Source organism: Aeromonas sp. CA23 (assembly GCF_002587065.1).
Taxonomy (GTDB): Bacteria; Pseudomonadota; Gammaproteobacteria; order Enterobacterales; family Aeromonadaceae; genus Aeromonas; species Aeromonas bestiarum.
This window is the reverse complement of record NZ_CP023818.1, coordinates 2,324,398-2,439,740: the sequence shown is the minus strand read 5'-3', so window position 1 is coordinate 2,439,740 and position 115,343 is coordinate 2,324,398. Positions and strand designations below refer to the sequence as shown.

Sequence of the window (115,343 nt, the reverse complement as noted above, 5' to 3'; positions counted from 1 at the left end):
CACGGCGGCTGGTTCGATGCCAGCGGCGACATGAGCAAATACCTGAGCCACCTCTCCTACGCCAACTACCTCAACCCCCAGCAGACCCCCATGGTGGTATGGGCCCTGCTCAGGTGTAGGGAACTGCTGGCATCGCGCCGCGACATAGACGGGGTCAACCTCTGCAAGCGGCTCAATGACGAGGCGCTGCACGGGGCGGATTTTCTCTGCCGGATGCAGGATGAGAGCGGCTTCTTCTACATGACGCTGTTCGACAAGTGGAGCAAGGATCCCGAGCAGCGCGAGCTGTGCGCCTACGCCACCCAGCAGGGGCTCAAGTCTGCCGACTGGCAGGCGGGTTTTCGGCAAGGGGGCGGCATGGCCATCGCCGCCCTGGCCCGCGCCGCCCGCGAGAGCGTCAGCGGCGACCTTGATGCGAGTCACTATGCCGAGGCGGCCAGGTGCGGCTACCTGCACCTGCGCGAGCACAACCTCGCCTATCTGGACGACGGGGTCGAGAACATCATAGATGACTACTGTGCCCTGCTGGCTGCGGTCGAGCTGACCAAGACCCTGGGCCATGAGTGGCTAAGCGAGGCGAGGGAGTGGGCCGGCAAGCTTTGCGCCCGCCAGCGCCCGCACCCCGATCTCGGCCACCATTGGTCCGCCAACCAGGATGGCTCGCGTCCCTACTACCACGCCGCCGAGGCGGGACTGCCGGTGCTGGCGCTGCTGGAATACCCTAGGGGGGGGGGGGGGGGGGGGGGGGGGGGGGGGCGTAGAGCCGGACAAGGAGCGCAAAGCCCAGGTGCAAACCGTGGTGCAGCAGGCGCTGGCCGCCGAGCTGGCACTGTGCGCCCGGGCAGGCAACCCCTTCGCCCTCGCCCGCCAGTATGTAAAAGGAGTGGATGAAGCGCCTCGCGTCAGCTTCTTCATCCCCCACCACAACGAATCCGGCTACTGGTGGCAGGGGGAGAACGCCAGGCTGGCCTCTCTGGCCGCCATGGCCTTTGCCGCCGCCGAGCAGCTCCCGCCACAATCCGGGCCGCTGCTCGACTTCGGCCAGCGCCAGCTCGACTGGATCCTGGGGCAAAACCCGTTCAACGCCTGCATGCTGGCGGGCCACGGCATCAACAACCCGAGCTACACAGCCGGTTATCCCAATGCCCTCGGCGGCATCTGCAACGGCATCACGGCCGGCTTCGATGACGAGGCTGATGTGGCCTTTATTCCTGAGCAGTACAAGGATCGGCTGGACCAGAACTGGCGCTGGGGCGAGCAGTGGATCCCCCACGCCGCCTGGTTTGCCCTGGCCATCAGCTGGCAGAGCGCGCTGGGAGGCCGGCATGATTGAGACGTACAAGGATCGGCTGGATCAGAACTGGCGCTGGGGTCTGCCATGCATTCTGGTTTGCCCTGGCCATCAGCTGGCAGAGTGCGCTGGGAGGCCGGCATGATTGAGTTCTGGGTCGGCGTGGATGGTGGCGGCACCCACACCCGCGCCCGCATTCGGGACCGGGCCGGCAAGCTGCTGGGCGAGGGGCGCGCCGCCGGCTCCAACCTGGAGCTGGGCATAGAGGTCGCCCACGCCAACGTGCTGGCCGCCATCGAGCAGGCCCGCACTGCGGCCGGTCTGCCGGCGGCAAGCGTGCAGCAGATGGGGGTCGGGCTGGCGCTCGCCTCCGCCGAGCTGGCGGAGTGCTATCACGCCATGCTCGAGATGCCCTTCCCCTTTGCCAGCGTGCGGCTCACCTCGGATGCCTTCGGTGCCTGCCTGGGTGCCTTTGGTGGCCGGGAGGGGGCCATTCTCATCGCCGGCACCGGCTCGGCCGGGCTCCTCTATCGGCATGGCCAGCTCCACACCTGCTCCGGCCGCGGTTTTCCCATCTCGGATCTGGGCAGCGGCGCCTGGCTTGGGCTGCGTGCCATCCAGCAAGCCCTGCTCTGCCATGACGGCATCCTGCCCCCCAGCACGCTCGCCATCCGCTTGCTCGACCACTTCAAGCGGGATCAGGCCGACGTCGTGCGCTGGGCATCCCGCGCCATTCCGGCCGATTATGGCCGCTTCGCCCCCTGGGTGTTCGATGCTGCCAGCGACGGCGACGAGCTCGCCTGCCAGCTGCTGGACGAGACCTGCGAACAGTTGCGGATCCTGCTGGAGGGGATGCAACAGCTGGGGGCCAGCCAGATTGCCCTGCTCGGTGGCATCGGCATGCGCCTCGCCCCCCGGCTGGCGCACCTCAACCTGGTCAACCCCAAGGCCGATGCGCTGGAGGGGGCCATACTGTTTGCCCAGTCGGAGGCGTTCCCATGTCTGCACTGCTGAGCCTTGTCCAATGCGATCTGCCCGCCGGCGGGGACAGAGTCCCCCTCTGCCCGCTCCGGGGTGTGCCCATCTCAGCACTCGGGCTCCCTCCCCGGGTTGACCAGTACCACAAGGAGATGATCGCCTTGTTTGTTCCCTTAACTCCATCAGAGGAATTTTCATGTCTGCACCCCTGATCCACACCCAGGTCGACCGACGCGATGGCGAGGACGTCTGGTTCCGCTTCAACCTGAGCCAGCTGCCGGCCGTCCCCTGGAAGCTCCACTTCTGCCTGGCGCGCCACATAGACCCGGCCTCGGTGCAGGGGGGGGAGCTGGAGCGCCAGAGCGGCAGCTACAAGGTGCTGATCCCGGCCGAGGGGCAAAGCGAGCTGCGTTTTTGCTGTCGCAACACTCCCATCAAGCGGCTCTCCGACATGCCGCGCGGCTTCTTCCTGAGCCTGCCCGAGGCCAGCACGGGCCCGCAGCTGATGCCGGTGGTGCTGGCCGATGAGGCGCTGGGCCTGCCGCCAAGCGCGCCCGGCGCCCCGGATCTGCCCGAGGTCGAGTCCCTGGCTGGCATAGTGCCCCAGCCGGATCAGCTGGTGCTGCTGGAGGGCAACTTCCGGCTGGCAGAGCGGGCCCATGTCAGCGGGCCCGGGTCGCTGACCGCCCTGCTGGCCCATTTCAACGAGCTGACCGGGCTGGCGCTGGAGCAGGATCACGATGCCGAGATCCGGCTGCTCGAGGAGCCTCTGGCTGCGGAGGCCTATCGCCTCACCATCACGCCTGAGGGGGTGACCATAGCCGCGGCCGGCGAGGCGGGCTGGCGCCATGGCCTGACAAGCCTGGCCCAGTGGGCCCTGCAACACGGGGAGAGCCTGCCCTGCATCGAGCTGGTCGATGCCCCCCGCTTCGGTTTTCGCGGCATATTCCTCGACTGTGCCCGCCACTTTCACAGCCTGGCCACCCTCAAGCGCCTGCTCAAGCTGATGAGCCTCTATAAGTTCAACCGCTTCCACTGGCACCTGACCGATGACGAGGGGTGGCGGCTCGAGATCAAGGCATTCCCCCAGCTGACGGAACGGGCCGCCTGGCGCGGCCACGATCTGCCGGTCGGGCCCCAGCTGAGCGGCGGCGCCGAGCCCTACGGCGGCTACTACAGCCAGAGCGAGGTGCGCGAGCTGGTGGCCTATGCCGCCGGGCTCGGCATCACAGTCATTCCCGAGATCGACATACCGGGCCACTGCCATGCGGCCATCAAGGCGCTGCCCGAGCTGCTGGTGGAAGAAGCCGACCGCTCCCGCTACCTGTCGGTGCAATATTTCGACGACAACGTGCTCAACCCGGCCCTGCCCGGCACCTACCGGTTCCTGGAGGCGGTGATCGACGAGGTATGCGAGCTGTTCCCGGGCCCGCTGGTACACATGGGGGGAGACGAGGTGCCGACCGGAGTCTGGACCGACAGCCCGGCCTGCCGGCAGTTGATGGAGCAGCAGGGGTATCAGGATTGCCGCGAGCTGCAGGGCCACCTGCTGCGCCACTGCCAGCAATATCTGGCCGGCAAGGGCAAGCGGATGCTGGGCTGGGAGGAGATATTGCACGGTGACAAGGTGAGCCGGGATGCCACCATCTTCGCCTGGACCAGCTTCCAGGCAGGGCTGGATGCGGCTGCGGCTGGCTATCCGGTGGTGATGGCACCGGCCCAGCACCTCTATCTGGATCTGGCCTGGAGCCAGGACATCCATGAACCCGGCCTCTACTGGGCGGGCACCCTCAATCTGGAGCAGGTCTATCGATGCGATCCTGCCCCGGCCGATTTCCATGCCAACGATAACATCCTGGGGGTGCTGAGCCCCTTATGGTCGGAGCTGGTGACCTCTCGTGACCGCCTCGACTATATGTTGTTCCCGCGCATGCTGGCCACCGCCGAGGTGGCCTGGAGCGACCCCGCCCGCAAGGCGTGGGATCACTTCGCCGCCCGCCTGCCGGGCCAGCTGCAGATCCTCGACCAGCTACAGGTGCGTTACCGGGCGCCGCAGAGGTAGTGTTATCTTTTTGTTTGGCGACCTTTCGGTCGCCTTTTTTTACCATCCACCAACAAAAAACCAACTTTCCCCTACCATTCATCCGCCATTGTTGGCAAAATTCAGCCCCCTATGAAGCCGACTTGGCGCACCCTGACAGGCACCTGCAACCACGCCCGGATCTGCCACAATAACAACGATAAAACTATCAACAAGAACATCGGAGCCTATCCCTATGACTCGCAGAGACGTCCATACCCTGGACAGCGAAGTGGAGTTTCCTGCCGACGAACAACTGGTTTCCACCACGGACCTGCGCGGGGTGATCACCTACGCCAACCCCGCCTTCTGTCGCATCGCCGGCTACCCCGTTGAAGAACTGGTCGGCCACAACCACAACCTGGTGCGCCACCCCGACATGCCCAAGGCCGCCTTCGCCGATCTCTGGGCCCGCCTCAAGGAGGGCAAGCCCTGGCGCGGCATGGTGAAGAACCGCTGCAAGGATGGCCGCTACTACTGGGTCGATGCCTATGTGACCCCCATCTACGAGGGGGGCAGGGTCAGCGGTTACCAGTCGGTGCGCTGCAAACCTGAACCCCAGCTCAAGCGCGTCGCCAGCCAGACCTATCAGGCCCTGCTCAAGGCGGAGCGCGGCTCGGCCAGCAGCCTCCCCTCCCTAGCCCGCGTGCGCCTGCCTGTGCTGGGCCTGCTGTTGCTCGGTCTGTTTGGCTGGGCCTTCAGCAGTCAGGGCCCCATGACAGCCCTGCTGATGCTGCTGCCCCTGCTGCTCATAGGCGGCGCTTGCTGGCGCGAGCTCTTCGCCCTGCCGCTCTACCTGCAGCAGCTCGGCCGCGAATACGACAGCCTGACCCGGCTGGTTTACTCGGGCGACGGCCCCGGCGCCATCGCCGACTTTCACATCAAGATGCTGCAGGCCCGCATCCGCACCGTGCTGGGCCGGGTCAACGATGCGACCCAGCCGCTGCAGACCCTGGCTACCAAGCTGAAACAGGCGTCCCATCAGGCCTGCCTCGACATCAACGAGCAGGATGCCCAGACCCAGCAGATGGCTGCCGCCATGACCCAGATGGCCAGCACGGCCCACGAGATAGCCCACAACATCCAGGACTCCAACGGTCAGGTCAACGAGGCCCGCAGCCGCTGCGAACACACCAATCAACAGCTGAGCCAGACCGAGCAACGCATCGAGCAGCTCGCCAGACAGGCGGAGCTGGCGTTCAACTCGGCGGTGGCGCTGGCCAGCGAGTCGGAGCGGATCGGCAGCGTGATGGGCGAGATCCAGGGCATAGCCGATCAGACCAACCTGCTGGCCCTCAACGCCGCCATCGAGGCGGCGCGGGCCGGTGAGCAGGGCCGCGGCTTTGCGGTGGTGGCCGACGAGGTGCGCACCCTGTCAACTCGCACCCACAAGGCGACCGAGCAGATCCAGGGCAGCATACAGCAGATCCAGCACACCCTGGGACGCTGGAAGGGGATGATGCAGGAGAACCTGCAGCAGACCCGCGAATGCGCCGAGATGACCCGCCAGGGCGCCAGCAGCCTGCACTCTGTGCTGGAAGAGATAGAGCTGGTCACGGAACACTCCACCCAGATCGCCGCCGCCGCCGAGCAACAGCAGGCGGTGGTGGAGGAGATCAGCCGCAGCATCAACCAGATCTCCCAGTACTCCCACGCCAACAGCCAAAAGATGCAGGAGGTCGACGACTCCAGTCAGGAGTTGCTGGAGCGCACCAAACAGCTCAAGGGGCTCAGTCAGACCTTTGGTTGAAGCGGTTGCCACCCCCACAATAGAAGCGCCACAATGGCGCTTCTATTGTTTCTGGAGAGTCATGACCCATGAGAATGGAGCCAGCCCCTGTCACCCTGAACAAGGTCGCCCGCATCGAGGCGATCCTCGCCCTGATCCCGGCCGGCAAGGTGGTCAGCTATGGTCAGGTGGCGGATCTGGCTGGACTGCCCGGTCGGGCCCGGCTGGTGGGCAAGGTACTGCGGGAAACGGACAAGGTGCTGCCCTGGCATCGCGTGCTGGGCGCAGGTGGCACCATTTCACTGCCAAAAGGGTCGACAGGCTTCACGGAACAAACGGGGCGATTGCAGCAGGAGGGAGTGCCTGTGGTAGGCGGGCGGGTCAGGATGCGGGAGTGGCAATGGCAGCCCGACCTGGCCGAGCTGCTATTCCTCATTCCCTTTTAAACCAGGGTGTCACGGCTTCTCATGACGTTTTGTTGAGCCAAAGAGCGCCCATGACGCCTTGCCTCCTGATACATCACAGCGTGAGAGGAGCCAGGATCTCGTCGCTGCGCACCTGCACGGGTATGGTTTCATACTCCCGTTGCAACAACACCAGCAGACTCTGCCTGTCCACCTCCAGCACATAGGCAGTCCCTTCCCGGGTCAGACAGGTCATTCCCGGCCGGATCTCGTTAATCTCCATCACAACCTCCGTGTACAGCGCTGCCATCCTTGCAGCGGTTTCAGTATACCGCCATCTCCCAACAAAAAGGCCCCAGCAAGGGGCCTCTTTCATCATAGTGTGAACTGCGCGCCATCAGGCCTTCTTCGACTTGGCCAGGCTCTCCTGCCACTTGCCGTTGTCGTAGTGCGCCGTCCAGCCCGTTGCCTTGCCGTTGACCTCGGTCATCACGTACTGCTCCTTGGTCTTGCGACTGAAGCGCACGATGGAGGCGTTACCGTCAGGATCTGACGCCGGGGCGTCGGCCAGGTACTGGTGCTTGGGCGAGAGGCGATCCTTGAAGCGCTTGAGCTCTTCCACCAGGGGTGCACGAGTCTCGCGGGATTTCGGGAAGTTGCTGGCGGCCAGGAACAGGCCGGCCGCCCCGTCACGCAGCACGAAGTGTGCGTCGGACTGGGTACACTTGAGCTCGGGCAGCGGTACAGGGTCTTCCTTCGGCGGCGCTATATCGCCGTTTTTCAGGATCTTGCGGGTGTTCTTGCAAGTCTCGCTGGTGCAACCCATGTACTTGCCGAAACGGCCGTTCTTGAGCTGCATCTCGGATCCGCAGCGATCGCACTCTATGCTCGGCCCTTCGTAGCCCTTGAGCTTGAACTGGCCCTTCTCGATCTCGTAACCGTCGCAATCCGGGTTGCGACCACAGACGTGCAGCTTGCGGCTGTCGTCGATGATGTAGGCGTCCATGGCGGTGCCACAGATGCCGCAGCGATGCTTGGCGCGCAGCGCCTCGGTTTCGGCCTCGTCACCGTCGGTGGCGGAGACGAATTCGTCGGCGGAGACCAGGTTGATGGTCTTCTTGCAGCGCTCTTTCGGCGGCAGGGCGTAACCGGAACAGCCGAGGAAGACGCCTGTGGTGGCGGTACGAATGCCCATCTTGCGGCCGCAATCCGGGCAGTCGATGTCGGTCAGCACCATCTGGTTGGCACGCATGCCCCCCTCTTCCGCGTCCCGATCCGCTTTTGCCAGCTCCTGGGTAAATTCTTCGTAGAAGGCGTCCAGCACCTTCTTCCACTCCAGGCTGCCTTCGGCTATGCCATCGAGCTTGTCTTCCATCTTGGCGGTGAACTCGTAGTTCATCAGCTCGACGAAGTTCTCGACCAGCCGGTCGGTGACGATTTCACCCATCTTCTCGGCGAAGAAACGACGGCTCTCGACCCGCACATAACCGCGATCCACGATAGTGGAGATGATGGAGGCGTAGGTGGAAGGACGGCCGATGCCGCGTTTTTCCAGCTCGCGCACCAGGGCCGCTTCGGTGAAACGCGCAGGCGGCTTGGTGAAGTGCTGACGGGGATCCAGCTTGACCAGTTTGAGGATCTCGCCCACCGTCACCGCCGGCAGCTGGCTGTCGTCGCCCTTGCGACCCATGGGTGGCAGCGCCTTGGTCCAACCGGCGAAGCGCAGGGTGCGACCACGGGCCTTCAACTCGAACTCACCGGCCTTGACGGTCAGGGTGGAGGAGTCGTACTGGGCCGGGGTCATCTGGCAGGCGACAAATTGACGCCAGATCAGGTCATAGAGCCGCATCGCATCCGGCTCCATGCCTTCCAGCATCTCGGCCGTGACCAGCACGCTGGAGGGACGGATCGCCTCGTGAGCCTCCTGGGCGCCGGCCTTGGAGCCGTAGAGATTCGGTTCGCTCGGCAGATAGGCGGCGCCATACTGCTCGCCGATATATTCCCGCAGCGCCTCGACCGCCTCTTTGCTGAGGTTGGTGGAGTCGGTACGCATGTAGGTGATGTAGCCCGCTTCATACAGACGCTGGGCCATCATCATGGTCTTCTTCACCCCGAAGCTCAGACGGGTCGATGCCGCCTGTTGCAGGGTGGAGGTAATGAAGGGGGCGGACGGCTTGGAGCCGGTCGGCTTGTCTTCCCGGTTCACCACCTTGTAGTCGACCCCTTCCAGGGCGGCCACGGCGGCAAAGGTCTCGGCCTGGGTGACCGGCTTGAAATCGGCGCCGTTGCGGCTGACCACTTCCATGCGCAGGTCGGCCTTGTCACCGGTCAGCAGGTCGGCGTTGAGATCCCAGAACTCCACCGGCACGAACGCCTTGATCTCGCGCTCTTTATCGACGATGAGACGCACTGCAACGGACTGCACCCGGCCGGCGGAGAGACCGCGAGCCAGCTTCTTCCACAGCAGGGGGGAGACCATATAGCCCACTACCCGGTCGAGGAAACGACGAGCCTGCTGGGCATTGACGCGGTGGATGTTCAGCTCGGATGGCTGGGCAAACGCCTCCTGAATCGCGGTCTTGGTGATCTCGTTGAACACCACCCGCTTGTAGCGGCTGTCGTCACCACCGATGATCTCGCGCAAGTGCCAGGCGATCGCCTCTCCCTCTCTATCCAAGTCGGTTGCGAGATAGATGGTGTCAGCCTTGGCGGCCAGACTTTGCAACTCACTGACCACTTTCTCTTTGCCGGGCAAAATCTGGTAGTTGGCCTGCCAGCCTGCGGTCGGATTGATCCCCATCCGGGAGAACAGGGCATTGCGATCCTTGGCAGCCTTCTCTGATTCGCTCAGCTTGATGCCGCGAATGACAGGTTTTTTGGGCTCGTTGCTGGCGCTGCCACTGGTGGGCAGATCGCGAACATGACCGACGCTGGATTTCACCACGTAGTCCTTGCCCAAATATTTGTTGATGGTCTTGGCCTTGGCCGGAGACTCCACTATGACCAGTGATTTGCCCATGCTGTAACTATTATCCTCATTGCACCCGACGGGGTTGGTGTGCGGTTTTGTGGGGCTGTATAAGAGATTTGACGCGAAAAAGCAATCTTGTGAGCAAATTAGCTCACCCGCCCGAACCAGCTGACCTCTTTATTTATTAATGCGAAGCCGAGCCGCGGGAAGCAACCGCTTTTTTATTTTTATGCTATATCCACCCCCTTTTTATATTTGAAACGACATAACCAACCGCTCTTGTAACATAACAAACCACTTTGGTTATCAGCTTGTTACAAAAGACAAAATCTCCTTATAATGGCTGCATCCCGCAGCTTTGTGCGCGGAAGGAACCGCTACCCATATAAAAATCGAAAGGATGTACGCAATGAAGCACTTCGAGGTCAACTTCGACGGCCTGGTCGGCCCGACTCACAACTATGCCGGCTTGTCCTATGGCAACGTCGCCTCCCAGAGCAACGCCAAGGAGGCGTCCAATCCGAAGGAGGCGGCCAAGCAGGGGCTGCGCAAGATGAAGGCGCTGACCGAGCTTGGCATGACCCAGGGGGTGCTGGCACCGCAGGAGCGGCCGGATCTCGCCACCCTGCGCCGCCTCGGCTTCACCGGCAATGATGCAAGCGTGCTGGCCCAGGCCGCGAAACAGGCACCCGCCGTGCTGGCCGCCTGTTATTCGGCCTCCAGCATGTGGACCGCCAACGCCGCCACCGTCTCCCCGAGTGCCGATACCCAGGATGGCCGCATTCACTTCACCCCCGCCAACCTGACCAACAAGTTCCACCGCTCCCTCGAACCCGAGGTGACGGGCCGCATACTGCGCGCCGTGTTCAACAACGATCGCCACTTCTATCACCACCAGCACCTGCCGGAGAACGACCACTTCGGTGACGAGGGCGCCGCCAACCACACCCGGCTGTGCCGTGCCTATGGCGAGTCCGGGGTCGAGCTGTTCGTCTATGGCCGCAGCGCCTTTGACGTCTCCCAGCCCGCCCCCAAACGCTACCCGGCCCGCCAGACCCTGGAGGCCAGCCAGGCCATCGCCCGTCTGCACGGTTTGAGTGAAGAGAGCGCCGTCTTCATCCAGCAGAATCCGGAGGTGATCGATCAGGGGGTGTTCCACAACGACGTGATAGCGGTAGGCAACCAGAACGTGCTCTTCTTCCACCAGCAGGCCTTCCTCAACACGGCGTCGGCGCTGGCCGAGGTGCGCACCAAGTTCGGTGACGGGGAGCTGCACTTCATCGAGGTGCCGACTGCCGAGGTGTCGGTGCAGGATGCGGTGAAATCCTATCTGTTCAACACCCAGATCCTGACCCTGCCCTCCGGCGAGATGGCGATCATCGCCCCCACAGAGTGTCGCGACAACCCTGCCGTATCGGCCTATCTGGCCAAGCTGGTGACCCTGGGCACCCCGATCAAGGGAGTGCACTACATGGACGTGAAGCAGAGCATGCGCAACGGCGGTGGCCCCGCCTGCCTGCGGCTGCGGGTCGCCATGAACGATCAGGAGCTGGCGGCGGTCAATCCGGCCTGCCTCATCAACGACAGCCAGTTTGCCCGCCTCGACAACTGGGTGGATCGCCACTACCGCGACAGCCTGGCGCTGGACGATCTGCGCGACCCGGCGCTGGTGCAGGAGTCCCGCTGTGCGCTGGACGAGCTGACCCAGATCCTGAAACTTGGCTCCGTCTACCCCTTCCAGCGCTGAGTCGCTGGATAGCAAAAGCCGGGCAAGTGCCCGGCTTTTCCATGCCCATGGTGCAAGCGAGGCCTCAGCGCCAGGGGCTCTGCTGCCACAGCCGGCCCAGGCTCGACTCCAGCGCCAGGGCCGCCTGCTGGCCCAGTTTCTGGGTCAGGCTCTTTGGCTTGCGATAGCTGATGCCGACCACCTTGTGATGGCTGGCCTGGGCCAGCAGGTAGTCGTCGCTGGTGCAGAGGGTATCCACCAGCCCCAACCCCTTGGCCTGACTCGCCAGCCAGTGCTCTCCCGTGGTGACACTGTCTATGTCGAGGTGGGGCCTGTGCTTGGCCACGAACGCCTTGAACCGCTCGTGGATGGCGCCCAGCTCCTCGCGAAACTTCTCCCGCCCCAGATCGTCGTTCTCACCGAACATGGTGATGGTGCGCTTGTACTGGCCAGCTGTGTGCATCTCGAATTCGATGTCGTGCTTTTTCAGGAGCTTGTTGAAGTTCGGCAACTGGGCTATCACACCGATGGAGCCGACGATGGCAAAGGGTGCAGCCAGGATCTGATCCGCCACGCAGGCCATCATGTAACCGCCGCTCGCCGCCACCTTGTCGATGGCCACGGTGAGCTTGATGCCCTTGTCGCGCAGTCGCTGCAGCTGGGATGCGGCCAGACCATAGCCATGGACCACGCCGCCGCCGGATTCTAGCCGCAGCAACACCTCGTCACCGGACTGGGCGACGCCTATCACGGCGCTCACCTCTTCCCGCAGGGAAGCCACCTCTTTGGCATCCATGCTGCCGTTGAAATCGAGCACAAACAGCCGGCTGCGCTCGTCTTCTGTCTTGGCACGGGCCTTGTGTTCGGCCTTGCGCGCCTTCTCCAGCTGCTTGCGCTCGGTCTTGCCGGCCAGCGCCGCCTGCAACTGGTAACGCCCCTGCTCCAGTTCACTGGAGAGATCGGTCACCACCAGCTCACCCTTGCGGGATTTCGGCTGACGGCTGCTGATCACCATCAGGATGACGGCGGCTATGGCCAGCAGTAAGGTGAGAGTCTTGGCCAGGAACAGGCCATATTCGGTCAAAAATGCCACTTGATGCTCCGCTCAGTGTTCGAGTTTTTCACATTCTAGGGAGTTTGCCGGGCTCGCGCAAAAACTCTGCGACAGTGGCTCAAAAAACACACTCGGCAATCACAACCCCTCTATTTTCTTCACATTTTTGCCGTCTCATACTGGTCAAATGCCGTGCGGGGTCAGTACACTTGCCCCTCTATTGCCGCGCGCATCTGCCACGAACTTGTTAACAGGAGTTGTCATGCTCGATTATCAGGCCCCCCGGGATCTGCTCAAGCACAAGGTCATTCTGGTCACAGGTGCCGGTGACGGCATAGGCCGCGAAGCCGCTATCACCTATGCCGCCCACGGCGCCACCGTGATCCTGCTCGGCCGCACCAGCGCCAAACTCGAGGCAGTCTACGACCAGATCGAGGCCGCCGGTTATCCCCTGCCCGCCATAGTGCCGGTGGACCTGAAAGGGGCGACCGCCGCCCACTACCGCGGCATGGCCGAGACCTTCGCCCAGCAGTTTGGCCGCCTCGATGGCGTGCTGTTCAACGCCGGCCTGCTCGGCACCCTCTCCCCCTTCGAACACATTCAGGAGCAGGAGTGGGACGAGGTGATGCAGGTCAACGTCAAATCCGAATTCCTGCTGACCCAGGCGCTGCTGCCGCTGATCCGCCAGACCGCCAAGGAGCACGGTGAGGCCTCCATCGTCTACACCTCCTCCAGCGTGGGCCGCAAGGGCCGCGCCTACTGGGGCACCTACGCCATCTCCAAGTTCGCTATCGAGGGCATGATGGAGGTGCTGGCCGACGAGCTGGAGAACACGGCGGTGCGGGTCAACACCCTCAACCCGGGCGGCACCCGCACCAAGATGCGCGCCAGCGCCTTCCCGGCGGAAGATCCCCAGCAGCTCAAGACGCCAGCCGATCTCATGCCGCTCTATCTCTATCTGATGGGGGCCGACAGCCGTGGCAAAACCGGCCAGACCTTTGTGGCCCAGCCCAAATAAATCAACAAAATAACCGGAACCCTGCGCCGCATGGGGTTAAATTCAATAGGGTGCCGCCGGCACCCCGTTGCAGCCCCTTACCACATACGATCCCTGATCAGGTTGAGATATGTTTCGTCCCAAGAGCACGTTTGAGCAATGGCGGATCTTTCAGGCCGTGGTGGACTGTGGCGGTTATGCCCAGGCCGCCGAGGCGCTGAACAAGAGCCAATCCTCTCTCAATCATGCGGTGGCCAAGCTGCAGCAGAGTCTGGGGGTGCCTCTGCTGGAAGTGAGGGGGCGCAAGGCGGTATTGACCCAGGCCGGGGAGATCTTCCTCAAGCGGGCGCGTCAGCTCAGCCAGCAGGTGGAAGAGCTGGAGAACCTGGCCAACAACCTGGAGCGGCAGTGGGAGCCGCAGATCAACCTCTATGTTTCCGTGCTGCAGCCACGGGAGCGACTCTATCGGGCGCTGGCCCACTTCTATCCCCGCAGCCGGGGCTGCCGCGTCAATCTGCACGAACGCATTCACTGCCACTTCAACGCCTTGCAAGTGGGGGATCTGATGCTCTCCGAGCACCTGCCCCAGGATCGCACCGGCCTGCCGCTGGACGAGGTGTGCCTGCTGCCGCTCTGCTCGGCCGACCATCCCCTCGCCGCCCTGGCCGGCGCCGTCTCCACCGACGAGCTTGCCAGCCACAACCAGATAAGCCTGCATCCCCCCATTCACCGCTCGGTGGACTGGAACGATGCGGACGACACCGGCTGGAAGGCGACCCACTATCACGAAGTGATCGCCATGCTCAAACTCGGCCTCCCCCCCCCCCCCCCCCCCCGGGGGGGGGGGGGGGGGGGGGGGGGGGGGGGGGGGGGGGGGGGGGGGGGGGGGAGGCTATGCCTGGCTGCCTCGCCATCTGGTGCAGGAGGAGCTGGCCAGCGGCGTCCTGATGCCGCTGGATCTGGCAAGCGGCAACGAGCGCCATCTCTACACCTATCTGCTGACCCCGTCAGCGGATTCGCTGGGGCCGGCCACCGAGCTGCTGCTGCGCTGCCTGCGCAACGAATATCAGAACGACAACGACAAGTAAGCCCAAGCCGTCAGGCAGCCTGCGTCACCCATAGCCAACCGGTCACAGACCCGCCTCACACATTGGGCACCCGCCAGCAGGCGCCCAGTGCCGCCAGCGCCAGCGCAGTCGCCACCATGAAGACCCCGTGAAAACTCCAGATCTCGGCCACAGTCCCCGCGATGGCCCCCGCCATGATGGAGCCGGTGCGTATGCTGTTGGCAAACAGGGTAGTCGCCACCCCGGCGCGCCCCGGCATCAGATCCTGGAAGTAGGACATGCCGATCCCGGCGACTATGCCGATGAAGATGGCGTTGAGCAGTTGCAGCGCGATGAGCGCAGACTGGCTCGACAGGGTGACCAGCCCCACGTAGAAACCCACCCCGGCCAGCACGGCCACCAGCATCATGGGACGCTTGCCGAAGCGCTGGGTGTAGTAGCCTGCCAGCAGCATGAAGGGGATCTCGAGGGCTGCCGCCGTGCCCATCAGCACACCGGCCAGCTTCTCCTCCAGCCCCAGCTCGCGGGTGATGTAGAGCGGCATGTTGATGAGGTACATGCTGTTGCAGGTCCACATCAGGGTGGAGGCGATGAACAGCGCCCGCACCGAGGGATCCTTCCAGCTGCTGACCCGCTCAACCTCGCTGTTTGGCGTGGGCAGCGGCAGGGAGGGCAGCCAGCGCCACACCACGAAGGCACAGATGAGGTAGGCCAGGGCGGAGGCGAGATACATCACCTCGAAGCCATAGCCGATGGCCAGCGCGAAGGCGATGGGAGGGCCAATCACCCAGGCCAGGGAGAACTGGGCCCGCAGCACCGAGCTGAACATGTCCGCCCGCTTGTTGCGGCTGTCGGCATATTCCCGCGCCAGAGCAAACAACTGGGGGCTGGCGGTGGCGGCCAGGCTGGCCAGCACCACCCCCAGGCTCACCAGCAGCCAGTAGTTGCGATTCCAGGCGAACAGCAGGGAGAGCACCACCCCCGCAAAGCAACAGCGCAGGATCAGCCGCTTGCGATCCCCCTTGCTGTCGGAGCGGTGGCCGAGCCACTGGCTGATGAGGATGCCGATCACGGCGTTGACCGTGTAAAACAGTCCGACCAGCAAGGGGCGCACCTGCACCTCTTCGGCTAGAAACAGGCTCAAGGTAGGCACCTGGAGCGCCACCGCCACCCCGGTCATAAAGGTCACGGCCAAAAAAGAGAGGGAGACGGGATCCGACCTCTTCAGAGCGGCGGTCAACAAGCTCATAGGATTACCACTGATTGGGGGGAAGAAAACTGGCCAAAATTCGGCAAGTGCATGAAATAGCGTCGCTTATTTTATGTCATTATCAAGAGTCACCTCAAGGCTTGCGACCCCGCGCCCGACCCCGTACATTGAAAGCCCACTGCCCAGCATAAGGATTTCACATGTTTGATTTTGACCGGGAAATAGATCGTCGCGATACCATGAGTCTGAAATGGGACAAGTACAAGGGACAGGACGTGCTGCCCATGTGGGTAGCCGACACCGACTTTGTCTCGCCGCCCGCCGTCGTCGAGGCCCTCACCCAGCGGGTCGCCCACGGCATCTTCGGTTACTCGCGCCCCTCTGCCCGGCTGATCGAACTGATCATGGCGCGTCTGGCCAGCCGCTACGGCTGGACCATCCAGCCCGAGTGGCTCGTCTTCCTGCCCGGCGTGGTACCCGGCTTAAACCTGGCCTGCAAGGCCTGGAGCCAGCACGGCCGCGGCATCATCACCCCCAAGCCGGTCTACTACCCCTTCCTGCAGGCACCCGGGTTCAACGATCGCCCCCTGCTCACAGTGCCCATGGTGGAAGAGGCCGGTCGCTGGGTGCTGGATCTGGAGGAACTTGAGCGTCAGGCCCCGGCGGCGGATCTGCTGCTGCTGTGCAACCCGCACAACCCGGGCGGTACAGTGTTCACCCGCGCCGAGCTCGAAGCCATAGACGCCATCGCCGAGCGCCACAATCTGGTTGTCTGCTCGGACGAGATCCATTGCGACCTGCTGCTGGACAAAGATGCCCGCCACATCCCCTATGGCGCCATCAGCCCGGAAGCGGCCGAACGCTGCGCCGTCATGATGGCTCCGAGCAAGACCTTCAATATCGCAGGTCTGTGCTGCGCCTTCGCCGTGGTGCCCAACGCCCGCCTGCGCCTCAAGCTGCAACAGGCGATGCGCGGCATCAGCGCCGACGTCAACCTGCTGGGCTTCGTGGCGGCCGAGGCGGCCTATGAGGGAGGCGACCCCTGGCTCAGCGAACAGCTCGACTACCTGGCCGCCAACCTGACGCTGATCGAGCAGGCGGTCGCCCGCTGGCCCGGTATCAAGCTGGCGCGCCATCAGGCCACCTACCTCGCCTGGATCGACGTCAGTGCGCTCGGTGTCGAGGATCCCATCGCCTTCTTCGAGCAGGCGGGGGTGGGACTCTCCCCCGGCGCCCAGTTCGGTGATGGCCAGTTCGTGCGGCTCAACTTCGGTTGCACCCGGGCACGGCTGACCGAGGCGCTGGCCCGGATGGAGAAAGCGATCCAGACTCGCATCTGATGGCAATAGGGTATATTTTTGCGGCTGAATGTCAGCTGCACCAGCCGCCGCCATAAGCGATAAGATCGGGTTTGCATGACACATGCCATGCAAACCCGGCTCTGCGCCAAACAGCGGCAGGCCGTGATGTCAGACGGGATGGGCTTGGCCCATCCTTTTTATCAGCCATTGATCCGGTTCATTATGTTGCCAAGCGCCCTGCACCACCTGTCGACCCTGTCTCGTACCGCCCTGCCCTGGCTGGCTGCAGCCCTGGTGCTGCCCCTGCACGCCGCCACGCCGGCCTATCTCACCATAGGCACGGGGGCGCTCAACGGCGTCTACTATCCGGCGGGAGGGGCCATCTGCCGCCTGCTGAACGAAGATAATGCCAACCACGGGCTGCACTGCGCCGTGCAGAGCACCTCGGGCTCCCTCGCCAACCTGAAGGAGCTGGGCCAGGGGAAAATCCAGCTGGCGCTGGTGCAGTCGGATGTGGTGCACCACGCCGCCCACGGCACAGGCCCCTTCGTGGGCCAGCCGCCCAACGACCGGCTGCGCAGCCTGTTTCGACTCCATCAGGAGTCGCTGACCCTGCTCGCCGGTGCCAACAGCAACATCAACACCCTGGCCGACATCGAAGGCAAGCGGGTCGATCTGGGCAATCCGGGGTCGGGAGAGCGCGTCACCAGCCAGGCCCTGCTCGATGCCATGGGCTGGCAGGAGAGCAGCTTCGCGCCCGTCATTCCCTCCTCCATCAACAACCGGCTGGAGGGGCTCTGCGACGGCACCCTGGACGCCGCCTTCATGGTGGCGGGGCACCCCAATCAGGGCATAGGGGATCTGACCGGTCGCTGCAAGGCGCGCATCATCCCCATCGAGGGGGAGCAGATCGATCGCCTGCTCAAGAACCACCCTTATTACCAGCGCGGCCGCATCGGTGCCAACCTCTACCCGGGCCAGCCCAGCGGCGTCAACACCTTCGCCGTCACCGCCGAACTGGTTGCGCTGGACAGCCTGCCAGACACCCAGGTGCGCACAGTGCGCGACGTACTGACCGCACGGCTCAAGCAGTTCACCCGTCTGCATCCGGCGCTGACCACCCTCACCCTGGACTCCATGCTGGCGGAGGCCGAGGTGCCGCGCCACCCGGGCATGGAGGATGCCGTCCTGCCGCCGCCATCACTGCTCCCCGAATCCCTGACCCCCCAGGAGTCAGAGGGCTCGGCGGCGACGGCAAGCCTGGCAGCCCAGTCGGCGGCGCAGGCCACCGGGAATAGCGCAGCAGCACAGGCAGCAACCTCGGGTGCAGTGGCAACCCAGCCGGTGGCGCCCGTCTCGGCCGCCCAGACCACGCAAGCCGTGACTGCGGAGCCACCTTCGGCCGCTGCTGCCACACAAGCCGCCTCGGCCGCACTCGGCTCGGCGCCCGCCGATACGCAAGGGGCTGCGCCCAGTGCCGCCAGTGGCAGCCTGAACCAGCCCCTGCCGGTCACCCCTTCGGCAAGCGTGCCCGCCCAGTAATCTCACCCACCGCCAACGAAAGAGGCCACCTGTCTGGGTGGCCTCTTCTTTTGCATTGCAGCTGCTACCTTGCACCTTTTACCTTGTTCTGTAGCAACTCATGCGCACACGGGCTGCAACACTGTGGCCGATCGCTATCTTCCCTCCCGACCCAGTCAAAGCCGGTCAGGTGCCCGCCGTGAAACCGGGCGCACAAGGGGCATCCCGCCTGCTTGTCCCGCCGGACCTGATCAGCCTTCTGCCCTGGGCGCCGTTTGATGGCGGGCGTCGGGCTGCAATATCTCCTCCTCCACCCAGTGCAGCAGCTGCTTGATGGCCCGCGACAACACCTGATTCTGGCGCACCACATAGCCCAGGCTGGTGCCGGGGAAGTCGGTCAGACGGGCCACGGGTGCGGTGAGCTTGAGGCGCGGGTGGAGCGAGAAGTCCGGCACTATGGCGACCCCGAAGCCCGCCTCGGCCCAGTCGAGCTGGGCGTCCACGCTGCCCACCTCCATGATGCGGCACGTCGGCAGCCCGAGCAGGGGCAGGGAGGGGTCGATCAGGGCGCGGGTGCGGGTGTCGTGGCCGAGCAGGATCAGGGTCGGCTCGTCGAGGGGATCGCTCTCACCCGCTTTCGCCCGCGCCTGCCAGCGAGCCAAGCCGTGTCCCAGTGCACACCAGGTCACCTGCTGCAACTCTGTGTAGAACAGCGGTTCGCTGCGCTTTTGCGCCATCACGAAGCCGAGATCCGCCTTGCCGGCCTTGACCAGCTCGGCCGCCTGATCCGAGGTGGTGTTGAACAGGGTGAGATCGATGCCGGGAAAGGCCTGCTTGAAGCGCTGGAACGGCTGGATCAGCAGCAGGCGGGAGATGATGTCGCTGGCGGCGATGGCCAGCGTGCCCTGGCTCAGCTGGTTTAGGGCATTGAGATCGGACTGGCACAACAGCAGCTCGTTGATGGCGCGCTCGGCGCTTTGCAGCAGTCGCTCACCGGCCTGGGTCAGCCGAAACGGGCTGCGCTCAATCAGCTTGACCCGGGTGGCCTGCTCCAGGTTCTTGAGATGCAGGCTGACGTTGGGCTGGGTCATGTGCAATTCGGTGGCGGTCTGGCCGAAGTGCTGCAGGCGGGCCAGGGTAACGAAGGTGTGCAGCCAGTGAATGTCCAGCATGGGGGTCCTCTTGTTTTTCCACATCTGCGCCCATGACGCGGGCCAGCGCGGCAACACTGGGTGTCTTGCCAGTAAATTCACCACGAGTATATGGTTTTCTTATCGGAATTATAAAGATAATTAATTTTTCTAATCCGCCCCAGCCTCCTAGGGGGAGGATGGACGCCTAACGTCTTAGGAGAAAGAGTCATGTCGTCTATCGTAGTCGTAGGTGCTAACTGGGGTGATGAAGGCAAAGGCCGCATCGTCGATTATCTGGCAGGTCAATCCGCCGCCAGCATCCGTTTTCAGGGCGGCAACAACGCCGGCCACACCGTCGTCAACGACCTGGGCACCTTCAAGCTGCACCAGTTGCCGAGCGGCGTATTCAACCCGGAATGCCTGGTTGTCCTCGGCCCTGGCATGGTCATCAGCCCGGAGCCGCTGACCCGCGAGCTGGCTGAAGTGAAAGCCGCCGGCGTGACCCCGAAACTGGCCATCTCAGATCGCGCCACCTTCTGCCTGCCGATCCATGCGCTGGAAGATACCCTGGAAGAAGTCCGTCTGGGTGATGGCGCCTATGGCTCCACCCGTCAGGGCATAGCCCCGGCTTACGGTGATCGGGTCATGAAAAAAGCGATCCTGGTCGGCTGGCTGAAACAGCCGGACGTACTGGTCGAGCGCATCCAGTTCTTCCTCGACTGGAAACTGCCGCAGCTCAAAGCCCTCTACCCGAGCTTCGAGTTCAGCCAGACCGCCCAGGAAATGGCCGACTGGCTGCTGGAAGTGTCCGCCCCCTGGATCGACGCCGTCTGCAACGTCAGCGAGCCGCTCAAGGCCATTCAGGCCCAGAACGGCACCCTGCTGTTCGAAGCCCAGCTGGGCGCCGGCCGTGACCTCATCTACGGCGAGTACCCCTGGGTGACCTCTTCCCACGTTTCCGGCGCCTACGCAGGTATCGGTGGCGGCCTGCCGGCCCTGCGCCCCGAGCGCGTGATTGCCGTGGCCAAGGCGTTCAGTACCTCTGTCGGTACCGGCACCCTGATCACCGCCATGGAGAACCAGGAAGAGTTCCGCAAGTTCGCCAACGAGTTCGGTGCCACCACAGGCCGTCCCCGTGACATCGGCTACTTCGACGCCGTTGCCACCAAGCAGGGTCTGGAGATCCAGGCCGCCAACGAGATCGCGCTGACCAAGCTGGACTGCCTCTCTGGCATGCCGGACCTGAAGATCTGCGTGGCCTACGAAGGCGCCAACACCGAGAACCCGATCTGGCCGCAGACCGCCGGTCTGAAGCCGGTGTACGAGTCCATGGAAGCCTGGAGCGAAGACATCTCCCACATCCGCAAGTTCGAAGACTTGCCCAAGGCTGCCCAGCACTACGTGCTGCGCATCGAAGCCCTGCTGGGTGTGCCAGTTCCCATGGTCTCCGTCGGCCCGGGCCGCGAGCAGATGATACTGCGCTAAGCCGCCTCGCTGCTGCCAGCAAGATGTCAAAACCGGCCTCCATGAGGCCGGTTTTTTTATGGCCGCCGCACCACAAGCCGCCCACTCCCTTACCACCTCGCCGTCCCACTCTTTTCCCGCCTAGATGCAGTTCGGCTCACAATCCGCCACCGACAACCCGATGTTGAGCCTTTTGGTTGCCCCCGAATTGCCCCGCTTCGCTAGACTGATCCCGTCATCAGGATCCTCTCGGCGGGATCCCGTCATCCATAAAGGAGCACCACAATGAAATTACCCCTGCGTTCCACTCTGCTCTCCCTGCTGTGCTTGGCGGCCCTGCCCGCCTCTGCCATGACCTTGAAGAGCGCTGACATTCAGGAAGGCCAGCTGATGGACAAGGCGTTCAGCTTCAACGGCTTCGGCTGCAAGGGGGAGAACCGCTCGCCCCAGCTGAGCTGGCAGGATCTGCCGGCCGGCACCAAGAGCGTCGCCATCACCGCCTATGATCCCGACGCCCCCACCGGCAGCGGCTGGTGGCACTGGCTGGTGGTGAACCTGCCGGCCAACCAGAGTTCACTTGCCAGCAACGTCTCCGGCAAACTCAAACAGGGCCTTGAGCTCAGAACCGACTTTGGCAGCCAGGGCTACGGCGGTCCCTGCCCACCCGCCGGTCACGGCATGCACCGCTACCAGTTCACCGCCTGGGCACTGCCCGAGGCCACACTCGAGGTGAAGGCAGATACCCCGCCCGCCATGGTAGGCTACATGCTCAATGCCATGGCGCTGGGCAAGGCCACCCTGACCGCCACCTTCGTCACCCCCTAGGCCTAGGAGCCCGCCGGATGAGCGCCCCCTTGCTGCAACTGCATCACTATCTCGGGATCCGCCAGCAACCGCTGCACAGGGTGCTCATCTATGCGCCGACCATCATCTGGGTACAACAGGGCCACAAGCAGCTGTGGTGGCAGGATAGACGCCTGTCGTTTGACAAGGGGAGCTGGCTGCTGATCCCGGCAGGCCACCAGCTCACCTTCGTCAACCAGCCCGAGCAGGGCAAGTTCAGCTCCCATGCCCTGACCCTGCTGGCCCCGCCCCCCGCAAAGTGGCTGACTGATGCCCCGACCACCCGGCTCAGGGAACCGCGCCTTGAGATAAGCCCGGCGCTGGCGTTCTGCTTCGAGCTGGTCTGCTCCATGGCCAGCCGCACGCTGAGCCAGGCCACCCAGACCCAGCTGCTGCACGGCTTCTATGCCGAGCTGCAGGCCGCCAATGCCCTCGACCTGCTGTTTCCCGCCAGCACAATGACGCTCGGGGAGCGGCTGGCCCGCTACCTCGGGGTGGAGCCGGGCGCCGACCACAGGCTGGAGACCATAGCCCCCCACTTCGCCATGAGCCGCGCCTCCCTGGTGCGCAAGCTGGCCGCCGAGGGGCGCAGCTTTCGCCAGCTGCTGACCCAGGTGCGCATGAGCCACGCCCTCACCCTGCTGCAACAGGCCCTCACTCCGCAGGAGGTGGCCCTCGCCTGCGGTTATGACTCTCCCAGCCGCTTCGCCGCCCGTTTCAAGCAGGAGTTCGGTCTGACTCCCCACCAATATCTGCGTACCTGTCCCTCAATGGACACTCAACGCCAAGTAAATAGTTACTAAAACAACCTGCAATGTAACCTCGTGTAACCCGGTGATCTGGCTCACATCCCCTCGCTCCACAGTGTGACGAAGCGCCAATATGGCCCGCGGCATTCCCCTACAATGTCTCTTGCAAACGATTTCACTAAAATAAACGCTAAAAAATCACCTTCCTTAACCTACAAAATCGTAATTGGAGCGAGACATGTTTCGTAAAAGTTTACTTTCCATCACCCTGAGCGTCGCCCTGTTCGGCCTGACCGCCTGCAACGGCAATGACTCCAGCGCCCCGACTCCGCCCAGTGCGACCCTGGCGAGCCAGTACCAGAACGTGATCGATCGCAGCGGTACCCCGCTCCAGTTCCGAGACTTTGACAGCTACTCCAATCTCAAATACAACCCGCTGCTCGATCTGGGGGCCTGGCACGGCTTCCTGCTGCCCGCCAGCGACAGCGAATGGGGTGGTTTCACCGGCCCCATGGTGATCGCCGAGGAGTACAGCCTCTTCTTCGCCAGCGAGCTGGACCGCCTCAGCCTGAGCGATGAGAGCGGCCGAGCTTTCCCGCTCACCGCCGCCAGCAAGCACGAGATCTACGCCATCCCGGGGGCACTCATTCAGCGATTCGAGTTCGCGCCCTTCACCCTGGAGCTGGAACTGCGCTACGGCGATGCCCGCACGGCGCTGATCCGAACCCGACTCATCAACAATCAGGACGCGCCGCTGACCCTCAACCTGACCTGGCAGGGTGAGCTGCTCCAGCAGTGGGATGCCAACAAGACGGTGGCCGAGCAGTACCCGGATTGGACCCGCACCATCAGCCGGAGCGAGCAAGGCATAGAGTTCCAGTTCGGCGAGCTGCGCAGCACCTGGAACATGATGCAGAGCGGCAGCGCCCGCTATCGCATCGACCGCACCCTGCCCAGCCGCACCACCCTGGACGAGAAGGAACTCGGCTACCGGAGCGAGGCCAGCCTCACCCTGGCCGCCAAGGGGAGCGAGGATATCTACACCCTGCAGAGCTACGTTCACAGCAGCGATGACGCCAGCCGCTTCCAGCAGAGCCGCAACGCCCTGCTGGCCAAGCCTGCCAGCTATTTCGACGACTCCATCCGCCGCTGGGAAGGCTATCTCGAGCGCGGCCTCTCCAACCAGGGGATCCCGGAAGCCGAGCGACGCATCGCGGTCAAGGCGATGGAGACCCTCAACGGCAACTGGCGCTCACCGGCCGGCGCCATCCTCCACGACGGGGTCACCCCCTCCAACACGGCCCGCTGGTTCGACGGCGTCTGGGCATGGGACAGCTGGAAGCACGCCTATGCCATGGCCCACTTCAACCCGGAGGTGGCCAAGAACAACGTGCGCGCCATGTATGACTACCAGGTCCAGCCCAATGATCCGGTGCGCCCCCAAGACGCCGGCATGGTGATCGACGCCGTCTTCTACAACAAGCTCTCCGATCGCGGTGGCGACGGTGGCAACTGGAACGAGCGGGACACCAAGCCGCCTCTTTCCGCCTGGGCCATCTGGGAAATCTACGGCGCGACCAAGGACAAGGCCTTCATCGCCGAGATGTATCCGAAGATCCAGGCCTATCACGACTGGTGGTACAGGGCGCGGGACAACAACCGCAACGGCATCATCGAATACGGTGCCACCCGCCACGTCGAGCACAACGACGAATTCGGCAATATCACCTTCAAGGTGCAGTACGCCAGTGGCGTGCCCGCCGGGCTGGATCTGTCGAGCTGCACCAACGAGGGGGACGGCTGGTACAGCTGCGCCGGCATGGCGCTCTATCAGCAGGTGCTGAGCGTCGGCGGCTATGCCGACATGGATATAGGCGCCCAGCACGGCGCCGGCTGGGAGTCCGGCATGGACAACGCCGCCCGCTTCGGCTTCATCGAGCAAGATCAACTGCAGCGCTACGCCGACAAGACTTATGGCGGCGACATTGCCAAGGCGCGCCAGGACTGGAACGTCGCCTTCTTCGAGAACCACGAGGACGATGGCAGCCTCATCGGCTTCTCCATCGATCAGGAGTCGGTGGAGCTGAACGCCTTCCTCGCCAAGGAGAAGCGCATCCTGGCGGACATGGCAGATCTCCTCGGCAAACCGGACGAAGGGATCCGCTACCGCGAGGGCGCTACCCAGCTCGCCGGTTACATCAATACCTGTTTGTTCGATGAGGCCTCCGGCTTCTATTACGATCGCCAGATCCATCAGGGGGATGTGGCAGACGCCAACGGCTGTGTCGGCAAGCTGTTGACTGCCCGCGGCCGTGGCCCGGAAGGCTGGAGCCCGCTCTGGGCCGAGGTGGCGGACAAGGAGAAGGCCGCGCGGGTGCGCGAGGTGATGCTCAACGCCCAGGAGTTCAACACCAGGGTGCCGCTCGGCACGGCGGCCCTGACCAACCCGGCCTATGACCCCGACATCTACTGGCGCGGCCGGGTCTGGCTGGATCAGTTCTACTTCGGGGTGAAGGGCTTGGAGAACTACGGCTATCGCAGCGATGCCCAGCTGCTGGTCAACAAGCTGTTTGCCAACGCCGAGGGGCTGGCGGGCAGCGGCCCCATTCGCGAAAACTACAACCCGGAGACAGGCGCCATGCAGGGGGCCAGCAACTTCAGCTGGAGCTCGGCCCACCTCTATATGCTCTATCGCAACTTCCTTAAAACCGAAGGCTGATCCCCACGGCCTCTGGGAGTGACGCAACAAAAAGGCCTCCATATGGAGGCCTTTTTTAGCAGGAAGGTTTGGCTTACTTGACCGTCACCCGGGCAAACTTGCGCTTGCCGACCTGATAGACGGCGGTACCGGCACCTATAAGTGCCTTGCCATCGTCCAGCTTGTCGCCATCAACCTTGACCGCGCCCTGCTTGATCATGCGCAGCGCCTCTGAGGTGGTGGCCACCAGATCGGCATCCTTGAGCAAGTTGGCGATCGGCAGACCTTCGCCTTCCAGTGCCAGCTCGACTTCCGGCATCTCGTCCGGGATGGCGTTCTTGGAGAAACGCTGGGTGAAATCTTCGTGAGCCGCTTCGGCTGCCGCTTCATCGTGGTAGCGGGTGATGATCTCTTTGGCCAGCCAGATCTTCACATCGCGCGGGTTCAGGGTAGCGGCAGCGATGCCCGCCTTGAAGCCTTCGATGTCGGAAAGCGGACGAGAGGAGAGCAGCTCGTAGTAGTTCCACATCAGGTCATCTGTGATGGACATGATCTTGCCGAACATCTCGCCCGGGGCGTCGTGTACACCTATGTAGTTGGCGGCGGACTTGGACATCTTCTTGACACCGTCCAGACCGACCAAGAGCGGCATCATCAGCACACACTGGGCGGCCATGCCGGCATCTTTTTGCAGCTCGCGGCCCATCAGCAGGTTGAACTTCTGATCGGTACCGCCCAGCTCCACGTCAGCCTTCAGCGCGACCGAGTCATAGCCTTGCAGCAGCGGATAGAGGAATTCGTGAATCGCGATGGATTGGCCGCCGGTGTAGCGCTTCTTGAAGTCGTCGCGCTCCATCATGCGGGCCACTGTCTGCTTGGCCGCCAGCTTGATCATGCCGGTCGCGCCCAGCTCGCCCAGCCAGCTGGAGTTGTACTCGATGCGGGTCTTGGCGGGATCGAGGATCTTGAACGCCTGCTCGGCATAGGTGAGGGCGTTGTGCTTGATGGCCTCTTCGGAGAGCGGCGGACGGGTGCTGTTCTTGCCGGAGGGATCACCCACCATGGCGGTGAAGTCGCCGATCAGCAGGATGATCTCGTGGCCCAGATCCTGGAAGGTCTTCAGCTTGTTGAGGATCACGGTATGACCCAGGTGAATGTCGGGAGCCGTCGGATCCATCCCCAACTTGATGCGCAGCGGGCGCCCTTCCTTCAACTTGGCGACAAGTTCTTCTTCCACCAGAATTTCTTCCGCTCCGCGCTTGATCTCGGCTAGCGCCACCTCGAGCTGGGACATTTTTTGACTCTCCAATCACGATTCCACAGGGCCAAACATATTACTGGAATGGCGGGCCAATTGGAAAGGCTGTAAAATCCGCCCATTCTGCCCGACTTCGTCAGCTTCGCATGGTTATTTGGAACGCCTTCAACTCTCTCCCCACCTGGCACCGCAAGATGGTGCTGATCCTGAGCATCATGGTGATGATGCTGGCGGCCTGGCCAAGCGAACAGGCGGTCGCCACTCGGGTCGATGACAGCGGCAACGAGCTTGCCGCCGAGCCGCAAGCCGACGAGGACAAGCTGCTGGCCCAGGCCGAGCTGCCCGTCACCCCGCCCAAGCCCAGCTACATCACCAAACAGGTGAAGGTACGCAGCGGCGACAACATGGGGGTCATCTTCCAGCGCCTTGGCCTCAGCACCACGGATCTGCACCTGATCGATCAGCTCGAGGGCACGGATACACTGCGCCTGCTCAAACCCGGTCAGGAGCTCACCTTCAAGCTCACCAAGGGCGGCGAGCTGCACAGCCTCTATTATCCCCACAGCCTGGAACAGGCGCTGAAAGTGAGCCGCAAGGCCGACAGCTTCGTGGCCAAACCGGTCAAGCTGGAACTCGATACCCGCGAGCAGGTGGCCAAGGGCGAGATCCGCTCCAGCTTCTGGGGCGCCGCCGCCGAGGCGGGCATGACAGAGGATCAGATCATGGATCTCGCCGCCATCTTCGGCTGGGACATCGACTTCGCCCAGGACCTGCAACCGGGGGACAGCTTCCGGGTGGTCTACGAAGAGAAGTACCAGGATGACGAGCGGGTTGCCTCCGGCGACATCCTGGCCGCCGAGTTCGTCAACCAGGGTGCCACCTATCGCGCCGTGCTGAACGAAGATGGCAACTACTACACGCCGGAGGGCAAGGCGATGCGCAAGAGCTTCCTGCGCGCGCCGGTCAACTTCAAATACATCAGCTCCAACTTCAATCCGCGCCGCCTGCACCCGGTCACCGGCAAGATCCGCCCCCACAACGGCATCGACTATGTGGCGCCTGTGGGCACCCCCATCATGGCGGCGGGTTCCGGCAGCGTGGTGGCCGCCGGTTACAACCAGTTCAACGGCAACTATGTCTTCATCAAGCACGCCGGCAACTATGTGACCAAGTACCTGCACCTCTCCCAGCGCACCGTCAACAAGGGGCAGCGGGTGAAGCAGGGCCAGACCATAGGCAAGCTGGGCGGTACCGGGCGCGTCACGGGCCCGCACCTGCACTATGAATTCGTGGTGGGCGGCGTGCACAAGAACCCGCGCACCCTCAATCTGCCCCAGGCGGAGACGCTCAGCGGGCGGGCGCTGGCCAACTTCAAACTGCTGGCGATGCCGCAACTGGCCAAACTTGACCAGCTTGACAAACCTGAGCTGCAGCTGGCCCAGAACAAGCGGACCAACGGCGGTAACTGAGCCGCCGTTGCGGGCCAGAGACCTCGACCCACAAGGAGCAGTCATGAGCGAACGCTATATAGGCTTGATGTCCGGCACCAGCATGGATGGTATCGATGCCGTGCTGGTGCTGATCGAGGGGGATGAACTGCGGGTCGAAGCGGCCCTCAGCCACCCCTGGCCCACCGCTCACGAGCTGCACCGGCTCTGCACCCCGGGCGACAACGAGATCGACCGCATGGGGGTTGCCGACAACCTGGTCGCCCGCGAGTTTGCCGCAGCCACCCACGCCCTGCTGGCCAAGGCCGACCTCACGCCTGCCGATATTCGCGCCATCGGCAGCCACGGCCAGACCATACGTCACCGCCCCCAGCTCGGCTTTACCCTGCAGATCGGCAACGCGGCCCTGCTGGCGGCGCTGACCGGCATCGATGTGGTGGCCGATTTTCGCACCATGGACATGGCCCTCGGCGGCCAGGGGGCGCCGCTGGTACCCGCCTTCCATCAGGCTTTCTTTGCCCGCCCCGGCGCCCTGCGGGTGGTGCTCAACCTCGGCGGCATCGCCAATATCTCTGTGCTGCCGGGCCAGGCCGACGGCATCTATGGCTTCGATACCGGCCCGGCCAACACCCTGCTCGATGGCTGGTATCGCCGTCATCACCCCAAGGGTGCCGGCTACGATGCCAGTGGCCAGTGGGCGGCCAGCGGCAGGCTTGTCCCCGAACTGCTGGAGCAGTTGCTGGCTCACCCCTACTTTGCCGCCCCCCACCCCAAGAGCACGGGGCGGGAGATGTTCACCCTCGACTGGCTCGATGGCGAGCTGGCCGGCCACGCCCATGCCCCGGCGGATGTGCAGCGCACCCTGCAGGCGCTCACCTGCCACAGCATAGCCCGCCAGCTGCCCGCACTGGATGATGCGCAAAGCCGGCCCGAGCTGTATGTCTGCGGCGGCGGCGCCCATAACGCCCCGCTGCTGGCGGAGCTGGCCAGCCTGCTGCCCGGCTGGCGCATCGCCAACACGGCCGAGCTGGGGATCGCCCCCGACTGGATGGAGGGTGCGGCGTTTGCCTGGCTGGCACAGCGCTTTATCCAGCGCCAACCGGGCAACCTGCCCGCCGTTACCGGTGCCAGCCGTCTTGCAGTCCTGGGCGCCCTCTATCCCACCTGATCGGCAAGGAGGGCAAGCTGCCCTCCCATACACGGGTGCCAGCCGTCTTGCCGTCCTGGGTGCTCTCTATCCCGCCTGAGCGGCAACTGGGATCACCACCTATTACCCCGATCACTGCCAGCAAGGGAGGGCAAGCAGCCCTCCCATACGCCGGCGCCAGCCGCCCGGCCCTCTTGGGCGCCCTCTATCCCGCCTGAGCACCAACCGGGACCACCACCTTTACCTATCACTGCCAGCCAGCATCTCTAACGGCGCCATTGAGTGCACAATGGCAGGAATGGCAGGAATGGCAGGAATGGCAGGATCAGACAGGCTCCCATTGAACGGATGCCGGCATGCCGCTATCGAGGCACCCGGATCCCGCCGGCCACCCCTTTCGGGCTGAAGAGCACCTGCCAGAGCTGGATATTCCGGGCACGAAATGCCCCGGCACAGGCGCCCAGATAATAGGTGAACATCCTGTAGAATTGCTCATCGTAATTTTCCTTCAATTTTTTCCAATTGGCATTGAAACGGGCTAACCAGGCCATCAGCGTCCGATCATAATCCGCCCCGAAGTTATGCCAATCCTCCATGACAAAATGCTTTTCACTGCTCTGTGAAATCTGAAGTACCGAGGGCAGGCAACCGTTTGGGAAGATATATTCATCGATCCAAGGATCCACATCAAGATCGCTTTTATTGGAACCTATGCTGTGCAACAAAAATAACCCATCATCAACCAGACTCTTTGCCACCACATCGAAGTAGGTGGCATAGTTTTTCGGCCCAACGTGCTCAAACATCCCTACCGAGACGATTCGATCAAATTGCTCATCAAGATCGCGATAATCTTGCAAGCGAATATCCACGGGCAAACCGGCACAATTTTTCTGCGCCAGTGCCTGCTGCTCCGCCGATATGGTCAGCCCGACGACAGAAACACCATAATGCTCTGCGGCAAAACGGGCTAATCCTCCCCAGCCACAGCCAATATCCAGCAGCTGCATATTTTTCTGCAGTTGCAGCTTCTCGCATATCAGATGCAACTTGTCGTTCTGCGCCTGCTCCAACCCGCTGGCATTAGCCCAGTAGCCACAGGAGTACTGCATGTAGGGATCCAACATAAGCTCGAACAGATCGTTACCCAGATCGTAGTGCTCCCTGCCTACCTGCCACGCCCGCTTACGGCTCTGCTTGTTGATGAGACGGCTCGACAGCACATAGAGAATATCGGCAAAGTGGCGCGGCATGCGCTCCTCCACCCCGGTGGCAAGCAAGCGACTGAACAATATGTCGAGGCGTGGGCACTCCCACCACCCATCCATATAACTCTCACCCAATCCTAGTGATCCCTCTTTAATGACCCGCTGAAAGAAGAGGGGATTATGTACATGAATATCATAGGGATGGGGACCATTAATCGTGACCCCAGAATATAAGAGCAGCTCTTCTACAATCTTATAATAATGGTTTTTAGGCACATTCAGATTCAACACTTTTGTTGCCATTACAATATTCCTGTTTTTATTTTTATGCGACTGACCATGACATTAAGACAGTCGCAACGAGTGGGCTTGGTAAAAAGTTGAAAAATGCAGATATTCTCGATGCAGAGATAATTAAAAAACATCTGGCATATCATTCATCCAAGCTTATGAAGTCAATTCATGCACATCCCGGTCTGGTAGGGATATATAACGAAGAGGCGAGGCGTCAAACAACAGGGTATTATTATTCTGGCTCGGACAAACCGGCAGCACAGCCTCACCGGGCAGGCTCAGGCCACCTCTCTTGCCTCGTCGGCAGCCCGCAGCAGGCTCTGGCGACCGAGCCAGTAACCCTGCAGATACCCAGACTCCAGCTTGGAGAGATCCTGAGTAAAGCGGGAGACCCGAAAATCGGCCGGCGGCGCTATCACCTCGATCTCGCAATCGGCGGGAGGATTGGCGATGAAGTCGAGAGCACTGTTGTAGGAACGATCCCGCTCCAGCAGGGCTTGTACCAGTGCCGGCTGGGTTTTCAGCAGCGCTTTCAACATCCAGCAGAAGCGGGGGGGCTTCTTGCGATAGCCATGGGGTTCAGATAACACCACCGTCATCCGGCGCACACCACGGCGATAGGCTTCTATCACAGGTATGGAGTCGCTGATCCCACCATCGGCCATGGGGCGGCCATCGACGCAAGGGGTATCGTGCTGCACCACCGGCAGGGCGCAGGTCGCGGTGAGCACCTCGTCCATGTTATCGGGCCGAACCTGCAGGTAGACGGCGGCGCCTGTCGTCACATCGGTCGCGACCGCATAGAAGGGGATCTGGTGGGCGCAGAAGGTCTCGAGATCCAGCGGGAAACGATGACGACTGGTCCGCCACAGCCAGCCAATATCCACCAAGTCTCCCCCTTTTACGAAGCGCATGGGATCGAGAAAATCGCTGCTACAGGCCAGCTCGGTGATGATGTGATGGCTGCGGCGCGGCTGTTCGCTCAGGTAGGAGACCAGATTGGTCGCACCGGCCGACACCCCGATGATCAGATCGAAGGGGTAGTAACGGCTTTCAACAAAGGCATCGAGCACACCGCTGGCAAAGATGCCGCGCATCGCACCTCCCTCGACAATCAGGGCGGCAGAATGAGAACTTAACATGACAAGGCTCCGTCAGCTGTAATAGGCGCAGGGAATATCCTGCCCAGCGATGGACGCCTTCATGCAGAACACCAAGACGCCGCAGCAGGACGGATCAGGCAAGCATTCTGCGAGGCGGGGGCCAGGCAGGTGCAAACCTGAGACCGTGAAGCTGCTCCCAGTATATGCAGAGCCATAACCTTCAAAAAATGAATTTAAATAATAAAAAACATGCCATTTTGGAATGTTTTGTTTCACCACAGCCTGGCTGACGAAATGCATCCGCCTGCAGTGGCCCGCCAGGATCAGGGCAGACCCGGTCAAGAGGTCTCTTTGGGTGGCTCTATGGTAGCCCCTGACAGCCAACATCCCCCCGACAACGGCTTGTCTAGCTCAAACAACCACCGCTGATGAGCTTGGCAAACCGGGAGAGCAATCGCTGCTCAAGAACTTGTTGTAGTTCGACCAGTTGACGACAGGGTGGCTGAATTTCCCCATGGTGAGGCTGAGAGGCTGACACCACAGGCTGCAAGAATGCGGCGATGGCCTCGCCGGCGAGGAGCGCTGTCAGCCCCCATTGATACGCTGTCGATGGCGGCAGATCCCGTCATCAAGGTGGCACGCCCAGAGACTGGCAGCGGATCTCTTGCCCCGTGGCTTATCAACGAGAGCGGGCCGGAAAATATATGCCTGATCCAATGAGTAATATCGCACCCCGGCGCCTCCCTGATACATTCCCCATGCAGAATGACTGAATCATATTTCAGGGGCATCTTATTGGCGGCAAACTGGTCGTCGGCTAGCATATTTCGAGTCGGCTTGATAGCCCCTGAAAGGGTTTTAAAATACATATCTATGCACAATAAAAACTATTAACTGCAGGATGGCGAATATTTTTAACGCCCCATTCACAGCACAGCCCCCTCCCTACTGGAGGGAAGAACCCAGTCCACACGGGCTCGCCCGCGATACCAGACCTGTTTGATCCACCCAGGAATGGTATTCACCCTGAATTGAATAGCAAAACAGCTATATTTCCAAGCGTTGAGCCATCTCATAGAAACACAATCACCGGTTTGCATCCCCTGATGGCCACTCATAGAATCGCCTCGTCTGAAATAATCAACCCCGTCCCTTCCTCTCTTATCCCATTCAGCTAGTGAGTGGATTAAACATAATAACCTTGGATGCACCCGCTGGCGCAGTCGGTATGGCGCACTCGGATGGGACGAACCTGTACCTGAGTTAACAACGAATACTAAAAAGAGGAATATCTATGAGTGGCACCATCATCAAGGCTGCAAGAAATACCACCAATGCCCCCAGGATCTGGGTCCCTACACCCAGACGGTGGCTTTCTCTCATTACAACAATATTTCTGCCCAACTGCCGGTCGATCCCAAGACCGGCAAGATGGTGAGTGGCGACGTCAAGGTACAGGCCAGACAGTGCCTGAATAACCTCAAGGCGATCATAGAGAGCATCGGCCACGTCATGGACGATATGGTCAAAGCCACCATCTTCCTGAAAGACATGGCGGATCTGGAAGCGGTCGACGCCGTCTATCGCGAATTCTTCCCGGGCTATCTGCCGACCCGTACCACACTCGCGGTGGCCGCCCTGCCGCTGGATGCCCAGGTGCAGATCGACGCCATCATCTCCAATGGCGAAGGCACCTTCCCGCAGGCGCCCTGCGCCCTGGTGAAGCTGGCCCGCAACAGCGACAAGGCACCGCACAACCCGCTCTCGACCCATACAGTCGCCTTCTCCCACTACAACAACATAGGCGCGCAACTGCCGGTCGATGCGGCCTCGGGCCAGCTGGTCGCCGGTGGCATCCGCGAACAGGCGGGTCAATGTCTGCGCCACATCAAAACCGTGCTGGAAAGCATCGATGTGCCGTTTGACGACATCGTCAAGGTGAACATCTACCTGACCAACCTCGCGGATCTGGACGCCGTCAACGAGGTCTACACCACCTTCTTCCCGGACTCCGCCATTGCCCGCGCCGTCGCCTATCTGCCGGCCCGCTCCGTGATCAGCGCCACTGCCCTGCCGCTGGGAGCCAGGGTGCAGATGGATGCGGTCATCTCCCACGGTGACGGCACTCCGCCGCAGCTGGTGGAAGACAGACACAATCTGGTGATCGCTGCCCGCAATACCGACAAGGCGCCACGCAGCCCGCTCCATTGCCAGACAGTCGCCTTCTCCCACTACAACCATCTGGCCGCTCAGCTGCCGCTGGATATCACCACAGGCAAGATCCTGACCGGTTGTGTCAAAGAGCAGGCTGCCCAGTGCCTGAGCCATATCAAAGCCATCGTCGAGAGCATCGACCACGTGATGGACGATATCGTCAAGGTCAATATCCAGGTCAAAAACATCGCGGATCTGGATGCGATCAACGCCATCTATACCAAATACTTCCCGAGCTATCTGCCGGCCCGTACCGTGATTGGCGTCAGCGAGCTGCCCGCCGGTGCCCTGGTGCAGATGGATGCCGTGCTCTCCAATGCGGAAAGCACCCCGCCGCAAGCGTAATAGATATTGAAATACAGGACCTTACGAGAAACCTGTTACCAGGTCATTGCCAAGGTCCTGTTCCATTTCAGTACCACTGACTTGCCCCTATATGGTTTTCCAGTCAGGAAAACGTATCCACAAGTCCATTTCGCAAGCTGATATGCGGTGTGAAATGGTACCGAGCCTAAATAATATGAAACAAGGCCTCAGTCTCACCTTAATATATAGTGAGACTGAGACCTTGATATAAAAACATCACTGCAATCCGTCATATCACATTTCACAATTACCGATCAGCATGTGATGTCACTTATAGATACTTGATAAAAAATGTTTTTGTAAGCTTGCTGTTGCTTTTATTTACGCGAACAAACTCGATATCATAACCACATTTTTTGTAGAACAGAGGGGCTTGAAACTCATTGGTGACGAGATTTATATTGTTGTAGCCCTTGCCATCAAAGTAATGCTCAAGCGTTTGCAATAATTTTCTGCCATACCCTTTTTGACGAACAGACTCATCAACCCACAAGTCCTCAACATATATCTCTGAATATGCTGTGTATGCGCTAAGTACGCCAAACACCTCCCCTTTTTCATCAGATAAAGTAAAAGAGAAGTTTTTAAAATTTATCTCTATGCCATTTTCACGCTCATAATTTTCATGACCTTCCGTCATTTTTGCATCAGCGGCTTCACTTAAATCTTCTGTATATTCAATATGTAATTCATTCACTGTATGACTGCCTATATAAAATGGGAAAGCCCACTGTTTCCATTTCCACCGACTATGATGCCATAAGTTCAGTGCTTGGTGCTAAACGAGAGTCTTGCTGGCAAGGGAGCGTATGACGCCATAAATGGAAGAAACCCCTTGCCCGAAGGCGATGAACGGTCATGGTCTGCTCTGAAATAGTCAGCGCTATACACTGCACATCACCCAATAAAAACGCCCCCCATCTTGCGATGGAGGGCGTTTTATCGTTCCGGCTATTGGGCCAGGTTGGCCCAATGTTCAGGAATTACAGGGGCTGTTACAGGGACTCTGCGGTCGCAACCACGTTTTCCACGGTAAAGCCGAATTCCTTGAACAGCAGCTCGGCCGGCGCGGACTCACCGAAGGTGGTCATGCCGATGATCTTGCCGCCGAAGCCCACGTACTTGTACCAGTAGTCGGCGATACCCGCTTCGATGGCGACACGCTTGGTCACGCTCATCGGCAGGACGGACTCTTTGTACTCGGCAGACTGGGCGTCGAACACATCGGTACAAGGCAGGGAGACCACGCGCACGGCACGGCCCTTGGCAGTCAGCTGATCAAAAGCGGCCACGGCCAGCTCCACTTCGGAACCTGTGGCGATCAGGATGAGTTCCGGGGTACCGGCGCAATCCTTCAGCACATAACCACCCTTGGCGGTATCGGCCAGTTGCTGGCTGGTACGGTCCATCTGGGCCAGGTTCTGGCGGGAGAAGATCAGGGAAGTCGGACCGTCGGTACGCTCGATGGCGTGCTTCCAGGCGATCGCGGATTCAACCTGGTCACACGGGCGCCAGGTGCTCATGTTCGGGGTCAGACGCAGGGACGCGATCTGCTCAACCGGCTGGTGAGTCGGGCCATCTTCACCCAGACCGATGGAGTCGTGGGTGTAAACGAAGATGACGCGCTGCTTCATCAGAGCGGCCATGCGCAGGGCGTTGCGGGCGTACTCCATGAACATCATGAAGGTGGCGCCGTAGGGGATGAAACCACCGTGCAGGGCGATGCCGTTCATGATGGCGGACATGCCGAACTCGCGTACACCGTAGTGGATGTAGTTGCCGGACGCATCGTCGTTGGTCAGGGACTTGGAGCCGGACCACATGGTCAGGTTGGACGGAGCCAGGTCGGCGGAACCGCCCATGAACTCGGGCAGCAGCTTGCCGAAGGCTTCCAGAGAGTTCTGGGACGCTTTGCGGGTCGCAATCTTGGCCGGGTTTGCTTGCAGGGTCTCAATGATCTTGGCGGAATCGCTTGCCCAGTTGGCTGGCAGCTCGCCTGCGGTACGACGCTTGAACTCGGCAGCCAGCGCCGGGTGAGCGGCTTCATAGGCGGCAAACTTGGCAGCCCAGTCGGCTTCCAGCTTGGTGCCCTTCTCCTGACCATTCCACTCGGCGGCGATGTCAGACGGGATGACGAAGGGCGCGTGGTCCCACTTCAGGAAGGCACGGGCGGCGGCGATCTCGTCATTGCCCAGCGGTGAGCCGTGGCAATCATGGGAGCCGGACTTGTTCGGTGAACCGTAGCCTATGATGGTGCGGCAGCAGATCAGGGTCGGCTTGCCGGTCTCGGCCTTGGCGGCTTCGATGGCGGCATTGATGGCTTCCGGGCTGTGACCGTCAACGGCGGCAATCACGTGCCAACCGTAAGCTTCGAAACGCTTGACGGTGTCGTCGGTGAACCAGCCTTCAACGTGACCGTCGATGGAGATGCCGTTGTCATCCCAGAATGCAATCAGTTTGCCCAGTTGCAGGGTGCCTGCCAGGGAGCAAGCCTCGTGGGAGATACCTTCCATCAGGCAGCCGTCGCCCATGAAGGCGTAGGTGTAGTGGTCGACGATGTCGTGACCCGGCTGGTTGAACTGCTCGGCCATGGCCTTCTCGGCGATCGCCATGCCCACGGCATTGGTGATGCCCTGACCCAGCGGACCCGTGGTGGTTTCCACGCCCGGCGCATAGCCGTACTCGGGGTGACCCGGGGTACGAGAGTGCAGTTGGCGGAAGTTTTTCAGGTCGTCGATGGAGAGGTCATAACCGGAGAGGTGCAGCAGGGAGTACAGCAGCATGGAGCCGTGGCCGTTAGACAGAATGAAACGGTCGCGGTCGGCCCACTTGGGGTTGTTCGGGTTATGCTTGAGGTGGCTGCGCCACAACACTTCGGCGATATCTGCCATTCCCATGGGGGCGCCCGGGTGACCGGAGTTGGCTTTTTGAACGGCATCCATACTCAATGCGCGAATGGCATTGGCAAGCTCTTTACGAGAAGGCATCTGTATCTCCTGCGATTGCTTCATTTGATGGCCAAGATTAAGGCGCGTTATTGTCCCAGCAGGGCGCGTGCGGTGCAAATATTATCTGGGCGAATAAAGTGGCTTTGGGAGCTCAATCGCTTTTCTGGCCGGGGCAAACGATTGAGTTGTAAACGGCTTGCACCCCAAATGGGGTAAAGCACGTATCTTGTTCGGCCGGCGCGCGGCAAAACCAAAATAGTGCTGGCAATCGAGGGGGGCGCTAACTAAAATGGACGTCCAGATGTAGATACCTCTACAATCATCCTATCATCACCCGGTTATTGCTGTGGCGATAACCCCAGACAAGCTGAGAATCCCATCATGGCAAAGCTGTTTACTTCCGAGTCGGTCTCCGAAGGCCATCCCGACAAGATTGCGGACCAGATCTCCGATGCGGTACTGGACGCCATCCTCAAGCAAGATACCAAGGCCCGCGTTGCCTGTGAGACCCTGGTCAAGACCGGCATGGTCATGGTCGCCGGTGAAGTAACCACCTCTGCCTGGGTTGATATCGAAGAGATAGTGCGCAACACAGTGCGTGACATCGGCTACACCCACTCCGACATGGGCTTCGATGCCGACTCCTGCGCCGTGCTGAACGCCATCGGCAAGCAGTCCCCCGACATCAACCAGGGTGTTGACCGCAGCGATCCGCTGGAGCAGGGCGCCGGTGACCAGGGCCTGATGTTCGGCTACGCCACCAACGAAACCGACGTGCTGATGCCAGCCCCCATCACCTACTCTCACCTGCTGGTGAAACGTCAGGCCGAAGTGCGCAAGAACGGCACCCTGCCGTGGCTGCGTCCGGATGCCAAGAGCCAGCTGACCTTCGCCTACGACGACGCGGGCAAGATCCTGGGTGTGGATGCCGTTGTGCTCTCTACCCAGCACAGCGAGTCCATCAGCCACAAGGATCTGGTGGAAGCGGTGCGAGAAGAGATCATCAAGCCGGTGCTGCCGGCCGAGTGGATCACCAAGGACACCAAATACTTCATCAACCCGACTGGCCGTTTCGTCATCGGCGGCCCCATGGGTGACTGCGGTCTGACCGGTCGCAAGATCATCGTCGACACCTACGGCGGCATGGCCCGTCACGGTGGTGGCGCCTTCTCCGGCAAAGACCCGTCCAAGGTTGACCGCTCCGCAGCCTACGCCGCCCGCTACGTGGCCAAGAACATAGTCGCCGCCGGTCTGGCGGATCGCTGCGAGATCCAGATCTCCTACGCCATCGGTGTGGCCGAGCCGACCTCCATCAGCGTCGAAACCTTCGGTACCGCCAAGGTGGCCGAGGATCTGCTGGTCAAGCTGGTACGCGAGCACTTCGAACTGCGCCCGTACGGCCTGATCCAGATGCTGGATCTGAAGCGCCCCATCTACCAGGCTACCGCTGCCTACGGTCACTTCGGTCGCGAAGAGTTCCCGTGGGAGCAGACCGACAAGGCCGAGCTGCTGCGCTCCGCCGCTGGCCTCTAAGCCACTCAGTTGTGATAAAAGGGGAGCCTGGCTCCCCTTTTGCTTGTCTGCCGACCGACGGAAATCCCATGTCTGCCACCCCAGCTCAACTCGAACAACTGCTGCATCAGCGGGTCGAGGCCTGTTTCGTGCAGGCCGAGGCGCGCCTCGGCCGCACCTTTGCCCGCCCGCGCATCCACTGCAACATGCGGGGCCGGGCGGCGGGCTCGGCGCGGCTGCAGACCTGGGAGCTGCGCTTCAACCCGGCCCTCTACCAGGCCAACCAGCAGGCGTTTCTGGACGAGGTGGTGCCCCACGAGGTGGCCCATCTGCTGGTCTATGCGCTCTGGGGCCAAGGGCGCGGCAAAGCACGGGTGCTGCCCCACGGCCAGCAGTGGCAGTCGATGATGCGGGAGCTGTTCGACCTTGAGCCCAAAACCACCCACAGCTTCGATCTGACTGTGCTGGCCCAGCGCACTGTGCCCTATCGCTGCCACTGCCAGCAGCATCAGCTGTCGGTGCGTCGCCACAACAAGGTGGTGCGCGGCGAGGCCCGCTATCACTGCCGCCGCTGCAAGCAGCCGCTGGAACGGGAACGGCAGGTGCCTGTGCCTGCGCAGTAAGCCAGCCCGTGTCGCAACCCTGTGCTAGGGTGCCCCTCTCTTCATCCAACCACTTCATTGCCAAGGATCTTCATGTTTCGTCCCCTGTTTTCGTTCACTCTGGCCCTGCTGGTCAGCCTGCCCCTGCATGCCCAGACCTTTCGCGCTGCCAAGCAGGATCTGAACCGCCTCTATCAGGATCACCCCGTCACCTTCTACTGCGGCTGCAAGATTGAGTATCAGGGCAAGAAAATGAGCCCGGATCTGGCCAGCTGCGGCTATGAACCGCGCAAGCAGGCCAAGCGCGCCAACCGCATCGAGTGGGAACACGTGGTGCCGGCCTGGGAATTCGGCCACCAGCTGCAGTGCTGGCAGCAGGGTGGTCGCAAGAACTGCGGCAAGAGCGACGAGTTCAACCAGATGGAGGGGGACATGCACAACCTCTTCCCCGCCATCGGCGAGGTGAACGGGGATCGCGCCAACTACCGCTTCTCCGACTGGAACGGCACCCCGGATCAGTACGGCCAGTGCCAGATGCTGGTGGATTTCAAGGCGCGTCAGGTACAGCCGCCCAAGGGGCTGGTACGGGGCCAGATCGCCCGCGCCTACCTCTACATGAGCCAGCAGTATGGGCTGCGCCTCGCGGCGCAACAGCGTAAACTGTTCGAAGCTTGGGACAGGCAGTACCCGGCCGATGGCTGGGAGTGCGAACGCAATCGCCGCATCGGCAAGTTGCAGGGCAATACCAATCCCTTCATTGAAAAGCAGTGCCAATAACCCCATTTGACAGGGAGGGATCACACCCCTCCCATAACGAGATGCATCAATAGTCGAGTGCGCCGTGAACCCGGCCTCACAGCAAGACATTGACGCGTTTCCAAGCAAGAGACTGACACTTAGCCATGCGCATTCCACGTATCTATGAAGCGGCCGCCCTGCAGGTTGGCCAGACCCTAGCCCTGTCGGAAGACGGCGCCAACCACATAGGCCGGGTGCTGCGCATGCAGCCAGGCCAGCAGCTGGAGCTGTTCAATGGCGATGGCAATCAATATGCCGCCACCATAGCCCTGGTAGGCAAGAAGTCGGTGGAGGTGACCATAGACGGCTGCGAGGCTCAATCTGTGGAGTCCCCCTTCGCCATCCATCTGGGCCAGGTGATCAGCCGGGGCGACAAGATGGACTTCACCATCCAGAAATCCGTCGAGCTGGGCGTCACCTGCATCACCCCGCTCTTCTCCGAGCGCTGCGGCGTCAAGCTGCCGGCAGACAGGCTGGAGAAGAAGCGCGAGCAGTGGCAAAAGGTGGTGATCAGCGCCTGCGAACAGTGCGGCCGCAACCTGGTGCCCGAAGTTCGGATGCCCATGGAGCTGGACGCCTGGCTCGCGGAAGAGACCAAAGAGCTCAAGCTCAACCTGCATCCGCGCGCCGAATACAGCATCAGCACACTGCCCGTTCCCGAGCATGGGGTACGGCTGCTGATAGGCCCGGAAGGGGGCTTGTCCGGCGACGAGATCGCCCGTACCGTGCAGGAAGGTTTCAAGGAGATGTTGCTGGGTCCGCGGGTGCTGCGCACCGAAACCGCCGCCCTGACCGCCATTACCGCGCTGCAGTGCCGCTTCGGCGATCTGGCCTGAAACGGGTTCTGACAATCTCAAACGCAATCGAGCTACCAGAAGGACATTCGGATGACCATTAAACTCGGCATAGTGATGGACCCCATCTCGGCCATCAATATCAAGAAGGACTCCAGCTTCGCCATGCTCGAAGAGGCGCAAAAGCGCGGCTATGAGCTCTTCTATCTGGAGATGTCGGATCTTTACATGGAGGCGGGCCGCGCCTTTGGCACCATGCGACCGCTGACGGTCAAATATGACTACGCCGACTGGTTCAGCCTGGGCGAGGTGGTGGATCAGCCCCTCTCCACTCTGGACGTGATCCTGATGCGCAAGGATCCGCCGTTCGATACCGAGTTCATCTACGCCACCTACATGCTGGAGCGGGCCGAGGATGAGGGCTGCCTCATCGTCAACAAGCCGCAGAGCCTGCGCGACGCCAACGAGAAGCTCTACACCGCCTGGTTTGCCGAGCACACCCCGACCACGCTGGTGACCCGTCGCTCTGACAAGCTGCGCGCCTTCCACGCCCGGCACAAGGACGTGATCTTGAAGCCCTTGGACGGCATGGGCGGCGCCTCCATCTTCCGCATGAAGGAAGATGACGCCAACGTGGGGGTCATCATCGAAACCCTCACCGAGCACGGTAACCAGTACTGCATGGCCCAGACCTATCTGCCCGCCATCAAGGATGGCGACAAGCGGGTGCTGGTGGTGGACGGTGAACCGGTTCCCTACTGCCTGGCCCGCATTCCGGCGCAGGGGGAGACCCGTGGCAACCTGGCGGCCGGTGGCCGTGGCGAGGCGCGCCCCTTGAGCGAGGCGGACTGGGCCATCGCCCGCGCCGTCGGCCCAACCCTCAAGGCCAAGGGCCTCATCTTCGTCGGCCTAGACATCATAGGCGATCGGCTGACCGAGATTAACGTCACCAGCCCGACCTGCATCCGCGAAATCGAGGCCGCCTTCCCGGTACATATCACCGGCATGCTGATGGATGCCATCGAGCGTCGGCTGGCGAAAGCCTGAGTGGCCCGAAGCTAAACGGCAATAACAACAGAGGCGGCCCAGTGGCCGCCTCTGTTGTTTCTCCTGCCAGAACGCCGGGCACGCCCCTCAGCAACGGAACTGCCCCACCTTCACCTTGAGGTCGCTGGAGAGCTGCTCCAGCTCGTGGCAACTCTGATTCAGCTCGGAGGCCGCCGCCGTCGACTCGGTGGCAATGTGGGCGATATTGACCACGTTGCGGCTGATGTCCTCCGCCACCTTGCTCTGCTCCTCCGCCGCCGTGGCGATCTGGGTGTTCATCTCGTTGATCACGTTGACCGAGCTCACTATCTCGCCGAGAGCCTGACCGCAGGCCAGCACGGTACGATTGGACTCTTCCACCTGACTCAGTCCCAGCTCCATGCTGGAAGCCGCCTGGGTGGCCCCCTGCTGCAGCTTGACTATGGTCTTGCCGATCTCTTCGGTCGAACGCTGCGTGCGCTGGGCCAGGGTACGCACCTCGTCGGCCACCACCGCAAAACCACGGCCCTGATCGCCGGCCCGCGCCGCCTCGATCGCCGCATTGAGCGCCAGCAGATTGGTCTGCTCGGCGATGCCGCGGATGGCATCCATCACGCTGCTGATATTGCGGCTGTCATCCGCCAGCTGGGTGATCATGGCGGCCGTGTTCTGGATCTGGGCGGAGAGACCGGACATGCGCAAGATGGCATCTTCGACTATGTGGTGACCGTGACGGGCGCTCTCATCAGCATGGTGCGCCGCATCCGCGGCGGCGTTGGAGCTGTTCGCCACCTCGGCCACTGTGGCGCTCATCTGGTTCATGGCGGTCGCTGTCTGATCCGTCTCCGCCTGTTGCTGGGCGAAACGGCCCCGGCTCTGGGTGCCGATATGGGCCAGGTGAGCCGACTCTTTGGCGAGCTGCTCCGCCATGCCGTTGATCTGGGTGATGAGGTCACGAAAATGACAGATCACCTCGTTGAGGGAGTGGGCCAGCCCGCCCATCTCGTCCTTGCGCAGCACGGGCGCCAGCTTGCTCAGGTCGAGATCCGTCTGCATGCCGCGCAAGATCCCGCCCATGGCCGCCAACGGCTGGCTGACGCTGCGCCCCGCCCACACGCCGAAGAACAGGATACAGGCGCCACCCACCACAAACAGCAGGATGAACAGCCGGATCAACTGCACCCTGAGCTCATTGAGCTCGGCCATGTTCTTCTCGGCCTCCTGCAACTGGTACTCCACCAGGGCGCTGACCCCGTCACTGACCGGGTCGATCACCCGATAGAGCGGCATGATATGGGCGGCCAGCTGGCCCTGGTTGTCACCCTGCATGCTTGCCAGTATCTGCATCACGGACTCAATTTCCCGATCCGCCGCCGCGAACAGCGTCTGCATCTTGTCGGCCTCCCGCTGCTCGGCCTGGCTCATCTCCTGACCGCGATACTCTCGCCAGATCCGGTTGATCTCCTGCTGGGCGGCGCTCATGTCCGCGCGCGACTTGGCGGGGTCAAAGCCCCCCACATTGGCCTTGTTGGCGGCGTCTATCACCTTGACCGCGTAGAGATCGGCGATCTGCTTGAGCTCCTTGAGCTGAACGACCTCCCCCTGATACATGGCATTCATGCCCGCCATCAACTGGGACATAGCCTGGGTCGCCCCTATCACCAGCAGCAGGAGCGTCAGCAGGGGAACCACACACCCCAGGATCAACTTCTGTCTGATCGAAATACCTTCCATGGCGTTCTCTCCATCCTGACCATGTCGCTGAACAGGACCGCAAGCGATAAAAAGCGGTTTTGCCCGACACAGTGAGCTGCCATAATTGACCCAAATACCTTTGCAATATTTGGCCCATATGCAAACACTGCAAAATCATTTCCTGCTCGCCATGCCGAGCCTCTCCGATCCCTATTTCGAGCGTTCGCTGGTCTACCTGTGCGAACACAACGAGGAGGGTGCCATGGGGCTGGTGGTCAACATACCGGTGGACATGTCGCTGGACGCCATGCTGACCCAGCTCAAGCTCGCCCCCCCGGCCAGCCCGGACCTCAAGCAGCCCGTGCTGCAAGGGGGGCCGGTACACGCCGATCGCGGTTTCGTGCTGCACAGCTTCCGCCCTGGGTTCAACTCCACCCTGCAGGTGGGGGATGAACTCATGGTCACCACTTCCAAGGATATACTGGAAACCCTGGGCACAGAGCAGGCCCCGGATCACTGGCTGGTGGCGCTCGGCTACGCCGGCTGGAGTGCGGGTCAACTGGAACAGGAGCTGGTGGACGGCGCCTGGCTGGTGATACCGCCCAACCCGGATCTGGTCTTCAAGACCCCGATCCATCAGCGCTGGCAGCAAGCGGCCGCCAGCATAGGGGTCAATCCCATTCATCTATCCAGCGACATCGGCCACAGCTGATGCCGTTTGCCACGCATTTTGCGATGCGTTTTGAGGAAACAATTCAATGTCATCACGCAGTATCATGGGCTTTGACTACGGCACCAAGAGCATAGGGGTCGCCATCGGCCAGGAGCTCACCGGCACGGCCCAGCCCCTGCGCGCCATCAAGGCCAATGACGGTGTCCCCAACTGGGACGACGTCGAGAAGCTGCTCAAGGAGTGGCAGCCAGACCTGCTGGTGGTCGGCCTGCCGCTGAACATGGATGGCACAGAGCAGGAGATCACGGTACGGGCCCGCAAGTTCGGCAACCGTCTGCACGGCCGTTTCGGCAAGCAGGTGGAGTTCAAGGACGAGCGGCTCACCACCACGGATGCCCGCGCCCGCCTGTTTGAACGGGGTGGCTACAAGGCGCTCGACAAGGGCAGCGTGGACGGGGTCTCAGCCCAGCTTATCGTCGAAGCCTGGATGGAAGAGCAGTACGGTTGACCGGCAAGGGGGAGGCAGCGAACGCCTGCCTCCCCCTCACCATATCCATCAGGCCTTGGCCTGTTGCGGGAGCACATCCTCTTCATCCGCCGGGCCGGCATTCATCATGCGGTTGAGCCAGGGCACCATCAGCGCCATCACCACGGCCACCAGCAGCGTCGCCAGTCCTATCTGGCCAAATACATCCGTATAGATGGGCAGCGTCAGCAGCGGATCCGTCACCCCTTGCGGCACTGCAGTAAAGGTCGCCACATAGCCCCCCAGCAGGGATGCCATCGCCTGGGTCAGGAACCACATCCCCAGGATGAAGCCCATCAACCGCTGCGGCACCAGCGCCGCCACCATGGCCAGCCCCAGGGCGCTGATCATCAGCTCGCCCAGGCTCTGGAACAGGTAGATGAGCACCATGAACCAGGGCGAGGTCAGCCCGCCGGCATCGGCAAACCAGATGCCCGCCGCCGCCGCGGTCAGGAAGCCAAGGGAGCAGAAGAACATGCCCAGGGTAAACTTGAGCGGCATGGTCAGATCCCGCCCCTGGCTGCCCATGCGGGTATAGATCATGGCCAGCACGGGGCTGCCCACCACCACCCAGAAGGGGTTCAGGGCCTGAAAGCTGATCGGATTGACGGTAAAGCCCAGCATCTCGTGATGCATGTTGTTGATGGCGAAGAAATTAAGCGAAGTCGGCATCTGGGCATAGAGCACGTAGAACACCACGGCCTCCAGCATCAGCACGAAGGCCACGTACATCTTGTTGCGGTGGATGCGATCCAGCTTGAACGCCTCGCGGAAGAAGAAGATCACCACAACCAGGGTCACCGTCATCAACACCATGTTGGCGATCACCACGTGGTGCATCAGCCAGGCGCAGAAGAAGACCAGCGCCACCGCCCCCAGCAAGACCAGCAGCAGCTTGCCGTAGTCGAGCGGCAGATGATCCGGCTCCGAGCCTATGTCCCTGACCATGTTGCGGCAGGCAAAGAAGGTCAGCAGCGCTATGATGAGGCCGACCCCGCACAGGTTGTAGGTCACCGTATAGCCGTAATGATCGGCAATGACCGGGGCCAGCGAGAGGGATATCAGGGAGCCAATGTTGATCGACATGTAGAACAGGGTGAAGGCCCCGTCCAGACGGGGATCCCTTGGCCCATAGCACTTGGCGAGCAGGCTGGCCGGGTTGGCCTTGAACAGGCAGTTGCCCACGGCAATGGTGCCCAGGGCATAGAAGATGAGGTCGGGATTGTAGATCGACATGCCGGTCATGAAATAGCCGATGACCAGCACTATGGCCCCCAATACCATGGTGCGCTTGGTGCCCAGAATATGGTCACCCACATAGCCGCCGACCGAGATCAGTCCATATACCAGCGCCGAGAAGGCGCCGAAGGTAATAAATGACTGCTCCTGTGAAAAACCCAGTTGCTGGACAAAGAAAACCGCCAGGATGCCTTGTACGCCGTAATAGCCAAAGCGTTCCCAGAGTTCGACGAAGAAGATCATGAAAAACGGTTTGGGTTGCTGTAACAACCCGGTCGGGGCGGATGGATGCATACTAACCTACCTGTGTGTATGTTCTTTTATTCATGTCAAAGCGGCAGGATCCACGCATTGATGCGCAGTCCTGCGCCTGATATGTCATATGGGGCGACAGCCAGGTTTGACGAGATGAATATTCATCTACCCGCAGTCATGCTTATTTGGCCTGTATCAGGGTGCCTATTTAAATATCGGAGGCGGACACTGAGCCCACTTGGCAAATGACTAAATAGCGCGGCCTCGCGCAGACAGCATTGCCTGATCTCACCCGTGCCTCCTCGCCCCCGGATCAGGTTCCCTATTTTGATGTGATGGTGCCTGGTACCCCGATCGTCGGCTCGGCCAGCAGGCAAGGCCGCACTTCGCAACCAACCAGACAAGGTTAAAACCACACGATCAAGGATTGGCATGCTATATCACTAGCATCTAACGAACTTAATGGTTGATCACACTAGAAGATAACCAATTAATGACATTTTCTAATGAAACCGGATTACTTTTTGTAGCGCAAACGGCGCCATATGGGGCGTGAATTTTCGACCCTGACATGCCTGGCAAGCGAGCAGGTGGTATGGCGAACAGGGTGGCGGCAACCACCATCACTGACATGAAGAGAGGGACAACAGACCCGTCATGACCCAGGTACTGACAAATACTGATACGCACCCGCGAGTATTAACCAATCTGGTCCGTTGACGCCCCCGGGTATATCAATTCCAATGGGCCGCCCGCATGATGTCGGGCGCTGTGGGAGTGAAACATGTATCAGTCATCGGATTTTGATATCGGCGGAGATCGACTCAGGATCAAGCGGGAGCAATATCCGCTCGCCAAAATAGTGAATATCAAGGCCAGACAATCCAGCCTGACAAAACAGCTGCTGCGGGCGGCCGGCATAGGCCTGATATTCTCCTTCGCCGTCTGGCTGCTGCCCCTGTTCAATACAGCGCCCGAGGTGACGACTATATTGGCTCCCCTGCTGTTTATTGCGGGCATGCTGTTCGCACTGCTGCAATATGCCAGATATGAGTTGCTCATCGAGGTGCGGCATGGGGATGAGACCGGCATTCAATGGGTCACTGTGGCCAGAAGCCGCCACCAGCAAGACTTCGCCCTGTTCCGGCAACAGGCGGATATTCTCACCCGTCGGCTGATGCAATAGTCCGGGCGCCTGACACGAATACGCCGGGGCAGCCCCGGCGTATTTCACGACATTTATCCATCGCCCCCTTGGCCGACAGACAGATGGATACGGCTGATCACAACTCCAGCTGGCTCAGGATGGCGTGGGCCGCCTTGACCCTGGCCTCGTTGGGATAGTTGCGGTTGGCCAGCATGACGATGCCGATTCCCTTGGCGGGCACGAACGCCACATAGGCGCCAAAGCCGTTGGTCGAGCCCGTCTTGTTGTAGAGTCGCGCCAAGCCCGTCTCTTGGGACGCGGCAACAGGTTTGACCGGGTTGGCATTGTAAATCACCGCCGAGGAGTTGCCCGCCAGCAATGTCTGCTCGGTGACCGGATAGGCGTAACTCTCCCAGCCCAGCCCCTGGGTCATGTCCCCCACAGAGTAGAAACCTGTGTGGGTCAGCGCGATCGCACTCTTGACCGCCTCATCCCCCTGATAGCCGATGTTGGCCTCGACAAATCTCAACAGATCCGCCGAGCCGGTCTTGATGCCATAGGCCTCTGCCGCCAGCACGCCCGGATTGACCCTGATGGGCTTGTCTTCCTTCGAGTAACCGTAGGCATAATTCGCCATGGCCGACTCCGGCACCTGAATATAGGTGTGGTGCAGACCCAGCCTGGGCAGCAGAGTCTGGCTCATCAGTTGCTCAAACGGCTGGCCCAGGCTGCTCGCCGCCAGGTGGCCGAACAGGCCTATGCTGGGGTTGGAATATTGGCGATGGCTGCCCGCCGGATAGGCCGGTGTCCAGTGCCGGTAATACGCCCGCATCTTGTCGCTCGAATCCACCTCGTCGGGGAACTGCAGCGGCAGGCCACCCGCACTGTAGGTGGCGAGCTCAGCCATTGTGATGCCATCAAAGGCGGAGCCTTTGAGCCAGGGAGCCTGCTGGCTCACCTTGTCATCCAGCTGAAAGCCCCCCTTGGCGATGGCGTAGGCCCCCAGCGTCGCGGTCAGGGTCTTGCTGACCGAGCCAATCTCGAACAGGGTCTGCTCGCTGACGCGAGCACCGCTCTCCCGATCCGCCACCCCGTAGTTGAAGTAGTGCGCCTTGCCATCCTTGAGCACGGCGACCGCCATGCCCGGAACCCTGTGCTCCTTGAGCAGAGGCTGGATGGCGCCGTCGACCACGGTCGTCAGGGGATCCGCCCCCTCGCCGTGGGACAGGGGGGAGAGCAGCAGGGCACTCAGTGCAAGCAGTGACACGGCAGTGTTTTGTTTCATTGGATGAGTCTCGCGATGGATAAAAGCGCCGGCATGGTGGCAGGCGCAGTCAAGGTGTGAGGCCAGCATAACCGGCCAGCATGTGTCCACTGTGCGCCTGGGTGAAGTCTGTGTGAAGTCGCCCCCAAACATGACCCGTCTCAAGGGTTTATCCCGTAGTTCCGCGCCTTCTCCCGCCGCTGACGTATAAGCTGTAGGGGCGAAAGGAGACAAGGGAGGCGCGGGTGAAGGGACAAGAGCACATAGCACGACTGCTGGCGGCACTGGAGCAGGTGATCCTGGGCAAGCCGCTGCAACTCAAGATAGCCCTGGTGACCCTGCTGGCCCGTGGTCACCTGCTGATCGAGGATCTGCCCGGCATGGGCAAGACCACCCTGGCCCACGGGCTGGCGCAGGTGCTGGGGCTGGATTGTCGACGGGTGCAGTTCACCGCAGATCTGCTGCCGGCCGACCTGCTGGGGTTGCAGATCTTTGACCCCCACCAGCAACAATTTCGCTTTCACCCCGGCCCCGTCTTTACCCAGGTGCTGCTGGCGGACGAGATCAACCGCGCCAGCCCCAAGGTGCAGAGCGCCCTGCTAGAGGCCATGGCCGAGGGCAAGGTGAGCATAGAGGGCCACACCCACCCACTCCCCTCCCCCTTCTTCGTCATCGCCACCCAGAATCCGGCGGATCAGGCGGGCACCTATCCACTGCCGGAATCCCAGCTCGACCGCTTCGCCGTGCGGCTGTCGCTCGGCTTTCCACCACGGGAAGCGGAGCGTCAGCTGCTGCGCGGCCACCGCCAGAGCCAGCCCCTGCTCCCGCAGCTGCATGCCACCGAGCTTGCTGCCCTGCAGGCCGAAGGAGATGCCATCCATGTCTCCGATGCCACCCTCGACTACCTGCTGGCGCTGGTGCAGCAGAGCCGTTTCGATGCCGAGCTGCCCCAGCCCCTCTCCCCCAGAGCGGCCCAGACCCTGCTGGCGGTGAGCCGAGCCTGGGCGCTGGTGGCGGGGCGCCATTTCGTCACTGTGGAAGATGTGCAGGCCGTCTTCCCCTATGTGGCCGAGCACAGGCTCAGGGGCAGCTTCGGCGTGCAGCGCGGCGAGGCCTGCCCCCTGAGCCAGCGCCTGCTGGCCAGGGTCGATCCGGACAATCCTTGATGAGACGCTCCCTGATGGGCTGGCGCCAGTGGAGGGAGCGCTGGCAGCGACGCTGGCTGGCCCGCCGCATCCCGCCGGCCCGCCAGATGACCCTGGGGCCGCGCAGCCTGTTTATCCTGCCTACTCGCATGGGGCTGCTCTATCTGCTGGTGATGATCGCCATCTATCTGCTCGGCACCAACTACCAGAACAACCTGGTGCTGCTGGTATCTTATTGCCTCGGCAGCCTCTTCATGGCCGCCATGTGGCTCACCCATCGCAACCTGCTGGGGCTGGCATTGCTGGGAGGACCCGCTGTGCTGGGAGAGGCGGGCAGCCAGCTGCCCATGCGGGTGACGGTGCAGAGCCCGCGCCCGGTGCAGGCGCTGCACTTCAATCTCAACGAGGGGTCGCTCTGGCTGGCGCAGGCCGGCTCGGCTCCCCAGTGCCTGACCCTGCCGGTGCAGGGCCTGCGACGGGGCCGTCTGCCATTGGGCCGCTTGCGGGTGGAGAGCCGCTACCCCCTCGGTCTGTTTCGCTGCTGGTCGCTGCTGGACCTGCAACTGGAGGCCTGGCTCTCCCCCAAGCCCCTGCATGGGCTGTTGCGAAGCGAGGAACTGTCAGCTCAGCACGGCGCGCAGGGCCAGCCAGGTCCGGCCCCCCTCGGCGACTTTGACATGCTGCGGGCATACCAGAGTGGGGAGCCTTTCGGCCGGATCGCCTGGAAGCAGCTCGCCCAGGGGCGCGGCCTGCTGGTCAAGCAGTTCCACGAGCCGAGGCAGGATGACACCCACCTCAGCCTGACGCGGGTAACGGGCACAGATCTGGAGCAGCGGCTGGCGGTGCTGGCCTGGTGGTGTGGTGATTACGGCAGGCGGGGCATTCCCTTCACCCTGACCCTGGCGGGGCAGACGCTCGGCCCTGACTGTGGCCCCGCCTTTCTCCAGCGCTGCCAGCTGGCGCTGGCCAGCGTCGACAACCTGCAGGCTCAGGCAGACGAGGCCAGCCCGTATGCTGCTCGATAACCGGCGCCTGCTGCCCCTCATCGCCCTGCAACAGCTGCTGCTGGTGCTGGCACTCTGGCCCCAGCTGCAGCTCTGGATCGTCGCCGTCGGCGCCCTCACCCTGAGCGTGCGAGCCATGATGCTGTGGCGGGGCTGGCGCGCCCCCCCCGCTCGTGCACTGGCGCTGCTGGCCATCACAGGGGCCCTGCTGCTGGCCTGGCAGTGGCGGGCACTGGGCACCTTGCCGGCCCTCATCAACCTGCTCTGGCTCGGCTACAGCCTGAAGATCATCGAAGTGCGGCGGGAACGGGATATAGAGCAGGTATTGCTGCTCGCCTTCTTTCTCATCGCACTGACGCTGGTGCAGCGCCAAAGCATGGGCTGGACCCTGGCGATGGCGGGGGCCCTCTGGCTGGCGGTGACGGCGCTGGTGACCGCCGTGGCCCCCGAACAGAAACAACCGTGGCGCAGCGCGGGTTTCTCGCTGCTGCTGGCCCTTCCCCTTCTGCTGACCCTGTTTCTGGTGCTGCCCAGGCTGCCGCCGCTCTGGCAGATGCCGACCACCAGCCGCGCCCTGTCGGGTCTTTCGGAAGAGGTGGCCCCCGGCGACATCAGCGAGCTGGTCAACTCTTCCGAGCTGGCCTTTCGTGTCACCTTTGCCGACGGCCCGCCCCCCGCCAATGAGCGCTATTTTCCCGTGATGCGCCAGGAGCTGTTCGATGGCCGGCGCTGGCGGCTGAGCGCCGAGATCCGGCAGTGGCAACAAGCCCAACCCATGCAGACTGCGCCCCTTCAGGCCAGTGCAGGGGCCCTGCCTGGCGCCAGCTACGAGGTGATTGCCGAACCCCAGCGCCACCGCTGGACCCTGGCCCTGCCCAGGCCCAGGGTGGTGAGCGGCCCGGTGCAAGTCAGCCCGCTCACCACCCTCTATCGCCGGGACCGGGGGGATCAAAGGATCAGCTACCGGGTCACCAGCGAGCCAACAGCGCCCAAGGCCGACCTCGCCGCCCGGCGGCTCAACCTGCAACTGCCCCCGGCCGGCAACCCCAGGGCCCGCGCCCATGCCCTCACCTTGGCAGCCCGTTATCCCGACCGGGCAGCGCTGGCCTCGGCCCTGCTCGATGAGTTTCGGCGCGAACCCTTTTACTACACACTGCAACCGCCGCTGCTGGGACCGGATGGGGTGGATGACTTCCTGTTCAACAGTCGGCGCGGCTTCTGTGGCCACTACGCCATGGCCACCGCCTTCGTGCTGCGGGCGGCCGGCATTCCGGCGCGGCTGGTGACCGGCTATCTCGGCGGTGAGTGGAACCCCAGGGGCAACTACCTGGAGGTGCATCAGTTCGATGCCCACGCCTGGGTGGAATACCTGAATGAGCAGGGCGACTGGCAGCGGCTGGACCCCACGGCGGCGGTGGCACCGCAACGGATAGAGGGGGGCATGACGGCGGCCCTGAGCGACGAGTTCACCGCCGCCGATCCCCTCTCACTGCAGCGCTATCGCAACTGGGCCCTGCTCAACCAGTTGCGCTGGTGGGGCGCCAATCTCGACTACCAGTGGACCCGGCGGGTGCTCAACTACGATGCAGCCCTGTTGTGGCAACAGGTGGGAGCGCGCTGGCCTGTGCTGGCCAGCCACACAGCCTGGCTGATCCTGGCCTGCCTGCTGGGGGTGGCCACCCTGGTGGGTACGCTGCTGTTGTGGCCGGGGCGGGCGCCGCCGCAACAGCGGCTGTGGCGCCCCCTGCGCCGGCGTGCCGCCCGCCAGGGGTGGCAACCCGCCGAGGGGGAGAGTCTGGCCAGCTGGTGCGCGCGGCTCGGCTCCCTTGTCCCTCTACTGGCGCGACCGCTGGCACGCTGCGCCTGGCTCTATCGACGCTGGCGCTACGCCCCCCTCTCCCCGAGACAACGGCAGCGGGTCTGGCAGCAACTGCAGCGACGGCTGCGCCAGACCTGCCGCGCATGGGATGGGCAGAGATAGCGCCGGGCGCCCATCAGGATCCCGCGCAAGCAAAAGGGGAGCCAGTAGCTCCCCTTGTTCATCAGGCAACAGCGTGCGTCAGACTCAGGCCTGCTTGCTGCTCTGGGGCGGATTGTCCCAGATCCCCTCTTCCAGCTGGCTGCGGATCTCCGGGTACTTGTTGGCATCGAAGGTGGGCACCTTGCCCAGCTTGAGCTGATCGTTGTAGTCCTTGGCCAGCTTGATGGCCACGCCGGAGAGCAGCAGTATGGCCACCAGGTTGACGATGGCCATCAGCCCCATGGAGACATCCGCCATGGCCCACACGGTCGGCAGTTCACCCACGGAACCGAACATCACCATGCCCAGCACGAACATCCGGAACAGCATCAGGCCGCCCTTGTGGTTGTGCTCCAGAAACACCAGGTTGGTCTCGGCGTAGGAGTAGTTCGCCACTATGGAGGTGAAGGCGAAGAAGAAGATGGCCGCCGCGATGAAGATGTTGCCACCGCCACCTATCTGGGAGGAGAGCGCCCGCTGGGTCAGCTCGACCCCTGTGATGCCGGAGCCAGGTTCAAACTGGCCGGACATCAGTATGATGGCCGCGGTACAGGTACAGATGACGATAGTGTCGAGGAAAACCCCCAGCATCTGCACATAGCCCTGGGAGGCCGGGTGCGGCGGATAGGGGGTCGCGGTCGCGGCCGCGTTGGGGGCTGAACCCATACCGGCTTCGTTGGAGAAGAGACCGCGCTTGATGCCGTTGATCATCGCCTGGGAGATGGCGTAACCCATGGCGCCGGAACCCGCCTGCTCGATGCCGAAGGCCGACTTGATGATCAGCACAAACACCCCTGGCAGTTCGCTGATGTTCATCGCCACCACGAACAGCGCCATCAGTATGTAGGCCAGCGCCATGAAGGGCACCACCAGTTCGGCGAAGCGGGCTATGCCACGAATGCCGCCGAAGATGATGAGGCCGGAGAGCACCACCAGCGCCAGGCCGGTCGCCCAGTCAGGAATGCCGAACGCCACGTTCATCGCCAGGCTGATGGAGTTGGCCTGCACCGCGTTGAACACCAGGCCGAATGCCAGCAACAGACAGAGGGAGAATACCACCCCCATCCAGCGCATGCCGAGGCCGCGCTCCATGTAGTAGGCGGGGCCACCACGGTAGTTGCCATCCTCGTCCTTCACCTTGTAGAGCTGGGCCAGAGTGCTCTCCACGAAGGCCGTCGCCATGCCGATGAAGGCGATCAGCCACATCCAGAAGATGGCACCCGGGCCACCTAGGTAGATGGCCACGGCCACACCGGCCAGGTTGCCGGTACCCACGCGGGCGGCAAGGCTGGTACAGAGTGCCTGGAAGGAGGAGATGCCGGCCTTGTCCGATTTGCGGCTATTGCGCAACACGGAGAACATGTGGCCAAAATGGCGGATCTGGATAAAGCCCAGCCGGAAGGTAAAGAAGATGCCGACCCCGATGAGCAGGTAGATGAGCACGGCTCCCCACATCAGGTCGTTAATCATTGCGATCAAGGTGTCCATATGTCTCTCGTTGTTATCACGTCCATGGCCAGTCTGCGCTGGCCCCTTGCTGTCTGTTTCTGAATTAGCGGTTCACTAAAGGGGCGGAATCTAGCATAGCGAGGGAGTTCAGAATAGTGATCGCGATCACTGAGAAAACAAAAAACGAGCTGTCCGGCGCAATAAAGCTTCATTTAACACGCAAATTTTCAACAAAACTTGAAACTCAATCAATCAGCCGACAAATTAGACCCAAAAGAGCACAACTTGGCAATTATCTACATAGAGGTAGATGCGTTCACGGGGAAGCAAACTAGGGCGCAAGCGTTTACCTGAAATGGATTTCAAAATGGCCCCATTTTGCCAAACGTTTTACACGTAATAAAATTTCAAGTGGCTGACCACACAATTTATGTGATCGATGACACAAAACCGATAATCAACCAAAAAAGTTGTTTTTATCGGGGGATAAATCCATTTGCTAAAAATGGATAAAAGTCGTTTTTTATCAATCACTTTTATCCACTTCTTCCCCGCGGCGCCGGCGACTGGCTGATAAGCATACAAGCCCCCCTATTGCAGGATGCGCCACATCCGTATTAATTAGGCAGGCAATGGCGATGGGCCTCCCCCATCGTGCTTTTCTGAGCCTGAGCCGCCGGGATTTTGTAATTTTATTTCAGAACTGTCGTCTCACGCCCGCAACCCCGGGATCCCTCCCTCATTAAGAGATGATATTTGCTATGGCCGATAAATTAACCCAGCTGAAAGCCCTGACCACAGTTGTCGCCGATACCGGTGATATCGAAGCCATCAAGCGCTACCAGCCCATCGATGCCACCACCAACCCCTCCCTGGTGTTGAAGGCATCCGAGATCCCCGAATACGCGGCGCTGATCGAAGACGCCATCAACTGGGCCAAAGCCCAGAGCCAGGACAAGGCACAGCAAATCATCGACGCGGGCGACAAGCTGGCGGTCAACATAGGTCTGGAAATCCTGAAAATCGTTCCGGGCCGCATCTCCACTGAAGTGGACGCCCGTCTCTCCTTCGATACCGCCGCCAGCATCGCCAAGGCCCGCAAACTGATCCGTCTCTACAATGAAGCCGGTATCAGCAACGATCGCATCCTGATCAAGCTGGCCTCCACCTGGGAAGGGATCCGTGCCGCCGAGGTGCTGGAGAAAGAGGGTATCCAGTGCAACCTGACCCTGCTGTTCTCCTTCGCCCAGGCCCGTGCCTGTGCCGAAGCCGGCGCCTTCCTGATCTCCCCGTTCGTGGGCCGCATCCTCGACTGGTACAAGGCCAAGCACAACCGTGACTACACCGCGAGCGAAGATCCGGGCGTGGTTTCCGTCACCGCCATCTACGACTACTACAAGCAGCACGACTACCCGACCGTGGTCATGGGTGCCAGCTTCCGCAACACAGGCGAGATCCTGGAACTGGCCGGCTGCGACCGCCTGACCATAGGCCCGGCCCTGCTGGAAGAGCTGAGCAAGACCGAAGGCGCCGTGGTACGCAAGCTGAACTACACAGGCGAGCGCAAGGCCAAACCGGCTCCGATGAGCGAAGCCGAATTCCGCTGGGAACTGAACCAGGACGCCATGGCCCACGAGAAGCTGGGCGAGGGCATCCGCATGTTCGCCATCGACCAGGGCAAGCTGGAAACCATGCTGGCCAGCCGCCTCTAATCAGGGTGCCAAGAGCAGACAAAAACCGGACTCCCGCGAGGGAGTCCGGTTTTTTTATGGGCGCTGGATCCCCTGTCATGAGTTCGTCACGAAAACGTTTTAATTTTAATGGCGTTATGTTATACGGGTGATGAAAACGAGAATAACCAAGGAGGGAGCCATGGAAATGTTCAACTTCGATTATGACGATGTAGTTGAGCTCGGTTCACGTAGCCGCGGGACAACGGGAAAGAAACGTAAATGGCGTGAGATTGAGGCGTTGAAAGACAAGCATCGCCTGCAGAAGGAGCTGCAATCCATCGACATCGCCTACGAAGGTCTCTCGGAAGAGATCGAACTGTAAAAACAGCGCCCCGGTTAACCGGGGCGCTGTTTTTTAGTGGCTTGTGACTGTCAGGAGGAGAGTGGCAACGACAGGCGTTTGGCCAGCTCCTGGAAGTGCTGGCTGATCTCGGCGCCAAACAGGGGATCCCCTATGGCCCGGTTATGCCAGATCTGCTCCAGGTGACGCCAATCGTCCTCGGTCAGCGAATCGCGCAGATGGGGGAAGATGACCCCCTCTTCATAGTTCATGTGCGCCTCTTGCAGCGCCACAAACTGCTCCAGCTTGGCCGTGAACTGATCCAGCGGGATGACGGCATCCATCAGTATCATCTCCACCATCTCCTTGAGCTCGGCACCGGCCTCCAGCAGTCTGGTGTGCTCCTCCTGCAACCGGTTGGCGACCTCGCCCTCCACCACCCGGTATTTCAGGTAGTAGTCGTAGATCATGTCCTCTTTCGGGTGGTGGTACTTGTCCGACACCTCCCGCAAATAATCCACCACATCCCGGATCAGGAAGTAGCTGACCGGCTGTTCACTGCGAATGGCGGCAAGCTTGTTCTTGAGCAATTGCAACAGCTTGGCGATGTTGAGGTGGTCCTTATGCAGACTGGCTAACATGGGCACTCCTTGCACTGATTTGAGAAAGATCCTGTCTCGAGTATACGGTCATTTATTACGCTAACTTTGCACTCAATCAAATCTGACGCAGACAATCCCGGCTCATACCCCCTCCTTCAGATGACCTCGATTGCCGTCTTCTCCCTGTCCGCAGACGACCAGAAACAGTGCGAGCCCTCTCGGGCTCGCACTGTCGGGGTCACATCAGTCTGGCCTGGGCCGGCTACTCGCAGACCGAATGCCAGTTGATGGGGCTCATCCCCTGCTGGGCCAGCAGACGGTTGGTTTCGGAGAAGTGGCCGCAACCTATGAAGCCGCGATGGGCGGAGAGCGGGCTGGGATGAGGCGCGCTCAGCACGTGATGGCGCTGCCGATCGATGAAACGGCCCTTCTTCTGGGCATGAGCCCCCCACAGCAGGAAGACAACCCCCTGACAGCTGGCGTTGATCTGCTCTATGACCCTGTCGGTGAAGGTTTCCCAGCCCAGATGGGCGTGAGAATGGGCCATGCCTGCCTGCACCGTCAGCACCGTATTGAGCAACAGCACGCCCTGCTGGGCCCAGGACTCCAGAAAACCGTGATTGGGTGTGACAAAACCCGGCAGATCCCGCTGCATCTCCTTGTAGATGTTGACCAGCGAGGGAGGTGTGCGCACGCCGGGCAACACGGAGAAGCAGAGGCCATGGGCCTGGTTCGGGCCGTGATACGGGTCCTGACCCAGGATCACCACCCTGACCCGATCCAGCTCGGTCAGCTTGAAGGCGTTGAACACCTCGGTCGCCGGGGGGTATATTAACTTGCCCGCTTCCCGCTCGCTCCTGACGGTCGCCAGGGTAGCCTTGAAATAGTCCTGCTCTTTCTCAGAGCCAATCACATCTGTCCAGCTCGGCACCCCAGCCTCCTCAATCAATGCGGCAGGATCAGACCCCTGCGGTCCTCTCCCCTTCTCCTCTTTCTCCGAATCCAGTACATCTGTCCAGGTCAGCACCCCAATATCCTCAATTAATGCGGCAAGGGGCTCAGGATAGGGGGGCAGACCACAAGACGCAACCGCAGCGCCATTGGCTGAGCCCCACACGGCTGGTCGCCATGGCCATTATGCCCCCTCATCGAGAGCGGCAGAAAACGCGGGGGCCGAACCTGCCCGCTTCGCCAAGTGTGCCAAGGCGGAGGGCCTCACCTTCCCCTGAGCCCCTGCCGGCGGATCCGCTTCCTTTTATAGCGAAGACGAGAATCCTGGGTTGCCGGACGATGGACATCCGGCCCTGTACCCTGGCCCAGTCTGCCGGTGAGGCCGGCTGCGCCCAGACTTCCACGGAGTCAAATAGCCATAACATGTAGTTAAATTACTAGATTTAATTAATGAAAGATGCATAATTTGGATATCTTACATAATCAGAAAAATGACCTATTTTTGATTAACCTCAATAATTTAATCCCTACAGACAGGCGCAAATCGCGTATTTTTTGATTTAGATCAATTTTCGTATTATTACCATCGTGGTATATATGACCCAACAAAGTAAAGGTGTAAGGCAAGGGCCCTTTAAATCATCCCGGTGGTTTAAATACATCAGGGTAATTTCCTTACAGTTGAATCCGCTTTCCTATGAGGAGTCATACCATGATCAAGGGCATCCAAATCACCCAGTCCACCAACGCAGCGCTGCTGAACTCTTTCTGGCTGCTGGACGAAGAGAAGCAACAGGCTCGTTGCATCTGCGCCAAGGGCGACACCTTCACCGCCGATCAGGAAGTCAGCGTCTCTGACCTGGGTCAGTTCGAATACCGTGAGCTGCCGGTTCAAGCCGAACCTGCCGTGGAAGGTGGTCAGCACCTGAACGTCAACGTCCTGCGTCGCGAGACCCTGGAAGACGCCATCGCCAACCCGGAGAAGTACCCGCAGCTGACCATACGTGTTTCCGGCTATGCCGTGCGCTTCAACGCACTGACCCCGGAACAGCAGCGTGACGTGGTCACCCGTACCTTTACCCAGAGCCTGTAATTCCCTCTGCGGTGATCTGCACCATGAAAAGCGGCCCTCTCGGGCCGTTTTTTTATGTCTGACTGTCCGCCCCTGGCTGGCCTATGGGTCAGTGCCTGCGGGCGGCAAATCTGGCTCTGGCAGGGCCCGGGGCATGACAGCCATGCCCAGGGCCCGCTCGTCGCTATCCCTGTTGATCCGCCTTCTGGGGCGACGATCCCAGCACCTCGTGCATCTGCTGCTCATCGAGCTGATCGCAGTAACGGGCTACCACCACGGTAGCCACCCCGTTGCCGATCAGATTGGTCAGGGCACGCGCCTCCGACATGAAGCGATCTATGCCCAGGATCAGCGCCAACCCGGCGAGCGGCAAGTGCCCCACCGCCGAGATGGTGGCCGCCAGCACGATGAAGCCACTGCCGGTGACACCGGCCGCCCCTTTCGAAGAGATGAGCAGCACCACCAGCAGGGTGATCTGCTGGAACAGATCCAGCGGCGTGTTGGTCGCCTGGGCGATGAAGATGGCCGCCATGGTCAGATAGATTGAAGTGCCATCCAGGTTGAAGGAGTAACCGGTCGGGATCACCAGCCCCACCACCGACTTCTTGCAGCCGAGCGCCTCCATCTTGACCAGCATGCGCGGCAACACGGATTCGGAAGAGGAGGTTCCCAGCACGATCAGCAGCTCTTCCTTGATGTAGGAAATAAAGCGCAGGATGCTGAAACCATTCGCCCTGGCGATGCTGCCCAACACCAGAAAAATGAACAGCAGACAGGTCATATAGAAGCAGGCGATCAATTGGCCCAGCTGGATCAGCGAGCCAATACCATATTTCCCTATGGTAAAGGCCATGGCACCAAATGCTCCGACCGGCGCCAGTCGCATGATCATGTTGATGATGCCGAAAATAACCTGGGAGAAGCTGTCGATGACATTGAAGATTAATTTTCCCTTCTCGCCAATATGATGCAGGGAGAAACCAAACAACACAGCAAACAGCAACACCTGGAGAATATTGCCGCTGGCAAAGGCGCCGATCACGCTGCCCGGGATCACGTCAAGCAGGAAGGCGATGATGCCCTGCGACTTGGCCTGCTCGGCATAGGCCGAGATGGAACTGGCGTCCAGCGTGGCGGGGTCCACGTTCATGCCCACCCCGGGCTGCAACAGGTTGACCACGCACAGCCCAATGACCAGCGCTATGGTGCTCACCACTTCAAAGTAGAGCAGCGCTATGGCACCGGTTTTCCCCACCGCCTTCATGCTCTCCATGCCGGCGATACCCGTCACCACGGTACAGAAAATAACGGGGGCTATGATCATCTTGATTAATTTAACGAAGCCATCACCCAGTGGCTTCATATCCGCCCCGAGGTCGGGATAGACGTGCCCCAGAAATACCCCCAGGGTGATCGCAAGCAGCACCTGGAAATAAAGGCTGCTGAATATTTTCTTTCGCATTATTAACGTCCTGTTAATTAATCGACATCTCATATGGCAGAAATAAGCATGCAGGGAGCCGTAACGAGAGATCATAGTTCTCTCGCCAGCTTCATGCTATTTCGTCATCGTAACGGCGCCACTTTCACACGTTATAAGAAGCAATTAAGAGACATTAATCACACAATACATTTAACATCATTAACACCACGGCAACCGTGATATAGTTGGTCGATGATTTATTTAAGACCTCAATGACAACACTCCGGATATAAAAATGCCCCGCATGGCGGGGCATTTTGCATCACGACACAGGCGCCATGGATCAGGCGGAGGTATCGAGGGGCTCGAAGCCCTTGATGAGATCGTCGATCGCCTTCATCTGCTTGAGGAAACCTTCCAGCTTCTCCAGCGGCAGGGCACTCGGGCCATCGCAACGGGCCACTTTCGGGTCCGGGTGTGACTCGATGAACAGACCGGCCAGGCCGACCGCCATGCCGGCACGGGCCAGCTCGGTCACCTGATCCCGACGGCCACCCGAGGCAGCCCCCAGCGGATCGCGGCACTGCAATGAGTGGGTCACATCGAAGATCACCGGATAGCCGCCTGTGCTCTTCTTCATCACCCCCAGACCCAACATGTCCACCACCAGGTTGTCATAACCGAAGTTGGCGCCGCGCTCGCACAGGATCAGCTGATCGTTGCCGCACTCCTCGAACTTGTCGGTGATGTTCTTCATCTGGCTTGGGCTCAGGAACTGCGGTTTCTTGATGTTGATGACGTTGCCGGTACGGGCCATGGCCTCCACCAGATCGGTCTGACGCGCCAGGAAGGCGGGCAGCTGGATGACGTCAACCACTTCGGCCACCGGCTTGGCCTGATGCACCTCATGCAGATCCGAGATGACCGGCATGCCGAAGGTCGCTTTCAGCTCCTGGAAGATTTTCATCCCCTCTTCCAGGCCCGGGCCGCGGTAGGAGTGGATGGAGGAGCGATTGGCCTTGTCCCAGCTCGCCTTGAACACGAATGGTATGCCCAGCTTGCTGGTCACTTCCACGTACTTCTCGCACACCGCCATCGCCATGTCGCGGGATTCCAGCACGTTCATGCCACCGAACAGCACGAACGGTTTGTCGTTGGCTACATCGATGTCATTGATCTTGATATTCTTCTGTTCCATCTCAGGCATCCTTAAGTGAAGGGGCTTGAATCCAAATTAGTCCGCTGCGCCTTGGGCACACCGGCCTTGATACTCTTCTGTTTCAGTTCCCAGCCGCCCTTGAGTGAAGGGGCCAGGGGCTTGAATCCCAGTTGGTCCGCTGCAGCTCCCGGCCCTTTAATGGAGAGGCTTGGGGCTCAGATCCAGCGCGGCCAGTTGCACCTTGAGCACATCGGCCACAGGATCGTCCGGACATTGTTCAATAAAGTATTCAAAATCGTCGGCGGCGAAGCGCGGGCAGTCGAGCTGCTCGTAGATGAAACCGCGATCCCGCGTCTCCAGCGGATCGCCGGGCTTCATGCGCAGCAGCAGTTCGCTGCAGCGCAGCGCTTCCGTCATGCGATCTTCCCGCAGCAGGGCACCCTTGCTGACGTTGAGCAGCCGCTCGATGATCTCCCACTGGCCCGAGGGCTGCAGGTGTTCGGAGGTCAGGGTGGCCAGATTGCCGAGGGCACCGCGCAGCAGCAGCTCGATGCGGTGCAGGCTCAACTCGTCGCCGGTGAAGGGGTCCACATAGACCTCGCCCTCGCTGCCGGCGAAGCTCACCAGGAAGTGACCGGGGAAGCAGATCCCCTCCACATCCAGCCCGAGCTTGCGGCCCAGCTGTATGATGAGGATGCCGAGGCTGACCGGAATGCCCTGCTTGCGGACGAGCACCTGGGCCAGATCGCAATTGGCGGCGGAGAAGTAATCCTGCCAGTCACCGTGAAAACCCAGGGTCTGGTAGAAGCCCTGCAGCAGCTGACGACGCACCTCGTCGCAGTTGCCCTCGTCGATTGTCTCGTCCAGCCAGGCATCGAGCCGGGCCAGCTCGGCATCGCCACGGCCGCCGATACCATGGATCTCGTCGCTCACCGACAACGCCAGCTCGGCGATGTCGTGGGCCTCGAAATCGGTCCATTCGTCTACGCGTATCATAGTCATCATCCTTAACCGAACAGACCGGCCTGCTTCTGCAGCGCAAGCTTGGCGATAAAGAAGAGCCAACCCAGGGCACCGAGGAAGGCAAACCAGCGGATACCCTTGTTGCGGGCCAGCCGCAGCGCCATCGTGGCCAAAAAGGCCACCACCAGGATGGCGGTCAGCTTCTCGCTGAGCCAGGGGGCGGCGTTGTTGAGCGGATTGAGATCCAGCACCATGCACAGCAACACGCCGGAGAGCACCACCAGCCCATTCAACCAGCCGCTCAGTCGCAGGACCCGGCTGCCATAGGCGCCGGCCACCCCCTTCTGAACCCAGTAAAAACGCAGCATAAACATCAGCACGGCCGAGGCGATCAGCACCAGATGCAGATGTTTGAGAGCAACATACATAACATGTCCTTGAACAGAGGCAGGCCGGGCCCGCCCGTCATCATCACCGAGCCAGGCGCCCCAGGGTCACCCGCTCGTTATCGCCGTAATCGCGCACGGTTTCCACCTGGCTGTAGCCGTGCTGCAGCAGGAGTTGACGCACCGCCTCACCCTGTTGCCAGCCGTGCTCCAGCAGGAGCCAGCCACCGGGCAGCAGATGGGCAGGCGCACCGGCCACTATCAGCCGGATATCCGCCAGCCCCTGCTCATCGGCCACCAGGGCGGAGCGCGGTTCGAAACGCACATCCCCCTCGGCCAGATGGGGGTCGGCGCCGTCGATGTAGGGCGGGTTGGAGACTATCATCCCGAAGCGCGGCGCGCCCGAGAGCGGTTCAAACCAGCTGCCGTCCCGCACCTCTATGGGCAACCCCAGCGCGGCGCTGTTGGCGCGCGCCAGTGCGGCCGCCTCCGGCATCCTATCCACCGCCCATACATCGGCATCCGGTCGCTCCGACTTGAGCGCCAGTGCGATGGCCCCTGTGCCTGTGCCGAGATCCAGCAAGGTACAAGGGGCCTGATCCGGCGCGGCTGGCCTTGGAGGCAAGCGCGCCAGCGCCTGCTCCACCAGCACCTCGGTGTCGGGGCGCGGGATCAGGGTGGCCGGGCTCACCTTGAGCGGCAGTGACCAGAACTCCCGCTCGCCGATGAGGTGGGCGATGGGCTCGCCGTTGAGGCGGCGGCTCAGCCAGTCTTGCAGCCTTGCCTGCTGGGCGGCGTCAAGCTCACGCTCCGGCCAGGTCATCAGATAACTGCGCCGGCAACCGAGCAGATGACAGAGCAGCACGTCGGCGTCGGCGCGGGGAGACTCGCCCCCGGCCAGGGTTGCCATTATGTGGGCGCGAGCCTGCTGGATCTGCATCAGTAGCACGCCATCGCCGTGACGGCGATATCTGCACAAACGGGCTGCATCAGCTGTTTTCCGCCAGGGAGGCGAGCTGATCGGCCTGATACTCCTGGATCATGGGGCTGATGATGCAGTCCAGATCCCCCTCCATGATCTCGCCGAGGCGATAGAGGGTGAGGTTGATGCGGTGCTCGGAGAGGCGACCCTGCGGGTAGTTGTAGGTGCGGATACGCTCGGAGCGATCGCCTGACCCCACCAGGTTGCGACGGGTGCTCTGCTCGGCGGCGCGGTGGCGCTCATCCTCGGCCGCCTGCAGGCGGGCGGAGAGCACGGACATCGCCTTGGCACGGTTCTTGTGCTGGGAGCGCTCATCCTGACACTCCACCACCAGGCCGGTCGGCAGGTGGGTGATGCGGATGGCCGAATCCGTCTTGTTGACGTGCTGACCACCGGCCCCGGAGGCACGGAAGGTATCTATCTTCAGGTCGTTCGCATTGATCTCGATCTGCTCGGCTTCCGGCACTTCCGGCAGCACGGCGACGGTACAGGCGGAGGTGTGCACCCGGCCCTGGGATTCGGTCTCGGGTACCCGCTGCACCCGGTGGCCGCCGGATTCAAACTTGAGGCGGCCGTAAACGTGCTCGCCGTCCACCTTGGCGATCACCTCCTTGTAGCCACCGTGCTCGCCGTCGTTGCAGCTGACGATGGAGATGCGCCAGCCCTGACGCTCGGCGTAACGGGAATACATGCGAAACAGGTCACCGGCAAAGATGGCCGCCTCGTCACCGCCGGCACCGGCCCGGATCTCGAGGTAGCAGTTGTTGTCATCCTTGGGATCCCGCGGCAGCAGCATCACCTGCAGCGCCTGCTCCTGCTCCTCCAGCGTGCTCTTGGCCAGCGGCAACTCCTCCTGCGCCATCTCGCGCAGGTCGGCGTCATCCTCTTCCAGCATCAGCTTGGTGGCCTCCAGGTTCTCTTCGGCCTGGCGGAAGCGCTGGAAGGCGTGAACGATATCTTCCAGCTGGGCATATTCCCGGGTCAGGGCGCGGTAGCGATCCTGATCCGAGGCCACCCCGGGCTCGCCGAGCATGGCCTGTACTTCTTCGTGGCGCTCGATGAGGCCTTCCAGCTTTCTGATCAGTGACGGATTCATAAATCTTGTTTTCTCGATGGAGGAAGGGGCCGCCAGTCGGCCACCCCGAACAATTACTCTGGTGACAATCCCAGCACCTGACGCAGGCGGGAGAGCTGATGGTGATCCCCCTGGGCCGCCGCCTGGCGCAGGGCCTGGGTGGGTGCATGGATCAACTTGTTGGTGAGGCGGTGCGCCATGGCCTTGAGGGCCTGCTCGGCATTCTCGCCCTGTTGCAGGGCCAGCAAGGCGCGCTGCAACTCCTCATCGGCCACCTGCTGGGCCTGATGACGATAATCGCGGATGAGGTCCACCGAATGCTGGCTGCGATACCAGCCCATGAACTCATCGCGCTCTTCCTGCACTATGAGCTCCGCCTCGGCGGCGGCCCGTTTGCGGGTCTCCAGGTTCTGCTCGATGATGCCCTGCAGGTCATCCACCGTGTAGAGGTAGGCATCGGAGAGCTCATCCACCTCGGCCTCGATATCCCGCGGCACGGCGATATCCACCAGGAACATGGGCTTGAAGCGACGGGCCTTGAGGGCGCGCTCCACCATGCCCTTGCCGATGATGGGCAATGGGCTGGCGGTCGAGCTGATGACGATGTCCGCCTCATGCAGATAATCGGGGATCTCTTCCAGGGTCATCACCCGGGCACCGAACTCCTCGGCCAGCAACTGGGCCCGCTGTAAGGTGCGGTTCGCCACCATCATCTGGGTGACGTTCTGCTCGCGCAGATGGCGGGCCACCAGTTCTATGGTTTCGCCGGCACCGACCAGCAGCACCTTGGTCTGGGAGAGATCGGAGAAGATACGGCGACCCAGGCTGACGGCGGCAAAGGCCACCGACACGGCGCTGGCGCCTATCTCGGTGTCCGTGCGCACCCGCTTGGCCACGGAGAAGGATTTCTGGAACAGCCGCTCCAGCGACCCCTTCACCGCCTCGGACTGCTGGGCATGGGCATAGGATTGCTTGATCTGCCCCAGGATCTGCGGCTCCCCCAGCACCAGGGAATCCAGGCCGCAGGCCACCCGCATCAGGTGACGCACCGCCTCTTCGTCCCAGTGCTGGTAGATGGCGGACACCACTTCGGCCGCGTCCAGGGCATGGAAACGTTGCAGCCAGTGCAGTACCTGCTCCCCCTGCCCCTGCGCCAGGCTGCAGTAAAGCTCGGTGCGGTTGCAGGTCGAGACGATCACCGCCTCGCTTACGCCGGGTTGGGTGACCAGCTCACGCAGGGCGCGATCGATGCAGTCCGGGCCGAACGCGACCCGCTCCCGCAAGGCGACACTGGCGGTGTTGTGGTTGATTCCGAGGGCAAGCAAACTCATGAGTGGGTGGTGATCGTATCTGTGCGCTGGGAGTAAAGGCCGTCAATTGTACGAGAAAGGGTAAGGCTTTAAAAGCAATACGGCCGCCCCGTATACTGTGGCAAATCCCCGTATCTGGAGCATGACCTTGTTGTTGCGTATTTTCACCTTCGCCTGCCTGCTGTTGCTGGCCGGTTGTGCCACCACCCAACCCCAGCGGGATCAGGTCAACTGGCAGCAGGAGCGGGCCCGTCTCGAGCAGCTCACCCACTGGCAGCTGTCGGGCAAGATGGCCATCATCACGGCCCAGCAGAAGGGCAGCGCCCGGGTCAACTGGCAGCAGGATGGGGACGACTATCGCCTCAATCTGAGCAGCATAGTCGGCACCCACATACTGGAGCTCTCCCGCAGCAAGGGCGAGATCACCCTGATCGACAACGAGGGCAAGCCGCACCAGAGCCAGGATGCCGAGGCGCTCGTCTATCAGCTCACCGGCTGGAACATACCGGTGCAGGGGCTGCCGGAGTGGATCAAGGGACTGCCGGGCAAGGCCGAGTTCGAGCTCAATCCCGACAGCAGTCTGGCCAGCGTGCGTGACGGCCAGTGGCAGATCGTCTACGGCGACTACCGGGATCAGGACGGCTACCGCCTGCCGCACCAACTGACCATGACGGGCCAGGGCAGCCGCCTCAAGTTGCAGATCAACCAATGGACGCTCGTTCGCTGATGGCTGTAACTGACAAGGAGGCGACAATGACAGCCACTCGCTGGCCCGCACCGGCCAAACTCAACCTCTTCCTGCACGTCAATGGCCGTCGTCCGGACGGCTATCACGAGCTGCAGACCCTGTTCATCTTCCTCAGTCACGGCGACTGGCTCGAATTCGAGCCGCTGCCGGACACGGACCAGCTCACCCTGAGCCCGGCCATTCCCGGCGTGCCCGACGAGCAGAACCTGATCATCCGCGCCGCCCGCCTACTGCAGGCCAGGCTGCCAAGCCCGCAGGGGGCCCACATCCGGCTGGAGAAGGTATTGCCCATGGGCGGCGGCATAGGTGGCGGCTCCTCGGATGCCGCCACCACGCTCGTCGCCCTGAACCATCTCTGGCAAGCCGGCTTGAGTGATGACGAGCTGGCGGAGCTTGGCGTGCAGCTGGGGGCCGACGTGCCTGTGTTTGTACGTGGCCGCGCCGCCTTTGCGGAAGGGGTGGGCGAGCGATTGCAACCGGTCGAATTGCCAAGCGCCTGGTATCTGGTGCTCAAGCCCGATTGCCATGTGACCACCGCCGCCGTCTTCCAGGATCCGGACCTGCCCAGAGCGACTCCGAAAATGGCATTTCACAACCTGCTGGAAGGCGAGTGGAAAAACGATTGCGAATTGCTGGTGAAAAAGCGCCACCCCGAGGTTGCCAATGCGCTCGGCTGGTTGCTAGAATACGCGCCGTCAAGAATGACGGGCACAGGAGCCTGCGTCTTTGCTCAATTTGAAGACGAAGAGGCTGCTCGGGAAGTGTTGGCAAAAGTGCCGAAGAGATGGGATGGGTTTGTCGCCAAGGGCGAGAACATATCACCACTGTTCGTGACATTGCAACAAATCAGTGATTGGGGTATCGCCAAGCGGTAAGGCAGCGGGTTTTGATCTCGCCATTCCTAGCCTGAGGTTCGAATCCTAGTACCCCAGCCATTATCTTGGTGATTGACACGGGTGTGTCGGTAAATCGGCCGCAGAGGATCTTGACAGAGCGCAATCTCGTCAAGCCCGTCTGCAACCATTATCGTCCCCTTGTCACTCGCAAAGAGGTCATCGATCTCCTGGATGACGGCTGCCTGCAAACGCGACAGCCATCCGATTTGAAACATGTAACGATATGCACCTAGCCTGAAAGCAGCCTATAGTGGCCTGACCCGTCAACTTGATAAATCGTTTGCCCCAAAACGATACGGGTCTGAATCAGACTCCCCCACATACTGGATGCAACCCCGAGGTTTCAAACCGTGCCTGACATGAAGCTGTTTGCTGGTAACGCAACGCCGGAACTAGCCCAGAAGATCGCAGATCGCCTGTTTATCAAACTCGGCAATGCTGCCGTAGGTCGCTTTAGCGACGGCGAGATCAGCGTACAGATCAATGAGAATGTACGCGGTGGCGATATCTTCATCATTCAATCCACCTGTGCCCCGACCAACGACAATTTGATGGAATTGATCGTCATGGTGGATGCTCTGCGTCGTGCTTCAGCTGGCCGTATTACTGCCGTTATCCCCTACTTTGGTTATGCCCGTCAGGACCGCCGCGTCCGCTCCGCCCGTGTACCCATCACCGCCAAGGTTGTCGCCGACTTCCTCTCCAGCGTGGGTGTGGACCGTGTGCTGACCGTTGACCTGCATGCCGAGCAGATCCAGGGCTTCTTCGATGTCCCGGTCGACAACGTGTTCGGCAGCCCTGTGCTGCTGGAAGACATGCAGTCCAAGAACCTCGAATCCCCCGTGGTCGTGTCGCCGGACATCGGCGGCGTGGTACGTGCCCGTGCCATCGCCAAGCTGCTGGACGATACCGACATCGCCATCATCGACAAGCGTCGTCCCCGCCCGAACGTCTCCCAGGTCATGCACCTGATCGGTGACGTAGCCGGCCGCGACTGCATTATCGTCGACGACATGATCGACACCGGCGGCACCCTGTGCAAAGCCGCGGAAGCCCTGAAAGAGCGCGGCGCCAAGCGTGTATTCGCCTACGCCACTCACCCGGTCTTCTCCGGTTCCGCCGTGGAAAACATCAAGAACTCGGTCATCGACGAGCTGATCATCACCGACTCCATCCCGCTCACCGCGGAGATGAAGGCGGTCGACAAGGTCAAGCAGCTGACCCTGTCAACCGTACTGGCGGAAGCCATTCGTCGTATCAGCAACGAAGAGTCCATCTCTGCCATGTTTGAGCATTGATAGACGCCGTTGTGACAAAAACCGCCAGCTGGCGGTTTTTGTCTTTTTAGCCCAGTTACACCCGGTATTGCCCTGCCCCGGCAGGTTAAGGATAGATCCATGAATCGCTTGCGCCCGCTGCTGCTCCTCGTCCTCTGCAGCTTCCTGTTCGCCTGTCAGCCCGGCAAAGAAAACCAGCCCTTCGTGCTGACCCTGGCGCACATGAACGACACCCACTCCCAGTTTGACCCGGTCAACGCCGAGCTGAAGGGGCCCATCTTTGGCAAGCAGGGGGAAACCGACACCCTCTACACCCGCTTCGGCGGCTATCCGCGCCTGCTCACCATGGCGAAATCCTTTCAGGCCGAAGCGCTTGCCAAGAACCAGCCGCTCTTGCTGCTGCACGGTGGCGATGCCTGGCAGGGCAGCGGCTACTTCAAGCTCAACGAGGGAATGGCCAATGCCGAGCTGCTGAGCCAGTTCGGGCTCGATGCCATGGCCCTGGGCAATCACGAATTCGATCTCGACAACCACAAGCTGGCCCGCTTCATCCAGGGGGTCAACTTCCCGGTACTGGCCGCCAACCTGGACACCCGTGACGACCCGGATCTGCGCCACGCCACCAACCTCAAGCCGTTCGTGGTCTATGCCTTCGAAGGCAACCGGAAGAGCCCGGTCACCGATCTCAACAACCTGCCCCAGGGCAAGCAGCTGGTCGCCGTGATGGGGCTGGTGCTGGAAGACATGGCCAACATCTCCCCCAACGTCGGCAAGCTGCGCTTTGGCAAGGAGGTCGCCTCGGCCCAGGCGACCGTGGATCTGCTGCGCCAGAAGGGGATCCACCACGTCATCGCCTTGACCCATATCGGCAACCAGCGGGATCTCGCGCTGGCTGCCGAGGTGAACGGGATAGATGCCATCGTCGGCGGCCACTCCCACAGCCTGCTCGGCGACTTCAGCAACATCGGCTGGGGCAAGACAGGCGAATACGCCCAGCTGGTCACCAATCCGGACGGCGTCGGCCTGACCTGTGTGGTGCAGGCGGGCTCCTACGCCCAGGCCATCGGCCTGGCCCGGGTCAGCTTCGACGGCCAGGGCCGGGTCATCGCCTGCAAGGGCCAGAACCAGCTGCTGGCCAGCCGCGACTTCTTCGCCGATCCGGCCCGCAAGCAGGTGCTGGATGAGACGCGTGGCAAGCAGGCGGGCAAGTTCATCGATGCCCAGCCCAACCTGGTGACTGTGGATGAAGACCCGCGTCTGCGCGGCATCATCGACAGCCACTACAAGCCGGCACTGGAGCAGGCCTTCGGGCCCGTCATCGCCACCCTGCCGGCGGCGCTGCAAAATGCCCGCCGCCCCGGCGACAACGGCAGCGACAGCCACGGCTCCGACATCGCCCCCCTGGTGGCCGAAGGCCAATACTACTGGGCCAACACCCCGGCAGTGCAGGCCCTGACCGGCGGCCCTGTCCACTTCGCCCTGCTGGCGGTGGGGGGCGTGCGCGCCGATCTGCCCGCCGGCGAGTTGCGCGAAGGGGACGCGGCGCTCACCCTGCTGCCGTTCAAGAATCAGCTCTCCGTGCTGACCCTGACCGGTGCCGAGGTACGCGCCCTGCTGACCGAGACCATCACGGCCACCCTGCCTGCCAGCGCCCACGCCGGCAAGTTCCCCTACGGCGGCCACCTGCGTTACACCTTCACCGAAACCGTGCCTGGCAAGCGTGGCGAGCTGACCCGACTGCAATGGCAGAGCACCGAAGGGCAGTGGCAGGATCTGGTCGATGACCAGCGCTACCGGGTGGTGATGAACGCCTACAGTGCCAATGGCAATGACGGCTGGCAGGCGCTCGCCCGCGCCCAGCGCCAGCAGGCCGAGCGGCTGGATCTCGCCTGGGTGGATGGCAAGCTGACCGGCTTCCCCATCGAGAAGGTGGAGCAGAGCGGCGATCAGCTGAGCGCCCGTTATGCGCCGGGTCAGCAACTCGACTGCAAGGCCAGCGGTGTCAACTGCGGCACGGATGCGGCCTCCTTCGTGCAATACGTGCGAGAGCAGCGGCCGACCCTGACCGCATTGACGGAAGAGACGGTCACGCTGCTGCGGGCCAAATAAGCCGCCACCCCAGCCAACACCGACCTGCACGGGCCTCGACAAGGGGCCCGTTTTGCTGCCATTGGCAACCCGATCAGCGGTTATTCCCTCACGGTTGCCGAGCTTTGGTTGAGTGATCGCCAGTCGGCGGCTAGAATATTGCGTCCCATTGCCTTGGGCAGTCTGCCCATTGCAAGCAGCGAGTGAAGACATCAAGCGTGACAAGCCAAATCAAACTGATCGTGGGACTGGGCAATCCCGGCCCCGAATACGCCAAGACCCGCCATAACGCGGGCGCCTGGTATGTGGAGCAGCTGGCTCGCTGGCACAATGTCAGCCTGCGCGAAGAGCCCAAGTTCTTCGGCCACACGGCCCGCATTCAGGTGGAAGGTCAGGATGTGCGTCTGCTCATCCCGAACACCTACATGAATCTCTCCGGCAAGGCCGTGGCGGCGCTGGCCCGTTTCTACCAGATAGAACCGGAAGCCATACTGGTGGCCCACGATGAACTGGACCTGCCCCCCGGCATCGCCAAGTTCAAGCAAGGTGGTGGTCACGGTGGTCATAATGGCCTCAAAGACATCATTGCCAGGATGGGCAACAACAATAATTTCTTCCGGCTGCGCCTCGGGATAGGCCATCCCGGCGCCAAGGAGCTGGTGGCCGGATTCGTCCTGACCAAGGCCCCAAGCAGTGAACAGAGCCTGATCGAGGCCGCATTGGATGAGTCCCTGCGCGCCACCGATATCCTGTTCAAGCAAGACATGACCAAGGCCATGAATCGCTTGCACAGCTTCAAGGCCGAAAAAGTCTGAATACAGATGCCTGACACGCGTCAGGCTCGCACAATATGACAGGGTCGCCCAAGAACCTGTCCACGCACTGTGACGAGAGGTCGTCAGCAAGGTGAAGCGCAGCGCAGGAACCGGAGCGTATAGGCATACGTGAGGATTCCGAGCAGCACATGAGCCTTGATCACGGCCTCGCAGTAAGAGCGTGAACAGGTTAAGCGGCCCTCAACAGCATCCATCAATAAGGTAACAATCCATGGGTTTTAAATGCGGTATCGTGGGCCTGCCCAATGTAGGTAAATCCACCCTGTTCAATGCGCTGACCAAGGCCGGCATCGAAGCCGCCAACTTCCCGTTCTGCACCATTGAGCCGAACACGGGTGTGGTTCCCATGCCGGATCCGCGTCTCGACCAGCTGGCGGCCATCATCAATCCCCAGCGTGTCGTGCCGACCACCATGGAATTCGTGGACATCGCCGGTCTGGTTGCCGGTGCCTCCAAGGGCGAAGGTCTGGGCAACCAGTTCCTGGCCAACATCCGTGAAACCGAAGCCATCGGCCACGTGGTGCGCTGCTTCGAGGACGAGAACATCATTCACGTTGCCGGCAAGGTCTCTCCGGCCGACGACATCGAGGTGATCAACACCGAACTGGCCCTGTCGGATCTGGACGCCTGCGAGCGCGCCATTCACCGCCAGTCCAAGCGCGCCAAGGGCGGCGACAAGGATGCCAAGCTGGAAGTGGAAACCCTGGAGAAGATCCGGGTCGCCCTGGAAAACGGCCAGATGATCCGTGGCATGAAGCTGGACAAGGATGAGCTGGCCGCCGTGAGCCACCTCAACTTCCTGACCTTGAAGCCCACCATGTACATCGCCAACGTGGCGGAAGACGGTTTCGAGAACAACCCCTTCCTCGACAAGGTGCGTGAAATCGCCGCTACCGAGAACGCGGTTGTGGTGGTGGTCTGCTGCGCCATCGAATCTGACATCGCCGAGCTGGACGACGACGATCGCGCCGAGTTCATGGCAGATCTTGGCATCGAAGAGCCAGGCCTGAACCGGGTGATCCGCTCAGGTTACGAGCTGCTCAAGCTGCAGACCTATTTCACCGCCGGCGTGAAGGAAGTGCGTGCCTGGACCATTCCGGTCGGCGCCACAGCTCCGCAAGCGGCGGGCAAGATCCACACCGACTTTGAAAAAGGCTTTATTCGCGCCCAAACCATCGCCTTCGAAGACTTTATCACCTACAAGGGTGAGCAAGGTGCCAAGGAAGCAGGCAAGATGCGCGCCGAAGGGAAAGACTACATCGTCAAAGATGGCGATATCATGAACTTCCTGTTCAACGTCTAATCCCATGAGAGGCCAGCATTTGCTGGCCTCTCTTTTATCTGGCATAACGCCGTATCTTCCGGCAAATGTCGTAAAAAAAACCAGATTGTTGGGCTTTTGCACGACAGCGACCAATAACTCGCCAAACGCACCCAAATTCGGTTTTTCTGGCAAAAAAAGGGTTGACGCCCCAGAGCCAGATACGCATAATTCGGCCCGCACAGTGACGAGGCAACGACTCACTGGAAGCACGGTTGGCTATGTAGCTCAGTTGGTTAGAGCATCGCACTCATAATGCGAGGGTCACAGGTTCGAATCCCGTCATAGCCACCATTAATTGTTCAGTTGGGGTATCGCCAAGCGGTAAGGCAGCGGGTTTTGATCTCGCCATCCCTAGGCCCTAGGTTCGAATCCTAGTACCCCAGCCATTTTTAAAAGTTCTTTGACCAGTCACATGACTGTCGAGGAGCGCTGTTGGGGTATCGCCAAGCGGTAAGGCAGCGGGTTTTGATCTCGCCATCCCCCCCCCCCCCCCCCCCCCCCTAGGTTCGAATCCTAGTACCCCAGCCATTATTGCCTTTCATCGACCTCGTCGGTGATAGCTGTGGTGAACGTAAGAGGTTTTGATCTCGTCAACGTTCATAGGTTCGTATCCTAGTGCCACAGCCTTTTTTAAAAGTTCTTTGACCAGTCACATGGCTGTTGAAGAGCACTGTTGGGGTATCGCCAAGCGGTAAGGCAGCGGGTTTTGATCTCGCCATCCCCCCCCCCCCTAGGTTCGAATCCTAGTACCCCAGCCATTATCTCGTTCTCTTCCACCTCGTGGTTGATGACAGATGGCTATGTAGCTCAGTTGGTTAGAGCATCGCACTCATAATGCGAGGGTCACAGGTTCGAATCCCGTCATAGCCACCATTTTGCAGTTGTTCAGTTGGGGTATCGCCAAGCGGTAAGGCAGCGGGTTTTGATCTCGCCATCCCTAGGGGAGGTTCGAATCCTAGTACCCCAGCCATTTTTGACTTGTCAGCAATGACATTGGTGACAAGACGGCTATGTAGCTCAGTTGGTTAGAGCATCGCACTCATAATGCGAGGGTCACAGGTTCGAATCCCGTCATAGCCACCATTAATATTGCGGAAGTGGCGAAATTGGTAGACGCACCAGATTTAGGTTCTGGCGCCATAGGCGTGAGAGTTCGAGTCTCTCCTTCCGCACCATTAATAGCAGTACCAAACAGACCAGCTCAGGCTGGTTTTTTTGTGCCCGTCTTTCACCCTCAATCCCCCTTGCCATCCAATCTCTGCCTCGCTCCCCTCTCGCTCTGCCGCCACCCGAGCTCATGCGGAGCGACAAAAAAGCGGCCCGCAGGCCGCTTGTCTCTCTTTTCCCTGAATCAACCCGGTCAGAACGGGAAGAACCAGGGGATGGCGATCACGCTCACCACCATCACCAGCAGGGTAAAGGGCACGCCGATGCGTACGAAATCCACGAACTTGTAGTTGCCGGGCCCGAGCACCAGGGTATTGACCGGCGACGAGACCGGCGTCATGAAGGCCGCCGAGGCCGCGATGGCGATGGTCATGGCAAAGGGATAGGGGGAGATCCCCATCTGCTGGGCCGTTCCCAGCGCAATGGGCGCCATCAGTACCGCCGTCGCGGTATTGGAGATGAAGAGTCCGATCAGGGCGCACAGGGCGAACAGGCTGGCCAGCATCACGCGAGGGCCCATCTCACCGACGGCCGCGATCAGACCGCCGACAATCAGGTCCACCCCGCCGGTCTTCTGCAGCGCCAGCGCGAAGGGCAGCATGCCAACGATCAGGATCAGGGTGGGCCAGTGGATGGACTTGTAGGCACTCTCCATGTCGATACAGCGGAACTTGCCCATCAGCAGGCAGGCCACCAGCGCCGCGATGACGTTGGGCACGGGATCCGTCACCATCAGCACCACCATGACCCCGAGACAGATAAGGGCGTGGATGGCCTGGCTGCGGGCCGGTGCCATCTCGTCCACCTCGGCGGGCAGGCCCAGCAGCAGGAAGTCGCGGCTGTGGGTCTGCAACAGGCGGATCAGGCTCCAGTTGCCCACCACCAGCAGGGAGTCGCCCATCTGCAAGGGATCATCCACCAGCTTGCCGGTCAGTGCCTCGCCGTTGCGGCGGATCCCCACCACGCTCAGACCGTAGTGGGAGCGAAAGGCCACCTCGCGAATGCTCTTGCCGAGCAGACGGGATTCGGGGATGAGCGACACCTCGGCCATGCCCACCTCCCGCGCCTGATCGGAGAAGTACTCCCCGCGCAATATCATGGGCTCGAGCCGCGCCTCGCTGCAGAACTCTCGCACATCCACCTCGGGGTCGGACATGTCGATCAGCAGCACGTCCTTGGCCTGGAACTCGGTGACGCCGGAGACGGTCACCATCACCCGCCGAAACTTGCGCCAGCGCTCCACCCCGATGACGTTGGCGCCATAACGGGCCCGCAATTGCAACTCGTCCAGGGTCTGGCCTATCAGGGGGGAGTCGGGCCGGATCGCCAGCCGGCGGGCGCGCCCGGCCAGCCGGTAATCGCGGATGAGATCGCGCATTGTGCTGCGCCCCGCCTGCTTGCCTTTGCCCTCCTCCCCTTCACGCACCAGGGAACCCCGCATCAGCAGCATGTAGAGGATGCCCATCACCAGGATAATCAGCCCCATGGGGGTGAAGCCAAAGAAGCCGAAACCATGGATGCCGTGGCGCATCAGCTCACTGTTGACCACCATGTTGGGCGGGGTCGCCACCAGCGTCATCATGCCGCTGATGAGGCCGGCAAAGCCGAGCGGCATCATCAGGCGGCCGGCCGGGATCCCCATGCGGTTCGCCACGCTCAGCACTACAGGGATGAAGATGGCCACCACCCCTGTGCTGCTCATCACGGCCCCCAGCAGGGAGACGGCCACCATCAGCAGCACCAGCATGCGGATCTCGCTGCTGCCCGCCACCTTCACCAGCATGTCCCCCACCTGATAGGCGATGCCGGTGCGCACCAGCCCCTCCCCCACCACGAACAGGGCGGCGATCAGAATGACGTTGGGATCACTGAACCCCGCCAGCGCCTCCGGCAGGGTCAGGGTGCCGCTCAGCACAAACAATATGATGATCAACAAGGCGACTACGTCCATGCGTACCTTGTTGGTAATAAACAGATAGATGGCGCCCACCAGCATGCAGAGGACCCAGATCAGTTCGGAATTCACACTTGCTCCTTTCGTTCATGTCCGCCACTGCACAATGGGTAAAATGGCGGACTCCATCAGACCACAGCTTGTTCTGCCCCGGTTTGTTACATATCAATAAAGGGCAAGGGCCATCATCGCATATCGGGGCTCCCTGCGGTCCGCAAAAATGGCGAGCCTTTGCCGCCACCCTTTATCCATTCTTTGATGTGGCTCAGGCCGGCTCGGACAAAAGTCCTGCGTTGGCCCCCGCGCAGCCCCTAGAATAGGCCCGTTCCGATCATCCCCCTTCTTCCAAATTTTCAAAGGAAACGAAAATGAGCATATTCGAGTGGTTCAGCATCAATCACACCCTGGTGACCATACCGCTGGGCGGCGGTTACGCCATGTCGTGGATTGAAGCCATCGGCACCCTGTTCGGCCTGGCCTGCATCTGGTTCGCCAGCCAGGAGAAGACCATCAACTACCTGTTCGGCCTCATCAACGTCAGCCTGTTTGCCATCATCTTCTTCCAGATCCAGCTCTACGGCCTGCTGATGCTGCAACTGTTCTTCTTCTGTGCCAACGTCTACGGCTGGTACGCCTGGACCCGCCCCGCCAACGAGCAGGGTGACAGCTTGCAGATCCGCTGGCTGAGCAAGTCCAAGCTGATGATGACCGCCGCCCTGAGCGTGCTGGCCATCGCCCTGCTGACCCTGTTTATCGACCCCGTGTTCGCCACCCTGGCACGCACCTCGGTCGCCCTGCTCAACCTGTTCGGGGCCGGCCTGGCTACCCCTGAGCCCTCCCCCGACGCCTTCCCGTTCTGGGATGCCAGCATGACGGTGCTCTCTGTGGTGGCCCAGATCCTGATGACCCGCAAATACGTGGAGAACTGGATCCTCTGGGTGGTCATCAACATCATCAGCATCGGCGTCTATGCCGCCCAGGGCGTCTACGCCATGTCGCTGGAGTACCTGATCCTGCTGTTCATCGCCGCCAACGGCACCCGCCTCTGGATGCTGGCCGCCAAACGCCCGCAGCAGGAAGCGATCGCATGAGCCTGCTGCCCCATCTGCAATGCCGCCCGGATCAGATTGCCGAACGGGTGGTGCTGTGCGGCGATCCGGCCCGGGTCGATCGCATCGCCAGTCAGCTGCAAGGGTGCGAGTCGCTCGGCCAGAACCGGGAGTTTCGCCTGATCAACGGCCATCATCAGGGGCTGCCCGTCACCGTCTGCAGCACAGGCATCGGCGGCGCCTCCGCCGTCATAGCGCTGGAGGAGCTGGTGCAGGCGGGTGCCCGCTCGCTCATCCGGGTCGGCTCCGCCGGCGCCCTGCAGCATGAGATGGCGCTGGGGGATCTCATAGTGGTGGAGGGGGCCGTGCGCCACGAGGGCGCCTCGCTGGCCTATCTGCCACCCGAGTACCCCGCCTGCGCCGACATTCGGCTGCAGGCCGCCCTGCTCGACCATATCGCCGCCAGCGGCCAGCCTCACTGGCACGGCCTGGTGCGCTCCCACGACAGCTTCTACCGGGATGACGAGCAGGCGGTGTGCCGCTACTGGCACGAACGCGGCCTTCTGGGGGCGGACATGGAGACGGCCTCCCTGCTTACCGTCGGTCGGCTGCGCAAGGTGCGAGTCGCCGCCGTGCTCTGCAACGTGGTGGTCTTCGAGCAGGACGTGCAGCAGGGGGTAAGCGACTACGCCAGCGCAGAGGCGGCCATGATGGCCGGTGAGCGGCTGGCCATCGCCGCCGCGCTCCATGCGCTGGCGCAATAAGCCAGCCACACCCCAGACCCGGATCTGATCAGCCCAGGGGCCGGCATCGCCGCCGGCCCCTGCCAAAACGTTAAGCCCGGCACATTCGATGGCACGGGCGCTGGCATCCGGCCCCCGCTCTTGCTAGCCTCATGGCCCTCGTTTCCCCGCGCGGGTTTCTCATGCAGCAACAACCCTATCCCCTCGGTCGTTTTCACGCCGAACTTGAGCAGCTTGAACCCCGCTTTGCCGCGGCGCTGGAGGCGTGCACCCTGTTTCTGCGCCGCTACCTGCCGGGCGAGCCCATCATGCGCCAGGGGGAGCAGAGCGAATGCCTCTATCTGGTAGAGACGGGACGGGTCTCCCTTAACAGTGCAGTGCACTCGGGGCGCCTGTTTCAGCTCGGGGAGATAGCGTGCCAGCGCCAGATCTTCGGCGAAATGGAGTTCTTCAGCGCCACCCCGGTGCAGTGGAGCGTGGTGGCCGAGACAGAGCTGGATGCCAGCGTCATCTGTGCTCACAAGCTGGCCCAGCGGCTGCTGGCCGAACCCGAGCTGACCCTGTTCTTCGCCTCGGCCCTGGCCAGCGACTATCTGGATACCCTGGACATCACCACCAGCCGTCTGCTGCACCCCATCGCCTACAACATCGCCTTTGAACTGTGGCGCGAGCGCCAGCGTACCCCCATGCTGGGCTCGCGCAAGCGCTCCCACGAGGCGGCGCGCTTTGGCACCACGGAGCGCGTCTACCGCCGCGCCCTCAAGGAGCTGGTCGAACAGGGGATAGTGTGCGAGGGCGCTGACGGCCCCACCATCGCCGATCTGGCCAGGCTGCGCGCCTATCTCGACCTTTAATCTCGATTCACTCTTCCCCCCTATCGGAGCATCCATGTCTACCTATCCCGAGTTCACCTTCTTCAGCCGCTTCGTGGCCGATATCCAGGCCGGCCGCAAGACCATCACCATACGCGACGAGAGCGAAGCCCAATGGCAGCCCGGCCAGCGGCTCTCACTCTTCACCAACCCCGAGCAGCAGCCGTTCGGCGCCATAGAGGTGATCTCTGTCACTGCGGTCGCCTTCGATGAACTGAGCGAGGAACACGCCCGCCAGGAGAACATGACCCTCCCTGAGCTCAAACAGGTAATCAGGGATATCTACCCCGCGCTGCCGCCGCTCTATGTGATTGAATTCAAACTGATAGCCTGATTGATGACCCGGACCGGATTTGGCCCTGGTCGAGCAATATGTTAATAGTGTTCCTTTTGAATCGTGGAGAAGCCGAACGTGTTTGAAATAGCGAGCCTGAAAGAGGGCATGATGCACGGGGTCGAGCTGTTCCAGCTGCTGCTGGAGATCATCTCCATCGCCTGCGTGGTGACAGGGCTTGGCAAGACGCTCTGGCTGGCGGCACGAGTCCGGGATCACGCCCCCGGTTTCCCCCGTATCCGCCTCTGTTTTGGCAGCTGGCTCATTCTGGCGCTGGAGTTCCAGCTCGCCGCCGACATACTGGCCACCACAGTCGCGCCGAGCAAGGAGGAGCTGATCCGCCTCGCCATCATTGCGGTGATCCGCACCTTCCTGAACTACTTCCTCGGCAAGGAGTTGGAGGCGCAGGCTGAGCGCCAGCAGGAACAGCGCAGCGAGCAGGCCAAGGCGGCCCAATAGCCCGTTTCTTTGCACAGCATCATCGCTGAGTGTCGTGCCATCCCGACCACCTCCGTGGCTCGGGATGGCCCAGTTGTGACCCTCCCCTCACTTTTGGCAATCAGCCAACTATGGAACCCTTTTCAAGCCTTTCCCCGCCCTGTCGAGGGCCCGCGCATCTGCGTAAGATAAACCATTGCGTCCCCCAACCGGCCCAGCTGATGAACAGAGTTCCTCTCCACCTCGACCAGTGCGTCATCTACCAGATCTACCCCATGAGCTTTCAGGACAGCGACGGAGACGGCATGGGCGACATCAAGGGCATCCGCCAGCGCCTGGACTATCTGGCGACCCTGGGGGTCGACCTGCTCTGGCTCACCCCTGTCTATCGCTCCCCCAAGCGAGACAACGGCTATGACGTGGCGGACTACCGCGCCATAGACCCCGCCTTCGGCACCCTGGCCGAGATGGAACAGCTGATCAGCGATGCGGCCGCCCGCGGCATCGGCATCATGATGGACATAGTCGCCAACCACACTTCCACCGAGCACGCGTGGTTCAGGCTGGCGCTGGCGGGGGATCCCCATTATCAGGCCTACTACGTGTTTCGGGACCAGGCCTTCGTCGATGCCCACCCGGTGGAGTCCATCTTTGGCGGCAGCGGCTGGCAATACGTACCGCAGCTTGATCGCTACTATCTGCACAACTTCGACATGAGCCAGGCCGATCTGGACTGGGATAACCCGGCGGTGCGCGCCGAAATGGCCGGGGTGATCAACTTCTGGCTGGCGAAAGGGATAAAGGGATTTCGCTTCGATGTGATCGACATGGTGAGCAAGACATGGTCGCCCCTTGCCATGAGCAACGGCCCCCGCCTGCACGACTATATCCGCGAGCTCAACGCCGCCAGCTTCGGCAACAAGGGGATCATCACGGTCGGCGAGACCTGGGGGGCGGATCTCGCCCACATGCAGCACTATTCGAACCCGAATGGCAGCGAGTTCAGCATGGTGTTCAACTTCGAGCACCTGGGGCTGGGGCAGGACAAGTGGGCGTCGCATTTTGACCCTCTCGCCTTCAAGCGGGCCATGGCCCGCCACCAGCGGGGGCTGCACGGCCGGGGCTGGAACAGCCTGTTTCTCAATAACCACGACCTGCCCCGCGCAGTCTCCCGCTTTGGCGACGACAGGCCAAGGTGGCGCGAGCCGAGTGCCAAGCTCTGGGCCCTGGTGCTGCACATGATGCAGGGCACCCCCTTCATCTATCAGGGAGAGGAGCTGGGCATGACCAACCGCCACTGGCAAACCGATGAGCTGCGCGACGTGGAGGCCATCCACTACAGTGCCAGCCAGCCGGAGCTGGCTCCTGTCGAGCTGAGCCGACGGCTGGATGCCATCGGCCGCGACAACGCCCGCACCCCGATGCAGTGGGATGCCGGCCCTCACGCGGGCTTCAGCACAGCCAAGCCCTGGATAGCGCTCAACGACAACCACATCGAGATAAATGCCGCCGAGCAGCTGGCCCGCCCCGACTCGCTGTTTCACTGCTATCGCCAGCTGATTGAATTGCGCAAGGCCCACCCCGTCATTCGCCACGGCGACTTCGAGCTGCTCGATGGTGACGATCCACTGCGCATCGGCTACCGCCGCCACTGGCAGGATCCGGCAAGCGGAGAGCGGCATACCCTGCTGCTGCTCGCCAACCTCACCGCGGGCACCTTGCCCATGCCCCATCTTGAGCTGGTAGAAAAGGAAGCCACCCTGCTGATGGGCAACTACCCGGATGCACCCACGGCCACCTTCGCCCCCTATCAGGCCGCCGTCTGGCTGATGCAGGCAAGCGAGTAACGGGCAAGACCATCGCTCGGCGCCAGCCTCCGCCACGCGGGGGCGGCCCCTGCGCCTCACCCCCTGATGATTCCCCCCGCCCTAGCCCCCCCCCCCCCCCCCCCCCCCTAGGCTGCCGATGTGCCCCGGCGATTTATTCACTTAAAAACTTCGCATTTTCAGGCCCAAACAGCCTTGCCAGGCAATATCCGACCTCGTCTTGCTATCGACAATTGAAATAGTTCAACACACTGTTTTAATTGGAAATAATCGCCATCAAAAACGACTCCTTTATCATCAAACGACGATATTCAACGCTGTTTAGTCAGGGTTAAAAGTCAATTCAGATTTGCGCCCTTGTGGTTCTTCGCTGACTCCTTATGGTTTCCATCCGAAGCATGCGGCACTCAGCCGTACGCCGACGTTCAGGCTAGCGGGATAGGTATCCCGCCATAACAAAAGGTAAACACCATGCGTAAAACCGGAGTGGCGCTCGCCATCTCGACCCTCTTCTGGCTCAACTCGGTCACGGCAACCCCCATCATATTCCCGGACGACCCGCTGGCCGGCCCTGGAGCAGAGACGCCCGCCCTTGCTCGCACGTTCCAGCTGGCGCAGGACGATCTGGGCAACCGGATCCACCAACTTCATCTGCCAATTCAGACCGAACCCGAGCTGGTGGCGGAGCTGGAGCAGATCGGCAGGCAGCAGGGATTCTCGGTCAACACCCATGGCGACATGTACACCTGGACCGAGGACAACATGTGGCTGTCACGGGATGGCACCCTCGTCTTCCGCCCCCGGGCACCGCTGGCCAACAAGGATAGCTACCACGCCTTCGTCACCGCCTTGACCCCAGAGAGCCCGCAGGCCGAGCAGGAGGGGCACCACAGCCTGGGCAGCCAGGACTCCCAGGGGCTGACAGATGGCATGCTGGCCCAGGCCGACAGCTTTGCCAGCGAACAGGGGCGCGAGCTTCTCCCGACCTTCTCCATCATAGATGGCGGCAACATGCTGACCGGCCAGCGCGCCGACGGTACCCCCTATGCCCTGATAGGTCGCGACGCCCTGCTGCAGACCACTCTGCACCACAGCCGGCTGGATAGTGAGCGCATCGCCACCCGGCAGGAAACCATGGAGCGCGACGGTGACTTTCGCCTGCAGCTGATCGAGCGCGAGTGGCTGGGCAGCCCCCATACGGTGCAGAACGGCCATGATCCCGAGATTGACCTCATACTGCTGGAGGCAGCCAACCTGCTACCCCGGGATCTGAGCGCCGAGCAGCGCCACGCATATGCCAGGAGCGCGCGCGCCAAGGCCGAGCTGGCGCAGTACCAAGTGGACTGGGACAGCCGGCAGGCCGCACAGGGGAGGATGTTTCTGAGCCAGCAGCAGGGCGCCCTCATCGCCGAGCGCTATCGCGCGCTCCATGGCCAGGCGCTGCCGGCCTCCTTCGATCTGCTGGCTCAGCTGAAACAGGACTACGCCAGCCTGGTGGTCACCGCCGATCTCCACTCTGACTTTGCTGATGACCAGATAGAGAACGAGCTGCAAACCCTGCAGGCCGATGCCGCCACCCTGACCCGGCTGGGACGCATGCTGCAGGCCGGCGGCTACCAGCGCCAGGAGCTGGCCGGCGTAGAGCTGGATGAGCAGACCCGCCGTTTCCTCGCCATGATGGCCATCAGCCAGCGCCTGATGGCGCAGGAGCTCAAGGTGGCCGAGCGGGACCTGGTGATCCTGGCCCAACCCGGTTTTCACCTCGACATGGCCATGCGCCCGCTGGCCGATGGCCGCATCCTGTTCAACGATCCTGCGGCTGGCGAGGCACTGATCCAGCAGCTACTGACCAGCGACGGCAGCCTGAGCGACAGCGAGCGCCAGGGCCTCACAGAGACGCTTACCAACCTGCGGCAACAGACCGAGCGCTGGCACAAGATCCATGCCCTCATCCGGCAGCAGCTGACCGATGCCGGTCTGACCCCCATCGCCACCCCGGGCGCCTTCAGCGTGAACAAGCGGTCGGTGAACTGGATGAACGGCATCATGGGCACGGCGCAGCAACCCTTCTACATCACCAACGCCGCCAGCATAGCCCCCCTGAATCAGGCCTTCGGCGCCTGGTTGAAACGCGAGGTGCCCGAGCTGGCCACCTATTTCGTGGGTCAGACGGCCAGTAGCCACAGGGAGGGATTGAACCAGGCGGAGGCCCTGCTCAGGGGCAGCGGTGGCCTGGATTGCATCACCTTGCACCACGAGTAGCGAGCGCTTGAGCCAAATGTTCAACCGACGGTCATTTGACTCGCAGGCGGGTTCTGTGTACTTTGCGACCAGAATTTTTGTTGGACCGCTTTTCCATGTTGTACATCCTGTTCAAATGCTCTGTCAGGAGGCTGTGCTCCGTGCACTAACACGATGAAGTGTTGCCCGGAGCCATTCCTCTTCTGAATCTTCATCAGCTGCGTGCATGCCCTCTCACAGGGAGGCGGCCCCGCATCTGATGAAAACAGGAAGACTCAGGCCGGCGAGATGCTTCATCGCCGGCCTTTTTGTTTCTGATATTCAGGACAAAGTTTCAATATTGCTTGAAACGGGGGGCCGGTACGCCAAGTACCGCCCCCCGTTTTTTATGGATGTAGCACCATGAGTTTACTCACCATTCAAAACCTGACTTGTCACCTGGGTGACAAGACCCTCTACCAGCAGGCCAACTTCACCCTCTTCGCCGGTGAGCATATCGGCGTCACGGGCAAAAACGGCGCGGGGAAAAGCACCCTGCTGAAACTGCTGCAGGCGGAGCTGTTGCCCGACGGGGGCGACATCCTCTGGCAGCCCGCGGTGCGCCTCGGTTATCTGGACCAGCATGGCGAGATGGATCCCCAAACCAGGGTGCGCGATCAGCTGCAATCCGCCTTTGCGGATCTCTACCGGCAGGAGGCCGAGATGATGGCCATCTACGCCTGCCCGGCGAAAAGTGCCCAAGCCCGCCATCTGGCACGCGCAGCCACCCTTCAGGCCAGCCTGGAAAGCCGGTCGTTTTATCAGATCGACAACCACATAGATGCGGTGGCTGATGGCCTGGGGATCACGCCATTGGGCATGCATACCCGGCTGGGGGAATTGAGCGGCGGACAAAGGCACAAGGTCATGCTGGCCCGCCTGCTGTTGCTCGCGCCGGATGTCCTGCTGCTGGACGAGCCGACCAATTATCTGGATACCCGTCACCTCGACTGGCTGGCGGACTATCTGGGCGGCTTCAAGGGAGCCTTTATGCTGGTCTCCCACGACCAGGCCTTCCTGAACCGGATTGCCACGGCCATTTGCGACATAGACAGGCAGCAAATCCGCAAATTCAAGGGCAATGTCGACAAGGCCATGGCCCAGAAAGCCAGCGAGGATGCCGCCCACGGGAGGCAATATCTGGCGCAGCAGCGACATATCGACAAGCTGGAACGGTTCATCGACAAAAACGGGGCCGGGGTCAATGCCAGCATCGCCAATGGCCGCAAGAAGCAGCTGGCACGCATAGACAGGCTGGCCGCACCGGGGCAGGAGAAGCCCCTCTCCTTCTCGTTTTGCTCGGCCCCGCACAATGGCCAGCAGCTGATCGCCGCCTCGAAACTGGTCATTGGCTATCAAGGCCCCTTGCTGGCGCCCATCTCGCTGACCCTGAGCCGTGGCGACAAGCTGGTGATTGCCGGGTTCAACGGCATAGGCAAGTCCACCCTGCTGAAAACCCTGGTGGGGGAACTGCCCGCGCTGGCCGGTCAGCTCGCCCTGTCACCGGCGCTCAAGCTCGGTTATTTCGAGCAGGCGCTGTGCTGGCGCTACCCGGATGCCACACCTGTCAATCTGGTGAAAGCTGTGTGCCCGGGCGTGGATGACAAGGCGGCCCGGCAGCATCTGGCGCGGTTTGGCATCACGGGAAAGCAGGCCGTGCAGCCGATTGCCTCCCTCAGTGGTGGCGAGCAGACCAGAGTCAAGCTGTGCCAACTAGCCCTGCAACCCAGCAACCTGCTGGTGCTGGATGAACCGACCACGCACCTGGATGCCGGTGTCAAAGCGGCCCTGCAACAGGCATTGCAGGACTATCCAGGTACCGTGGTGCTGGTCTGCCACGAACGGGAGTTCGTCGCCCACTGGCCGGATCGGGTGGTGGAGATCCCGTCCCTCACCGCCGCCGACCACATTGAGTATCGTTAAGGTAGAAGATATGTTATTGAAAATATTGCTGTTCTTGATTGCATTTCTGGTGGGTGCCGATGAACTTATGCTGGGTCCCATACTGGCGCCCATAGGCCGGGAGCTGGGGGTCCAGCCCGAGCGTGTGACCCTCTTCATCACGGCCTACAGCCTGGCGCTGGCGATGATAGCCCCCTTGCTGGGCACCCTCTCGGATCGTCTGGGCCGAATGAAGGTGATGCTGCCTGCCACCCTGCTGTTTGGCGCCGCCTCTGTGGTCACGGGTCTGGTGGAGAGCTTTGAATGGGGGCTGGCAAGCCGGGTGCTCACCGGCCTCGCCAGTGCCGGCATGCTGCCCATCGCCTTTGCCATGGCCGCAGACAGCGCGGGAACAGATGCCATGAAGCGCATTGCCTGGGTCCAGGCAGGCCTGACCCTGGGCATGATAGCGAGCCCGGCCGTCGGGGCTCTGCTGACCCAATGGCTCTCCTGGCGTGCTGCCTTCATCCTGCTCGGCGTGTGCACCTGGGGTGTGGCGGCGGCGCTGGCCTTGCTCCCCGCCGGCCAAGATCCGGCAGAAAAATCGGCTGCGCATAAGGAGGACAAGGACCCACGCCTGCTGGCCATCCCGGGCGCGGTCGGGGCCCTGCTGGCCATGTGCCTGGGCCTTGGCGGCGGCATAGGTCTGTTCAATCTCGTCGGTCAGCACCTGCGCGATGCCCAGGAGTGGTCCATCGGGTCCGTGGGGGGCTTGTACGCCCTGCTTGGCATCATCAGCGTCGCCGGCAACCTGCTGATGCCCCGCCTCTCTGGCCGGGTCGAGAGCGGGCGTACCCTGATGCGCCTGGCCTTGATGGTCTGCCTGCTGGTCAGCGTCTGCTTCTATCTCTCTCCGGCCGGGCAACTCATGCTGCCGATACTGCTGCTGTGGGCGCTGGCGGGCGGTATAGGATCGCCCGCGCTGCAGGGCTATATTGCGCAGCTCTCCAGCGCTCACAGAGGCATGCTGATGTCGCTGGCGATGACCATGATGCACATTGGCGTAGCGCTCTGGTCTGCCGTCGCCGGGTTCGCCTACAGCGCCGGGCCCCTGGCCATGGCGCTGCTGGCCATGCTGCTGTTCGGCAGCGCCATTGCGCTGCTGCGCCCCGTCAAGCCCGCCGGCTGAAAAAGGGAGCGCATACTCCGGGCCCACGCCCATCCCGTACATGGGTCGCCCATCCGCCAGGATCGGCGACCCCATATCTCACTGTGCCGGCACTGCCAGCCCGCACGCTTCCCACTCACACCATACTCGCTGACCCTCATACCAGGGTCAGCTCTCGCGATGAAGTATCTTAATCTATTGATTTATCTGACGTAAAAAGTGCATTTCAGCTTGCTCATATCCACCGCCAAATGCGTTGAGGCAAATAGATCCCATTGCGTTCAGGGTGCGGACAATGAATAAAAGATGTATTCACTGATTATTTATCCCGTTTGATGCCTTCTCTCCAACCCTCTTACTATGCCTGCGACCTATCCATGGCCTGCACTCTGTCGCAGGCCTTCAAACTGGCATAGCAAGTGGACAACTCATGATCACCACAGACGGTAACAACGCGGTCGCCTCAGTGGCGTACCGCACCAGCGAAGTCATCGCCATCTACCCCATCACCCCCAGCTCCAGCATGGCGGAGCAGGCGTCGGCCTGGTCGAGCGATCGGGGCCTGAACCTGTGGGGCGACGTGCCTCGCGTGGTCGAGATGCAGTCGGAGGGCGGGGCCATCGCCACCGTCCACGGCGCCTTGCAGACAGGCGCACTGGCGACCTCGTTTACCTCGTCCCAGGGCCTGCTGCTGATGATCCCCAACCTCTACAAGTTGGCGGGTCAGCTCATTCCCTTCGTGCTCCACGTGGCGGCGCGTACCGTCGCGACCCATGCCTTGTCCATCTTCGGCGATCACTCGGACGTGATGGCGGTGCGCCAGACCGGCTGCGCCATGCTCTGCGCCAGCAACGTGCAGGAGGCGCAGGACTTCGCCCTGATCTCCCAGGTGGCCAGCCTCAACAGCCGGCTGCCCTTCATCCACTTCTTCGACGGTTTTCGCACCTCTCACGAGATAGCCAAGATAGTGCCGCTGGCGGACGACACCCTGCGTGCCCTGCTGCCGGAGGCGGCCATCCGTGCCCACCGCGATCGCGCCCTGAGCCCGGATCACCCCGTCGTGCGCGGCACCGCCGCCAACCCGGACACCTATTTCCAGTGCAGGGAGGCCACCAACCCCTGGTATGACGACGCCTACCGTCACGTGAGCGAGGCGATGCAAGCCTTCGGCGAACAGACCGGCCGTCACTACCAGCCGTTCGAATACCTGGGTCACCCGGAGGCCGAGCGGGTGCTGGTGCTGATGGGTTCCGCCATCGGCACCTGTGAGGAGGTGATAGCGCGGCTGACTGAGCAAGGGGAGAAGGTGGGACTAGTGAAGGTGCGCCTCTACCGCCCCTTCTCAGCCTCGCATCTGCTGGCTGTCATTCCCGAGAGCGCCCGCAAGATTGCGGTGCTGGATCGCACCAAGGAGCCGGGTGCCCAGGCCGAGCCGCTCTATCTGGACGTGATGAGCGCGCTGGCCGAGGCGGTCAGCCGGGGCGAGCGCGCCAGCCTGCCGCGGGTCATCGGCGGCCGCTACGGCCTCTCCTCCAAGGAGTTCAATCCGGCCTGCGTACAGGCCATCTTCGATGAGCTGACGCTGGACAATCCAAGGCCGCGCTTCACCGTCGGCATCTTCGACGACGTCACCGGCCTCTCCCTGCCGCTGCCGACGTTGGATTATCCGAGCCAGAGCAAGCTGGAGGCGCTCTTCTACGGCCTTGGCAGCGACGGCACCGTCTCGGCGGCCAAGAACAGCATCAAGATCCTCGGCAATCACACCCCGCTCTATCCTCAGGGTTATTTCGTCTACGACTCCAAGAAGGCGGGGGGCCTCACCGTCTCCCACCTGAGGGTGAACGAACGGCCGGTGCAGTCGGCCTACCTGGTGGACGAGGCGGACTTCATCGGCTGCCACCAGTGGCAGTTCATCGACATGTACCAGATGGCGGAGCGGCTCAAGCCGAACGGCATCTTCCTGCTCAACAGCCCCTACGACGCCGACCAGATCTGGCAGCGGCTGCCGCAAGAGGTGCAACAGGTGCTGCACGAGAAGCGCGCCCGCCTCTACACCATCAACGCCGCCAGGATTGCCCGGGAGTGCCAGCTCGGCAGCCGCATCAATACCGTGATGCAGATGGCCTTCTTCCAGCTGACCGCCATCATACCGCCGGCAGAGGCCACCGAGTTGCTCAAGCAGGCCATCGCCAAGAGCTATGGCAACAAGAGCGCCGAGCTGGTCGAGCGCAACTGGCAGGCGCTGGCCGCCACCTGCGAGGCACTGATCCCGGTGCCGCTGCAAGAACTCGATCCGAGCAGCCACCAGCGCCCCCCCGTGGTGTCCGCCAAGGCCCCCGACTTCGTCCAGACCGTCACCGCCGCCATGCTGGCGGGGCTCGGTGACAGCCTGCCGGTCTCCGCCTTCCCGCCGGATGGCACCTGGCCGGTGGGCACCACCCGCTGGGAAAAGCGCAACATCGCCAAGGAGGTGCCCATCTGGCAGGCGGATCTCTGCACCCAGTGCAACTACTGTGTGGCCGCCTGCCCACACTCGGCCATCCGCGCCAAGGTGGTGGACAAGGACGCGCTGGAGGGTGCCCCCGCGACCCTGGACGCCCTGGATGTCAAAGCCCGCGACATGCGCGGCCAGCAATATGTGCTGCAGGTGGCGCCTGAGGATTGCACCGGCTGCAACCTCTGCGTCGAGGTCTGCCCGGCCAAGGATCGCACCGATCCGAGCCGCAAGGCGATCAACATGGAATCCAGGCTCGACCATCTCGATGCCCAGAAGGCGAACTACGACTTCTTCCTGGACCTCCCTGAGCGCACGGCTGAGCAGCTGGAGCGCATCGACATTCGCACCTCCCAGCTCATCTCGCCGCTGTTCGAATACTCGGGCGCCTGCTCCGGCTGCGGCGAGACCCCCTACATCAAGCTGCTGACCCAGCTCTACGGGGACAGGCTGCTGATCGCCAACGCCACCGGCTGCTCGTCGATTTATGGCGGCAACCTGCCCACCACCCCCTACACCACCAACGCCGAGGGCCGTGGTCCGGCCTGGGCCAACTCCTTGTTCGAAGACAACGCCGAATTTGGCTTGGGCTTCAGGCTCACCGTCGATCAGCATCGCGATCGGGTGCGCCGCCTGCTGACGGGTCTGGGTGACACTGTTCCGGCCGAGCTGCAACAGGGGCTGCAAGATGCCAGTCTGCCGGTCTCCGAGCAGCGCGCCCACATTGAGCAGCTGCGCAGCCTGCTGCAGGGGCGCACCGAGCCGGGCGCGGCTGAGCTGGCGAAGGACGCGGATCACCTGGTGGACAAGTCGGTCTGGCTCATCGGCGGCGATGGCTGGGCCTATGACATCGGCTACGGCGGGCTCGACCACGTGCTGAGCCTGGGGGAGAACATCAACGTGCTGGTGCTCGACACCCAGTGCTACTCCAACACCGGCGGCCAGCAGTCCAAGGCGACGCCGCTCGGCGCCATCACCAAGTTTGGCGAGCAGGGCAAGCGCAAGGGGCGCAAGGATCTCGGTGCCAGCATCATGATGTATGGCCACGTCTATGTGGCGCAGATCTCCCTCGGCGCCCAGATGAACCAGACGGTGAAGGCCATTCAGGAGGCGGAAGCCTATCCGGGCCCGTCCCTCATCATCGCCTACAGCCCCTGCGAGGAGCACGGCTACGATCTGGCCCAGAGCCACGAACAGATGAAGCAGCTGACCGCCACCGGCTTCTGGCCGCTCTACCGCTACGACCCCCGTCGCAGCGAGGAGGGCAAGGCACCGCTGGCGCTGGACTCCCGGGCGCCAAACGCCTCGCTGGCCGAGACGCTGCAGCAGGAGCCCCGCTTCAAGCGGCTGGAGCGCCAGCTGCCGGAGATCGCCACCCAGCTCTACCGGGAGGCAGAGCTGGATGCGAACCGCCGCTTCGCCTGGCTGAGCCAGCTCGCCGGCAAGGAGGCCCCGGCGCAGGAGTGATCAAGCTGCTGGCGATCAGTGAAACCGGATAACAAAGAGGGCTCCCCGCGGGGAGCCCTCTTGCTATTGCATGCCAGCGGTTAATCAGGCGTGGATGCTGGCCAGCTCGTGGCGTTTCAACGCCAGCAGCGTGATGAGGAAAGCCGCGGTGGCGATCAGCGCCATGCCGATATAGGTGGCACTGAAACCGGGAGCCAGCTCGGCCGGGCTCAGGCTGGCCAGGTTGTGGCTGGTGCCCGCCGGCAGGGCTGAGTGGAACAGCACGGAACAGATGGCGACCCCGACCGCGCCCCCCAGCTCACGGCCGAAGTTGAACAGGGACATGCCGATGCCACGATCTTCCCGTGGCAGGGCATTTTGCACCACCACGGAGAGCGCTGGCAGCACCAGGCCCAGCCCCAGACCGGCGAAGCCCAGCCCCAGATTGGCCCAGACATCGAAATGAATTTGCCACAGCGCCAGCGCCGACAGGGCGAAGCCCACCACCACGAAGCGTTTGTAGTAACCGGTGCGGCCGATCAGCTTGCCGCCGACGAAGGCTCCCGCCGTGATGCAGACCATGAAGATCACCATGTAGAGACCGCTCTCGCTGGCTCCCATCCCCTTCTGCCACTGCATCTGCAACGGCAGATAGACCAGCACGGCAAACATCAGCAGCTGGGAGGCCAGCGCCAGCAGCACGCTCACCAGATAGCCGGGCAGCCGGACCAGATGGGCGGGCAATATGGGGTCATGGGCGCGCCGCTCCACCAGGATCAGCAGCAGCAGGGCTATCGCCAGTCCTGCCGCCAGCCAGATGGCAGGCAGAGCTGTCTCGGGCGAGAGCAGCAACAGGCTCAGCGTGGTGACTGTGATCAGCAGCGCCGCCCCCTTCCAGTCGAAGCGACTGTGGCGGCGCACATTGAGGTGGCCCAGGTTGCGGTTCACCAGCCAGAGCGCGAGCGCCCCGAGCGGCAGATTGATCCAGAAGATCCAGCGCCAGCTCAGCTGTTCGGTGAAGTAGCCGCCGAGCAGGGGCCCGGCGATGCTGGAGACCGCATAGACGGCCGAGATGTAGCCCTGATACTTGCCCACCTCCCGCGGCGGTATGCTGTCGGCAATGACGGTGAAGGCGAGCGCAATCAGGCCGCCGCCCCCCAGCCCCTGCAGCACGCGGGCCGCCAGCAGGGTCGGCAGATCCTGGGCCAGGCCGCAGGCCACGGATCCTGCCAGAAACAGGCCTATGCCGATGTTGAGCATGCGTACCCGGCCGAACATGTCGCTCAGCTTGCCGTAAATGGGCAGGGCGGCGGTGGCCGCCAGCAGGTAGGCGGTGACTACCCAGGTGAGGGCGGCGCCGGCGTTCAGCTCGGCGCCTATGATGGGCAAGGGGGTGGTGACTATGCTCTTTTCCAGTGAACCCAGGGCGATCACCAGGGCCACGCTTGCGAAGATGGTTTTTGGGGACATATAGGGGCTCGCTAATTTGAAATGCCAGGATCTGCGGCGCAGAGCTTGTTATTGTCTCATAAATCACCAGCCGATGGTCAAAACCACTGCCATGGCGCCGCCAGCCCGCAACCATGACGGCGGTCGCGGCACTGCCTCCTGCATTCTGATAGGCTGGCTGTTCACACCCCAAGAGGAAGCAGCCCCATGTCCGAGCAGTTCCGGTTTGATCAATACGACGCCCTGATTTTCGATATGGACGGCACTCTGGTGGACTCCATGCCCCTGCATCTGGATGCCTGGGAGGCAACCAGCGCCGAGTTCGGTCTGCCGTTTGATCGGGCACGGCTCAATGAATACGGCGGCATTCCCACCCGCAAGATAGTCGCCATCCTGGCCGAGCAGCATGGGCTGGAGATCGATGTGGATGCCTTCACCCGACGCAAGGTGGCCCTCTATCTGGCGCATATCGACAAGGTCAGCGTGTTTCCCGCCATGTGGGAGCTGGTCAAACGCTGCCACGGCAAGGTGCCCATGGGCATAGGCACGGGCTCATCGCGGGATCATGCGCAGCGCATTTTGAAAAATACCGGCCTGGATGCCTATATCTCTGTGCTGGTCAGTGCCGATGACATCGACAACCACAAGCCCCACCCCGACACCTTCCTGAAAGTGGCCGAGCTGCTCGGCGCCAACCCCGCCAACTGCCTGGTGTTCGAAGATACCCAGATCGGCATTCAGGCAGGCAAGGCCGGCGGCATGACCACCCTGCTGGCCACCGAAGGCGAACTGCAGCGGGTGTGAGACCGGGTTAGCGACGCGCCCGCCACTGCTGCCAGAGTCCGCCAAGGAAGGCGAGCAGGAAGAGGCTCAGGGCCATCTCCCAATGGAAAGTGAAATAGAGATCCGCTGGCAGGGACGCCAGATAGATAAACAGGGCGCTGAACAGGCCGCGACAGAGCGGTCCTTTCAAGACAGACCCGCACAGCAGCGTGGCAACGCCGGCCCCCTTGCCAGACAGGGCCATCAGCTCATCCCCAGCAGGCCGAGAATGCCGGCGACTGTGTACCACGGATTGTGCACCCTGCGCTCCTCTTCCAGCGCCTCATGATCCTGCAACAGTGTCAGCGCCTCGGCCGGGGTATCGGCAAAAGAGGGGGCAACGACAGCCACAAACCCCTGCTCGACCAGTTGGCGACGCTCATCGTCATAACCGACCGCCCAGGTATCGAGATAGGTAAATGACTGACCTTGTTTGAAGAAGTGATAGCGAGACATGGCGGGCTCCTAGGGGGGCTAGGCATTGGACCCCCACTCTACACAGGCGGTTGCAAACTGGCTCACCCCGAATGGGTAGCCAGCTCACTCTCAGTTTGCCGTCACCTCATCCTCCCCCTTGTCACCGCCAGGGGCGGCGCCCGTCGGTCTGGCAAAACCCAGCTCGGCCATGCAGCGGTCAAATGCGGCCTCCCCCGGTTTGCCGCTCTCCTTGCAGCTCTCAAAGGCCGTCTTCATCTCGGCCGACATCTCGCGAGGCGGCTTGGGCGGGGTGCGGCTGCCCTGATCGGCCGCCATGGCGGTGGCAGTGGCGAGGAATAACAACAGGGGCAGAACACTCTTCATGGCATGACTCCGAATAACGCGCGACATCCACCGCCAGAGGGCGGCGATGGCCCGCTCAAGCGGGCGGTTTCATGCTAGCGAAAAATCAGGAAAAGCAGGGTCAAGGCGGGGTAAAGGGGACGTCAGGCCTGCGTAAAACCCATAAAAAAACGCCCCTCGCGGGGCGTTTTTTCCAACCATCGCCGTTACATGGCGTTGGTGGATTCGAAGATCTTGTCGGCCGAGGCTTCGACGAAGCCCGGGTAGAGCACGCCGTCGGCCTGCGGGTAACGCAGGGCGAACTCATAGAAGCAGCTCGGAATGGTGCGCACGCCGTCGCTGAAGGCCACGTCCGCCTTGTCGGCCATGGTGGAGGATTGCTCCAGCATCACCTGCGGGTCTCCTTTCACCTCGCCACCCACGCCGTTGAGCACGAAGCCGGCCGCCTTGAGGGCGGTGTTGACCTGCTGGATGGTATCGAACTGCTTGAGGCGATTGATGTTGACCGTGAAGTGATTGGCACGATAACCCCAAGCCGCCATCCAGGCTGCGTACTCACTCTCCGCCAGCAGGGTCTGGTAATCATCCCAGGAGACCTGCCAGGGGGCGCCCGTGTAGAGGAATGCCTGGGTATCGGTCAGGTGATCGGGTACCTGATCCGCCAGCTTGTGAATGATGGCCTGGGCAGCCTCGGAGAGCTCTTCCACTTTCAGCTCGCTGATGAACACCTTGGGAGCATCCGGATCCTTGTGTTCGAAGTGCTTGGCGTAGAGCTTCTTGGCCTTGAACACGTACTCGCCCTTCTGCTCGTAGCCGAGCGCCAGGAAGTGGGCCACCAACTTCTCGAGGCCCAATTTGGGCAGGTTGTAGGTGCGAAATGCCACGTGATCGTTGACGATGGGCTCGCCGCCACCCAGCAGGGTGTGGACCTTGAGGGCACTCGGGGTGACTTGAATGTAGTTATCCCACAAGTGACCGAACAGGGTGTCGATATCCTTTTGCATCTCTCTTTCCTTTGATTGCGGGTACAGACAAGGGCACCTGTTCAGTGCCCCTTTTATTTTTTGTTATCAGCGCTCAGCGCAGAGGAGGACAGTGTCAGCCGTGGCGGCCTTGCTGCCGGCCTCTTCCTTGTTAAAAGGTCAAACCCGGAGACAGCTGATCCGGCATGGCAGCCTTGCTGTCTTCGACGGAAGCCACCGGGTACGCACAGTAGTCGGCGGCGTAGTAGGCGCTCGCTCTGTGGTTACCGGAGGCACCTATGCCGCCAAACGGCGCAGCGCTGGAGGCGCCCGTGATGGGCTTGTTCCAGTTGACGATACCGGCGCGGATCCGCTTGAAGAAGTGCTGCCAGTCCGCCTCGCTGTCACCCAGCAGGCCGGCCGAGAGGCCGAAGCTGGTGGCGTTGCCCTGATCGATGGCGGCATCGAAATCGTCGTAACGAATGAGCTGCAGCAGCGGGCCGAAGTACTCTTCGTCCGGCAGCGCGTTCACAGCAGTGACATCTATGATGCCGGGAGAGACGAAGCCGGTGCCCGCTTCCAGGTGCTTGAGGGAGAGCAGACTCTCGCCACCCAGCCCTTGCAGCTTGGCTTGCGCCTCGACCATGCCCAGCGCAGCTCGCTCGCTGATCATGGCGCCCATAAAGGGTTGTTCGGCGGCGTCATAGAGGCCGACCCTGATCTGGCCGACCACCTCCACCAGACGCTTGACCAGGGCATCGCCCCGGGCGCCGCGCTCGACAAACAGGCGGCGCGAGCAGGTGCAGCGCTGACCGGAGGTGATGAAGGCGGACTGGACTATGGCGTGCACTGCGCCGTCGATGTCGCTCACATCCTTGACGATGAGCGGGTTGTTGCCGCCCATCTCCAGCGCCAGGATCTTGCCGGGCTGACCGGCAAACTGCTGATGCAGGAAGTGGCCGGTACGGGACGAGCCGGTGAAGAAGAGACCGTCGATATCCGGATTGCCCGCCAGCGCCTTGCCGGTCTCCACCTCGCCCTGCACCAGGTTCAGCACGCCCTTGGGCAGCCCCGCCTCCTGCCAGATCTTCAGCATGGCTTCGGCCACCATGGGGGTCAGTTCGGAAGGCTTGAACACCACGGCATTGCCGGCGATCAGCGCAGGCACTATGTGACCGTTCGGCAGATGGCCCGGGAAGTTGTAGGGGCCGAACACGGCGACCACGCCGTGGGGCTTGTGGCGCACGAACGCCTTGGCGCCCGGCATGGGGTTTTCGACCGTGCCGGTGCGCTCGTCATGGGCGCGGATGGAGATGGCGATCTTGCCCTGCATGGCGGCCACTTCGGTGCGGGTCTCCCACAGCGGTTTGCCGGTTTCGCGGGCTATGGTCAGCGCCAGCGCCTCCTTGTGCTCGCCGAGCAGCTCGGCGTAACGGCGCACTATGGCAAGACGCGCCTCCAGGCTCATATCAGACCAATGGTAGAAGGCGCTGCGGGCGGCCTTGACGGCGGCATCCACCTGGGCGGCGCTGGCTGCGCCCCCTTGCCAGATCACCTCGTTCTTCGCCGGGTCCCTTGACTCGAACGGCTTGCCTTCACCGGCAAGCCATTGACCGTCTATCAGTTGTACTAACTGGCTCATCCATTCACTCCCTGTGGTTCGCAAGCAGCCTTGGCTGCCTGTTTCATATGCGGTTTTACTGCTGATACGGCTCAATCGAGATCGACGGCCCGTACCATGTCGCCATCTTGCACCTTGAGTGCCGTCGCCATCTTGGGCGGAATGATGGCTTCGTGCTTGTCCAGATCGACCCGGATATTGCCGTAGCAGGCACGGTAGTGCTCGTAGCGGGCATTGCAGACCAGGTGGATCTTGCCACCTATGGGTTCGCCGATCAGCACCCGCAACTTCTGGCTGCGGCGCACGCTGCGGATATTCTTCACGTCACACTCGACGGTGGGGCCGGCATCGAAGATGTCGACATAGCCCCGGTTCACGAAGCCTTCATCCTGCAACATCTTGATGGCCGGGCGGGTCTTCTCGTGGGTCTGGCCGATGACGGCGCGTGCCTCGTTGCTCAGCAGGTTGACGTAGATGGGATACTTGGGCATCAGCTCGGCGATGAAGCGCTTCTTGCCGATGCCGGTGAGATAGTCGACGGTGGGAAAATCCATCGAGAAGAAATGCTTTTGCAGCCACTCGTAGAAGGGGCTGTGACCATTGCCATCGGAGACGCCACGCATCTCGGCAAAGACGGTATCGTCGAATAATTCCGGGTGCTCGGCCATGAACAGGAAACGGTGCTTGGAGAGCAGACGGCCGTTGAGCCCCTCGCGGGCGCATTCACGCAGAAACAGGGTGCAGAGTTCGGAATTGCCTGTGTAGTCATTGGACAGAGTGAGCGTCTCGACCACGTTGTAGATGCCGAGCTTGGGGGAAGAGTGGACCACCTTGCCGATGTGATAGTTGTAGAACGGCTGGGACAGGCCCACGGCCGCATCGATGGCACAGGTACCGACCATTTCGCCGGTCTCCAGATCCTCAGCCACGAAGAAGTAGAGGCAATCACCCTTACCTGCCGGTTTGTCCGAGAAGGTCTGGGTCGAAGCATCTATCTTGCGCTGCAGCAGTTCATCGTTGACGGGCAACGAGGTCATGCCGGTGCCGGATTCGATGGCACAGGTCTTGAGACCGGCAAAATCTTTTTGCTCGATGGGACGGATAACCAACATAAATGACAACTCCCTTTCATTGACGACAGGTGGGGTCCCGGCTCCTGCCGGGAGGGCTCCCCACCTCAATTTGGATCAGGCGTTAACCACCTGGGCAACCGCTTTCTCGAACCGGGCCAGCCCTTCCTTGATGTCCGCTTCCGGGATAACCAGGGACGGAGCGAAACGCACCACGTTGGTACCCGCGACCAGTGCCATCAACCCCTGATCGATGGAGGCCAGCAGGAAGTCACGGGAACGGCCCTTGTAGTCGTCGTTCAGCACGGCGCCGAGCAGCAGGCCCTTGCCACGCACTTCGCTGAAGCAGTGGTACTTGGCATTGATGGCGTCGAGCCCGGCGCGGAACAGCTGTTCGCGGTGCTTGATGCCGCTGAGCACTTCCGGGGTGTTGACCACGTCGATCACCGCCTCGGCCACGGCGCACGCCAGCGGGTTGCCGCCGTAGGTGGAGCCGTGAGTGCCCACTTTCAGGTGAGCCGCGATCTCGTTGGTGGTCAGCATGGCGCCGATGGGGAAGCCGCCGCCGAGCGCCTTGGCGCTGGTGAGGATGTCAGGCGTGACGCCCAGACCCATGTAGGCAAACAGATCGCCGGTACGGCCGACCCCGGATTGCACCTCGTCATAGACCAGCAAGGCATTGTGCTTGTCGCACAGCTCGCGCACGCCCTTGGCAAACTCGTCGGTCGGACGAATGATGCCACCCTCCCCTTGCAGCGGCTCCATCACCACGGCGCAGGTATTGTCGGAGATGACGGCAGCCAGCTCCGCCAGATCGTTGTAAGTCACATGGGTGATATCCGCCGGCTTGGGACCGAAACCATCGGAGTAGGCGGCCTGGCCACCGACGCTGACGGTAAAGAAGGTACGACCGTGGAAACCCTGATGGAAGGCGATGATCTGGGTCTTGTGCGCCCCGAACTTCTCGATGGCGTAACGACGGGCCAGCTTGAGGGCCGCCTCGTTGGCTTCGGCGCCCGAGTTGCAGAAATAGACCTTGTCGGCAAAGGTGGCGGCAACCAGCTTCCTGGCCAGACGCAGAGCCGGCTCGTTGGTCATCACGTTGGAGAGGTGCCACAGCTTCTCGCCCTGGGTTTTCAGGGCTTCGACCAGCTTGGGATGGCAATGGCCAAGGCCATTGACGGCAATCCCGCCGGCAAAATCGACATACTCACGGCCTTCCTGATCCCAGACACGTGACCCTTCACCACGCACCGGGATGATCTTGGCGGGCGCATAGTTGGGAACCATCACTTCATCAAACACTTCACGTGTCACTGCCAACAACTCTGACATATTGCTCTCCTTCGATCTGGCGACAGAATAATCCACCGCCCAAAAGTTAAATCCATGTAAACACATCGGCATTGTCACAGAAAAAAAGCTAAAAGTCTGCAACAAAGCGAGTTACAGGGAACAATGTTCGATTGCCTGTGAGATTTTAGGCAACCGCATTGCATAACGGCTCAGGGGGTATTGGCAAGAGATAATTTGGACAGGGAGGGAGGTGAATAAAGTGTCAGGGAAAATATTTTTGGCCTCATTTCGATTCTGGGAGGCCGATCACAACTATTCAGGAACTTGCTAAAAAATTGGCCAGCAATTGGTGGCCCTGTTCGCTCAAAATGCTCTCCGGATGGAACTGAACCCCCTCTATATTCAACTGCTTGTGGCGCAGGCCCATGATCTCGTCAAAGGAGCCATCGGCGTGCTCGCTCCAGGCGGTGATCTCGAAACAGTCGGGCAATGTGCCCTGATCCACGATCAGCGAATGATAACGGGTGACCCGCAGCGGGTCGTTCAGACCGCGAAATACACCCTGCCCCCGATGACGGATGAGCGACGTCTTGCCATGCATCACCTGACGGGCTCGCACCACCCGGGCCCCGAAGGCCTGCGCCAGCGACTGGTGGCCGAGACAGACGCCCAGAATGGGAAGCTGGCCGGCAAACCGGCTGATGGCAGCAAGGGAAATGCCCGCCTCATTGGGGGTGCAGGGGCCGGGAGAGATCACCAGATAACGGGGGGAGAGCTGCGCTATGGCGTCCAGCGTCAGTTCATCATTGCGCTTCACCACCACCTCTTGCCCCAGGGCGCCAAAATACTGCACCAGGTTCCAGGTAAAGGAGTCGTAGTTATCGATCAGCAACAGCATGGGGTAACCAGAAACAGAGAATCAACGATCCAGATAACGACCCTGTTCCATTTCGCGCTCGCGCTGACACTCGGCCAGATAGATGGCGGCGGCGATGGCAGGGGTCTTGTGGTATTTGTCGATGGCGTTGGAGACCATCAGCTGCAGGGTATTGAGGTTCTTGGCCTTGCGAAATTTACGCAGCCAGTGACCCTTGTCGCCCAGCTCTTCAATCATGGTATTGGATTCGACAGACATGCTTACTCTTGGGGCAGAAGCCCGCGTTTGAAATTGGAAGATGAATTAACGAATAGCAGGTCGGGTAAAACAAAGAAAGCCAGGCAAATACCCAGCTCTCTTCTACTACACCTTCCCAGTATGTCAGGCTCGAGGAACGAAGCCGACTACATCATATACGCTGGTCAGGGTTTTTTCAGCCCTTTCACGTGCCTTTTGTGCACCTGCCGCCAAAATTGTTTGCAGATGAGCCTCATCCTGACGCAGCTCGCGGAAGCGCGCCTGGATGGGTTCCAGCAAGGCAACGACCGCCTCGGCAGTCTCGGTCTTGAGGTGACCGTACATCCTGCCTTCGAAGTGCTGCTCCAGCTCTGGGATGGAGCGACCCGTCACCCCGGACATCAGGGTCAGCAGGTTGGAGACACCCGGCTTGTTTTCCGGATCGAAGCGCACCACGGCCGGCTCGTCGGAGTCGGTTACCGCCCGCTTGATCTTCTTGACGATCTGCTTGGGATCTTCCAGCAGGCCGATGAAGTTGGCCTCGTTGTCGTCAGATTTGGACATCTTCTTGGTCGGATCCTGCAGACTCATCACCCGCGCCCCGTCGGTGGGGATGAAGGGCTCGGGCAGAGTGAACACCTCGCCGTGCAGGTTGTTGAACCGGGTGCAGATGTCGCGAGTCAGCTCCAGATGCTGCTTCTGATCGTTGCCGACCGGCACCTGATTGGCCTGATAGAGCAGGATATCGGCAGCCATCAGCACCGGATAGCCGAACAGGCCGACATTGACGTTGTTCTCGAAACGGGCGGACTTGTCCTTGAACTGGGTCATGCGCGACAGCTCGCCCATCTGGGTGTAGCAGTTCAGGATCCAGCCCAGCTCGGCGTGCTGTGGCACGTGAGACTGGATGAAGACGGTGCTCTTGGCCGGATCGATCCCCACCGCCAGATAGAGGGCGGCGGCATCGAGACACGCCTTGCGCAGGGCAGCAGGCTCCTGGCGGGTGGTGATGGCGTGTAGATCGACGATGCAGTAGAGGCAGTCGAAATCATCCTGCATGTTGACCCACTGACGCAGGGCCCCCAGGTAGTTGCCTATGGTCAGCTGGCCCGACGGTTGGGCCCCGCTCAGTACAATTGGTTTAGTCATGAGAGTGTTAATCCTTGTTATTCGGCCAGCCCAGCAGCCTTATTCGGCCAGCAGCGCATCGAGCTGGGCAAACTGCTCGCATACCCAGTCCGGGCGGGAATCTGCGATGGGGCGGCCGTAGTTATAGCCATAGGTCAGTCCCACCACCTTCATGCCGGCGGCCTGAGCGGCCAGCACGTCATTCTCGGAGTCGCCCACCATCAGGGTGCGCGACGGGCTGACGCCCAGCTCGTGGCAGGCGTGCAGCAGCGGATCCGGGCTGGGTTTTTTAACGGGCACACAGTTGCCGCCCAGCCAGAGCGCGAAACAGTCACCGATGCCGAGGGCATCCAGGATGGGCTGCACGAAGTGACTCGGCTTGTTGGTCACCACGGCCTGTTTGTAACCGAGCTTCTGCAGGCGGCGCAGACTCTGCTCCACCCCGTCATACATGGCCAGCCCTTCCAGCAGACAGGCCTGATAATGCCGATCGAACAGGGGGCGCGCCCTGGCAAACAGCTCGGGAGCCTCGCGGTAATCCAGCGCGCGCTGGATCAGCTTGTCGGCGCCATTGCCGACCCAGGTACGTACCACGACCTCGTCGGCCTCGGCCAGTCCCAGCTCGGTGAGGGTACGGTTGACCGCCAGCGCCAGTTGAGGGGCGCTGTCGATCAGGGTGCCGTCCAGATCGAACAGCACCAGATCAAAATCACGCTCAGCGTTCGACATGGGCAAGCTCCGCGCGCATACGGTCGATCACTGCCTTGTAGTCCGGCTGGCTGAAGATGGCAGAACCGGCCACGAACATGTCGGCACCGGCTTGTGCTATCTCGCGAATGTTGTCGACCTTGACGCCGCCGTCGATCTCGAGACGAATGTCACGGCCACTCTCGTCGATCAGGCGACGCACCTGGCGCAGCTTGTCGAGGGTGCCGGGGATGAAGCTCTGACCACCGAAGCCCGGGTTGACAGACATCAGCAGGATCACATCCAGCTTGTCCATCACGTACTCGAGGCAGGAGAGCGGCGTCGCCGGGTTCAACACCAGACCCGCCTGGCAGCCCTGCTCCTTGATGAGGCCCAGGGTGCGATCCACGTGATCGGACGCTTCCGGGTGGAAGGTGATCAGATTGGCGCCCGCCTTGGCGAAGTCCGGGACTATGCGATCCACCGGCTTGACCATCAGGTGCACATCGATGAGCGCCTCTATGCCATAGTCGCGCAGCGCCTGACAGACCATGGGGCCTATGGTCAGGTTGGGGACATAGTGGTTGTCCATCACGTCGAAATGCACCACGTCGGCACCGGCGGTCAGCACCCTGGCGACATCATCGCCCAGACGGGCGAAATCGGCGGAAAGGATCGAGGGGGCAATCAGAAAGTCTTTCATCAGCGTCATCCATTGGCTAGCGGGCAGAAAAAGCGGCGCAATTTTACCGCAAATATCCGATGAAAACGACCCGAACGCGGGGAGGAAAAAATGGGCCGCCAGCTTTACCGCCCATATCCGATGAAAACACCCCATACACGGGGAGGAAAAAATGGGCCGCCAGCTTTACCGCCCATATCCGATGAAAACACCCCATACACGGGGAGGAAAAAACGGGCCGCCCGCTTTACCGCCCATATCCGATGAAAACACCCCATACACGGGGAGGAAAAAATGGGCCGCGGCTTTACCAGCCATGTCCGGCGAAAACGATACGAACACAAGGATAGCGACGGGCAGAAACAGCGGCGGCACCCAAAGGTGCCGCCAGAAGGTCAGCCGAGTGAGACAAGCTCGGCGTCGCTGGGGTAGTAACCCTGCTCCGGCTCGATACCGGGCGGGTAAAGCGCCAACAGCTCGGCCACCTTGTTGCGGCTGCCGCCGTTGCGACTGATGGTGCGCTTGACCAGGATCTCGTCCAGTCGCGCACCACGGTAGAGCTCGCGGGTCAGCTCTATGTCGTGGTTGCTGATGAGTACGGGCACCCCCTTGCGGGCCGCCGTGTGACGGGCCAGCCGCGCCAGTATGGCCTGATCATCCAGGGTGAAGCCGCCTGCGGAATAGGTAGTGAAGCTCGCCGTGGTGGAGAGCGGCGCATAGGGGGGATCGCAGTAGATCACCCAGTCCGGTTCGGCGCGCTTGATGGCATCGGCGTAGCTTTCGCAGATGAAGGTCGCCTTCTGCGCCTTCTCGGCAAAAGCCCACAGCTCTTTCTCCGGGAAGTAGGGCTTCTTGTAGGAACCGAATGGCACGTTGAAGCCGCCCTTCTTGTTATAGCGACACAAACCATTGAAACCGTGACGGTTGAGAAACAGGAACAGCAGCGCCCGCTCGAAGGTGGTCTCGGTCTGGTTGAACTGGGTACGCAGCCGATAGTAGGCCGCCTTGTGGTTGTGCTCGGCCACAAACAACTTGCGCGCCTCGGCGATGAATCGGTCAGGCGTCAGCTTGAGATGGTTGTAAAGGCAGATCAGATCCGGATTGATGTCGTTGAGCACATAGGCGTCGTAGTCGGTGTTGAGAAACACGGACCCGGCCCCGACGAAGGGCTCCAGCAACACACGCCCGGCCGGCAAGCGCTCGGCAATCTCTTCAACCAGGGAGTATTTTCCCCCGGCCCATTTTAAAAAAGCGCGTGTTTTTTTCATGGAAATCCGGTGTTAAGAAGGCATCGACCAAAAAAGGGGGACGATTCTACCCCCTTACCGGGCGCAATGGCTATTGCTTCAACTCTTTTTGTACCTGAGCAAACGACTTGGGCCAGGGCTGACCCTTGAGCAGGGCGGGCGAGAGCTTGCGAATGGCGGCCTTGGCCTGGGCGGCGTTGGCATAATCCCCTTGCAGTACCACATACCAGGGGCTGCCACGGAACTGGGTTTTGTAAACCCAGATATTGCCGGCCAGCGCATGCTCGGCCACGAACTTGTCGACGGCCTTGGTGTTGCTCGCCCCCATCAGCTGGACGCTGTAATGATTCCTGGGCTTCTTGTTCAGGGTCGCCGCCGGCGTCAATGCCACCTTGGGTGAGGGGGCCGCCACGGGTTCAACCACGGCTGGCTTGGCCGCCGGTTTGGTTGCAACCGAGGTGCTCTGGGTCTTGGGCGCAGTGGCTGGCTTGGCAAGCAGGCCCTGGGTCGATGCATTCTGAGCCTGGGCAACCTGAGTCGCAACGGCCTGGGAACCGGCACCGGTCAGCTCATCCACCACGGCCGTTGGCAAAGCACCGCTGACGTCAGGCTGCTTCATCAGTTTCTCGACCACTTCATCTGAGATCACCACCCGGCGTCCCTCGTAGTTGGTCGATTCCGTGGTCACAGTCTCGCTCTCGACCGCCTTGGGCAACACCTTGGCATCCGGCTGCCAATCGCGCACCACACCGCCAGGATTGCCAGCGCCGCCATCATTGGTTGCGTTCTGATTGCCATTCTGGCTGGTGTTACTGCCGCCTATGGTCAGCGGATCCCCGCCCGACACGGGAATAGGCAAGGCGGTGGTTTGCGCGGGTTCCAGCGCAGTGCTCTTGCTCTCACCGTTGAACAGGGCTGGCAGCAGATAGCTCAGGGCCAGCAAACCGGCGGCAACCAGTGCCAGCACGGTCGCAATCTTCTTGACGGGCAACTCGGCCTGACGCTTCTTGGGCCTTCTGTCGGTCATGATATCCTCCAGTAACTGCATGATGGTGGACGGATGTCCATTTGCCGCTTTCAGGATCTCTTCCACTTTCAGCTTGGGCAAGAGGGCTGTCGGGATCTTGAGCTCTTTGGCTTTCTCATACAAGAAGATACGTTGCTCTGGCGCGCTCAGTGGCGCGACTTCCAGCTCCAGTGCCGGCATGGCCCGCCCTTTCAGCTGCGCCTTCTGGTTGCGACACCAGACGTCACTGCCGGAGAGCACTATGGCCAGCTGATGGGGCACGGTCAGGGTATCGTTGTGACGACAGAGGCTCCACAGCTCGCCGACCAGCTCGGCGGGCAACTCGTCGGCGCGTTCGATCAGCAGCAGCAGCAGGGTGGCAGGTTTGCCTTCCAGCATGCGAAAGAAGCTGTCGGCCAGCGCATCCTGTGGATTGAACAGCGGCCTTGCCACCACCTGCGGCAACAGCAACTGGCGCACGTCCGCCATCTTCATGGCAGAGCTGCCAATCAGGCTCACCACCCGTACTTTTTCGGGCAGGGCGCCGAGCAGAGATTCACACAGGGTGCCGCGACCACTGCCGTGCTTGCCACAGAGGAAAATAAAGGGGTGATTGAATTCAATCAGGTGCAGCAGCCGGTCAACCAGCTGCCGCTGGGAAGGAAGCTTAAGCAGTTTATTATTACTCACGACCAGACTCGATCACCGCCAACAATTCAGCATCAGAGACATCGGCCACCACCTGTGCATGACCGATACCGACCGGCAGCACCAGTCGCAGCTTGCCTTCCAGTACCTTCTTGTCACGCCGCATATGGCGAATGAAGGCATCGAAATCCATCTCGGCCGGGGCTTGTACCGGCAGATTCGCGGCCAGCAACAGATCGCGGATACGAGCGACCTGCCGCTTATCCAGCTCGCCACGCGCCTCGGCCGTGAATGCGGCCAGCATCATGCCTGCGGCAACGGCTTCGCCGTGCAGCCAGTTGCCGTAGCCTTTCTCGGCCTCGATGGCGTGACCAAAGGTGTGGCCCAGGTTCAACAGGGCACGCACACCGTGCTCAGTCTCGTCCTGCCCCACCACATCGGCCTTGATCTCGCAGCAGCGACGAATGGCATACGCCAGGGCAGCCGGTTCCAGCGCCTGCAGACGGGACATGTTGGTTTCGAGCCAAGAGAAGAATTCGGCGTCCCAAATGATGCCGTACTTGATGACCTCGGCCATGCCGGCGGCAAATTCACGGGCAGGCAGGGTCTTGAGGCATTCGGTGTCGATGACCACATGCTTGGGCTGATAGAAGGCCCCAATCATGTTCTTGCCGAGGGGATGATTGACGGCGGTCTTGCCGCCGACGGAGGAATCAACCTGGGAGAGCAGTGTGGTAGGCACTTGAATAAAAGGAATGCCACGTTGGTAGCTCGCCGCAGCAAAGCCGACAACATCCCCTATCACACCGCCCCCCAGGGCGATCAGTGTAGTGTCCCGACCATGGTTGGTTTCCAGCAAAGCAGACATGATCCGCTCGAAGGTTGCCAGGGTCTTGTAGGCCTCACCGTCCGGCAGGATCAGGTGTTCAACCTGAAAACCGGACAGCAACTGGATAATCCGCTCAAGATACAAGGGTGCGACAACGGTATTGGTCACTATCATGACCCGCTTGCCCTTGATGGTTTGTGTCAGCACCTCTGCATGCTGCAACAGACCCGCCGCTATCTCGATGGGATAACTGCGTTCACCCAGTTCGACCTTCAACCTTTCCATGGACGTCCTCTAGATTACATGCCAATCAACTTAACAATTTGATTGGCAACAACTTTAGCGCTCTGATCATCAGTCTGGATGACAAAGTCAGCCACTTCTTCATACAGCGCATTGCGCTCTTGTGCCAGACGCTCGAGTACTTCGCGCGGCGGCTCTTCGGTTTGCAGCAGTGGGCGGCGCTTGTCTCTTTGTGTGCGCGCCAGCTGCTTCTCAATCGTTGTTTCGAGGTACACCACAATACCGCGAGCAGAGAGCTTGTTCCGTGTTTCACGGCTCTTGATGGCACCGCCACCCGTCGCCAGCACGATACCCTGCTGTTCTGAAAGGTCGCCTATGACCTTCTCTTCGCGGATCCGGAAACCCTCTTCGCCTTCAACATCGAACACCCAGCCGATATCGGCACCACTGCGGCGCTCAATCTCATGATCTGAGTCGAAAAACTCCATATGCAGTTGTTCTGCCAGATGTCTACCTATGGTGCTCTTGCCCGCACCCATGGGACCTATCAGGAAAATATTGCGTTTCTCAGCCATGTCTTTTCATTAGTAATTACAAACTGTACGACCCCGACAAACACTCGATCGGGGTACCTATGAACCTTGTCTTGCGATGGATCAGGAGGGGGATTATCTCAATAGAAATCGGGACTGGCAACCGCAGCCCTTACGCCCCAGCCTCATTGGGGCGTAAGGTTATATGTGTTTTACCCTCACATGTAAAGCATTCAGAAGGCGTCGGTGACTATCTTCGGCGTCACGAAAATCAGCAATTCCCGCTTTTTATTCTCGCTGGTTGTCTTGCGAAACAACACGCCAAGACCCGGGATATCACCGAGCAGAGGCACCTTGCTGACGTCGCTCTTGATGGTCTGTTGATAGATACCGCCAAGCACCAGAGTCTCGCCATTGTTGACCAGCACCTGGGTGGTGATGGACTGGGCATTGATGGATACGGCATCGCCGGTACCGGTTGGTACCGTCTCACCCTTGGTGTCCTGGGTCACGGTCAGATCCAGGATAACCCGGTTGTCCGGCGTGATTTGCGGTGTGACCTTGAGGCTCAATACTGCCTTCTTGAAGGTGACCGAGGTGGCACCACTGGAGGAGGACTCCACATAGGGGATCTCGGTCCCCTGCTCGATCAGCGCCGGTTTCTGGTTGGCCGTGGTAACACGGGGGCTGGCGATGATTTCGGCCTTGCTCTCTTTTTCCAGCGCCGACAGCTCGAGGTCCAGCAGGGTGCCATCCGCCAGGCGGGCCACCTGGAATGCCAGGGTACCAGCGGCATTGGTCACCGGCAGATTGACGTTCAATCTGTCATCCACCCCGGGACGAGTGATCGCCGAACCGCCGTTGTTATTGCCGGATCCGTCGTTGCCTTCGATAGAACCCGATGTGCTGTTGCCGTGACCATCGTTCTTGGTCACCCCCCAACGTACCCCAAGCGCCTCGTCAAAACCGTCATCTATGGTCACCATGCGCGCTTCGATCACCACCTGTTTGACCGGGATATCCAGAATATCCAGCATGCGCTTGATGTTGCTGATGACGTCTGCCGTGTCTTTGACCACCAGCACGTTGGTCCGCTCATCGACGCTCACAGCCCCCTTGGAAGAGAGCAATTTGGTACTCTTGGATGAAAGTAAATTTGCCACCTCGGATGCTTTGGCATAATTGATCTGCAGGTATTCGGTATAGAGCGGCGCCAGATCGGCAACCTGATTGCGACTCTCCAGCTGCTGCTTCTCACGAGTAGCGATCTCTTCTGCCGGCGCCACCAGCAGAATGTTGTTATCCAGCCGTTTATCCAGCCCCCTCACCTTGAGGATGATGTCCAGTGCCTGCTCCCAGGGCACGCCATCGAGCCGTAGCGTGATATTGCCTGATACCGAGTCCGTGGTGACCAGGTTGAGGTTGTTGAAATCGGCGATGAGCTGCAGCACAGTGCGCACCGGGATGTCCTGGAAGTTCAGCGAAATCGGCTTGCCCTGATACTGCTTGCCTGCGGTCACCGCGGTGCGTTTTTTCACCTCGACGATGAACATCTTGTCCTCCTGATCGTAGCGGTAATCAAACTGGCCGTTGACGGAGAGCTCGAACAGGGTGTCATTGCCCTGGCGGAATACCTCCACCTGAGAGACAGGGGTGGCAAAGTCCTGCACATTGATCAGATTGAGCAGGTCGTCCGGTACCCGGGTACCATGGAACTTGGCCAGCACTGTCTGACCACGGCTGCTGACATCGACTGCCGCCGAGCTGTTGTCCAGCGTGACCAGAAACTCACCCTGCCCATCCTTGCCACGCCTGAAATCCACCCCCTTGACGGAGTTGAAATAGGCACCGCTCGCCCCGGTCTGAGCCGCAGGCAAGACGGTTTTACTGGCTACAGGTGCCGCCACCGGGGCTGACTGGGCAACCAACTGGGTGTTAATCAGGGCAGATTGAGTCACAGGCTGAGGATTAACAAAGGCGGGCGAGGTTGCAGGTGATGAGACCATGCCAGCTGATTGGGTAGAAGCCGGGAGAGGCATGGTTGCCTTCTCTCCCAGAGCGACCAGCAGCTTGTTGCCCTGCTGATGCACCTGATAAGGGGTCAATTGATCGAGTGCTATCTTGATATCGAGCCCGGCACCCTTGCCCTCAACCTTGAGATTATCGACCCCCTGTTGCTTGATGGGCAGCGGATTGACATTGAGCGCCCCCACGGCTCCTGGTACATGCAGCAACAGCTGATTGGGCTCATAGGAGAGCCGGTCGGTAAAGCCGCTGACCGGTTCACTGAAGCTCAACTCCAGCAACAGCTGATCGGCCATCAGCGGATTCACTTTCACCTCTTGCAAAGTGGCCACAGCCCAGGCCTGGCTCCATGCTCCGGCGCAAAACAGCAGGGCAACTCTGGTTACAGTACCTATTGTTGTTCTCATCGCAGTCATCCCTGATTATCGTTTTGCTTCAAGATTGGCCATGCCCAACTGGGTTTCTCTGGTGACCCAGCATCCTTTGCCATCCGGTATAGTCTCAATCAAATCCACGTAGGTATCAGTGATCCTGATCACCCGGCCCTGATCCAGTCCCATATGTTGGTTGAGGCCCACTCGGACGGATTGACCATCTGGCGTCCGTATCAAGGCCCACAATTGGCCCTGCTTGCCGAGCGATCCCTGCATGCTCAGGCTGGCCAGCGAATAACTCTCCAACACTTCTTTCTCTCTGTTGGCGACTATCTGGGCACAATCTGGTTTCACATTAGCATCCACCTTGGCGCTGCTGGCCTCGGGCTGGGGCGCAATGAAGGGGCTGCGCTGATCGCTGAGGTGATAGGCCATGGGCGAAAATGGTTTTATTTCAGGCAACGGCTCGATAGGCACTGGCTGCCTGGCCTTGGTCTGAGCCACATAGTTATCCATATCATCCTGCCCACCGCAGGCTGTCAGCAGACACACCGGCAACAGTACGCAGATCATTCTCATTTTTTCTGCCCCACTGTCTTGCCGTTGTACTTGTAGGTCTTGGCCAGCATCGACATGCCGATCATCTCGTCCGGCTCCTTGCTTTGACCCAGGGTGAACGACTCCAGGATGACAATCCGCGGCAGCGCCGCCATGTCGGCCGTGAACTTGCCAATCTCATGGTAGGTACCTACCACCTCGATCCGCATGGGCAGTTCAGTGGAAAACTCGTGCTTTATCTCGGGTTCCCAGTTGATACGATTCAATTTGAGACCATTGTCGGTTGCAATGAAGCTGATATCGTCCAGCAAGCCCGCCACCTCGTGCGTATTGGGTAACTGTTTGAGCTGGGTATCGACCAACTGCTCAAGCTGCACCATCTGTATCCTGTATGCCCCCAGATTGGCAGCCAGCATCGCCTTGCTCTCGAACTGCGCTTTCAGTTCAGCTTCCTTGTTGGCTTCCTCTGTCAACAAGGTCAATGAATGCGCAATCACGTAGTAATAAATGGCACCGCCCAGCAGCGCACAGAAAAACAGGATGAAAATGCCTTTGGCCAACTTGGGCCAGCCGGCAATGTTGTTGAGATCCAGTTCATTGAGCTGTTGTAGGTTCATTCTTGCCCCTTAACCGCATCGACGGTGGCGCCTGCCGCAGCTGCGACCTGGAACATCATGGAGAACTGGCTCAGCGAGACAGGCGCAACGTCGGCCGCAAAAATCGTGCTTATCTGTGATTGCCCAAGCCAGCCGGAACCATCGATACGCCGCATCATGCTGGCAACCCGACCATAGGCTTCGGTCTTGCCGTTGACGTCGATCCGGTTGTCTTGCAAGGCAAGCGTGTTCAGATACACACCGTTGGGTACCAGCGAGGGCAACTGGTTGAACAGCCGAACCGGCAGGTTGCGACGCATCTGCAGATGCTCGATCAGTTGCATGCGATCGATCAGCTCCTTGCGCCTTTCCTTCAGCAAGCGGATCTCGCCGAGCTGTGCGTCGAGTATGGTCATCTCCTGCTGCAAGCGTTGATTGCGCTGCTGTTGATGGCTGATCTGCTGCTCCACCAGCCAGTCGGCGGCAAAGCCGAGGGAAGCGGTGATCGCCAGGAAAATCCCGAGCATGACCCCGAACTGTTTTTTCTGCCGCAGGGCTCTGGCTTCACGCCAGGGAAGGAGGTTTATATTTGACATGGTGTGAAGCTCCTCAATGCCAGACCCAGCGCCGTCATGTACTTGGCACCATGGGCGAGCCCCCCCTCCCCTTTGGGCTTGCCAAACAGGGCAAAGGGATCGGGATGCAATACTTCACAGTTAAGTTCATTGCCGACCTGGGCGACCAGCCCAGGTATCAAACTACCACCGCCAGTCAGCACCAGCTTGGACAGCTCCCGGTGTCCGGAGGAGCTGCAAAACAGCTGAACGTTACGCCTGACTTGTTGCAACAAGGCGTTGATATGGGGTAATAACACGTCCAGTTCATAGTCGGCAGGCAGAGAGCCCTTAATCTTGGCAAGCTCAGCCTCCTCCAGGCTCATTTGATAGAAAGAAGACAATGCCTGGCTATATTGATCACCGCCAAAGTTCTGAATTCTTGAATAAGTTGTCTGACCTTTGATTAACGCAACAAACGTCATGGCGCTGGCACCGATATCGATCACGCCAACCGGTTTTTCCCAAGCAAGCAAATCAGGTAAACAGGCGAGGACGGCGCGTCCCAAAGCATGAGCTCCCACGTCCACCACCTTGGTGATCATTCCAGCTTCAGCCAAGGCGGTGACTCGACCACTCACACTCTCGGTGCGGGCCGCACTCAGCAGTACCTCCTGACGATCCTGATCGTTGACCATGCCGATGATCTCAAAGTCCAGGCTCACTTCATCGAGGGGAAAGGGAATTATCTGCTCTGCTTCCTGCTGGACCTGATTTTCCAACTCGTTTTCGCTGAGACGCGTATCGACCTGAATGACCTTGGTGATCACATTGGAGCCAGTGACGGCCGTCGCAGCATATTGGCTGTTACCATTGATAAGACGCTTGAGGGTTTTGAGAGACTGGCTGACTCGTTCGATATCCTGCAACTGGTAATCGACCAGGGTGCCCTTGGGGGTCGCCACTTCGGCCACAGATTCAAAATGCAGCTTGCCGGGGCGCCCGGTGATAGTGACAGCCTTGATGGTCTGGCTCCCAAAATCAATACCCGCCAGAGGAAGCAGGGAACCTTTATTGAATAGCCCAAACATATACACATCCATGCGTTATTGGGTTTTAGGATTGATTGTAGGACAGCTAATCAGATGATGATGACTTAACTCATCCTAAATGCTCTATCTATCAATGTCATAAAGTTTACACCGAAAAGTGATGCATCTCGCTTTCTTGCCGCCCCCGCCTCCCCTTGGTTATTGAGCCGCAGAATGCTAACCTCCCGCCTCTTCTCGAGGAGCCTGACTGCTGACAGGAAAACCTCGAATTCCCGGAGGCAAAAGGGCTATACTCTGCGCCCGTTGGCTAATTTTAAGACGATTGGTAGTTCTTCCATGCTGAAATGGCTCGTACGCCTGTTTATTGTCATGATGCTGGGTGCAGTGCTGGGTGTTGCCAGCCTCATCGGCATCTACTTCTACATCAAGCCCCAGTTGCCCGATGTGACCGCGCTGCGCGACGTCAAGCTGGCCACCCCGATGAAGGTGTACAGCCGGGATGGGGAATTGATCTCCCAATTTGGCGAAATTCGTCGCATCCCGCTGCGTCTGGATGAAATTCCCCAGTCCATGATAGATGCCGTGCTCGCGACCGAGGATGCCCGCTTCTATGAGCACCCGGGCATAGACCCGATCGGTATCATTCGAGCCGCCACCGTCTGGGCCGTCTCCGGCCATGCCCGTCAGGGCGCCAGTACCATCACCCAGCAGGTCGCCCGCAACTTTTTCCTGAGCAATGAGAAGACCATAGTGCGCAAAGTCAAGGAAGTGTTCCTGGCCTGGCGTATCGAGCAGAATCTCTCCAAGGACGAGATACTGCAGCTCTACCTCAACAAGATACCGCTCGGTTACCGCGCGTTCGGGATAGGCGCCGCCGCTCAGGTCTACTTCGGCAAAGAGGTCAAGGACCTGACCCTGGACGAGATCGCCATCATAGCCGGCCTGCCCAAGGCACCGTCCATGTTGAACCCGATCCGTTCACCGGAGCGTGCCTTCGCCCGCCGCAACGTAGTGCTGGGTCGCATGCTGGAAACCGGCAAGATCACCCAGGCCCAGTATGACGAGGCCTCCAAGATGCCGATCAAGGCCCGCTATCACGGCGCCGAGATCACCCTCAATGCCCCTTATCTGGGGGAGATGGTGCGCCAGAAGATGGTGGAGCAGTTTGGTGAAGACGCCTATACCATGGGCCTGCACGTCTACACCACAGTCACTGCCAAGCGCCAGCGTGCCGCCCGTCTGGCCCTGCTGGATGGCGTGTTCGACTACGATACCCGTCATGGCTACCGTGGCACGACAGCCCAGTTGTGGAAAGCGGGAGAAGCCGACTGGGATTACGACCAGATCATGGCGCACCTGGCCAAGCAACCTACTTACGAGCCTCTGATGACCGCCGTGGTCACCAAGCTGGGTGACAAGAGTGCGACCCTGGTGCTGAAAAATGGCAAGCAGGCAGAACTCGGCTGGAACGGCATCAAATGGGCTCGCGCCTTCATCACCGATGATCGCCAGGGTTTCGCCCCCCGCTCCGCCCGCGACATGCTGAAAGTCGGCGCCCAAATCTGGGTGCGGGAGAAGGGTGAAGAGCTGCTGCTCTCCCAGATCCCCGAGGTCAACGCCGCCCTGGTGGCCATGAACCCGCAGGATGGTGCCATCGAGGCCCTGGTCGGCGGCTTCAGCTTCGAGCTGTCCAAATTCAACCGGGTCGATCAGGCGCGCCGTCAGATAGGCTCCAACATCAAGCCCTTCCTCTATGCCACCGCGCTGGAGCAGGGCTATACCCTGGCTTCCCTCATCAATGATGCGCCGATCAACCAGTGGGACCCCTCCAAGGGCCCCATGTGGCAGCCCAAGAACTCCCCGGCCATCTACGAAGGTCCCACCTCGCTGCGGCTCGGTCTTGCCAAGTCCAAGAACGTGATGTCGGTGCGACTGATGCGTGCCATCGGTCTGGATACCTATATCGACGGCCTGACCCGCTTCGGGTTCGCACGCGACACCATATCCCGCAATGAATCGCTGGCGCTGGGCGCCGCCGAATTCACCCCGCTGGAAGTGGTGCGCGGTTATTCCGTCATGGCCAACGGCGGCTTCCAGGTGACCCCCTATTTCATCACGGACGTGACCGACAGCTTCGGGGAGCCCCTGTATCAGGCCAACCCTGCCGCCGCCTGTCGTGATTGCGGCGTGCTAGCCGCGGCCGGTCTCGACAGTGCCGATGCCTACGCCAATACCGGCGGCGACTGGAAGGCCCAGTGCCCGATCGATCCTGTCGTGCCCAACAACATGGCACCGCAGACCATCAGTGCCCAGAGCACCTTCCTGGTCACGGATACCCTGACCACAGCCATCTGGGGCGGCAACGGCTGGCGCGGTACCGGCTGGCGGGCGGCTCGCGACCTCAAGCGTCACGACATCTCCGGCAAGACGGGGACCACCAACGAATCCCGTGATGCCTGGTTCTCCGGTTACACGCCGAACCTGGTCGCCACCTCCTGGATAGGTTTTGACAACCACCAGCGGGGTCTTGGCCGGGCCGAGTTCGGCGGCGGCGCGGCCCAGCCTATCTGGATCGACTTCATGAAGACGGCGCTCAAGCAGGTGCCCGAGCGCAAGATGCCGGTACCCGAGGGGATCATCACGGTACGGGTCGATCGCGAGACCGGTCTGCTGACCAATCGCACCGATGGCAGCAGCACTGAGGAGTTCTTCAAGGAAGGCACTGAGCCGACCCGCTATGCGACCCAGAGCTCGGACGGCAATCAGGTGTATGGCGGCGACGGCTCGCCCACTGACGGACCCGTCTCTACCGACGACATCTTCTAAGCGACAGCTCAAGATAAAAAAACCGGCGCCAAGGCGCCGGTTTTCTTTTTCTGCTTCGGAAATATCAGCCGAGCAGGCTCTTCATCAGGCTGGAGATACGGGCAGCCAGCTCGTTGAAGCAGGGCCTGCGTAC

Annotated in this window: 94 protein-coding genes, 9 tRNA genes and 3 pseudogenes (2 of these 106 only partly in view); 58 read left to right on the top strand and 48 right to left on the bottom strand. The window is 61.2% G+C overall.

What is annotated here, in order from left to right; translation table 11 throughout:
* The 5 genes and pseudogenes from CK910_RS11565 to CK910_RS11545 form a co-directional block, all read left to right on the top strand.
* Positions 1-1,333 (top strand): annotated as a pseudogene (locus tag CK910_RS11565) (glycoside hydrolase family 9 protein); it begins 426 nt to the left of the window's first position.
* A 99-nt stretch (positions 1,334-1,432) separates the two neighbouring features.
* Positions 1,433-2,305 (top strand): BadF/BadG/BcrA/BcrD ATPase family protein, encoded by an 873-nt coding sequence (locus tag CK910_RS11560; RefSeq protein ID WP_098985063.1) that lies wholly within the window; start codon positions 1,433-1,435, stop codon positions 2,303-2,305.
* 160 nt (positions 2,306-2,465) lie between these two features.
* Entirely contained in the window at positions 2,466-4,331 is a 1,866-nt protein-coding gene (locus CK910_RS11555; protein ID WP_098983108.1) for a beta-N-acetylhexosaminidase, read from the top strand.
* Between the two features lie 214 nt (positions 4,332-4,545).
* Positions 4,546-6,099 (top strand): methyl-accepting chemotaxis protein, encoded by a 1,554-nt coding sequence (locus tag CK910_RS11550; RefSeq protein ID WP_098983105.1) that lies wholly within the window; start codon positions 4,546-4,548, stop codon positions 6,097-6,099.
* Between the two features lie 68 nt (positions 6,100-6,167).
* A complete protein-coding gene (locus CK910_RS11545; protein WP_043135974.1) occupies positions 6,168-6,524 on the top strand; it encodes an MGMT family protein in 357 nt (118 codons plus the stop codon).
* Between the two features lie 73 nt (positions 6,525-6,597).
* Here CK910_RS11545 and CK910_RS24075 read toward each other — a convergent pair whose 3' ends face one another.
* Together CK910_RS24075 and topA are read right to left on the bottom strand one after the other, a co-directional pair.
* Positions 6,598-6,765 carry a hypothetical protein gene (locus CK910_RS24075; RefSeq protein WP_005312189.1) on the bottom strand — a complete coding sequence of 56 codons (168 nt, stop codon included), beginning with the start codon at positions 6,763-6,765 and terminating at the stop codon, positions 6,598-6,600.
* A 114-nt stretch (positions 6,766-6,879) separates the two neighbouring features.
* Positions 6,880-9,501, bottom strand: coding sequence for a type I DNA topoisomerase (gene topA / locus CK910_RS11535; RefSeq protein ID WP_098983103.1), 2,622 nt, complete (start codon positions 9,499-9,501; stop codon positions 6,880-6,882).
* 361 nt (positions 9,502-9,862) lie between these two features.
* Between topA and astB the strand changes: the two genes are divergently transcribed.
* Positions 9,863-11,200: an N-succinylarginine dihydrolase gene (gene astB, locus CK910_RS11530; RefSeq protein ID WP_098983100.1), complete on the top strand. Its 1,338-nt coding sequence runs from the start codon at positions 9,863-9,865 to the stop codon at positions 11,198-11,200.
* A 64-nt stretch (positions 11,201-11,264) separates the two neighbouring features.
* On the opposite strand, the gene sohB is transcribed toward astB, so the two are convergent.
* Positions 11,265-12,272: a protease SohB gene (sohB, locus tag CK910_RS11525; RefSeq protein ID WP_098983098.1), complete on the bottom strand. Its 1,008-nt coding sequence runs from the start codon at positions 12,270-12,272 to the stop codon at positions 11,265-11,267.
* Between the two features lie 223 nt (positions 12,273-12,495).
* On the opposite strand from sohB, the gene CK910_RS11520 reads away from it, so the two are divergent.
* Both CK910_RS11520 and CK910_RS11515 read left to right on the top strand, forming a co-directional pair.
* Positions 12,496-13,251 carry a YciK family oxidoreductase gene (locus CK910_RS11520; protein ID WP_043135552.1) on the top strand — a complete coding sequence of 252 codons (756 nt, stop codon included), beginning with the start codon at positions 12,496-12,498 and terminating at the stop codon, positions 13,249-13,251.
* Positions 13,252-13,360: 109 nt separating this feature from the next.
* Positions 13,361-14,318 (top strand): annotated as a pseudogene (locus tag CK910_RS11515) (LysR family transcriptional regulator).
* 55 nt (positions 14,319-14,373) lie between these two features.
* Here CK910_RS11515 and CK910_RS11510 read toward each other — a convergent pair.
* A complete protein-coding gene (locus CK910_RS11510) occupies positions 14,374-15,546 on the bottom strand; it encodes an MFS transporter (protein ID WP_042867448.1) in 1,173 nt (390 codons plus the stop codon).
* A 161-nt stretch (positions 15,547-15,707) separates the two neighbouring features.
* On the opposite strand from CK910_RS11510, the gene CK910_RS11505 reads away from it, so the two are divergent.
* Positions 15,708-16,847 (top strand): MalY/PatB family protein, encoded by a 1,140-nt coding sequence (locus tag CK910_RS11505; RefSeq protein ID WP_098983095.1) that lies wholly within the window; start codon positions 15,708-15,710, stop codon positions 16,845-16,847.
* Positions 16,848-17,030: 183 nt separating this feature from the next.
* Positions 17,031-18,350, top strand: coding sequence for a TAXI family TRAP transporter solute-binding subunit (locus CK910_RS11500; RefSeq protein WP_253852860.1), 1,320 nt, complete (start codon positions 17,031-17,033; stop codon positions 18,348-18,350).
* Positions 18,351-18,580: 230 nt separating this feature from the next.
* On the opposite strand, the gene CK910_RS11495 is transcribed toward CK910_RS11500, so the two are convergent.
* Positions 18,581-19,501, bottom strand: coding sequence for a LysR family transcriptional regulator (locus tag CK910_RS11495; RefSeq protein ID WP_098983093.1), 921 nt, complete (start codon positions 19,499-19,501; stop codon positions 18,581-18,583).
* Positions 19,502-19,690: 189 nt separating this feature from the next.
* Between CK910_RS11495 and CK910_RS11490 the strand changes: the two genes are divergently transcribed.
* The 4 genes from CK910_RS11490 (at position 19,691) to ygjK (ending at position 25,237) form a co-directional block, all read left to right on the top strand.
* Positions 19,691-20,947, top strand: coding sequence for an adenylosuccinate synthetase (locus CK910_RS11490; protein ID WP_042867442.1), 1,257 nt, complete (start codon positions 19,691-19,693; stop codon positions 20,945-20,947).
* A gap of 264 nt (positions 20,948-21,211) precedes the next feature.
* Positions 21,212-21,751 (top strand): YbhB/YbcL family Raf kinase inhibitor-like protein, encoded by a 540-nt coding sequence (locus CK910_RS11485; RefSeq protein WP_098983090.1) that lies wholly within the window; start codon positions 21,212-21,214, stop codon positions 21,749-21,751.
* Positions 21,752-21,768: 17 nt separating this feature from the next.
* Positions 21,769-22,572, top strand: a complete 804-nt coding sequence (locus tag CK910_RS11480; RefSeq protein WP_098983087.1) for a helix-turn-helix transcriptional regulator — start codon at positions 21,769-21,771, stop codon at positions 22,570-22,572.
* A gap of 184 nt (positions 22,573-22,756) precedes the next feature.
* Positions 22,757-25,237: an alpha-glucosidase gene (gene ygjK / locus CK910_RS11475; RefSeq protein ID WP_098983084.1), complete on the top strand. Its 2,481-nt coding sequence runs from the start codon at positions 22,757-22,759 to the stop codon at positions 25,235-25,237.
* Positions 25,238-25,310: 73 nt separating this feature from the next.
* Here ygjK and tyrS read toward each other — a convergent pair whose 3' ends face one another.
* A complete protein-coding gene (gene tyrS / locus CK910_RS11470) occupies positions 25,311-26,510 on the bottom strand; it encodes a tyrosine--tRNA ligase (protein ID WP_098983081.1) in 1,200 nt (399 codons plus the stop codon).
* 110 nt (positions 26,511-26,620) lie between these two features.
* Here tyrS and CK910_RS11465 point away from each other — a divergent pair, with 110 nt between their 5' ends.
* Complete coding sequence (locus CK910_RS11465) at positions 26,621-27,943, top strand: peptidoglycan DD-metalloendopeptidase family protein (protein ID WP_098983079.1); 1,323 nt, start codon at positions 26,621-26,623, stop codon at positions 27,941-27,943.
* Positions 27,944-27,986: 43 nt separating this feature from the next.
* Positions 27,987-29,090: an anhydro-N-acetylmuramic acid kinase gene (locus CK910_RS11460; RefSeq protein ID WP_098983076.1), complete on the top strand. Its 1,104-nt coding sequence runs from the start codon at positions 27,987-27,989 to the stop codon at positions 29,088-29,090.
* Between the two features lie 341 nt (positions 29,091-29,431).
* On the opposite strand, the gene cfa is transcribed toward CK910_RS11460, so the two are convergent.
* The 3 genes from cfa to CK910_RS23715 form a co-directional block, all read right to left on the bottom strand.
* The gene (cfa, locus tag CK910_RS11455) at positions 29,432-30,580 is read right to left on the bottom strand and encodes a cyclopropane fatty acyl phospholipid synthase (protein ID WP_098983074.1); all 1,149 of its coding nucleotides are present in this window, start codon (positions 30,578-30,580) and stop codon (positions 29,432-29,434) included.
* 269 nt (positions 30,581-30,849) lie between these two features.
* Positions 30,850-31,713, bottom strand: a complete 864-nt coding sequence (locus CK910_RS11450; protein WP_098983071.1) for a patatin-like phospholipase family protein — start codon at positions 31,711-31,713, stop codon at positions 30,850-30,852.
* Positions 31,714-31,725: 12 nt separating this feature from the next.
* A complete protein-coding gene (locus CK910_RS23715; RefSeq protein ID WP_157774612.1) occupies positions 31,726-32,016 on the bottom strand; it encodes a hypothetical protein in 291 nt (96 codons plus the stop codon).
* A 952-nt stretch (positions 32,017-32,968) separates the two neighbouring features.
* Here CK910_RS23715 and CK910_RS11445 point away from each other — a divergent pair.
* Positions 32,969-34,233, top strand: a pseudogene (locus CK910_RS11445) (RidA family protein).
* Between the two features lie 292 nt (positions 34,234-34,525).
* Here the strand turns inward: CK910_RS11445 and CK910_RS11440 are convergent.
* Entirely contained in the window at positions 34,526-34,951 is a 426-nt protein-coding gene (locus CK910_RS11440) for a GNAT family N-acetyltransferase (RefSeq protein ID WP_157774611.1), read from the bottom strand.
* Positions 34,952-35,249: 298 nt separating this feature from the next.
* Positions 35,250-37,241 carry a transketolase gene (tkt, locus tag CK910_RS11435; protein WP_098983066.1) on the bottom strand — a complete coding sequence of 664 codons (1,992 nt, stop codon included), beginning with the start codon at positions 37,239-37,241 and terminating at the stop codon, positions 35,250-35,252.
* A 342-nt stretch (positions 37,242-37,583) separates the two neighbouring features.
* Here tkt and metK point away from each other — a divergent pair, with 342 nt between their 5' ends.
* From metK to gshB, 5 genes are all read left to right on the top strand, one after another.
* The gene (gene metK, locus CK910_RS11430) at positions 37,584-38,735 is read left to right on the top strand and encodes a methionine adenosyltransferase (protein WP_043135581.1); all 1,152 of its coding nucleotides are present in this window, start codon (positions 37,584-37,586) and stop codon (positions 38,733-38,735) included.
* A 68-nt stretch (positions 38,736-38,803) separates the two neighbouring features.
* Positions 38,804-39,337, top strand: a complete 534-nt coding sequence (locus CK910_RS11425) for a SprT family zinc-dependent metalloprotease (RefSeq protein ID WP_098983063.1) — start codon at positions 38,804-38,806, stop codon at positions 39,335-39,337.
* Between the two features lie 72 nt (positions 39,338-39,409).
* Entirely contained in the window at positions 39,410-40,093 is a 684-nt protein-coding gene (locus CK910_RS11420; RefSeq protein ID WP_043135585.1) for an endonuclease, read from the top strand.
* Positions 40,094-40,218: 125 nt separating this feature from the next.
* Positions 40,219-40,950, top strand: coding sequence for a 16S rRNA (uracil(1498)-N(3))-methyltransferase (gene rsmE, locus CK910_RS11415; RefSeq protein WP_043135587.1), 732 nt, complete (start codon positions 40,219-40,221; stop codon positions 40,948-40,950).
* A 51-nt stretch (positions 40,951-41,001) separates the two neighbouring features.
* Positions 41,002-41,955 carry a glutathione synthase gene (gene gshB, locus CK910_RS11410; RefSeq protein ID WP_098983060.1) on the top strand — a complete coding sequence of 318 codons (954 nt, stop codon included), beginning with the start codon at positions 41,002-41,004 and terminating at the stop codon, positions 41,953-41,955.
* 87 nt (positions 41,956-42,042) lie between these two features.
* Here gshB and CK910_RS11405 read toward each other — a convergent pair whose 3' ends face one another.
* Positions 42,043-43,668 carry a methyl-accepting chemotaxis protein gene (locus tag CK910_RS11405; protein WP_043556317.1) on the bottom strand — a complete coding sequence of 542 codons (1,626 nt, stop codon included), beginning with the start codon at positions 43,666-43,668 and terminating at the stop codon, positions 42,043-42,045.
* 118 nt (positions 43,669-43,786) lie between these two features.
* On the opposite strand from CK910_RS11405, the gene CK910_RS11400 reads away from it, so the two are divergent.
* Both CK910_RS11400 and ruvX read left to right on the top strand, forming a co-directional pair.
* On the top strand, positions 43,787-44,341 hold the full coding sequence (locus CK910_RS11400) for a YqgE/AlgH family protein (RefSeq protein WP_042037546.1): 555 nt from the start codon (positions 43,787-43,789) through the stop codon (positions 44,339-44,341).
* 46 nt (positions 44,342-44,387) lie between these two features.
* Positions 44,388-44,810 carry a Holliday junction resolvase RuvX gene (gene ruvX, locus CK910_RS11395; protein WP_042867427.1) on the top strand — a complete coding sequence of 141 codons (423 nt, stop codon included), beginning with the start codon at positions 44,388-44,390 and terminating at the stop codon, positions 44,808-44,810.
* 48 nt (positions 44,811-44,858) lie between these two features.
* Here the strand turns inward: ruvX and dtpB are convergent, their stop codons facing one another.
* On the bottom strand, positions 44,859-46,361 hold the full coding sequence (gene dtpB / locus CK910_RS11390; RefSeq protein WP_098983055.1) for a dipeptide/tripeptide permease DtpB: 1,503 nt from the start codon (positions 46,359-46,361) through the stop codon (positions 44,859-44,861).
* A gap of 745 nt (positions 46,362-47,106) precedes the next feature.
* On the opposite strand from dtpB, the gene CK910_RS11385 reads away from it, so the two are divergent.
* Positions 47,107-47,508 (top strand): DUF6232 family protein, encoded by a 402-nt coding sequence (locus CK910_RS11385; RefSeq protein WP_098983053.1) that lies wholly within the window; start codon positions 47,107-47,109, stop codon positions 47,506-47,508.
* A 97-nt stretch (positions 47,509-47,605) separates the two neighbouring features.
* Here CK910_RS11385 and ampC read toward each other — a convergent pair whose 3' ends face one another.
* The gene (ampC, locus tag CK910_RS11380) at positions 47,606-48,754 is read right to left on the bottom strand and encodes an FOX/MOX family class C beta-lactamase (protein WP_098983051.1); all 1,149 of its coding nucleotides are present in this window, start codon (positions 48,752-48,754) and stop codon (positions 47,606-47,608) included.
* A gap of 224 nt (positions 48,755-48,978) precedes the next feature.
* Here ampC and CK910_RS11375 point away from each other — a divergent pair, with 224 nt between their 5' ends.
* From CK910_RS11375 to CK910_RS11365, 3 genes are read left to right on the top strand one after another with little or no spacing between them, the layout of a single operon-like run.
* Positions 48,979-49,899, top strand: a complete 921-nt coding sequence (locus tag CK910_RS11375; protein ID WP_098983048.1) for an AAA family ATPase — start codon at positions 48,979-48,981, stop codon at positions 49,897-49,899.
* 14 nt (positions 49,900-49,913) lie between these two features.
* Positions 49,914-50,903: a DUF58 domain-containing protein gene (locus CK910_RS11370; RefSeq protein WP_098983045.1), complete on the top strand. Its 990-nt coding sequence runs from the start codon at positions 49,914-49,916 to the stop codon at positions 50,901-50,903.
* Positions 50,890-52,863: a transglutaminase TgpA family protein gene (locus tag CK910_RS11365; RefSeq protein WP_098983043.1), complete on the top strand. Its 1,974-nt coding sequence runs from the start codon at positions 50,890-50,892 to the stop codon at positions 52,861-52,863. Before CK910_RS11370 ends, CK910_RS11365 begins: the two co-directional genes overlap by 14 nt.
* Before the next feature lie 84 nt (positions 52,864-52,947).
* Here the strand turns inward: CK910_RS11365 and CK910_RS11360 are convergent, their stop codons facing one another.
* Positions 52,948-54,390: an alanine/glycine:cation symporter family protein gene (locus CK910_RS11360; RefSeq protein WP_043135606.1), complete on the bottom strand. Its 1,443-nt coding sequence runs from the start codon at positions 54,388-54,390 to the stop codon at positions 52,948-52,950.
* A gap of 722 nt (positions 54,391-55,112) precedes the next feature.
* On the opposite strand from CK910_RS11360, the gene tal reads away from it, so the two are divergent.
* Positions 55,113-56,063, top strand: coding sequence for a transaldolase (gene tal / locus CK910_RS11355; protein WP_043135607.1), 951 nt, complete (start codon positions 55,113-55,115; stop codon positions 56,061-56,063).
* 160 nt (positions 56,064-56,223) lie between these two features.
* Positions 56,224-56,406, top strand: coding sequence for a DUF3545 family protein (locus CK910_RS11350; protein WP_042867775.1), 183 nt, complete (start codon positions 56,224-56,226; stop codon positions 56,404-56,406).
* A gap of 50 nt (positions 56,407-56,456) precedes the next feature.
* On the opposite strand, the gene CK910_RS11345 is transcribed toward CK910_RS11350, so the two are convergent.
* Positions 56,457-57,005: a hemerythrin domain-containing protein gene (locus CK910_RS11345; RefSeq protein WP_043555223.1), complete on the bottom strand. Its 549-nt coding sequence runs from the start codon at positions 57,003-57,005 to the stop codon at positions 56,457-56,459.
* Between the two features lie 223 nt (positions 57,006-57,228).
* Positions 57,229-57,897, bottom strand: coding sequence for a uracil-DNA glycosylase (ung, locus tag CK910_RS11340; RefSeq protein ID WP_043135777.1), 669 nt, complete (start codon positions 57,895-57,897; stop codon positions 57,229-57,231).
* Between the two features lie 732 nt (positions 57,898-58,629).
* On the opposite strand from ung, the gene grcA reads away from it, so the two are divergent.
* Positions 58,630-59,010 carry an autonomous glycyl radical cofactor GrcA gene (grcA, locus tag CK910_RS11335; RefSeq protein WP_042867771.1) on the top strand — a complete coding sequence of 127 codons (381 nt, stop codon included), beginning with the start codon at positions 58,630-58,632 and terminating at the stop codon, positions 59,008-59,010.
* 163 nt (positions 59,011-59,173) lie between these two features.
* Here the strand turns inward: grcA and CK910_RS11330 are convergent, their stop codons facing one another.
* The 7 genes from CK910_RS11330 to hemA form a co-directional block, all read right to left on the bottom strand.
* Positions 59,174-60,451: a dicarboxylate/amino acid:cation symporter gene (locus tag CK910_RS11330; RefSeq protein WP_098983038.1), complete on the bottom strand. Its 1,278-nt coding sequence runs from the start codon at positions 60,449-60,451 to the stop codon at positions 59,174-59,176.
* A gap of 304 nt (positions 60,452-60,755) precedes the next feature.
* Entirely contained in the window at positions 60,756-61,610 is an 855-nt protein-coding gene (gene kdsA / locus CK910_RS11325) for a 3-deoxy-8-phosphooctulonate synthase (RefSeq protein ID WP_042037513.1), read from the bottom strand.
* Between the two features lie 156 nt (positions 61,611-61,766).
* Positions 61,767-62,567 carry a SirB1 family protein gene (locus CK910_RS11320; RefSeq protein ID WP_098983035.1) on the bottom strand — a complete coding sequence of 267 codons (801 nt, stop codon included), beginning with the start codon at positions 62,565-62,567 and terminating at the stop codon, positions 61,767-61,769.
* Between the two features lie 11 nt (positions 62,568-62,578).
* The gene (locus CK910_RS11315) at positions 62,579-62,962 is read right to left on the bottom strand and encodes a SirB2 family protein (RefSeq protein WP_098983033.1); all 384 of its coding nucleotides are present in this window, start codon (positions 62,960-62,962) and stop codon (positions 62,579-62,581) included.
* Positions 62,963-63,005: 43 nt separating this feature from the next.
* Entirely contained in the window at positions 63,006-63,860 is an 855-nt protein-coding gene (gene prmC, locus CK910_RS11310; RefSeq protein WP_098983031.1) for a peptide chain release factor N(5)-glutamine methyltransferase, read from the bottom strand.
* 49 nt (positions 63,861-63,909) lie between these two features.
* Positions 63,910-64,998 (bottom strand): peptide chain release factor 1, encoded by a 1,089-nt coding sequence (gene prfA / locus CK910_RS11305; protein WP_005317010.1) that lies wholly within the window; start codon positions 64,996-64,998, stop codon positions 63,910-63,912.
* Positions 64,999-65,051: 53 nt separating this feature from the next.
* Positions 65,052-66,308, bottom strand: coding sequence for a glutamyl-tRNA reductase (gene hemA / locus CK910_RS11300; RefSeq protein ID WP_043135619.1), 1,257 nt, complete (start codon positions 66,306-66,308; stop codon positions 65,052-65,054).
* A 121-nt stretch (positions 66,309-66,429) separates the two neighbouring features.
* Here hemA and lolB point away from each other — a divergent pair, with 121 nt between their 5' ends.
* From lolB to CK910_RS11220, 15 genes are all read left to right on the top strand, one after another.
* Positions 66,430-67,014, top strand: coding sequence for a lipoprotein insertase outer membrane protein LolB (gene lolB / locus CK910_RS11295; RefSeq protein WP_043135621.1), 585 nt, complete (start codon positions 66,430-66,432; stop codon positions 67,012-67,014).
* A gap of 26 nt (positions 67,015-67,040) precedes the next feature.
* Entirely contained in the window at positions 67,041-67,910 is an 870-nt protein-coding gene (ispE, locus tag CK910_RS11290) for a 4-(cytidine 5'-diphospho)-2-C-methyl-D-erythritol kinase (RefSeq protein WP_098983028.1), read from the top strand.
* Positions 67,890-67,970 (top strand) — tRNA-Gln (locus tag CK910_RS11285). Before ispE ends, CK910_RS11285 begins: the two co-directional genes overlap by 21 nt.
* A 311-nt stretch (positions 67,971-68,281) precedes the next feature.
* Positions 68,282-69,229 carry a ribose-phosphate pyrophosphokinase gene (locus CK910_RS11275; RefSeq protein WP_033131039.1) on the top strand — a complete coding sequence of 316 codons (948 nt, stop codon included), beginning with the start codon at positions 68,282-68,284 and terminating at the stop codon, positions 69,227-69,229.
* Positions 69,230-69,328: 99 nt separating this feature from the next.
* Positions 69,329-71,317: a bifunctional metallophosphatase/5'-nucleotidase gene (locus CK910_RS11270; RefSeq protein ID WP_098983023.1), complete on the top strand. Its 1,989-nt coding sequence runs from the start codon at positions 69,329-69,331 to the stop codon at positions 71,315-71,317.
* Positions 71,318-71,514: 197 nt separating this feature from the next.
* Complete coding sequence (gene pth, locus CK910_RS11265; protein WP_098983020.1) at positions 71,515-72,111, top strand: aminoacyl-tRNA hydrolase; 597 nt, start codon at positions 71,515-71,517, stop codon at positions 72,109-72,111.
* A 232-nt stretch (positions 72,112-72,343) separates the two neighbouring features.
* Complete coding sequence (ychF, locus tag CK910_RS11260; protein ID WP_098983018.1) at positions 72,344-73,435, top strand: redox-regulated ATPase YchF; 1,092 nt, start codon at positions 72,344-72,346, stop codon at positions 73,433-73,435.
* Positions 73,436-73,670: 235 nt separating this feature from the next.
* Positions 73,671-73,747, top strand: a tRNA-Met gene (locus CK910_RS11255).
* 13 nt (positions 73,748-73,760) lie between these two features.
* Positions 73,761-73,842: transfer RNA gene (locus CK910_RS11250), tRNA-Gln, on the top strand.
* 47 nt (positions 73,843-73,889) lie between these two features.
* Positions 73,890-73,984 (top strand) — tRNA-Gln (locus CK910_RS11245).
* Positions 73,985-74,130: 146 nt separating this feature from the next.
* Positions 74,131-74,214, top strand: a tRNA-Gln gene (locus CK910_RS11240).
* Positions 74,215-74,252: 38 nt separating this feature from the next.
* Positions 74,253-74,329 (top strand) — tRNA-Met (locus CK910_RS11235).
* A 17-nt stretch (positions 74,330-74,346) separates the two neighbouring features.
* A tRNA-Gln gene (locus CK910_RS11230) sits at positions 74,347-74,426 on the top strand.
* A 36-nt stretch (positions 74,427-74,462) separates the two neighbouring features.
* Positions 74,463-74,539 (top strand) — tRNA-Met (locus tag CK910_RS11225).
* 8 nt (positions 74,540-74,547) lie between these two features.
* A tRNA-Leu gene (locus CK910_RS11220) sits at positions 74,548-74,631 on the top strand.
* A gap of 185 nt (positions 74,632-74,816) precedes the next feature.
* On the opposite strand, the gene CK910_RS11215 is transcribed toward CK910_RS11220, so the two are convergent.
* A complete protein-coding gene (locus CK910_RS11215; RefSeq protein ID WP_098983016.1) occupies positions 74,817-76,649 on the bottom strand; it encodes an SLC13 family permease in 1,833 nt (610 codons plus the stop codon).
* A gap of 296 nt (positions 76,650-76,945) precedes the next feature.
* Here CK910_RS11215 and pnuC point away from each other — a divergent pair, with 296 nt between their 5' ends.
* From pnuC to nifJ, 10 genes are all read left to right on the top strand, one after another.
* A complete protein-coding gene (pnuC, locus tag CK910_RS11210) occupies positions 76,946-77,668 on the top strand; it encodes a nicotinamide riboside transporter PnuC (RefSeq protein ID WP_098983013.1) in 723 nt (240 codons plus the stop codon).
* Positions 77,665-78,390, top strand: a complete 726-nt coding sequence (locus CK910_RS11205) for a nucleoside phosphorylase (RefSeq protein ID WP_098983011.1) — start codon at positions 77,665-77,667, stop codon at positions 78,388-78,390. Before pnuC ends, CK910_RS11205 begins: the two co-directional genes overlap by 4 nt.
* 161 nt (positions 78,391-78,551) lie before the next feature.
* Entirely contained in the window at positions 78,552-79,223 is a 672-nt protein-coding gene (locus tag CK910_RS11200) for a Crp/Fnr family transcriptional regulator (RefSeq protein WP_043555232.1), read from the top strand.
* A gap of 34 nt (positions 79,224-79,257) precedes the next feature.
* Positions 79,258-79,575 (top strand): N(4)-acetylcytidine aminohydrolase, encoded by a 318-nt coding sequence (yqfB, locus tag CK910_RS11195; protein ID WP_098983009.1) that lies wholly within the window; start codon positions 79,258-79,260, stop codon positions 79,573-79,575.
* Between the two features lie 78 nt (positions 79,576-79,653).
* Positions 79,654-80,034, top strand: a complete 381-nt coding sequence (locus CK910_RS11190; protein WP_098983006.1) for a DUF1622 domain-containing protein — start codon at positions 79,654-79,656, stop codon at positions 80,032-80,034.
* Between the two features lie 200 nt (positions 80,035-80,234).
* Positions 80,235-81,860 (top strand): alpha-glucosidase, encoded by a 1,626-nt coding sequence (locus CK910_RS11185; RefSeq protein WP_253852858.1) that lies wholly within the window; start codon positions 80,235-80,237, stop codon positions 81,858-81,860.
* Between the two features lie 450 nt (positions 81,861-82,310).
* Entirely contained in the window at positions 82,311-84,101 is a 1,791-nt protein-coding gene (locus CK910_RS11180; protein ID WP_098983000.1) for a hypothetical protein, read from the top strand.
* 381 nt (positions 84,102-84,482) lie between these two features.
* Entirely contained in the window at positions 84,483-86,042 is a 1,560-nt protein-coding gene (locus CK910_RS11170; protein ID WP_098982998.1) for an ABC-F family ATP-binding cassette domain-containing protein, read from the top strand.
* A 10-nt stretch (positions 86,043-86,052) separates the two neighbouring features.
* Positions 86,053-87,189 carry an MFS transporter gene (locus CK910_RS11165; RefSeq protein WP_098982995.1) on the top strand — a complete coding sequence of 379 codons (1,137 nt, stop codon included), beginning with the start codon at positions 86,053-86,055 and terminating at the stop codon, positions 87,187-87,189.
* A gap of 409 nt (positions 87,190-87,598) precedes the next feature.
* A complete protein-coding gene (nifJ, locus tag CK910_RS11160; RefSeq protein WP_098982993.1) occupies positions 87,599-91,129 on the top strand; it encodes a pyruvate:ferredoxin (flavodoxin) oxidoreductase in 3,531 nt (1,176 codons plus the stop codon).
* A gap of 84 nt (positions 91,130-91,213) precedes the next feature.
* Here nifJ and CK910_RS11155 read toward each other — a convergent pair whose 3' ends face one another.
* Positions 91,214-92,578 carry an MDR family MFS transporter gene (locus CK910_RS11155; RefSeq protein ID WP_043135642.1) on the bottom strand — a complete coding sequence of 455 codons (1,365 nt, stop codon included), beginning with the start codon at positions 92,576-92,578 and terminating at the stop codon, positions 91,214-91,216.
* 186 nt (positions 92,579-92,764) lie between these two features.
* Between CK910_RS11155 and CK910_RS11150 the strand changes: the two genes are divergently transcribed.
* Complete coding sequence (locus CK910_RS11150; protein ID WP_098982991.1) at positions 92,765-93,361, top strand: HAD family hydrolase; 597 nt, start codon at positions 92,765-92,767, stop codon at positions 93,359-93,361.
* A gap of 7 nt (positions 93,362-93,368) precedes the next feature.
* On the opposite strand, the gene CK910_RS11145 is transcribed toward CK910_RS11150, so the two are convergent.
* The 21 genes from CK910_RS11145 to tapM form a co-directional block, all read right to left on the bottom strand.
* Entirely contained in the window at positions 93,369-93,584 is a 216-nt protein-coding gene (locus CK910_RS11145) for a hypothetical protein (protein WP_098982990.1), read from the bottom strand.
* The gene (locus CK910_RS11140) at positions 93,584-93,835 is read right to left on the bottom strand and encodes a hypothetical protein (protein ID WP_098982988.1); all 252 of its coding nucleotides are present in this window, start codon (positions 93,833-93,835) and stop codon (positions 93,584-93,586) included. Before CK910_RS11140 ends, CK910_RS11145 begins: the two co-directional genes overlap by 1 nt.
* A 90-nt stretch (positions 93,836-93,925) precedes the next feature.
* A complete protein-coding gene (locus CK910_RS11135; protein WP_098982986.1) occupies positions 93,926-94,180 on the bottom strand; it encodes a hypothetical protein in 255 nt (84 codons plus the stop codon).
* A gap of 185 nt (positions 94,181-94,365) precedes the next feature.
* Complete coding sequence (locus tag CK910_RS11130) at positions 94,366-95,163, bottom strand: DUF1338 domain-containing protein (protein WP_098982984.1); 798 nt, start codon at positions 95,161-95,163, stop codon at positions 94,366-94,368.
* 130 nt (positions 95,164-95,293) lie between these two features.
* The gene (astD, locus tag CK910_RS11125; RefSeq protein ID WP_098982983.1) at positions 95,294-96,763 is read right to left on the bottom strand and encodes a succinylglutamate-semialdehyde dehydrogenase; all 1,470 of its coding nucleotides are present in this window, start codon (positions 96,761-96,763) and stop codon (positions 95,294-95,296) included.
* Between the two features lie 71 nt (positions 96,764-96,834).
* Complete coding sequence (gene astA / locus CK910_RS11120) at positions 96,835-97,854, bottom strand: arginine N-succinyltransferase (RefSeq protein WP_043135651.1); 1,020 nt, start codon at positions 97,852-97,854, stop codon at positions 96,835-96,837.
* A gap of 75 nt (positions 97,855-97,929) precedes the next feature.
* Positions 97,930-99,147: an aspartate aminotransferase family protein gene (locus tag CK910_RS11115; protein WP_043135652.1), complete on the bottom strand. Its 1,218-nt coding sequence runs from the start codon at positions 99,145-99,147 to the stop codon at positions 97,930-97,932.
* A gap of 277 nt (positions 99,148-99,424) precedes the next feature.
* Positions 99,425-100,006: an aminodeoxychorismate synthase component II gene (locus CK910_RS11110; protein WP_043135654.1), complete on the bottom strand. Its 582-nt coding sequence runs from the start codon at positions 100,004-100,006 to the stop codon at positions 99,425-99,427.
* Between the two features lie 21 nt (positions 100,007-100,027).
* Entirely contained in the window at positions 100,028-100,243 is a 216-nt protein-coding gene (locus CK910_RS11105) for a hypothetical protein (protein ID WP_042867714.1), read from the bottom strand.
* Positions 100,244-100,366: 123 nt separating this feature from the next.
* A complete protein-coding gene (trpS, locus tag CK910_RS11100) occupies positions 100,367-101,371 on the bottom strand; it encodes a tryptophan--tRNA ligase (protein WP_098982981.1) in 1,005 nt (334 codons plus the stop codon).
* Positions 101,372-101,410: 39 nt separating this feature from the next.
* On the bottom strand, positions 101,411-102,079 hold the full coding sequence (locus CK910_RS11095; protein ID WP_098982980.1) for a phosphoglycolate phosphatase: 669 nt from the start codon (positions 102,077-102,079) through the stop codon (positions 101,411-101,413).
* Positions 102,066-102,740: a ribulose-phosphate 3-epimerase gene (gene rpe / locus CK910_RS11090; RefSeq protein WP_042867708.1), complete on the bottom strand. Its 675-nt coding sequence runs from the start codon at positions 102,738-102,740 to the stop codon at positions 102,066-102,068. The genes CK910_RS11095 and rpe overlap by 14 nt, the downstream gene beginning before the upstream one ends.
* 374 nt (positions 102,741-103,114) lie before the next feature.
* A complete protein-coding gene (locus CK910_RS11085; RefSeq protein ID WP_043135660.1) occupies positions 103,115-103,987 on the bottom strand; it encodes a Dam family site-specific DNA-(adenine-N6)-methyltransferase in 873 nt (290 codons plus the stop codon).
* A gap of 70 nt (positions 103,988-104,057) precedes the next feature.
* A complete protein-coding gene (locus CK910_RS11080) occupies positions 104,058-105,662 on the bottom strand; it encodes an SPOR domain-containing protein (RefSeq protein WP_098982978.1) in 1,605 nt (534 codons plus the stop codon).
* Positions 105,655-106,734, bottom strand: a complete 1,080-nt coding sequence (gene aroB / locus CK910_RS11075; RefSeq protein WP_098982977.1) for a 3-dehydroquinate synthase — start codon at positions 106,732-106,734, stop codon at positions 105,655-105,657. Before aroB ends, CK910_RS11080 begins: the two co-directional genes overlap by 8 nt.
* A gap of 14 nt (positions 106,735-106,748) precedes the next feature.
* Positions 106,749-107,267, bottom strand: coding sequence for a shikimate kinase AroK (gene aroK, locus CK910_RS11070; protein ID WP_005298388.1), 519 nt, complete (start codon positions 107,265-107,267; stop codon positions 106,749-106,751).
* Between the two features lie 191 nt (positions 107,268-107,458).
* Entirely contained in the window at positions 107,459-109,657 is a 2,199-nt protein-coding gene (locus CK910_RS11065; RefSeq protein WP_098982975.1) for a type IV pilus secretin PilQ, read from the bottom strand.
* A gap of 15 nt (positions 109,658-109,672) precedes the next feature.
* The gene (locus CK910_RS11060; RefSeq protein WP_042867699.1) at positions 109,673-110,203 is read right to left on the bottom strand and encodes a pilus assembly protein PilP; all 531 of its coding nucleotides are present in this window, start codon (positions 110,201-110,203) and stop codon (positions 109,673-109,675) included.
* A complete protein-coding gene (gene tapO, locus CK910_RS11055) occupies positions 110,200-110,799 on the bottom strand; it encodes a PilO family type IV pilus biogenesis protein TapO (RefSeq protein WP_042867697.1) in 600 nt (199 codons plus the stop codon). The genes CK910_RS11060 and tapO overlap by 4 nt, the downstream gene beginning before the upstream one ends.
* A complete protein-coding gene (tapN, locus tag CK910_RS11050) occupies positions 110,796-111,374 on the bottom strand; it encodes a PilN family type IV pilus biogenesis protein TapN (RefSeq protein WP_042867695.1) in 579 nt (192 codons plus the stop codon). Before tapN ends, tapO begins: the two co-directional genes overlap by 4 nt.
* Positions 111,362-112,435 carry a PilM family type IVa pilus assembly protein TapM gene (tapM, locus tag CK910_RS11045; protein ID WP_098982974.1) on the bottom strand — a complete coding sequence of 358 codons (1,074 nt, stop codon included), beginning with the start codon at positions 112,433-112,435 and terminating at the stop codon, positions 111,362-111,364. Before tapM ends, tapN begins: the two co-directional genes overlap by 13 nt.
* A 285-nt stretch (positions 112,436-112,720) precedes the next feature.
* On the opposite strand from tapM, the gene CK910_RS11040 reads away from it, so the two are divergent.
* A complete protein-coding gene (locus CK910_RS11040; RefSeq protein ID WP_098982973.1) occupies positions 112,721-115,210 on the top strand; it encodes a penicillin-binding protein 1A in 2,490 nt (829 codons plus the stop codon).
* A gap of 64 nt (positions 115,211-115,274) precedes the next feature.
* On the opposite strand, the gene oxyR is transcribed toward CK910_RS11040, so the two are convergent.
* Positions 115,275-115,343: the final stretch of a DNA-binding transcriptional regulator OxyR gene (oxyR, locus tag CK910_RS11035; RefSeq protein WP_172955293.1), read on the bottom strand. 828 nt of this gene lie beyond the right edge of the window; the window shows 69 of its 897 coding nt (coding positions 829-897); its start codon lies off the right edge, out of view; the stop codon is at positions 115,275-115,277.

Excerpts from the sequence above, each read along its gene's own strand:
- CK910_RS11560 (WP_098985063.1), top strand. The coding sequence starts at position 1,433 with ATGATTGAGTTCTGGGTCGGCGTGGATGGTGGCGGCACCCACACCCGC.
- CK910_RS11555 (WP_098983108.1), top strand. The coding sequence starts at position 2,466 with ATGTCTGCACCCCTGATCCACACCCAGGTCGACCGACGCGATGGCGAG.
- CK910_RS11550 (WP_098983105.1), top strand. The coding sequence starts at position 4,546 with ATGACTCGCAGAGACGTCCATACCCTGGACAGCGAAGTGGAGTTTCCT.
- CK910_RS11545 (WP_043135974.1), top strand. The coding sequence starts at position 6,168 with ATGAGAATGGAGCCAGCCCCTGTCACCCTGAACAAGGTCGCCCGCATC.
- CK910_RS24075 (WP_005312189.1), bottom strand. The coding sequence starts at position 6,765 with ATGGAGATTAACGAGATCCGGCCGGGAATGACCTGTCTGACCCGGGAA.
- topA (WP_098983103.1), bottom strand. The coding sequence starts at position 9,501 with ATGGGCAAATCACTGGTCATAGTGGAGTCTCCGGCCAAGGCCAAGACC.
- astB (WP_098983100.1), top strand. The coding sequence starts at position 9,863 with ATGAAGCACTTCGAGGTCAACTTCGACGGCCTGGTCGGCCCGACTCAC.
- CK910_RS11520 (WP_043135552.1), top strand. The coding sequence starts at position 12,496 with ATGCTCGATTATCAGGCCCCCCGGGATCTGCTCAAGCACAAGGTCATT.
- CK910_RS11510 (WP_042867448.1), bottom strand. The coding sequence starts at position 15,546 with ATGAGCTTGTTGACCGCCGCTCTGAAGAGGTCGGATCCCGTCTCCCTC.
- CK910_RS11505 (WP_098983095.1), top strand. The coding sequence starts at position 15,708 with ATGTTTGATTTTGACCGGGAAATAGATCGTCGCGATACCATGAGTCTG.
- CK910_RS11500 (WP_253852860.1), top strand. The coding sequence starts at position 17,031 with ATGTTGCCAAGCGCCCTGCACCACCTGTCGACCCTGTCTCGTACCGCC.
- CK910_RS11495 (WP_098983093.1), bottom strand. The coding sequence starts at position 19,501 with ATGCTGGACATTCACTGGCTGCACACCTTCGTTACCCTGGCCCGCCTG.
- CK910_RS11490 (WP_042867442.1), top strand. The coding sequence starts at position 19,691 with ATGTCGTCTATCGTAGTCGTAGGTGCTAACTGGGGTGATGAAGGCAAA.
- CK910_RS11485 (WP_098983090.1), top strand. The coding sequence starts at position 21,212 with ATGAAATTACCCCTGCGTTCCACTCTGCTCTCCCTGCTGTGCTTGGCG.
- CK910_RS11480 (WP_098983087.1), top strand. The coding sequence starts at position 21,769 with ATGAGCGCCCCCTTGCTGCAACTGCATCACTATCTCGGGATCCGCCAG.
- ygjK (WP_098983084.1), top strand. The coding sequence starts at position 22,757 with ATGTTTCGTAAAAGTTTACTTTCCATCACCCTGAGCGTCGCCCTGTTC.
- tyrS (WP_098983081.1), bottom strand. The coding sequence starts at position 26,510 with ATGTCCCAGCTCGAGGTGGCGCTAGCCGAGATCAAGCGCGGAGCGGAA.
- CK910_RS11465 (WP_098983079.1), top strand. The coding sequence starts at position 26,621 with ATGGTTATTTGGAACGCCTTCAACTCTCTCCCCACCTGGCACCGCAAG.
- CK910_RS11460 (WP_098983076.1), top strand. The coding sequence starts at position 27,987 with ATGAGCGAACGCTATATAGGCTTGATGTCCGGCACCAGCATGGATGGT.
- cfa (WP_098983074.1), bottom strand. The coding sequence starts at position 30,580 with ATGGCAACAAAAGTGTTGAATCTGAATGTGCCTAAAAACCATTATTAT.
- CK910_RS11450 (WP_098983071.1), bottom strand. The coding sequence starts at position 31,713 with ATGTTAAGTTCTCATTCTGCCGCCCTGATTGTCGAGGGAGGTGCGATG.
- tkt (WP_098983066.1), bottom strand. The coding sequence starts at position 37,241 with ATGCCTTCTCGTAAAGAGCTTGCCAATGCCATTCGCGCATTGAGTATG.
- metK (WP_043135581.1), top strand. The coding sequence starts at position 37,584 with ATGGCAAAGCTGTTTACTTCCGAGTCGGTCTCCGAAGGCCATCCCGAC.
- CK910_RS11425 (WP_098983063.1), top strand. The coding sequence starts at position 38,804 with ATGTCTGCCACCCCAGCTCAACTCGAACAACTGCTGCATCAGCGGGTC.
- CK910_RS11420 (WP_043135585.1), top strand. The coding sequence starts at position 39,410 with ATGTTTCGTCCCCTGTTTTCGTTCACTCTGGCCCTGCTGGTCAGCCTG.
- rsmE (WP_043135587.1), top strand. The coding sequence starts at position 40,219 with ATGCGCATTCCACGTATCTATGAAGCGGCCGCCCTGCAGGTTGGCCAG.
- gshB (WP_098983060.1), top strand. The coding sequence starts at position 41,002 with ATGACCATTAAACTCGGCATAGTGATGGACCCCATCTCGGCCATCAAT.
- CK910_RS11405 (WP_043556317.1), bottom strand. The coding sequence starts at position 43,668 with ATGGAAGGTATTTCGATCAGACAGAAGTTGATCCTGGGGTGTGTGGTT.
- CK910_RS11400 (WP_042037546.1), top strand. The coding sequence starts at position 43,787 with ATGCAAACACTGCAAAATCATTTCCTGCTCGCCATGCCGAGCCTCTCC.
- ruvX (WP_042867427.1), top strand. The coding sequence starts at position 44,388 with ATGTCATCACGCAGTATCATGGGCTTTGACTACGGCACCAAGAGCATA.
- dtpB (WP_098983055.1), bottom strand. The coding sequence starts at position 46,361 with ATGCATCCATCCGCCCCGACCGGGTTGTTACAGCAACCCAAACCGTTT.
- CK910_RS11385 (WP_098983053.1), top strand. The coding sequence starts at position 47,107 with ATGTATCAGTCATCGGATTTTGATATCGGCGGAGATCGACTCAGGATC.
- ampC (WP_098983051.1), bottom strand. The coding sequence starts at position 48,754 with ATGAAACAAAACACTGCCGTGTCACTGCTTGCACTGAGTGCCCTGCTG.
- CK910_RS11370 (WP_098983045.1), top strand. The coding sequence starts at position 49,914 with ATGGGCTGGCGCCAGTGGAGGGAGCGCTGGCAGCGACGCTGGCTGGCC.
- CK910_RS11365 (WP_098983043.1), top strand. The coding sequence starts at position 50,890 with ATGCTGCTCGATAACCGGCGCCTGCTGCCCCTCATCGCCCTGCAACAG.
- CK910_RS11360 (WP_043135606.1), bottom strand. The coding sequence starts at position 54,390 with ATGGACACCTTGATCGCAATGATTAACGACCTGATGTGGGGAGCCGTG.
- tal (WP_043135607.1), top strand. The coding sequence starts at position 55,113 with ATGGCCGATAAATTAACCCAGCTGAAAGCCCTGACCACAGTTGTCGCC.
- CK910_RS11350 (WP_042867775.1), top strand. The coding sequence starts at position 56,224 with ATGGAAATGTTCAACTTCGATTATGACGATGTAGTTGAGCTCGGTTCA.
- CK910_RS11345 (WP_043555223.1), bottom strand. The coding sequence starts at position 57,005 with ATGTTAGCCAGTCTGCATAAGGACCACCTCAACATCGCCAAGCTGTTG.
- grcA (WP_042867771.1), top strand. The coding sequence starts at position 58,630 with ATGATCAAGGGCATCCAAATCACCCAGTCCACCAACGCAGCGCTGCTG.
- CK910_RS11330 (WP_098983038.1), bottom strand. The coding sequence starts at position 60,451 with ATGCGAAAGAAAATATTCAGCAGCCTTTATTTCCAGGTGCTGCTTGCG.
- kdsA (WP_042037513.1), bottom strand. The coding sequence starts at position 61,610 with ATGGAACAGAAGAATATCAAGATCAATGACATCGATGTAGCCAACGAC.
- CK910_RS11320 (WP_098983035.1), bottom strand. The coding sequence starts at position 62,567 with ATGATACGCGTAGACGAATGGACCGATTTCGAGGCCCACGACATCGCC.
- CK910_RS11315 (WP_098983033.1), bottom strand. The coding sequence starts at position 62,962 with ATGTATGTTGCTCTCAAACATCTGCATCTGGTGCTGATCGCCTCGGCC.
- prmC (WP_098983031.1), bottom strand. The coding sequence starts at position 63,860 with ATGCAGATCCAGCAGGCTCGCGCCCACATAATGGCAACCCTGGCCGGG.
- prfA (WP_005317010.1), bottom strand. The coding sequence starts at position 64,998 with ATGAATCCGTCACTGATCAGAAAGCTGGAAGGCCTCATCGAGCGCCAC.
- hemA (WP_043135619.1), bottom strand. The coding sequence starts at position 66,308 with ATGAGTTTGCTTGCCCTCGGAATCAACCACAACACCGCCAGTGTCGCC.
- lolB (WP_043135621.1), top strand. The coding sequence starts at position 66,430 with ATGACCTTGTTGTTGCGTATTTTCACCTTCGCCTGCCTGCTGTTGCTG.
- ispE (WP_098983028.1), top strand. The coding sequence starts at position 67,041 with ATGACAGCCACTCGCTGGCCCGCACCGGCCAAACTCAACCTCTTCCTG.
- CK910_RS11270 (WP_098983023.1), top strand. The coding sequence starts at position 69,329 with ATGAATCGCTTGCGCCCGCTGCTGCTCCTCGTCCTCTGCAGCTTCCTG.
- ychF (WP_098983018.1), top strand. The coding sequence starts at position 72,344 with ATGGGTTTTAAATGCGGTATCGTGGGCCTGCCCAATGTAGGTAAATCC.
- pnuC (WP_098983013.1), top strand. The coding sequence starts at position 76,946 with ATGAGCATATTCGAGTGGTTCAGCATCAATCACACCCTGGTGACCATA.
- CK910_RS11205 (WP_098983011.1), top strand. The coding sequence starts at position 77,665 with ATGAGCCTGCTGCCCCATCTGCAATGCCGCCCGGATCAGATTGCCGAA.
- CK910_RS11200 (WP_043555232.1), top strand. The coding sequence starts at position 78,552 with ATGCAGCAACAACCCTATCCCCTCGGTCGTTTTCACGCCGAACTTGAG.
- yqfB (WP_098983009.1), top strand. The coding sequence starts at position 79,258 with ATGTCTACCTATCCCGAGTTCACCTTCTTCAGCCGCTTCGTGGCCGAT.
- CK910_RS11185 (WP_253852858.1), top strand. The coding sequence starts at position 80,235 with ATGAACAGAGTTCCTCTCCACCTCGACCAGTGCGTCATCTACCAGATC.
- CK910_RS11180 (WP_098983000.1), top strand. The coding sequence starts at position 82,311 with ATGCGTAAAACCGGAGTGGCGCTCGCCATCTCGACCCTCTTCTGGCTC.
- CK910_RS11170 (WP_098982998.1), top strand. The coding sequence starts at position 84,483 with ATGAGTTTACTCACCATTCAAAACCTGACTTGTCACCTGGGTGACAAG.
- CK910_RS11165 (WP_098982995.1), top strand. The coding sequence starts at position 86,053 with ATGTTATTGAAAATATTGCTGTTCTTGATTGCATTTCTGGTGGGTGCC.
- nifJ (WP_098982993.1), top strand. The coding sequence starts at position 87,599 with ATGATCACCACAGACGGTAACAACGCGGTCGCCTCAGTGGCGTACCGC.
- CK910_RS11155 (WP_043135642.1), bottom strand. The coding sequence starts at position 92,578 with ATGTCCCCAAAAACCATCTTCGCAAGCGTGGCCCTGGTGATCGCCCTG.
- CK910_RS11150 (WP_098982991.1), top strand. The coding sequence starts at position 92,765 with ATGTCCGAGCAGTTCCGGTTTGATCAATACGACGCCCTGATTTTCGAT.
- CK910_RS11145 (WP_098982990.1), bottom strand. The coding sequence starts at position 93,584 with ATGGCCCTGTCTGGCAAGGGGGCCGGCGTTGCCACGCTGCTGTGCGGG.
- CK910_RS11140 (WP_098982988.1), bottom strand. The coding sequence starts at position 93,835 with ATGTCTCGCTATCACTTCTTCAAACAAGGTCAGTCATTTACCTATCTC.
- CK910_RS11135 (WP_098982986.1), bottom strand. The coding sequence starts at position 94,180 with ATGAAGAGTGTTCTGCCCCTGTTGTTATTCCTCGCCACTGCCACCGCC.
- CK910_RS11130 (WP_098982984.1), bottom strand. The coding sequence starts at position 95,163 with ATGCAAAAGGATATCGACACCCTGTTCGGTCACTTGTGGGATAACTAC.
- astD (WP_098982983.1), bottom strand. The coding sequence starts at position 96,763 with ATGAGCCAGTTAGTACAACTGATAGACGGTCAATGGCTTGCCGGTGAA.
- astA (WP_043135651.1), bottom strand. The coding sequence starts at position 97,854 with ATGTTGGTTATCCGTCCCATCGAGCAAAAAGATTTTGCCGGTCTCAAG.
- CK910_RS11115 (WP_043135652.1), bottom strand. The coding sequence starts at position 99,147 with ATGTCAGAGTTGTTGGCAGTGACACGTGAAGTGTTTGATGAAGTGATG.
- CK910_RS11110 (WP_043135654.1), bottom strand. The coding sequence starts at position 100,006 with ATGCTGTTGCTGATCGATAACTACGACTCCTTTACCTGGAACCTGGTG.
- CK910_RS11105 (WP_042867714.1), bottom strand. The coding sequence starts at position 100,243 with ATGTCTGTCGAATCCAATACCATGATTGAAGAGCTGGGCGACAAGGGT.
- trpS (WP_098982981.1), bottom strand. The coding sequence starts at position 101,371 with ATGACTAAACCAATTGTACTGAGCGGGGCCCAACCGTCGGGCCAGCTG.
- CK910_RS11095 (WP_098982980.1), bottom strand. The coding sequence starts at position 102,079 with ATGTCGAACGCTGAGCGTGATTTTGATCTGGTGCTGTTCGATCTGGAC.
- rpe (WP_042867708.1), bottom strand. The coding sequence starts at position 102,740 with ATGAAAGACTTTCTGATTGCCCCCTCGATCCTTTCCGCCGATTTCGCC.
- CK910_RS11085 (WP_043135660.1), bottom strand. The coding sequence starts at position 103,987 with ATGAAAAAAACACGCGCTTTTTTAAAATGGGCCGGGGGAAAATACTCC.
- aroB (WP_098982977.1), bottom strand. The coding sequence starts at position 106,734 with ATGGAAAGGTTGAAGGTCGAACTGGGTGAACGCAGTTATCCCATCGAG.
- aroK (WP_005298388.1), bottom strand. The coding sequence starts at position 107,267 with ATGGCTGAGAAACGCAATATTTTCCTGATAGGTCCCATGGGTGCGGGC.
- CK910_RS11065 (WP_098982975.1), bottom strand. The coding sequence starts at position 109,657 with ATGAGAACAACAATAGGTACTGTAACCAGAGTTGCCCTGCTGTTTTGC.
- CK910_RS11060 (WP_042867699.1), bottom strand. The coding sequence starts at position 110,203 with ATGAGAATGATCTGCGTACTGTTGCCGGTGTGTCTGCTGACAGCCTGC.
- tapO (WP_042867697.1), bottom strand. The coding sequence starts at position 110,799 with ATGAACCTACAACAGCTCAATGAACTGGATCTCAACAACATTGCCGGC.
- tapN (WP_042867695.1), bottom strand. The coding sequence starts at position 111,374 with ATGTCAAATATAAACCTCCTTCCCTGGCGTGAAGCCAGAGCCCTGCGG.
- tapM (WP_098982974.1), bottom strand. The coding sequence starts at position 112,435 with ATGGATGTGTATATGTTTGGGCTATTCAATAAAGGTTCCCTGCTTCCT.
- CK910_RS11040 (WP_098982973.1), top strand. The coding sequence starts at position 112,721 with ATGCTGAAATGGCTCGTACGCCTGTTTATTGTCATGATGCTGGGTGCA.